At 52.0% G+C, this 101,106-nt stretch carries 102 protein-coding genes and 1 tRNA gene (1 of these 103 running past the window's edge); 48 read left to right on the forward strand and 55 right to left on the reverse strand.

The window, feature by feature from the left end:
• From ahpF to Q8W32_RS07515, 4 genes are all read right to left on the reverse strand, one after another.
• Positions 1 to 185: the 5' end (the start) of an alkyl hydroperoxide reductase subunit F gene (gene ahpF / locus Q8W32_RS07500; RefSeq protein ID WP_305414377.1), read on the reverse strand. It extends 1,378 nt beyond the left edge of the window; 185 of the gene's 1,563 nt are visible here — the first part of the coding sequence; it begins with the start codon at positions 183 to 185; its stop codon lies beyond the left edge, outside the window.
• Between the two features lie 376 nt (positions 186 to 561).
• Entirely contained in the window at positions 562 to 1,119 is a 558-nt protein-coding gene (gene ahpC, locus Q8W32_RS07505) for an alkyl hydroperoxide reductase subunit C (RefSeq protein WP_305414378.1), read from the reverse strand.
• 266 nt (positions 1,120 to 1,385) lie between these two features.
• A complete protein-coding gene (gene stpA, locus Q8W32_RS07510) occupies positions 1,386 to 2,645 on the reverse strand; it encodes a glucosylglycerol 3-phosphatase (protein WP_305414379.1) in 1,260 nt (419 codons plus the stop codon).
• Positions 2,646 to 2,737: 92 nt separating this feature from the next.
• A complete protein-coding gene (locus Q8W32_RS07515; protein WP_305414380.1) occupies positions 2,738 to 3,850 on the reverse strand; it encodes a mechanosensitive ion channel family protein in 1,113 nt (370 codons plus the stop codon).
• A gap of 341 nt (positions 3,851 to 4,191) precedes the next feature.
• Between Q8W32_RS07515 and Q8W32_RS07520 the strand changes: the two genes are divergently transcribed.
• Both Q8W32_RS07520 and Q8W32_RS07525 read left to right on the forward strand, forming a co-directional pair.
• On the forward strand, positions 4,192 to 5,007 hold the full coding sequence (locus Q8W32_RS07520) for a hypothetical protein (protein WP_305414381.1): 816 nt from the start codon (positions 4,192 to 4,194) through the stop codon (positions 5,005 to 5,007).
• Positions 5,008 to 5,717: 710 nt separating this feature from the next.
• The gene (locus tag Q8W32_RS07525; protein WP_305414382.1) at positions 5,718 to 6,371 is read left to right on the forward strand and encodes a hypothetical protein; all 654 of its coding nucleotides are present in this window, start codon (positions 5,718 to 5,720) and stop codon (positions 6,369 to 6,371) included.
• 129 nt (positions 6,372 to 6,500) lie between these two features.
• Here Q8W32_RS07525 and Q8W32_RS07530 read toward each other — a convergent pair whose 3' ends face one another.
• The 7 genes from Q8W32_RS07530 to hslV form a co-directional block, all read right to left on the reverse strand.
• Positions 6,501 to 7,028: a hypothetical protein gene (locus Q8W32_RS07530; protein WP_305414383.1), complete on the reverse strand. Its 528-nt coding sequence runs from the start codon at positions 7,026 to 7,028 to the stop codon at positions 6,501 to 6,503.
• A gap of 21 nt (positions 7,029 to 7,049) precedes the next feature.
• Positions 7,050 to 8,081 carry a hypothetical protein gene (locus tag Q8W32_RS07535; RefSeq protein WP_305414384.1) on the reverse strand — a complete coding sequence of 344 codons (1,032 nt, stop codon included), beginning with the start codon at positions 8,079 to 8,081 and terminating at the stop codon, positions 7,050 to 7,052.
• Positions 8,082 to 8,613: 532 nt separating this feature from the next.
• On the reverse strand, positions 8,614 to 9,351 hold the full coding sequence (gene rlmB, locus Q8W32_RS07540) for a 23S rRNA (guanosine(2251)-2'-O)-methyltransferase RlmB (protein WP_303432768.1): 738 nt from the start codon (positions 9,349 to 9,351) through the stop codon (positions 8,614 to 8,616).
• A 62-nt stretch (positions 9,352 to 9,413) separates the two neighbouring features.
• Positions 9,414 to 12,098: a ribonuclease R gene (gene rnr / locus Q8W32_RS07545; RefSeq protein ID WP_303432766.1), complete on the reverse strand. Its 2,685-nt coding sequence runs from the start codon at positions 12,096 to 12,098 to the stop codon at positions 9,414 to 9,416.
• Between the two features lie 122 nt (positions 12,099 to 12,220).
• Complete coding sequence (locus Q8W32_RS07550; RefSeq protein ID WP_303432764.1) at positions 12,221 to 12,592, reverse strand: DUF971 domain-containing protein; 372 nt, start codon at positions 12,590 to 12,592, stop codon at positions 12,221 to 12,223.
• 225 nt (positions 12,593 to 12,817) lie between these two features.
• On the reverse strand, positions 12,818 to 14,164 hold the full coding sequence (gene hslU / locus Q8W32_RS07555; RefSeq protein ID WP_303432763.1) for an ATP-dependent protease ATPase subunit HslU: 1,347 nt from the start codon (positions 14,162 to 14,164) through the stop codon (positions 12,818 to 12,820).
• Positions 14,161 to 14,697 (reverse strand): ATP-dependent protease subunit HslV, encoded by a 537-nt coding sequence (gene hslV, locus Q8W32_RS07560; protein ID WP_305414385.1) that lies wholly within the window; start codon positions 14,695 to 14,697, stop codon positions 14,161 to 14,163. Before hslV ends, hslU begins: the two co-directional genes overlap by 4 nt.
• Positions 14,698 to 14,907: 210 nt before the next feature.
• On the opposite strand from hslV, the gene Q8W32_RS07565 reads away from it, so the two are divergent.
• The 5 genes from Q8W32_RS07565 to pgi all read left to right on the forward strand — a co-directional run bounded on the left by Q8W32_RS07565 (position 14,908) and on the right by pgi (position 20,475).
• Positions 14,908 to 15,393 (forward strand): peptidylprolyl isomerase, encoded by a 486-nt coding sequence (locus Q8W32_RS07565; RefSeq protein ID WP_305414386.1) that lies wholly within the window; start codon positions 14,908 to 14,910, stop codon positions 15,391 to 15,393.
• Positions 15,394 to 15,555: 162 nt separating this feature from the next.
• Positions 15,556 to 16,131, forward strand: a complete 576-nt coding sequence (locus tag Q8W32_RS07570; protein ID WP_305414387.1) for an LPP20 family lipoprotein — start codon at positions 15,556 to 15,558, stop codon at positions 16,129 to 16,131.
• A 101-nt stretch (positions 16,132 to 16,232) separates the two neighbouring features.
• A complete protein-coding gene (locus Q8W32_RS07575; RefSeq protein ID WP_303432757.1) occupies positions 16,233 to 17,729 on the forward strand; it encodes a hypothetical protein in 1,497 nt (498 codons plus the stop codon).
• A 302-nt stretch (positions 17,730 to 18,031) separates the two neighbouring features.
• On the forward strand, positions 18,032 to 18,688 hold the full coding sequence (locus tag Q8W32_RS07580; protein ID WP_303432756.1) for a bifunctional 4-hydroxy-2-oxoglutarate aldolase/2-dehydro-3-deoxy-phosphogluconate aldolase: 657 nt from the start codon (positions 18,032 to 18,034) through the stop codon (positions 18,686 to 18,688).
• 128 nt (positions 18,689 to 18,816) lie between these two features.
• On the forward strand, positions 18,817 to 20,475 hold the full coding sequence (pgi, locus tag Q8W32_RS07585) for a glucose-6-phosphate isomerase (RefSeq protein WP_303432755.1): 1,659 nt from the start codon (positions 18,817 to 18,819) through the stop codon (positions 20,473 to 20,475).
• Between the two features lie 44 nt (positions 20,476 to 20,519).
• Here the strand turns inward: pgi and mutM are convergent, their stop codons facing one another.
• The 4 genes from mutM to radC form a co-directional block, all read right to left on the reverse strand.
• Complete coding sequence (gene mutM / locus Q8W32_RS07590) at positions 20,520 to 21,344, reverse strand: bifunctional DNA-formamidopyrimidine glycosylase/DNA-(apurinic or apyrimidinic site) lyase (protein WP_303432754.1); 825 nt, start codon at positions 21,342 to 21,344, stop codon at positions 20,520 to 20,522.
• A 221-nt stretch (positions 21,345 to 21,565) separates the two neighbouring features.
• A complete protein-coding gene (gene rpmG, locus Q8W32_RS07595; RefSeq protein ID WP_036533854.1) occupies positions 21,566 to 21,724 on the reverse strand; it encodes a 50S ribosomal protein L33 in 159 nt (52 codons plus the stop codon).
• A gap of 11 nt (positions 21,725 to 21,735) precedes the next feature.
• Entirely contained in the window at positions 21,736 to 21,972 is a 237-nt protein-coding gene (gene rpmB / locus Q8W32_RS07600) for a 50S ribosomal protein L28 (RefSeq protein WP_303432752.1), read from the reverse strand.
• 228 nt (positions 21,973 to 22,200) lie between these two features.
• Positions 22,201 to 22,875: a DNA repair protein RadC gene (radC, locus tag Q8W32_RS07605; protein ID WP_303432751.1), complete on the reverse strand. Its 675-nt coding sequence runs from the start codon at positions 22,873 to 22,875 to the stop codon at positions 22,201 to 22,203.
• Between the two features lie 168 nt (positions 22,876 to 23,043).
• Between radC and coaBC the strand changes: the two genes are divergently transcribed.
• From coaBC to slmA, 4 genes are all read left to right on the forward strand, one after another.
• On the forward strand, positions 23,044 to 24,252 hold the full coding sequence (coaBC, locus tag Q8W32_RS07610) for a bifunctional phosphopantothenoylcysteine decarboxylase/phosphopantothenate--cysteine ligase CoaBC (protein ID WP_305414390.1): 1,209 nt from the start codon (positions 23,044 to 23,046) through the stop codon (positions 24,250 to 24,252).
• A 43-nt stretch (positions 24,253 to 24,295) separates the two neighbouring features.
• Positions 24,296 to 24,754, forward strand: coding sequence for a dUTP diphosphatase (gene dut / locus Q8W32_RS07615; protein WP_305414391.1), 459 nt, complete (start codon positions 24,296 to 24,298; stop codon positions 24,752 to 24,754).
• A 124-nt stretch (positions 24,755 to 24,878) separates the two neighbouring features.
• Complete coding sequence (argB, locus tag Q8W32_RS07620; RefSeq protein WP_303432749.1) at positions 24,879 to 25,781, forward strand: acetylglutamate kinase; 903 nt, start codon at positions 24,879 to 24,881, stop codon at positions 25,779 to 25,781.
• A gap of 11 nt (positions 25,782 to 25,792) precedes the next feature.
• Complete coding sequence (slmA, locus tag Q8W32_RS07625) at positions 25,793 to 26,407, forward strand: nucleoid occlusion factor SlmA (protein ID WP_303432748.1); 615 nt, start codon at positions 25,793 to 25,795, stop codon at positions 26,405 to 26,407.
• A gap of 70 nt (positions 26,408 to 26,477) precedes the next feature.
• Here the strand turns inward: slmA and Q8W32_RS07630 are convergent, their stop codons facing one another.
• Together Q8W32_RS07630 and pyrE are read right to left on the reverse strand one after the other, a co-directional pair.
• Positions 26,478 to 27,194 carry a hypothetical protein gene (locus tag Q8W32_RS07630; RefSeq protein ID WP_303432747.1) on the reverse strand — a complete coding sequence of 239 codons (717 nt, stop codon included), beginning with the start codon at positions 27,192 to 27,194 and terminating at the stop codon, positions 26,478 to 26,480.
• Positions 27,194 to 27,841: an orotate phosphoribosyltransferase gene (pyrE, locus tag Q8W32_RS07635; RefSeq protein ID WP_303432746.1), complete on the reverse strand. Its 648-nt coding sequence runs from the start codon at positions 27,839 to 27,841 to the stop codon at positions 27,194 to 27,196. Before pyrE ends, Q8W32_RS07630 begins: the two co-directional genes overlap by 1 nt.
• Positions 27,842 to 28,076: 235 nt before the next feature.
• Between pyrE and Q8W32_RS07640 the strand changes: the two genes are divergently transcribed.
• The gene (locus tag Q8W32_RS07640) at positions 28,077 to 28,850 is read left to right on the forward strand and encodes an exodeoxyribonuclease III (RefSeq protein ID WP_303432745.1); all 774 of its coding nucleotides are present in this window, start codon (positions 28,077 to 28,079) and stop codon (positions 28,848 to 28,850) included.
• Between the two features lie 138 nt (positions 28,851 to 28,988).
• Here Q8W32_RS07640 and rph read toward each other — a convergent pair whose 3' ends face one another.
• Positions 28,989 to 29,705: a ribonuclease PH gene (rph, locus tag Q8W32_RS07645; protein ID WP_303432744.1), complete on the reverse strand. Its 717-nt coding sequence runs from the start codon at positions 29,703 to 29,705 to the stop codon at positions 28,989 to 28,991.
• A 111-nt stretch (positions 29,706 to 29,816) separates the two neighbouring features.
• On the opposite strand from rph, the gene Q8W32_RS07650 reads away from it, so the two are divergent.
• Positions 29,817 to 30,692: a YicC/YloC family endoribonuclease gene (locus tag Q8W32_RS07650; protein ID WP_305414392.1), complete on the forward strand. Its 876-nt coding sequence runs from the start codon at positions 29,817 to 29,819 to the stop codon at positions 30,690 to 30,692.
• 140 nt (positions 30,693 to 30,832) lie between these two features.
• On the opposite strand, the gene Q8W32_RS07655 is transcribed toward Q8W32_RS07650, so the two are convergent.
• The 9 genes from Q8W32_RS07655 to Q8W32_RS07690 form a co-directional block, all read right to left on the reverse strand.
• Positions 30,833 to 31,396: an AAA family ATPase gene (locus Q8W32_RS07655; protein WP_305414393.1), complete on the reverse strand. Its 564-nt coding sequence runs from the start codon at positions 31,394 to 31,396 to the stop codon at positions 30,833 to 30,835.
• Positions 31,397 to 31,415: 19 nt separating this feature from the next.
• Positions 31,416 to 32,669, reverse strand: coding sequence for a radical SAM protein (locus Q8W32_RS07660; RefSeq protein WP_305414394.1), 1,254 nt, complete (start codon positions 32,667 to 32,669; stop codon positions 31,416 to 31,418).
• An 8-nt stretch (positions 32,670 to 32,677) separates the two neighbouring features.
• Positions 32,678 to 33,037: a hypothetical protein gene (locus tag Q8W32_RS07665; RefSeq protein WP_305414395.1), complete on the reverse strand. Its 360-nt coding sequence runs from the start codon at positions 33,035 to 33,037 to the stop codon at positions 32,678 to 32,680.
• Between the two features lie 76 nt (positions 33,038 to 33,113).
• Positions 33,114 to 33,761 (reverse strand): hypothetical protein, encoded by a 648-nt coding sequence (locus tag Q8W32_RS07670; protein ID WP_305414396.1) that lies wholly within the window; start codon positions 33,759 to 33,761, stop codon positions 33,114 to 33,116.
• Between the two features lie 17 nt (positions 33,762 to 33,778).
• A complete protein-coding gene (locus Q8W32_RS07675) occupies positions 33,779 to 34,177 on the reverse strand; it encodes a hypothetical protein (RefSeq protein ID WP_305414397.1) in 399 nt (132 codons plus the stop codon).
• Between the two features lie 18 nt (positions 34,178 to 34,195).
• Positions 34,196 to 34,795, reverse strand: a complete 600-nt coding sequence (locus Q8W32_RS07680) for a hypothetical protein (protein ID WP_305414398.1) — start codon at positions 34,793 to 34,795, stop codon at positions 34,196 to 34,198.
• Between the two features lie 45 nt (positions 34,796 to 34,840).
• A complete protein-coding gene (locus Q8W32_RS07685; RefSeq protein WP_305414399.1) occupies positions 34,841 to 35,581 on the reverse strand; it encodes a DUF4145 domain-containing protein in 741 nt (246 codons plus the stop codon).
• Positions 35,582 to 35,605: 24 nt separating this feature from the next.
• The gene (locus Q8W32_RS16595; protein ID WP_370693302.1) at positions 35,606 to 35,695 is read right to left on the reverse strand and encodes a helix-turn-helix domain-containing protein; all 90 of its coding nucleotides are present in this window, start codon (positions 35,693 to 35,695) and stop codon (positions 35,606 to 35,608) included.
• On the reverse strand, positions 35,673 to 35,849 hold the full coding sequence (locus Q8W32_RS07690; protein WP_305414400.1) for a hypothetical protein: 177 nt from the start codon (positions 35,847 to 35,849) through the stop codon (positions 35,673 to 35,675). Before Q8W32_RS07690 ends, Q8W32_RS16595 begins: the two co-directional genes overlap by 23 nt.
• 266 nt (positions 35,850 to 36,115) lie before the next feature.
• On the opposite strand from Q8W32_RS07690, the gene Q8W32_RS07695 reads away from it, so the two are divergent.
• A complete protein-coding gene (locus Q8W32_RS07695) occupies positions 36,116 to 36,763 on the forward strand; it encodes an MBL fold metallo-hydrolase (protein ID WP_370693303.1) in 648 nt (215 codons plus the stop codon).
• Between the two features lie 148 nt (positions 36,764 to 36,911).
• Here the strand turns inward: Q8W32_RS07695 and Q8W32_RS07700 are convergent, their stop codons facing one another.
• Entirely contained in the window at positions 36,912 to 37,745 is an 834-nt protein-coding gene (locus tag Q8W32_RS07700; protein WP_370693304.1) for a helix-turn-helix domain-containing protein, read from the reverse strand.
• A gap of 252 nt (positions 37,746 to 37,997) precedes the next feature.
• Between Q8W32_RS07700 and Q8W32_RS07705 the strand changes: the two genes are divergently transcribed.
• From Q8W32_RS07705 to Q8W32_RS07720, 4 genes are all read left to right on the forward strand, one after another.
• Complete coding sequence (locus Q8W32_RS07705; protein WP_305414402.1) at positions 37,998 to 39,137, forward strand: tyramine oxidase subunit B; 1,140 nt, start codon at positions 37,998 to 38,000, stop codon at positions 39,135 to 39,137.
• A 71-nt stretch (positions 39,138 to 39,208) separates the two neighbouring features.
• On the forward strand, positions 39,209 to 39,628 hold the full coding sequence (locus Q8W32_RS07710) for a Rid family hydrolase (RefSeq protein WP_303433853.1): 420 nt from the start codon (positions 39,209 to 39,211) through the stop codon (positions 39,626 to 39,628).
• 47 nt (positions 39,629 to 39,675) lie between these two features.
• The gene (locus tag Q8W32_RS07715) at positions 39,676 to 40,968 is read left to right on the forward strand and encodes an FAD-binding oxidoreductase (protein WP_305414403.1); all 1,293 of its coding nucleotides are present in this window, start codon (positions 39,676 to 39,678) and stop codon (positions 40,966 to 40,968) included.
• 38 nt (positions 40,969 to 41,006) lie between these two features.
• Positions 41,007 to 42,404 carry an APC family permease gene (locus tag Q8W32_RS07720; protein ID WP_305414404.1) on the forward strand — a complete coding sequence of 466 codons (1,398 nt, stop codon included), beginning with the start codon at positions 41,007 to 41,009 and terminating at the stop codon, positions 42,402 to 42,404.
• A gap of 241 nt (positions 42,405 to 42,645) precedes the next feature.
• Here Q8W32_RS07720 and rpmE read toward each other — a convergent pair whose 3' ends face one another.
• A complete protein-coding gene (gene rpmE / locus Q8W32_RS07725) occupies positions 42,646 to 42,858 on the reverse strand; it encodes a 50S ribosomal protein L31 (protein ID WP_303433859.1) in 213 nt (70 codons plus the stop codon).
• A gap of 188 nt (positions 42,859 to 43,046) precedes the next feature.
• Between rpmE and Q8W32_RS07730 the strand changes: the two genes are divergently transcribed.
• Both Q8W32_RS07730 and Q8W32_RS07735 read left to right on the forward strand, forming a co-directional pair.
• Entirely contained in the window at positions 43,047 to 45,266 is a 2,220-nt protein-coding gene (locus tag Q8W32_RS07730) for a primosomal protein N' (RefSeq protein WP_305414407.1), read from the forward strand.
• A gap of 102 nt (positions 45,267 to 45,368) precedes the next feature.
• Entirely contained in the window at positions 45,369 to 45,839 is a 471-nt protein-coding gene (locus Q8W32_RS07735; protein ID WP_305414408.1) for a phosphatidylglycerophosphatase A, read from the forward strand.
• Between the two features lie 22 nt (positions 45,840 to 45,861).
• Here the strand turns inward: Q8W32_RS07735 and Q8W32_RS07740 are convergent, their stop codons facing one another.
• On the reverse strand, positions 45,862 to 46,539 hold the full coding sequence (locus tag Q8W32_RS07740; protein ID WP_305414409.1) for a zinc metallopeptidase: 678 nt from the start codon (positions 46,537 to 46,539) through the stop codon (positions 45,862 to 45,864).
• Positions 46,540 to 46,771: 232 nt separating this feature from the next.
• Between Q8W32_RS07740 and ribA the strand changes: the two genes are divergently transcribed.
• Positions 46,772 to 47,404 (forward strand): GTP cyclohydrolase II, encoded by a 633-nt coding sequence (ribA, locus tag Q8W32_RS07745; protein ID WP_305414410.1) that lies wholly within the window; start codon positions 46,772 to 46,774, stop codon positions 47,402 to 47,404.
• A gap of 138 nt (positions 47,405 to 47,542) precedes the next feature.
• On the opposite strand, the gene dxs is transcribed toward ribA, so the two are convergent.
• The 3 genes from dxs to Q8W32_RS07760 all read right to left on the reverse strand — a co-directional run bounded on the left by dxs (position 47,543) and on the right by Q8W32_RS07760 (position 50,750).
• Positions 47,543 to 49,423, reverse strand: coding sequence for a 1-deoxy-D-xylulose-5-phosphate synthase (gene dxs, locus Q8W32_RS07750; RefSeq protein ID WP_305414411.1), 1,881 nt, complete (start codon positions 49,421 to 49,423; stop codon positions 47,543 to 47,545).
• A gap of 188 nt (positions 49,424 to 49,611) precedes the next feature.
• Positions 49,612 to 50,511 (reverse strand): (2E,6E)-farnesyl diphosphate synthase, encoded by a 900-nt coding sequence (gene ispA, locus Q8W32_RS07755; RefSeq protein WP_303433872.1) that lies wholly within the window; start codon positions 50,509 to 50,511, stop codon positions 49,612 to 49,614.
• Positions 50,508 to 50,750 carry an exodeoxyribonuclease VII small subunit gene (locus Q8W32_RS07760; protein ID WP_303433873.1) on the reverse strand — a complete coding sequence of 81 codons (243 nt, stop codon included), beginning with the start codon at positions 50,748 to 50,750 and terminating at the stop codon, positions 50,508 to 50,510. Before Q8W32_RS07760 ends, ispA begins: the two co-directional genes overlap by 4 nt.
• A gap of 244 nt (positions 50,751 to 50,994) precedes the next feature.
• Between Q8W32_RS07760 and Q8W32_RS07765 the strand changes: the two genes are divergently transcribed.
• Positions 50,995 to 51,720: a 16S rRNA (uracil(1498)-N(3))-methyltransferase gene (locus tag Q8W32_RS07765; protein WP_305414413.1), complete on the forward strand. Its 726-nt coding sequence runs from the start codon at positions 50,995 to 50,997 to the stop codon at positions 51,718 to 51,720.
• A gap of 88 nt (positions 51,721 to 51,808) precedes the next feature.
• Here Q8W32_RS07765 and Q8W32_RS07770 read toward each other — a convergent pair whose 3' ends face one another.
• Both Q8W32_RS07770 and Q8W32_RS07775 read right to left on the reverse strand, forming a co-directional pair.
• Positions 51,809 to 52,480, reverse strand: coding sequence for a hypothetical protein (locus Q8W32_RS07770; RefSeq protein ID WP_305414415.1), 672 nt, complete (start codon positions 52,478 to 52,480; stop codon positions 51,809 to 51,811).
• Positions 52,481 to 52,537: 57 nt separating this feature from the next.
• Positions 52,538 to 53,809: an O-acetylhomoserine aminocarboxypropyltransferase/cysteine synthase family protein gene (locus tag Q8W32_RS07775; protein WP_305414416.1), complete on the reverse strand. Its 1,272-nt coding sequence runs from the start codon at positions 53,807 to 53,809 to the stop codon at positions 52,538 to 52,540.
• 176 nt (positions 53,810 to 53,985) lie between these two features.
• Here Q8W32_RS07775 and radA point away from each other — a divergent pair, with 176 nt between their 5' ends.
• Positions 53,986 to 55,356 (forward strand): DNA repair protein RadA, encoded by a 1,371-nt coding sequence (gene radA, locus Q8W32_RS07780; protein WP_303433880.1) that lies wholly within the window; start codon positions 53,986 to 53,988, stop codon positions 55,354 to 55,356.
• Positions 55,357 to 55,474: 118 nt separating this feature from the next.
• On the opposite strand, the gene hemE is transcribed toward radA, so the two are convergent.
• The 12 genes from hemE to Q8W32_RS07840 all read right to left on the reverse strand — a co-directional run bounded on the left by hemE (position 55,475) and on the right by Q8W32_RS07840 (position 73,659).
• Positions 55,475 to 56,539, reverse strand: a complete 1,065-nt coding sequence (hemE, locus tag Q8W32_RS07785; protein WP_303433882.1) for a uroporphyrinogen decarboxylase — start codon at positions 56,537 to 56,539, stop codon at positions 55,475 to 55,477.
• A 79-nt stretch (positions 56,540 to 56,618) separates the two neighbouring features.
• Positions 56,619 to 59,330 carry a hypothetical protein gene (locus Q8W32_RS07790; RefSeq protein ID WP_305414419.1) on the reverse strand — a complete coding sequence of 904 codons (2,712 nt, stop codon included), beginning with the start codon at positions 59,328 to 59,330 and terminating at the stop codon, positions 56,619 to 56,621.
• A gap of 140 nt (positions 59,331 to 59,470) precedes the next feature.
• A complete protein-coding gene (locus Q8W32_RS07795) occupies positions 59,471 to 60,889 on the reverse strand; it encodes an FAD-dependent oxidoreductase (RefSeq protein ID WP_303433886.1) in 1,419 nt (472 codons plus the stop codon).
• A gap of 52 nt (positions 60,890 to 60,941) precedes the next feature.
• Positions 60,942 to 65,390 carry a glutamate synthase large subunit gene (gene gltB / locus Q8W32_RS07800; protein ID WP_303433888.1) on the reverse strand — a complete coding sequence of 1,483 codons (4,449 nt, stop codon included), beginning with the start codon at positions 65,388 to 65,390 and terminating at the stop codon, positions 60,942 to 60,944.
• A gap of 181 nt (positions 65,391 to 65,571) precedes the next feature.
• A complete protein-coding gene (locus Q8W32_RS07805) occupies positions 65,572 to 67,095 on the reverse strand; it encodes an SPOR domain-containing protein (protein ID WP_305414421.1) in 1,524 nt (507 codons plus the stop codon).
• A 20-nt stretch (positions 67,096 to 67,115) separates the two neighbouring features.
• Positions 67,116 to 68,201, reverse strand: a complete 1,086-nt coding sequence (gene aroB, locus Q8W32_RS07810) for a 3-dehydroquinate synthase (RefSeq protein WP_303433892.1) — start codon at positions 68,199 to 68,201, stop codon at positions 67,116 to 67,118.
• A complete protein-coding gene (gene aroK, locus Q8W32_RS07815; protein WP_303433894.1) occupies positions 68,198 to 68,719 on the reverse strand; it encodes a shikimate kinase AroK in 522 nt (173 codons plus the stop codon). The genes aroB and aroK overlap by 4 nt, the downstream gene beginning before the upstream one ends.
• 3 nt (positions 68,720 to 68,722) lie before the next feature.
• Positions 68,723 to 70,825: a type IV pilus secretin PilQ family protein gene (gene pilQ, locus Q8W32_RS07820; protein ID WP_305414424.1), complete on the reverse strand. Its 2,103-nt coding sequence runs from the start codon at positions 70,823 to 70,825 to the stop codon at positions 68,723 to 68,725.
• Between the two features lies 1 nt (position 70,826).
• Positions 70,827 to 71,375, reverse strand: a complete 549-nt coding sequence (locus tag Q8W32_RS07825) for a pilus assembly protein PilP (protein WP_303433898.1) — start codon at positions 71,373 to 71,375, stop codon at positions 70,827 to 70,829.
• Positions 71,368 to 72,000, reverse strand: coding sequence for a type 4a pilus biogenesis protein PilO (locus Q8W32_RS07830; RefSeq protein WP_305414427.1), 633 nt, complete (start codon positions 71,998 to 72,000; stop codon positions 71,368 to 71,370). The genes Q8W32_RS07825 and Q8W32_RS07830 overlap by 8 nt, the downstream gene beginning before the upstream one ends.
• Before the next feature lies 1 nt (position 72,001).
• Positions 72,002 to 72,553: a PilN domain-containing protein gene (locus Q8W32_RS07835; RefSeq protein ID WP_303433902.1), complete on the reverse strand. Its 552-nt coding sequence runs from the start codon at positions 72,551 to 72,553 to the stop codon at positions 72,002 to 72,004.
• Positions 72,553 to 73,659, reverse strand: a complete 1,107-nt coding sequence (locus Q8W32_RS07840; RefSeq protein ID WP_368501389.1) for a pilus assembly protein PilM — start codon at positions 73,657 to 73,659, stop codon at positions 72,553 to 72,555. Before Q8W32_RS07840 ends, Q8W32_RS07835 begins: the two co-directional genes overlap by 1 nt.
• A 280-nt stretch (positions 73,660 to 73,939) precedes the next feature.
• On the opposite strand from Q8W32_RS07840, the gene Q8W32_RS07845 reads away from it, so the two are divergent.
• Positions 73,940 to 76,300 (forward strand): penicillin-binding protein 1A, encoded by a 2,361-nt coding sequence (locus Q8W32_RS07845; RefSeq protein WP_305414430.1) that lies wholly within the window; start codon positions 73,940 to 73,942, stop codon positions 76,298 to 76,300.
• Positions 76,301 to 76,379: 79 nt separating this feature from the next.
• Here Q8W32_RS07845 and Q8W32_RS07850 read toward each other — a convergent pair whose 3' ends face one another.
• Positions 76,380 to 77,786 (reverse strand): FAD-binding oxidoreductase, encoded by a 1,407-nt coding sequence (locus Q8W32_RS07850; protein WP_303433906.1) that lies wholly within the window; start codon positions 77,784 to 77,786, stop codon positions 76,380 to 76,382.
• A gap of 211 nt (positions 77,787 to 77,997) precedes the next feature.
• On the opposite strand from Q8W32_RS07850, the gene serA reads away from it, so the two are divergent.
• Entirely contained in the window at positions 77,998 to 79,227 is a 1,230-nt protein-coding gene (serA, locus tag Q8W32_RS07855; RefSeq protein WP_303433908.1) for a phosphoglycerate dehydrogenase, read from the forward strand.
• A gap of 138 nt (positions 79,228 to 79,365) precedes the next feature.
• On the opposite strand, the gene Q8W32_RS07860 is transcribed toward serA, so the two are convergent.
• The 5 genes from Q8W32_RS07860 to hisB form a co-directional block, all read right to left on the reverse strand.
• Positions 79,366 to 81,609, reverse strand: a complete 2,244-nt coding sequence (locus Q8W32_RS07860; RefSeq protein WP_305414432.1) for a TonB-dependent siderophore receptor — start codon at positions 81,607 to 81,609, stop codon at positions 79,366 to 79,368.
• A 93-nt stretch (positions 81,610 to 81,702) separates the two neighbouring features.
• Positions 81,703 to 82,470, reverse strand: a complete 768-nt coding sequence (hisF, locus tag Q8W32_RS07865) for an imidazole glycerol phosphate synthase subunit HisF (protein WP_303433912.1) — start codon at positions 82,468 to 82,470, stop codon at positions 81,703 to 81,705.
• Between the two features lie 35 nt (positions 82,471 to 82,505).
• Positions 82,506 to 83,255, reverse strand: coding sequence for a 1-(5-phosphoribosyl)-5-[(5-phosphoribosylamino)methylideneamino]imidazole-4-carboxamide isomerase (hisA, locus tag Q8W32_RS07870; RefSeq protein ID WP_305414435.1), 750 nt, complete (start codon positions 83,253 to 83,255; stop codon positions 82,506 to 82,508).
• A 34-nt stretch (positions 83,256 to 83,289) separates the two neighbouring features.
• Complete coding sequence (gene hisH, locus Q8W32_RS07875; RefSeq protein WP_370693305.1) at positions 83,290 to 83,898, reverse strand: imidazole glycerol phosphate synthase subunit HisH; 609 nt, start codon at positions 83,896 to 83,898, stop codon at positions 83,290 to 83,292.
• A 60-nt stretch (positions 83,899 to 83,958) separates the two neighbouring features.
• Positions 83,959 to 84,549, reverse strand: a complete 591-nt coding sequence (hisB, locus tag Q8W32_RS07880) for an imidazoleglycerol-phosphate dehydratase HisB (protein WP_303433916.1) — start codon at positions 84,547 to 84,549, stop codon at positions 83,959 to 83,961.
• Positions 84,550 to 84,678: 129 nt separating this feature from the next.
• Here hisB and Q8W32_RS07885 point away from each other — a divergent pair, with 129 nt between their 5' ends.
• From Q8W32_RS07885 to Q8W32_RS07915, 7 genes are all read left to right on the forward strand, one after another.
• A complete protein-coding gene (locus tag Q8W32_RS07885) occupies positions 84,679 to 85,077 on the forward strand; it encodes an acetyl-CoA sensor PanZ family protein (protein WP_303433918.1) in 399 nt (132 codons plus the stop codon).
• Between the two features lie 176 nt (positions 85,078 to 85,253).
• Positions 85,254 to 85,895 (forward strand): phospholipid-binding protein MlaC, encoded by a 642-nt coding sequence (locus Q8W32_RS07890; RefSeq protein ID WP_303433920.1) that lies wholly within the window; start codon positions 85,254 to 85,256, stop codon positions 85,893 to 85,895.
• A 147-nt stretch (positions 85,896 to 86,042) separates the two neighbouring features.
• Positions 86,043 to 88,436: a bifunctional diguanylate cyclase/phosphodiesterase gene (locus tag Q8W32_RS07895; protein WP_305414438.1), complete on the forward strand. Its 2,394-nt coding sequence runs from the start codon at positions 86,043 to 86,045 to the stop codon at positions 88,434 to 88,436.
• A gap of 9 nt (positions 88,437 to 88,445) precedes the next feature.
• Positions 88,446 to 89,498: an A/G-specific adenine glycosylase gene (mutY, locus tag Q8W32_RS07900; protein WP_303433923.1), complete on the forward strand. Its 1,053-nt coding sequence runs from the start codon at positions 88,446 to 88,448 to the stop codon at positions 89,496 to 89,498.
• 22 nt (positions 89,499 to 89,520) lie between these two features.
• Positions 89,521 to 89,799 carry an oxidative damage protection protein gene (locus Q8W32_RS07905; RefSeq protein ID WP_303433925.1) on the forward strand — a complete coding sequence of 93 codons (279 nt, stop codon included), beginning with the start codon at positions 89,521 to 89,523 and terminating at the stop codon, positions 89,797 to 89,799.
• 104 nt (positions 89,800 to 89,903) lie between these two features.
• Positions 89,904 to 89,979, forward strand: a tRNA-Phe gene (locus tag Q8W32_RS07910).
• 253 nt (positions 89,980 to 90,232) lie between these two features.
• Positions 90,233 to 90,571: a hypothetical protein gene (locus Q8W32_RS07915; protein WP_305414439.1), complete on the forward strand. Its 339-nt coding sequence runs from the start codon at positions 90,233 to 90,235 to the stop codon at positions 90,569 to 90,571.
• Positions 90,572 to 90,786: 215 nt separating this feature from the next.
• Here Q8W32_RS07915 and Q8W32_RS07920 read toward each other — a convergent pair whose 3' ends face one another.
• On the reverse strand, positions 90,787 to 91,797 hold the full coding sequence (locus tag Q8W32_RS07920; protein ID WP_305414440.1) for a tyrosine-type recombinase/integrase: 1,011 nt from the start codon (positions 91,795 to 91,797) through the stop codon (positions 90,787 to 90,789).
• Positions 91,784 to 92,209, reverse strand: coding sequence for a helix-turn-helix transcriptional regulator (locus Q8W32_RS07925; RefSeq protein ID WP_305414441.1), 426 nt, complete (start codon positions 92,207 to 92,209; stop codon positions 91,784 to 91,786). The genes Q8W32_RS07920 and Q8W32_RS07925 overlap by 14 nt, the downstream gene beginning before the upstream one ends.
• A 152-nt stretch (positions 92,210 to 92,361) precedes the next feature.
• On the opposite strand from Q8W32_RS07925, the gene Q8W32_RS07930 reads away from it, so the two are divergent.
• The 16 genes from Q8W32_RS07930 to Q8W32_RS08005 all read left to right on the forward strand — a co-directional run bounded on the left by Q8W32_RS07930 (position 92,362) and on the right by Q8W32_RS08005 (position 100,759).
• On the forward strand, positions 92,362 to 92,592 hold the full coding sequence (locus Q8W32_RS07930; RefSeq protein WP_305414442.1) for a hypothetical protein: 231 nt from the start codon (positions 92,362 to 92,364) through the stop codon (positions 92,590 to 92,592).
• 2 nt (positions 92,593 to 92,594) lie between these two features.
• The gene (locus Q8W32_RS07935) at positions 92,595 to 92,906 is read left to right on the forward strand and encodes a hypothetical protein (RefSeq protein ID WP_305414443.1); all 312 of its coding nucleotides are present in this window, start codon (positions 92,595 to 92,597) and stop codon (positions 92,904 to 92,906) included.
• Positions 92,899 to 93,147: a hypothetical protein gene (locus Q8W32_RS07940; RefSeq protein ID WP_305414444.1), complete on the forward strand. Its 249-nt coding sequence runs from the start codon at positions 92,899 to 92,901 to the stop codon at positions 93,145 to 93,147. Before Q8W32_RS07935 ends, Q8W32_RS07940 begins: the two co-directional genes overlap by 8 nt.
• Entirely contained in the window at positions 93,144 to 94,634 is a 1,491-nt protein-coding gene (locus Q8W32_RS07945) for a hypothetical protein (RefSeq protein ID WP_305414446.1), read from the forward strand. Before Q8W32_RS07940 ends, Q8W32_RS07945 begins: the two co-directional genes overlap by 4 nt.
• Positions 94,634 to 94,846: a hypothetical protein gene (locus Q8W32_RS07950; RefSeq protein WP_305414447.1), complete on the forward strand. Its 213-nt coding sequence runs from the start codon at positions 94,634 to 94,636 to the stop codon at positions 94,844 to 94,846. Before Q8W32_RS07945 ends, Q8W32_RS07950 begins: the two co-directional genes overlap by 1 nt.
• A 252-nt stretch (positions 94,847 to 95,098) precedes the next feature.
• Entirely contained in the window at positions 95,099 to 95,533 is a 435-nt protein-coding gene (locus tag Q8W32_RS07955; protein ID WP_305414448.1) for a hypothetical protein, read from the forward strand.
• Positions 95,526 to 96,149: a type IV secretory system conjugative DNA transfer family protein gene (locus tag Q8W32_RS07960; RefSeq protein WP_305414449.1), complete on the forward strand. Its 624-nt coding sequence runs from the start codon at positions 95,526 to 95,528 to the stop codon at positions 96,147 to 96,149. Before Q8W32_RS07955 ends, Q8W32_RS07960 begins: the two co-directional genes overlap by 8 nt.
• 322 nt (positions 96,150 to 96,471) lie before the next feature.
• The gene (locus Q8W32_RS07965) at positions 96,472 to 97,266 is read left to right on the forward strand and encodes a major capsid protein P2 (RefSeq protein WP_305414450.1); all 795 of its coding nucleotides are present in this window, start codon (positions 96,472 to 96,474) and stop codon (positions 97,264 to 97,266) included.
• A 32-nt stretch (positions 97,267 to 97,298) separates the two neighbouring features.
• Positions 97,299 to 97,574 (forward strand): hypothetical protein, encoded by a 276-nt coding sequence (locus Q8W32_RS07970; RefSeq protein WP_305414451.1) that lies wholly within the window; start codon positions 97,299 to 97,301, stop codon positions 97,572 to 97,574.
• Complete coding sequence (locus tag Q8W32_RS07975; RefSeq protein ID WP_305414452.1) at positions 97,574 to 97,726, forward strand: hypothetical protein; 153 nt, start codon at positions 97,574 to 97,576, stop codon at positions 97,724 to 97,726. The genes Q8W32_RS07970 and Q8W32_RS07975 overlap by 1 nt, the downstream gene beginning before the upstream one ends.
• Positions 97,727 to 97,940: 214 nt before the next feature.
• Complete coding sequence (locus Q8W32_RS07980) at positions 97,941 to 98,426, forward strand: hypothetical protein (RefSeq protein ID WP_305414454.1); 486 nt, start codon at positions 97,941 to 97,943, stop codon at positions 98,424 to 98,426.
• Complete coding sequence (locus Q8W32_RS07985) at positions 98,419 to 98,973, forward strand: hypothetical protein (protein ID WP_305414455.1); 555 nt, start codon at positions 98,419 to 98,421, stop codon at positions 98,971 to 98,973. The genes Q8W32_RS07980 and Q8W32_RS07985 overlap by 8 nt, the downstream gene beginning before the upstream one ends.
• Positions 98,973 to 99,365 (forward strand): hypothetical protein, encoded by a 393-nt coding sequence (locus Q8W32_RS07990; protein ID WP_305414456.1) that lies wholly within the window; start codon positions 98,973 to 98,975, stop codon positions 99,363 to 99,365. Before Q8W32_RS07985 ends, Q8W32_RS07990 begins: the two co-directional genes overlap by 1 nt.
• 35 nt (positions 99,366 to 99,400) lie before the next feature.
• Entirely contained in the window at positions 99,401 to 99,946 is a 546-nt protein-coding gene (locus tag Q8W32_RS07995; RefSeq protein ID WP_305414457.1) for a hypothetical protein, read from the forward strand.
• Entirely contained in the window at positions 99,943 to 100,422 is a 480-nt protein-coding gene (locus Q8W32_RS08000) for a hypothetical protein (protein WP_305414458.1), read from the forward strand. The genes Q8W32_RS07995 and Q8W32_RS08000 overlap by 4 nt, the downstream gene beginning before the upstream one ends.
• A gap of 142 nt (positions 100,423 to 100,564) precedes the next feature.
• On the forward strand, positions 100,565 to 100,759 hold the full coding sequence (locus Q8W32_RS08005; protein WP_305414460.1) for a hypothetical protein: 195 nt from the start codon (positions 100,565 to 100,567) through the stop codon (positions 100,757 to 100,759).
• The last annotated feature ends 347 nt before the right edge of the window (positions 100,760 to 101,106 follow it).

Below are 101,106 nucleotides of genomic sequence, written 5' to 3' on the forward strand. Positions count from 1 at the left end.
CGACCACTGTCACCAGAGACGATTTTCAGGGCAACCTTGTCGGACAGGTCGGCAATATCACGACCCAAACTTTCCAGCTCGGTGGATTTGTCGTTGCCTTCTTTGGTGTAGACAGTCAGCTCAATCGGACGAACGATGTTTTGGAGATAAGCGCCCAATTGCTGTTTCATGTTTGCGTCAAGCATGATGGTTTCCTTATTTCGTTGATTTCGTTCAGGCTGCTGCAACGACGGCATGAACGCCTTTATTCAAGATACGAGACTATGATAGCCCTGCCCCCATGATTATATAAATCAATCTTTTCTAACTATTCGATAGCTTAAAGCTAAAAATAAAAACAAAAAATATCTGATTGTCATTGTGTCCCCGGACTGACAGACCTCGCTTGAGTCGTATCAATGTCCGGCCGGGTTAGTGGCTGACTGGGTTGTTTGTAGGGCTGTTACGGCTCTGGTTTTACTGTGGCTACAAACGCAAACAGCCCCGTCTAAAGACGAGGCTGTTCACAACAGTGGAGCAGCCGCGGATGCTCCCTTTTATCTTATCTGCCCAAAATTCAGATCAGATTTTGCCAACCAGATCCAGTGAAGGAGCCAGTGTGGCTTCGCCTTCTTTCCACTTGGCCGGGCAAACTTCACCTGGGTGAGCCGCGACGTATTGAGCCGCTTTGATTTTGCGCATCAGGTCGTCGGCATCACGGCCAATACCTTCAGCGGTCACTTCCATGGCTTGAATCACACCTTCTGGATCGATCAGGAAAGTGGCACGGTCTGCCAGGCCTTGACCTTCACGCAGTACACCGAAGTTGCTGGTGATAGTGGCCGTCTGGTCGCCTACCATGTAGTAGTTGATGGTGCCAATCGCATCTGAAGTGTCGTGCCATGCTTTGTGGCAGAAGTGGGTATCCGTCGAAACAGAGAACACTTCAACACCCATGGATTGCAGTTCTTCGTATTTGCTGGCCAGGTCTTCCAGTTCAGTCGGGCAAACAAAGGTGAAGTCAGCTGGGTAGAAGAAAAAGACAGCCCATTTACCCAGAACGTCGGCTTCGGTGATGTCGACGAATTCGCCTTGTTTAAAGGCAGTAGCAGAGAATGGTTTGATAGCAGTATTGATCATAGTGGTCACTCCAGTGAGTTTGAGTCAGAGAATATATCCGGGAACGAGATCTATAATGCGCCGCTCCACGCCATAGGTTAAATTAATCTTTTTAAATAGGCCTATAGCCAATAGCCATCGAACGATATCGCTATTGAGACGAGCCGAATGAAAGCCAGCAGGCAGCCGGCTGGATTAACTCGAACACAATTGTGAGTCAGGTAAAGGCAGGCCCAGACCAGACACGACCGACGCTTACGGTAATGTCTGGCCATCCGGGCAAGAAATCAATGAGTCAGATCAGCAATATGCCTGAACCAGGCCAGATATTGCGGATACCCCCCTGCACAGACAAAATTAACCTGCAGCGGATCGGCCGGATCACTCAAGCCCGCCACTGCTTGCCAGTACGACTCATGATCAGCCGGGTGCTGCTGCAGGGCGTCAACATCCACACTCGGGCGAATCACCTCACCGCCACTGCTATCGACCAGCAAGACTACGTTATCGGATTCGAACTGACGGCCGAGATCCTGCACCAGGGTCAGGAAGCCCCGGTCACTGCCACCCCGTTGCCATTCATCCCCCACCCGATGGGAGGTGATGGTGTCACCCACGCCGATAATGCGGGGCATCTGGGCCGGATCAAACGCTTCCCTGGATAAAGCCAGCAGTGCGGCATGGGAGCCTGGTGCGCTACGGGCGCTGAAATCTTCTCCCAGTGGATACACCCCGGTTTTGGCAGCGTAATACTGATTCAGTAATACCAGCACTCCGGACTCCTTTACTGCACCGGTCAGCATGAACTGGAAATCCGTGGTTCCCCAGCTGTTACCATCGGCCGGTTTAATCCGCTCTTGCCCGGTTACCGGATCGGTTCCCAGGTTTGGGGCATAGTGGATAAAGAAAGAATCACCCATGCCTTGTGCTTGCGCCTCTAGCAGCAATTTGGCCATAAAAGACTGCAAATCGTGTTGCAGCCGCGTCACGCTACTGACCGAACCGAGTACGGCACATAACAGGTTGGCATTAATCGTCGGCGAAGCGCGGTTATCCAGCACGACGGCGTCTGCCAGCAAGTGGATGTTTTCCTTGGCGAGGTTGTAGGGAGTATTGCCCAGTAAATTGATCAGAAAATAGCGGGCTTTCACTGGTATTTGCAGCAAGAAGGCCATTTCTGCCGAGCTGACACCGGGGTGAGTGACTTTGCCAAAGCGATCCTGTAACTGGACGCCACCGGCACCCAGGCCCGGCAAATACAAACCTTGCTGCTCGGCTGTTGAGTCTCCTAACGCCCGATCAACAATCGGATTGACCCCTCGTTTGCCGATGTGTTCGCCATTGGTGAGCACGTAGAAATGCCCGGCCTGTTGGCGTACAGCCTGGATATAAGCAGGATCCATCGTGCGGCTCAGCGGGTCGTTAACCAACCCCATACACACACCGTCCAGATCCTGAATGATCAGATAATCGCGTTCTGCCGCCAGGGCATCAGCGAGCGGAGAAGTATCGGTGTGCCATTGATACGAAGAAAGATCCGGGGACATACAGGCTCCATCGTTGCTGGTTTTTCAGACAACGACCATACCATTCCTGATCTGCTTTGGCTCTGCTGCGACCAGAGCCAGACCAGCCTTGATCAGACGCGGGAGGCCGCGCCGTCGTTCGCCATGGCCGCCGGCGGCATGGACTCCAGATGCAAGGTGCGTGTCGGGAAGGCACAGTCAGCTCCTTCAGCATGGATGATACGGATCATCTCCAGCATCACTGCCTGCTTGACCTTGTGGTAGGTGCTCCAGTCGGTGGTTTTGGTAAAACAGTACACAAAGAAATCCAGACTGGAGGCACCAAAACTGTTGAAGTTCACCATGATCATTTGATCGGTATCGATATCCGGATGTGCTCGTAACATGGTATCGATCTTGTACAACACATTATCCAGCAAGTGGGAGTCCTGATAACGCAAGCCGATGGTTTCATAGATACGGCGATTCAGCATCCGTGACGGGTTTTCCACCGCAATACTGGTAAATACCGAGTTAGGTACATACAAGGGGCGTTTGTCGAAGGTGCGAATACAGGTAACCCGAAAGCCGATGTGCTCCACCGTACCTTCGATATTGCGATCCGGGGAACGGATCCAGTCTCCTACTTTGAAGGGGCGATCCATATACACCACGATCGAACCAAAAAAGTTAGCCAACAAGTCCTTGGCCGCCAGGCCAACCACCAGCCCGCCGACCCCACCGAACGCCAGCAAGCCAGAAATGGTAATCCCCAGCGACTGGAATACCGGCATCATGATCAATATCGTGACGGCGACCTTGGCCAGCTTGCCGACCAACTGAATCGTGGTTGGATCGGCTCCCCGTACAATCTGCCGCTGCTCTACCTGGTTAATCAGCCGCCAGATTCCCCAGGCCACCAGGATAATCAACGACAGCTGCCGCACCACCGGCACGCTGGTCATGACATCCAGCTGAAAGTTACGGGTAGTAATATCGGCCACCCAGGTGGCGCCAATGGCAATAATGATCCAGTTCACCGGCACCGCAATGGCATTCAGCAGCACATCATCCCACTGATTATTACTATGAGCTGCCAGCCGAGCCAGACGCTTGCGCACAATACGCCAGACAAAAGCAGCCACCACCATAATCGTCAGGGCAATGGAGACATCCCAGAACCAGTCATAATTCTGGCTGACCAGGTCATGCCACCAATCTGGCAGTGTAAAAACGAAATCGGACATAAATCGATCCTTGGCAACAGCAAACGCAACGGAAGTAATAAGCACAAGATCGAGAGAGTAGGGAAAAACCATGAAAGTAACAATTCACTGGTGGAATCCATGGCAGATATTCAGTCGCAGTGATGCCGATATGGTGGCCAATACATGGCTTTATTCCGGTTTGAGCGCAGAGTCGGTGCTACTATCGCCTCAACCGAACATGAATCCGCTTGATTTATGCAACTTGTATTGAGTCTTACACAACCTTGTTCCATAAAAATACATTACCGATCAGCCATATAGCTGATACCCTCCCCGGCCTCTTGTTCCTGATCCTGTTTTCATCTCAAGGTAGTCATTTCATGAAACACCCTCTTTCCGTTGCCATTTTATTAATGGCCAGCTCCTGCTATTCCGTTGCCAGTGAAGCCGCCATGCGCAGCCAGGGCGACTGGTACGGCTATTGGGGCTGGAACAACGCCACCTACTCCGACAGCGATATCCATTTTGAGGGAGACGACTACGACTTTACCCTGCATAACGTCTCCGCCAAGGATCATCAGACCCCGTTCAGCATTGCACAGGTTTTTCACAGCTACCTGAACCCCGGCCGCTTGACGATTCCCCAATACAACTGGCGTTTCGGCTACTTTGTGCAGGATAACTGGTCAGTCTCGCTGGGCTGGGATCATATGAAGTACGTTATGGTCCAGGACCAGACCGTCACCATGACCGGAGTGAACGATCGCGACGGTTTCGAGAAAACCAACCCTGCCGCCGAAGAGGTTGTATTAAGCGGCGACTTCCTCACCTACGAACACACCGATGGCTTTAACCAGATCTCACTGGAAACCGAGGCCTATTTACCGGTATGGCAGTACGGTACGGACAAGGACATTGCCCTGTTTGCCGGTGCGGGTGCGGGCATTATGTACCCGAAAAGTAACGTCAAACTGATGAGTGGCGCGCGTAACGATGAGTGGCATATTGCCGGTTACAGCACGCTGGTGAAAATCGGCGTGGAAGCCAACGTCTGGCGAGGATTGTTTGTGCGCTTTATTGGCAAGTACGGTTACGTCAATATGACCGATGTACTGACCACTCATAGCAGCAGCGACAGGGCCCGTCAAAAAGTGTTCTACGATGAATATATTGGCGCCGTCGGGTATCGGTTCTGAGTCCTCTATTGTATGGATGATCGAGGGTGTTCGCGTTAAAGGTGTCACACAGGGCTGAGGGAAATCATAACCAGGAGAAAAAAGCGTCGTTTCCTGGTTGTCAGAGATCTGCGAATCACACAGCCTCAGCAAAGCTGAGGCTGGACTCGCAACAAATTGCTCGCCCGTGTTGGCGGCGTTCAGGCTGTAGAAAAACCTCCCGAACTATGATCTGACCGGGTTTTGAAATGCAGGAGGCGGTGATGGCTCGTTCAAACACTATGATTACAAGCAAACGTCGATGGTGGTCATTAATTATCAGGATCAGTTGCAGCCAGGTACTTTTGAGCATGCCCTGAATTATCCCTATTTTTTATAAAGAGGCTGAAAAGCTGGGTCTGTCCGCGTTTCACCAGCCTTATCTTTAAAGCCCTGTTTTGTGATACTGTCCCGCACTCAAAAACCCTGTTCTGCGAAACTGTTCCGTTCTTTATAACCTTAGAACAGGCACTGAAAGTGATATGGTATCTGGCTTTTAGACAGCTAAAGCCTGAGAGACCGGAAACACAGAATTAGCCAAGGGTTGCCGATAAAACCGGCAATTAACAATGGAAAATGAGCTAGTGGGTAAATTGATTAGAAATAAATTTTTCTACAGGCTTGTTAGGAATAGAGGGCAGCATGAAGATGCTTTTAGTCACTGAAAGGCATAGCTGTATTGTGGTTTCTTTATGAAAGGTTATGATCAAGAGAAAGTTATAAATAATTCATGTTTATTGCCAGTTGGTTCGACTTTCTTTAGATATGCTAGGTTGTATGATATAGATGAGATTGTAAAGCTGGATGAAAGTGTTTTCGATAAGCATGAAATAATTGATAGGAATAAGTTTTTCGAATGGCATAATAAAAACCCAAAAATTTTTACCTGTCTAGTTGATGATAATAAGGTTGCAGGGTACTTCTCTATATTGCCTCTAAAAAAAGAGTCATTAGATAAATTCTTAGCAGGGGAGGTTTGCGAAAAAAGTTTTACCAGCAATGATATTCTCCAATATAAGGATGCTGTTGGTCATTGTAGGGATTTTTATTTTTTCTCTATAGCTATAAATTCAAATGGCAGGAAATTATTCTTGCGGTATTTTATAAATGAAATAGCAAAAGAGTTGCAAGCTAATAATAATTCAAGAAATTTATATGTCACAGCAGCTAAAAATGAAGGAAGGGCTTTGATTGAACGGTTTAACTTTAGACTCGTTCAAAAGGGGGCGTGTCGTGCTGATGGCCATGATTTGTATGTTAAAGAAGTTGATGATTTTATTAAACGTATTAAGGCCCATAGAGGCTATATCAAATATCGACTTGATAATATAGATAAAATTTATTGATTAACCGGAAACCGATACCTGATAATAAACAACAGCTGGGCCTTTTCTATCTGGTGCGTAACAAGTGTCGGATGACGCGCTAATCGGGTTTCAGGTGTTGGCTGGTTCGGTGTCGGGCGCTTATCCAACCTACGACTGGTGCGTAACAAGCTGTTCCCAATTCAAACCGTTAGCAGCACTTGCAAACCTTGTTTCCCAAGGAACAAGAGAAGAAGTATTCAATGAGCTAATAGGATTCATCAGGAGTACACTATCTAATTCCAGCAAGTTGGCAAAAGCACTCACTGCATAGCCTCCCATAGAACCACCATAGCCAATTTTCCGTCGAAATTTCTTCAACTGCAAAGCAAAACTCTCAAGAAAATCAATAAACAAATCATTTCTGTACCAAGTAGTCTCTCCTATGCAAGAAAAAGATATTACATTTAAATTTTTCTTGCAGAGATACTCATATCCCCATGGAGAATACGAGGTTTCATGTATATTATTTGGATTAGTAACCTCTCCCGCATTCGAAAAGCTTATTACCAATGGGGCTTCAGTGTTCAAAATTGAATATTTTAAATAAACACCCCCAACAACCCCGCAACCTTTACAAGGTTTAGAACTGGAATGGTCCAATTCTAAAATATTGTCACCATATAATAATTCGAACAAAAGCAACACCCCAGAAATAACTTACTTCAATAATGACTTATAATATTCGATCTTTTCTCTTATAAACCCACCATGCGGCCTGAATCTATTGGCGATAAGCATCAAAGAATTTGCTTTCTTCAGATCAACCTTCTCCAAAAGCAAAGCCGAGTCTCGCACAATATCAATCTCTTTTTCTGTAAGATAATCTGCTTTATAGGATAAAGTTGAGATAATACCCAATATAGAATTGAATTCTTCTTCTGTGAACTTATAGTTGCTTTCATCAGGGTAGTCTTCAAAACTACCATCAAAACTTTGTTCAAGACCAAACCAATCAAATAAAGTATGATTTTTATTCTCAAAAACGGAATAGAATTCTTGTGCTTCCTTCTTTGATGGCATCACTTTACAGCTATCACGGTTAATTTTTGACCTGACTTTGTCAACGATCACGGATGGATAATCCAAATTTATGAGAAGATGTGAACACAGGCTATATAATCTACTAACCCCCTCGTTCACCCGGATGGATTCCAAAGAATAAGGGAGGTTTATTATTCTTGGAAAATCCGAACAAATATCACCATCAATCAAGTTATTTTTTTCGAACAATCGAAGTGAAACTGATTCTTTTCCAAAAATATTGCACCATATTTTTATTTTGCTTTCAAAATCCAAATATTTTTTCAAATCGTCCGTTAATTCAGGTAATGCTGAAGCAGAATGTCCGCATAAACAGCTAGACAACATAAGTTTCGGAACACTACATTTTGCGGCCTGTTGCTTAAACGATAACGCAAGTTTATCCTGGCGTCTCAAATAAACAATAATAACCACCTTATCAAAATAACATAAAATAGTTTCTTTTAATTTGGATATTTCCTCTTCATCATTCAAAAGAGAAAAATGTTCTCCAGAAATGATAACGTTATCTTGGGTCGATTTACCCAAGAAACCATCAAAATCTGAAGACACTTCATACTCCATTGACTCACTACCTTTTATCTTAATAAAAGATGATGAATTACCCAGTTTATCAAGTGACAAAAATTCCCAACCGACATCCAACAAATTTGATCTATTATTATATAGAGCTAATTGTAATGACGAAGACCCCGTCTTATGAAACCCTATATGCAAATACAATGTTCTCATATTTATTCTCAAAAAAATATCTAGTATTTATTTTATCACTAATTATTGCACCTAGGAACCCTTCAGAAAGAGTACCTCATCATGGTAAACCAAGTCTGAGTTCTCTTTCGTATTAAGATATATTTAATGACGGATTGGACAGATTTGCTCTGACGCCAGAGCTCGACAAGACCGTTTTGGTTCATGAGTGGCAATGGCCACAATCGATTGGCACTGCCTGTCGACAGCTTGCAAGAGTTTTCCTAGAGAACGTGTACCTGATTCCATGGCAAAAGAGCCATAAAAGTGCCTGTTAGCTTCAACGACGACAGATATGGACTTTGATCTTAAACGGGATGTTATGCGTCGCTACACTAGCCCAACCTACCATATGACTTTGGTCATCAGGTAGGTTGAAAAAGCCTGGGAGACTACGTTCACGCCACCAAAACAACAGGCCAACGGTTTATCACGACAGCCGCTGCCGCACCGCTTCAAACAAACAAATACCGGTCGCTACCGAGACATTTACCGAGCTGACTTCCCCCGCCATCGGGATATTGATCAAATGATCGCAGTGTTCGCGGGTCAGGCGGCGCATGCCAGCACCTTCAGCCCCCATCACCAGTGCCAGCGGACCTGTGAGGTCTTGCTGATACACCGCGGTGGTGGCTTCTCCTGCGGTACCCACCAGCCAGATACCGCGTTCTTGCAGTTCGGTCATGGTACGGGCCAGGTTGGTCACCTGTACATAAGGCACGACTTCCGCAGCACCACAGGCCACCTTGGCGACAGTGGCATTCAGCGGCGCTGATTTGTCTTTTGGGGCAATCACCAGATGCACACCGGCAGCATCGGCGGTGCGCAAGCAGGCACCCAGATTGTGCGGGTCGGTAACGCCATCCAGAATCAGGATAAAGGCCGGGCCTTCGATGCGATCGAGTACATCTGGCAGATTACGCTCGCTCACTCCCTGTAGCGGCTTGCGGAACGCAATGACACCTTGATGGTTACCATCGGCTTTCTGGTTCAACAACCCTTTGTCGGCTTCACGAATATCCAGGCCAAGTCGCTGGGCTTCGTCCAATACCTTTTGCATGCGTTGATCAACGCGGCCTTTTTGTACCCAGACTTCTGTCACCTGATCCGGGCTGCGTTGTAGCAGAGTGGTGACGGCGTGCAGGCCGTATACAGCATCAAGCTTCATTCATTTGTCTCGTTGGAGGGCCACTCGCGAGCGAATGGCAAACAGCCCTCAGTGTATGCTAGTCAGGGTTTGGTGGTACTTTTGGCCTTTGAGCCAGCTTTGGGAGCGGCCTTGGGTCCAGGAGCGGCTTTACGCTTCGGCTTTTTGGCTTTTGGTTTGGCTTTGGTAGCCGCCGCCGCAACACCACTGGCGGGTGCTTTTTTGGCGTTCAGTTTCTGGCGCTTGCTGGGCGATTTTTTGCGGCTTTTCTTTTTACCACCAGCCGCGTCTTTCTCGGCCACACTGCCCCCTTTATTGACAGCAGCGCCGGCTACCATGGCGGGAGCGGTTGCCGCCGCGGACTTGTTGGCCGCCGGTTTTTTACGGCGACGACGGCCAGAAGGCTTGAGCGTTTCATCCTTGCTGCCAGTCGTTGTTGCTCCAGAGGCGGTGCTTTTGGCCCGCCGACGAGGCAAACGTGGCGCTTCCGGCGCTGCTTGCCCGGCTTTGCCTGGCGCGGTAGCCAGATCGAAGTCGACCTTGCGTTCGTCCAGATTAACACCCGACACCTGCACCCAGAGGCTGTCTCCCAGGCGGAAGGTGCGACGAGTGCGTTCGCCAACCAGCCGGTGTTTGGTGGCATCAAACTGGTAGAAGTCATTCGCCAGCGAGGAGATATGCACCAACCCTTCGACATAGACGTTTTTCAGTTCAACAAACAAACCAAAGCCGGTCACGGCCGTGATAACGCCTTCGAACACGTCACCAACCCGATCCTGAATGTACTCACATTTAAGGAAGTCGTTCACGTCCCGAGTGGCGTCATCGGCACGACGCTCGGTCATGGAGCAGTGTTCACCCAGCTGGATGACTTGCGCCGTATCGTAGGGATAGATTTCGGCCTTGGCCAGCGGCTTGGCACCTTCGGCACGGATGACGTTACGGCATTCCTGTTCGCTGCGAATCACGCTGCGAATAGCACGATGCACCAGCAAATCCGGATAGCGACGAATCGGCGAGGTAAAGTGAGTGTAGGCCTTGTACGCCAGACCAAAGTGGCCTTCGTTTTCCGGGTGATAAACCGCCTGACTGAGCGAGCGCAGTAACACGGTCTGAATCAGATGGGAGTCCGGGCGATCCTGAATACTGCTGAGTAATTCCTGATAGTTTTTCGGGGTCGGCTTGCCTTTACCGGTATTGATTGCCAGCCCCAGCTCACCAAGAAACGAGCGCAGGTTTTCCAGCTTGTCTTCATTCGGGCCTGGATGGACGCGGTAAACACAGGGCACCTGATATTTTTCCAGGAAGCTGGCGGCGCACACGTTGGCGGCCAGCATGCACTCTTCAATCAGCATATGGGCATCGTTCCGACTGATCGGCACGATTTCCTGAATCTTGCGCTCGGCATCAAACACAATGCGGGTTTCGACCGAGTCGAAGTCCATTGCACCCCGCTCTTCACGCTTGCTGCGCAACAGCTGGAACAGGCTGTACAGATTTTCGATGTGAGGCACGACCGCCGGGTAATGATCACGCCAGATCTGGCCTTCTTCACTGCGCGGTTGCTGCAGCATCGACCAGACCTTGTTGTAGGTCAGGCGGGCATGGGAGTGAATCAGCCCTTCCATAAACTTGTAACCGGAGATGTTCCCGGCTTTGGAGATGGTCATTTCGCACACCAGCACCAAACGGTCCACTGCCGGATTCAGGGAACACAGCCCGTTGGACAGTTTTTCTGGCAGCATCGGCACCACAAACCCGGGGAAATACACCGAGTTGCCGCGGGTATGGCCTTCAATATCCAGTGCCGAACCCGGTTTGACGTAGTGGGATACGTCGGCGATGGCAACGTACAAACGCCAGCCACCGGTGTTCTTGTTACGTTCGCAGTACACCGCATCGTCGAAATCGCGGGCATCTTCACCGTCGATAGTGACAAACGGCAGGTGACGCAAATCAATCCGGTTGGCCTTGTCTTCCTCACGTACTTCGTCAGACAGCTTTTTGGCTTCGACAGTCACCGCCGCTGGCCATTCGTGGGGAATATCGTGGCTGCGAATAGCCACTTCGATTTCCATGCCCGGAGCCAGATGCTCGCCCAGCACTTCAACTACCTTGCCAACCGGCAAGCCACCCTGTTTTGGCTGGGCAACGATTTCGACCATTACAAACTGGCCGTGCTCGGCACCGTTACGTCCATCAGCAGGAATCAGCACTTCAGTGCTGACACGCTTGTTGTCAGGCTGCACCACGCCGACACCGGCCTGGTCGAAATAACGGCCGACGACGTGCTGGGTGTTACGTTCGAGTACCTGCACGATCTTGCCTTCCGGACGCCCACGGCGATCCAGGCCAAGAATCTGCACGGCGACCTTGTCACCATGAAAGACTTTGCGCATTTGCCGGTTCGACAGATAAATATCGTCGGCATCGCTACGCAAGACGAAACCAAAACCGTCCTTGTGCCCCATGACGACACCGGTCACCAGGTCGGCTTTTTCCATGGGGAAAAACTGGTTGCGCCGGTTGCTCATCAGCTGGCCGTCCCGCGACATGGCGATCAGTCGGCGGCGCAGGGCTTCAACCCGCTCGGGATCTGATTCTGTCAGCGCTTCACACACATCTTCATGAGTCATTGGACGGCCGGATTGCTCCAGCAGCGTCAACAATGCTTCCCGGCTGGGTACCGGATTGTCGTATTTCTTTGCCTCCAACGCGGCGTTGGGGTCGTGAATGGGGGAGTTTTTTGGGGTGGGAGAATCCGTCAATGTACGGCTCCTGTTTTTATGAGGGATGTGTTTGGGCGCCACAGGCGGCTGGTCGAGACCGGTTTTATGTTATTCATGCCAGACAGTATACCCAAAGGCAGCTGATGCTGCTCAATCTGCTGTCATAGTCCACGAATATTAATCAACATGGATTCCCGACCCACACCGGCAGCGGCCAATTGATCAAGGTAATCTTGCCAGAGCGTTGCCTGATTCATACACAAATGGTGCAAATAAGACCAGTCGTACAGCCCGGAATCATGACCATCGTCAAACACCAGTTTCAGGGCGTAGTTGCCAGCGGGTTCAACCCGCAGCAGGCCGACGTCTTTTTTACCCGATTGCAGCACGCCGTTGCCGGTACCGTGACCGCGCACTTCGGCTGAAGGTGATAACACCCGCAGGAATTCGAAACTGAGTTCATGGCTTTGTTCGCCGTAGCGTAATACCAGGCAACGGCTGCTTTTTTTAACGGTGATGCCATCTGGCTTCATGGGGTATCTCCCGAACTGAGGGATGGAACACGTGGCAAATGTTGCCAGATTAGCGTGTGTTGGTCGTTGCGGCTAACGGTTTGGGTTGTCGGATTACGGTAATCAGTATGGATAGTCGCCGGTCTCTCGGCGACTCGATTAAACATTCATATCCAAATACCCAACCAAATATTGAACGCGGTTGCTCTTATAGCGAGAGCAACCAGCGTCAACCAGGCCTTTGGCTCAGAGAATAAACTGGCTCAGGTCCTGGTTTCTCACCACATCGCCCAACTGGGCTTCAACATAAGCGGCGTCGATGACAACGGCGTCGCTCAGGTCGGTGGCGTCAAAGGAAACGGTTTCCAGCAGGCGCTCCATAATGGTGTGCAAACGACGAGCCCCAATGTTCTCGGTGCTTTCGTTCACCTCGTAGGCGATCTCCGCCAGGCGCTTGATGGCGTCCGGGCGGAATTCAAGCTCCACGCCTTCGGTCTGCAGCAAGGCACGGTATTGTTCCGTCAGCGAGGCGCTGGGTTCAGTCAGAATACGTTCGAAGTCGCCCGGTGTCAGCGCTTGTAATTCAACCCGGATTGGCAAACGTCCCTGTAGTTCCGGGATCAGATCTGACGGCTTGGCAACGTGGAAAGCACCGGAAGCCACAAACAGGATATGGTCAGTCTTGATCATGCCGTGTTTGGTGCTGACGGTACTGCCTTCAATCAGCGGCAACAGGTCGCGCTGTACTCCTTCACGGCTGACATCACCACCGGAACCGGATTCGCCTCGCTTGGCAACCTTGTCGATCTCGTCAATAAAGACGATGCCGTTTTGCTCTACCAGGTCGATCGCTCTGGCTTTCAAGTCTTCCATATTGAGCATTTTGGCCGCTTCTTCATCCTGAAGCTGCTTGAAAGCATCGCGGATTTTCAGCTTGCGTGTGGTTTTTTTGTCGCTCCCCATGTTGGAAAACATGTTCTGCAACTGGCTGGTCATTTCTTCCATGCCTGGCGGCGCCATAATCTCAACGCCTGCCGGTGCCTGAGCAACAGCGATATCAATTTCCTTGTCATCCAGCTGACCTTCACGCAGTTTCTTGCGGAAAATCTGACGGGTGGAGGAATCTTCGGTTTTAGGGCTGGTTGTGGTGTCCCACTCGCTTTGTGTATTGGAACGAGCCGGAGGCAGTAAAGCATCCAGAATACGTTCCTCTGCCGCTTCTTCAGCCCGGTGGCTGACTCGCACCATCTCTTGCTCGCGCAGCATTTTAATGCCGGTTTCGATCAGATCCCGAATAATGGATTCCACGTCTTTGCCGACATAACCCACTTCGGTGAATTTGGTTGCTTCGACCTTGATAAAAGGGGCGTTGGAAAGTTTGGCCAGACGTCGGGCAATTTCGGTTTTACCCACCCCGGTCGGACCAATCATCAGGATATTCTTGGGGGTCACTTCATCGCGCAATGCTTTTGGCAGCTGCATGCGACGCCAGCGGTTACGCAAGGCAATCGCGACGGATCGTTTGGCATTCTGCTGGCCAATAATATGACGGTCCAGCTCGTGAACAATTTCTCTCGGGGTCATTTCGCTCATGCGTTATCTCCGGCAGACAGGCATTCAACCGTCATATTGTTGTTGGTAAAGACACAGATCTCTCCGGCGATAGTGAGGCTTTTTTCGGCTATGTCTCGTGCCTCCAGGTCTGTGTTGTGTAACAGGGCACGAGCCGCGGCCAGGGCAAATTGACCACCAGAACCCACACCAATCAGATCTTCTTCCGGCTGCACCACGTCGCCATTACCGGTAATGATCAGGGAAGCGGTGTGATCTGCCACTGCCAGAATCGCTTCCAGCTTGCGCAGCGCACGGTCCGAGCGCCATTCTTTGGCCAGCTCGACGGCGGCACGCGTCAGCTGGCCATGATGTTGCTGCAGCTGGGCTTCAAATTTTTCAAACAGGGTAAATGCATCCGCGGTACTGCCCGCAAACCCGGCCAATACCTTATTGTTGTAGAGCCGACGGACCTTGCGTGCATTCCCTTTCATCACGGTATTACCCAGTGATACCTGGCCATCACCGGCAATCACCACCTGGTCACCACGTCGGACGGATACAATCGTTGTCATAGCGTACTTCCTGCTTACATTCGGGTCAGCGGTAAAAGATGGGGCCGTCAATCACGAAATCAAGTGTCTATGCCAAGCGGATTACATTTGCCTTACCGCACTGTTATTTCTGGTTGGACTGCCTTTACTTACCTTTGACGCTTTTTTAACAGTTGCCTGACTTTACCGACAGCCGGATACTCTACAATTGAATATACGCTGGAAAACAAGATGATTACTGCCAATACCGTTGTTGAATTGCACTACCGCATGACCGATAGCGAGAACCAACTGATTGAGTCGACTTTTGATGGCAAGCCAGTGCTGTATATGCACGGCAAAAAACAGATGCTGGGGGCATTTGAAGCGGCCCTTGATGGCCGCTCTGCAGGGGATGAATTACTGCTGACCCTGACCCCGGATCAGGCCTATGGCCAGCGCCGCGACGACGCTCAACAACGGGTGCCGGTAAAACATCTGCAAGGTGCCAAACGCTGGCGCGCCGGAATGCTTGCAGAAGTTCAGACAGAACATGGCCCGCGCAAGGTGACGGTCGTCAAAGTTGGTAAATTTATGGCCGATGTTGATACCAACCATCCGCTGGCAGGCAAGACATTGACGTTTCAGGTGTCGATCCTCAGTACCCGTGATGCCACCGCCGAAGAGCTGGCCCATGGCCACGCCCACGCCGGTGATCACTGCGGACACGGGTCCTGACAGGCGGATCTGCCGTACCAGATCAATCACATTGTCATGGTGCTGGCGTAGCATGGGACAACAGGCAAGACAGGTCATATTGACATTACAAAGCATGAACCATTCAGGGTGTTGGCTTATCTGATCAGAAAGCGACCCCATTCATATCACAAGGAGAACGTTATGGCGTTTAAACATTGGGCAATGGCGGCTGTCGCGGTTATGGCAGGCTGCTCATCCAACCAGTCGATCGAAACCCAACCGGTCAGCTGTGCTTTTGCTGATGGTTCGGGCAAGGCAGCACCGGAATGGGTTTGTGGCGCACCGATTGATGGTGTCGACCTGACTGCAGTTGGTTATGCCGACAAAACTGCCGCTGGCCCCAACTTCATGAAACAAATGGCGGCCACTGCTGCTCGTGTTGAGCTGGCTCAGACCATGCGTATCGAAGTCCAGAACATGATCAAGCAATATGCTGAGACCACGGGTACCGGAGATGGCGAAACCGTCGACAAGGTGAATTCCTCTGTCACTCGCCAGATCACCAAGGAAACCCTGGTTGGTTCCAAAATCCTGCGCCAGATGCCGACCCCAAGCGGCGGTATGGTGGTACTGGTTGGTCTGAATGCCGACACCATGGCCCAGGTAACGGAACAGGCCCTGAAAACCTCCATGGCCAATGATCAGGCGCTGTGGCAGAAATTCCAGTCCGAAAAATCCTTTGACGAACTGGCTGAAGAAATCGCCAAACTGAAATAAACCGATTGCCCAACACAGCAGCAGCCAGGTTCACCTCGCTCTGCTGTGTTGGTTCCATCCCCGACAACGGCTCAGGTAACTTAACTGAGAGGGCAAGTGCCATGAACGTCAGATTCCAGCAAGGTTTACGCGGCTTTGTTGCTGTCGTCACCTTGATGACCAGTGCCTGGTCACTGGCCGCCACCCCGACACAAACCAATGAATACCAACAGTGGTTACAGCAGACCCAGGACAATTATCAGTCCTATCTGGATAAAAATGACCGCGCTTTTCTAACCTTTCTCAACCAGCGCTGGAAAGACGTCGAGGTTGAACCGGCACAACAACGAGATCCGGAACCCAAGCCGGATACTCTGCCGGTTGCCCGCCCGGCCCCGGTCGATACACCAGAACCAGCCCGGCCCACCAGTGAACCGCTCCCGCCACCCGTCGTGGTGGCGCCATTACCCCCTTCGACACCCCGGCCCGCGGTTATCCCACCGGAATCATTGCCAGCCAATCCCAATACCGTACAACTGACGTTTTATGGACGCAGTCTCAGTGTCGAGATTCCCGATGGTTTCAAACAGACATTCAGCGGTCGACCTGATAACAAACGTATTGCCACTTACTGGCAGCAACTCGCTAGCAGTCAACATCAATCGCTTGTCGATGCGCTAACAGCCGCGGCCAGTGACTGGCAATTAAACGACTGGGCTACCGCCGTGCTGTTCAGTCAATTTGCTCACGCTCTGCATGATGACCCCAACAGTCAGGTACTGAACTGCTGGTTTTTACTGGTCAAAGCCGGTTTTGATGCCAGAGTCGCCTACGACCAGCAAATTCACCTGCTGCTACCGGCCCAGGAAAAGCTCTACGGCGTTACCTATTTTGAGCTTGACCAGCAGCGTTATTACGCCATTCAACCCGGCGAGCAACCACTGGGACTGGGGACCGTCAAAACCTATCAGGGCACTCATGAACTGGGCTCACGCCCCATCGGTTTTAGCGATCCATACCGCTTTGTACCTGGTGGCGGCGAAGAAACACGAACGCTCAGCTTTCGCTGGCAAGGCCAGACTGAATCCCTTCAGGTCAGTTACCCTGCCGACTACAGCGCTTATCTGGCCACCTACCCGCAACTGGCACTGCCAGGCTACTTTCAGGCCGGATTACCAGCCGTTACGGCCCAGCAATTACTGGATCAGTTACGGCCTCGACTGGCCCGACTGAACGACCGTCAGAGCAAAATCAACTACCTGCTACGGTTGGTGCAAACCGGTTTCCGTTATGAAACCGACGCCGAGCAGTTTCAGAGCGAGAACTACCTGTTCCCGCTGGAAACCCTGCACTACCCTTACTCCGACTGCGAAGACCGCGCTGCTCTGTTTGGCTGGCTGGCGCAACAGCTGCTGGATGCTGATGTGCTGATTGTCGAGTTACCGGGCCACGTTGCCACCGCCATTGCCATGAACGCCACCGACAGCGCCATCACCGGCAGCGGCTGGCGGTTTGAAGGCAAACGCTACCTGGTAGCCGATCCGACCTACATCAATGCCGATCTCGGCATGATGATGCCCCGTTATCAAGACCAGACACCGACGTTAAGAAAATTCTGATCCCGCTGGGCGTCAAGCGTCATTGCCTCCGAACCGGTACTCACCAAGCAAACTGGACAGTCGAGAGGAGGCAGTCGCGCAACCCGGTGAGCGAGGCAATATGATGAATTCATTGTACTGTCGGTATCAGCATTCATCCTGCTATTCCGGGAGCGTATATTGCATAAAAACAGTAATAATCACTCGAACCCCTGATAGCTGGGGTTTCCACATATGTCAGGGCGGCCAGATACCAGCACTTGTCACATCGAATCTGTATGATTGATGCAATCCTGGCTCACAGTCGCGCACAAGGAGTTGTTATGACCACAAGCAATTATCCCGCTACGTTTATCTCGCAAATTGATGATCTGGTCGCTCTGGCACCGGTGATTCCGGTTCTAAAGATTGAACACCTGGAAGATGCCGTACCCCTGGCTCAAGCACTGGTGGATGGCGGTTTGCCGGTTCTGGAAATCACTCTGCGCAGTGACGCCGCACTGGATGCCATCCGCGCCATTGCTGAACACGTTCCCGAAGCTCGGGTGGGAGCGGGTACCGTCACCAATACGGCCAATCTGCAGGCAGCCATTGACGCCGGTAGTGAATTTGTTTTTACCCCTGGCGCCACACCGGCACTGCTGGCTGGTGCGATTGCTGCCAATATTCCCATGGTACCGGGTATCCAGACGGTCTCGGAGATGATGACGGCGATGGATTTTGGCTACCGCCGCTTCAAGTTCTTTCCCGCCGCTGCCGCCGGTGGCACAGCCATTCTGAAGTCCATTGCCGGACCGTTTCCAGAAGTGCGTTTTTGCCCGACAGGAGGCATTCGTCCCGGTAATGCCAACGATTACCTGAGCCTTGGTAACGTTATGTGTGTCGGCGGTACCTGGCTGACACCGGATGAGCTGATTGCAGCCAAAGACTGGGATGCCATTCGCGAACTGGCCAGAAGCGCCAGCAACCTGCGCGGCTAAGACCCGTGCCCAACCAATACCGGTGACAGACAACAGAATGGCGACCTGTACCCTGCGTCGTTTTGTTGTCACAACGATCAATAACAATTCATTTAATCCGTTTACCGTAAGACAGACAAGGAATACCAATGTCCGCCGTTACCCAACTACCCGCCTGGCAAGCCCTCCAAAAGCGCGTCGAACCAGCACTTGAAACCCCGATCCAATCACTGTTTGATGACCCGGAACGTTTTGACAAGTACTCGCTCAAGGTCCAGAACATCTTGCTGGATATCTCCAAGAACCCCATCGACGACGAAACCTTCCAGCACCTGCTGGCATTGGCGCGTCAATGTGATCTGGAAAAATGTCGCGACGATATGTTCAACGGCGAACATATCAATGTCACCGAAGACCGGGCGGTGCTGCATACCGCCTTGCGTAATCGCGGGCACTCGCCGGTGTATGTCGATGGTGAAGATGTCATGCCTGTCATTGAGCATGAACTCAAGCGTATCCGGGTGTTTGTTAATGCCGTTCGCAAGGGCCGCTGGCGCGGCCATTCCGGCAAACGCATTACCGATGTGGTCAACATTGGTATTGGTGGTTCTGACCTTGGCCCACGCATGGTAACCCAGGCGCTCAAGCCCTATGCCGACGACCAGATCAAGATCCACTTTGTGTCCAATGTCGATGGCATGGAAATCGCCAATGTGCTGAAAGGACTCAACCCGGAGCGGGTATTGTTTGTGGTGGCGTCCAAAACCTTCACCACCGCCGAAACCATGACCAATGCCCAGACCGCCCGTAACTGGCTGATGGCATCCTCGTTTGACAGCCGTGCCGTGGCGCAGCACTTTGTTGCCGTCTCCAGCAACGCCGAAGCCGTCAAAGCCTTTGGCATCAAACTGGAAAACACCTTCCAGATGTGGGATTGGGTTGGTGGCCGCTTTTCATTATGGTCTGCCATTGGCTTGCCCATCGCCCTGTATCTCGGCTTCAGACAGTTTGAAGAATTGTTGCAGGGTGCACATGATATGGACCTGCACTTCCGCAATGAACCATTAGAGCGCAACGCCCCCATGTGGCTGGCCCTGACGGCCTTATGGAACAGCACCTTCATGGGCCGCCACAGCCAGGCGATTTTGCCGTACGACTGGCCATTGCAGAAATTCTCGGCCTACCTGCAGCAAGCGGAAATGGAAAGCAACGGCAAATCCGTAGACCGTAACGGCGATATTGTTCCTTATACCACCGGGTCAATTATTTGGGGTCAGCTCGGGATTGATGGCCAGCATGCTTTTTACCAATACCTGCACCAGGGCAGTACCGTCGTACCGGCCGATTTTATCGGTTCGATCGAAAGCAGCACTCCCGTGGAAGGCCACCATGAAAAACTGATGGCCAATTTCTTTGCCCAGACCGAAGCCCTGATGTGTGGTATCAATGCCGACGACATTCGTCGGGACCTGACCGCCAAGGGCATGTCGAGCGCCGATATCGAGCGCCTGATTCCCCATAAGATCCACCAGGGCAACCGCCCGACCAACAGCCTGCTGCTGGATCAGCTCAACCCACGCACACTGGGTGCCTTGATTGCCCTCTACGAGCACAAGATTTTTATCCTCGGCACCATCTGGGACATCTGTTCTTTTGACCAATGGGGCGTTGAGCTGGGCAAAACCCTGGCAAAAAATATCCTGCCCGAACTGCAAAGTGGCGACGTGCGTAACGACCACGATGATTCCACCCGCAACCTGATGCAGTACTTTGTCGAGCAACGCAAAAACAGCGGCAACCTTGAGTAACCTCTCCATCTAACCCACCGTCTGCTGACGGTGCACATCGCCGTCTAGCGGCGTTGACACAGCGGGCAATACACGGTTGCCCGCTGACCCTGACGAATCTCCTTCAAGGTCGTCTCACACACCCGACACGGCTTGCCACCTCGTCCATAGACCTGCAACTGCTGGGCAAAATAACCGGGATTGCCATCACTGTTGACGAAATCCCGCAGCGTTGTACCCCCCTGCTCAATGGCTTGCCCCAGCACCTGGCGAATACAGTCCAACAAGCGTTCGAACCTGGGCTTGCTGATGTTGCCTGCTGCGGTTGTTGGCCGGATACCCGCCATAAACAGGCTCTCATTGGCGTAAATATTCCCCACCCCTACCATGGTATGGTTATCCATAATAAACAGCTTGATTGCCTGCTTCTTGCCCCGGCTGCGCTGATACAGCGACGCAGCGGATAACCCCGACTCCGCCTCGGGCAATAACGGCTCTGGCCCCAGGGAAGCGATCTGGCTTAACACGGTATCAGGTGCCTGCCACAGCAATGCACCAAAGCGTCTGGGGTCGTGATAACGCAAGATCCAGCCGTTACCTAACACCCAGTCAATATGATCATGAATCCGCGGATCTTCTTCGGCCTTCACCAGTCGCAACGACCCCGACATACCCAGATGCCAGACCGCTGTCCCGGCGTCAAACTGCAACAGCAAGTACTTGCCCCGGCGACTCAAGCCCGTCACCTGCTGGCCCGTCAATGCTGATATCTCATCAGCCACCGGCCAGCGCAAGCGCGACTGGCGCACCACGACATTCTCAATGGTCTGATTGAGCAGGTAAGGGGTAATACCCCGCAAAGTGGTTTCTACTTCAGGAAGCTCTGGCATAGTGTTTTAACATAATGTTTTGACATGGTTATTGGACGGTTGTTGGGCATGATGTTCTGGCACTGCGGGCAAACAGACAGCCTGCAGAGGCCGCTCTGACAGTATCAAATATAAACCACAAACAGAGCGCACAAAGCCCTCGACAGCAAACGCCAGACATAAAAAAACCCGGATAGCCTAAGCTATAACCGGGTTTTTCAAGCCTGTACAGGAAGAATCAATTACTTGATCTTGGCTTCCTTGTACATCACATGCTTGCGAACAACGGGATCAAATTTCTTGATTTCCATTTTCTCAGGCATGGTGCGCTTGTTCTTGTCTGTAGTGTAGAAGTGACCGGTACCGGCACTGGACACCAGACGGATTTTATCGCGTGGCATAATCAGTCTCCTTAGAATTTCTCGCCGCGAGCACGCAGCTCGGCCAGCACCGGATCGATGCCTTTCTTGTCGATGATACGCATACCTTTAGTTGATACACGCAGACGAACAAAACGGCTTTCGCTTTCTACCCAAAAACGGTGATATTGCAAGTTGGGTAAAAAACGGCGCTTGGTTTTGGTATTTGAGTGGGAAACATTATTCCCGGAAACAGGACCTTTTCCTGTTACCTGACAAACCTTAGACATGGATCTAGCCCCGATTCTTAACTGTATCGATCAATCTGAATTTCGTTAGCAACCGTGGGCTTGGAGCGCTTTTACAAGCGACACCAGATAGGCCCTGGCTGAAAAGAGTTGCGCTTTATACCAAAACCACAAACACAGCGCAAGCCGAAGTTTATTTTTTGTACGGAACCTGGCGACCCGAAATCGTCGTTTTACCGCCCTGAAACACCTGCGCCTGTCGCTCTCAGGTCAGATCCAGCCTCGCTCGGCAAAGGACACTTCTTCGCCATCACCCACCACGATATGGTCCAGCACCCGGATATCCACCAGCCCCAGAGCCTGCTGCAACTTGTCGGTAATATGCCGGTCCGCCCGGCTTGGCTCCGCCACACCGGAGGGGTGATTATGAGTAAAGATCACGGCGGCAGCACCGTAGGCCAGCGCCTGCTTCACCACCTCACGCGGGTACACCGACGCACCATCAATGGTGCCCTGAAACAGCTCCTTGTACTGGATAACCCGGTTCTGGTTATCCAGAAACAGACACGCAAACACCTCATGATCGAGATCCCGGATCTGTGCTGACAAATAACGCCGGGTCAATTCCGGGCTGGTCAGGGCATCACCTTTTTGCAGCTGCTCCGCCAGATGACGGCGAGCCATTTCCAGCACGGCTTGTAACAGCGCAAACTTGGCCGACCCCAACCCCAAAGGCTGGCAAAAACGCTTTTCACTTGCCATCAAGAGCGGCCGTAAACCACCAAACTCCGCCAGCAACTCCCGCGACAAATCCACGGCACTTTTGCCTTTGACCCCGGTACGTAAAAATATCGCCAGCAACTCGGCATCCGACAGCGACGCCGCTCCCTGAGCCAACAGTTTTTCCCGTGGACGTTCCTGCTCTGGCCAATCCCTGATTGCCATTATCTGCCTCCTTGCAGTGCTGTTATGCTTCGCTCATTCAACCACCTGACGGGCACAGCATCTGTCATCGTGCCGTCACCTTCCGGGTGCCATTATGATACGAGGCTCCTTCGTTTCACCTGTGCGTTATACTGACGCCAATTTTACCCCAGTACTGACGAGCTCTCCATGCTGCAATTAGCCAACAAACGTATTTTGCTCGGTATCAGCGGCGGCATTGCTGCCTACAAATCCGCCGAACTGGTACGCACTCTGACCAAGGCCGGTGCCACTGTTCGAGTCATTATGACCGCTGGTGCGATGGAATTTATCACCCCGCTGACGCTGCAGGCCCTCTCCGGTAATCCAGTGCACCACGCCTTGCTGGATGAGACTGCCGAAGCCGGTATGGGTCACATCGAACTGGCACGCTGGGCTGATACCATCCTGATTGCACCGGCCAGTGCCGACCTGATTGCCCGCCTTGCCGCCGGTATGGGGGATGACTTGCTGACCACCGTCTGTCTGGCCAGCTCAGCACCGCTCTGCCTGGCACCGGCGATGAATCAGCAAATGTGGGCCGCCGCCACGACCAAGAACAATCTCTCGACATTGGCACGGCTGCGCGGCGATGCATTGGCTCTGTTTGGACCCGGCAGCGGAGCCCAAGCCTGTGGCGATATTGGCCTCGGCCGAATGCTCGAACCCGAAGCGATTGCCCAACAACTGGCCGACCGTTTTGTTAGTGGTACCCTGGCGGGCAAGCAGGTGGTCATCACGGCCGGGCCAACCCGCGAAGCGCTCGACCCGGTGCGTTACATCAGCAACCACAGCTCTGGTAAAATGGGTTATGCACTGGCCCAGGCGGCACTGGAAGCCGGAGCGCAAGTTACACTGATCTCCGGCCCGGTCAGCCTGCCCGTACCCGAGCGGATCACCCTGGTGCCGGTCACATCGGCCGCTGACATGCTGACGGCGTCATTAGCGACGCTGGGTCAATGTGACGTTTTTATTGCCAGCGCCGCCGTGGCCGACTACCGGCCGGCGGCGGTAGCGGAACAGAAGATCAAGAAAGCCGGTGACGAGATCCAGCTAACGCTGGTCAAGAACCCCGATATTATCGCCACCGTGGCCCATCATCCACAACGGCCGTTTAGCGTTGGTTTTGCCGCCGAAACCCACGACGTCGACAGTTACGCCCGCGACAAACTCGAGCGCAAAAATCTCGATATGATCATTGCCAACGATGTCTCGCGTCAGGATATTGGCTTCGGTGCCGAAAATAATGCTGTCACGCTGTACAGCCGCCACGGTACGACCGAATTTGACGTCATGAACAAAACCCTGCTGGCGCGGCAACTGATCGCAGCGATCGCCCAGCAACTCAAGGCGCAATAACAGCCCGCCGATGCCACTCATAAACCAACAGGAAGCCGCTACAGTGCACACCTTGCAATTCAAAATTCTCGACCCGCGCCTCGGCGATACCATTCCACTGCCAGAATACGCCACCAGCGGATCCGCAGGGCTGGACTTACGCGCCTGCATCGAAACCGACAGCCTGGTTATCGAACCCGGCCAGACCGTACTGATTCCCACCGGAATGGCGATTTATATCGATGATCCCGGTCTCGCTGCCGTGCTGCTGCCGCGCTCAGGCCTGGGCCACAAACATGGCATCGTACTGGGCAATCTGGTCGGTCTGATTGACTCCGATTACCAGGGCCCGCTCATGGTATCCTGCTGGAATCGTGGCACCGAACCGTTCACGCTGAATGTCGGCGAACGTCTGGCACAGCTGGTGCTGGTCCCCGTGGTACAAGCCCGGCTCCAGCAAGTAGAAGACTTTACGGCAACAGAACGCGGCAGCGGTGGTTTTGGCCACTCTGGCCGCCACTGAGCCATCCATAGCGAGCGCCAATCGGGTCAGGCTATACTGCCCGATTGCCAATAACCTGAACCATACTCATACTGCAGGGCCGATTGAGTGATCGGCCTTGCCCTGCACCCGATGGAGCCCCACCATGCCGCTGAACCGCGATGACGCTATCCAAACCGTCAACGTTCTGAGTCAGGCCCTGCCCTACCTGCAACGCTTTGTAGGCAAAACCATTGTCGTCAAATACGGCGGCAATGCCATGATCGACGAACATCTGAAAAACAGCTTTGCCCGCGATATGGTGATGCTGAAACTGGTTGGCATCAACCCGGTTGTGGTGCACGGCGGCGGGCCACAAATTGGCGAGTTGCTGACCAAACTCAATATCGAAAGCCACTTTGTTAACGGCATGCGCGTGACCACCAGCGAAACCATGGACGTGGTCGAAATGGTACTGGGTGGCCTGGTCAACAAAGACATCGTCAACCTGATCAACCAGAACGGTGGTGATGCCATTGGCCTGACCGGTAAGGATGGCCAGCTGCTGCACGCTCGCAAGCTGCATGTGACCCGGGCTTCTCCGGATCTGGAAAAACCGGAAATCATCGACATCGGCCACGTTGGTGAAGTCGCCAGTATCAACACCAAGGTGTTGGACATGCTCAATGACAGTGATTTTATTCCGGTTATTGCACCGATTGGTGTCGACTCAGAAGGTCGCTCCTACAACATCAACGCCGATTTGGTTGCCGGTAAGGTCGCGGAAGTACTCAAGGCCGAAAAACTGATTCTATTAACCAATATCGCCGGTTTGATGGACAAGCAGAACAATATCCTTACCGGTCTGACTACCCGGCAAGTCGACGACCTGATTGCTGACGGTACTATCTACGGTGGCATGTTACCCAAGATCCAATGTGCGCTGGATGCCGTCCATGCTGGCGTCACCAGCGCCCATATTATTGATGGACGCGTGGCACACTCGACCCTGCTGGAACTGTTCACTGATGAAGGTGTGGGCACTCTGATTACCAACCGCAAAGGCTGACAGGAGGATTCATGGCACAGGCGGAAAACAAGCTATCCCGCAAGGACCAGATACTTCAGGCTCTGGTGCATATGCTGGAAACCCAGCCTGGGGCCAGAATCACCACCGCCAATCTGGCAAAAGAGGTGGGCGTCTCAGAAGCGGCGCTGTATCGCCACTTCCCCAGCAAGGCAAAGATGTTTGAAGGGCTGATTATTTTTATAGAAGAAACAATTTTCAGCCGTATCAACCTGATCCTGCAAGACATCGACACCGCTGAAGCGCGCTGCCAGCACACCCTGATGCTGTTGCTGACATTTGCTGAACGCAACCCCGGCATGTGCCGCTTGTTGTCTGGTGATGCCCTGGCGGGAGAAACCGAGCGCCTGCGTCAGCGTATCCAGCAGTTTTTTGAACGGCTGGACACCCAGTTCCGACAAATCATCCGGGAAGCCGAATTGCGTGAAGACAAGCTGCCACAGCACACGGCCAGTGCGCTGGCCAACTTGTTGACGGCTGTGGTCGAAGGCAAGATCCGTCAGTTTGTACGGACGGAATTTGCCCTGAAACCCACCGCCTATTGGGATGAACAGTGGCCGCTGTTACAAAGCCAGTTATTGCGGGCAAAGCACATTCCGACCTACTGAATAAACGGCAACGGCATAGACGGAATAAACAGACGGAAGACTCAACAGCAGGGACGCCAAGCCAGCTGGCCTAGCGGCTGACGGGAGGAGTGGCCTTGATAAAACGATCAACCCGGTCAAAATCCACCTCGTCGTACAAAGTACCCGGCGGATAAACCTGCAGAATGCGTATGCGCTCATACTGCTCCGCATAATCCCGGGTAATACGCCCTAACTCAGCACGACGATCCCGGATATCCCGTTGGCTGTCGGCAATCACATCAGCGATCTCGTCCACTTCGTCCTGAATATCCTCAGGGACCGGATCACCCTTACTGGTAAAGCGCTCGGCCTGCTGCTGTGCCACTTGCAGCTTTTCTTCCAACGCTTGCTGGCGACGTTCCTGCAAGGTGATATAGGTCGCGACTTCTTCTGACTTGCGCAGCCTGGCCCGTTCAACATCCGATGGCTGCTCGTACAACCGCAGCAGATTGATATCCGCTTCTTTTTGCTGGGCAATTTGCTCTTGTCGTTGCAGCTCAGCCGCTTCTCTGGCGCGCCGGATAACCAGCTCTTCTTCTGTTGGTGCCGGAGCAACCACTTCCAGCACCATACCGTTACTGCCCAGCACCTCGTAGCCCTGGCCCACCAGCTCGGCCGGTATTCGGTCCCGCAGCACCGTCTGACCATCGACCTTGAAACGATACAACTTGGCGGCAACAACTTCCGATGCCAGCAAAGAACCCAATAGCGCAACCAGCAAGCGACTACGAGCAAGCCATTGTTTACCGTTCAAGTATCCCAGCATCAGCACACCCCGTATTGCGCCCGATACGCTTCGATAGCAGACGCGTGGTTTTTCAGATCATCCTGGGTCGCCACATAGTCCAGCACCTGATTCAGGGTCACGATACTGGCCACCTTGATATCGAAGTCCCGTTCTACTTCCTGGATCGCAGACAACTCACCCTGGCCTTTCTCCTGGCGATCCAGCGCAATCAGGGCCGCTGCCGCCGTTGCACCCTCAGTACCAGCGATCAGGGTCATGACTTCCCGAATAGCCGTTCCAGCAGTAATCACATCGTCGACAATGACCACACGGCCCGCCAAAGGCGCACCCACCAGATTACCGCCTTCGCCATGAGCCTTGGCTTCCTTGCGATTAAACACATAAGGCACGTCTTTCTGGTAGTCATTGGCCAGCGCCACGGTCATGGCTGCCGCCAGAGGAATACCTTTGTACGCCGGGCCAAACACCACATCGTACTGCAAACCAGCATCTTCCAGTGCGGCAGCGTAAAAACGCCCCAGGCGAGCAAGGGCCAAACCGCTGTTAAACAACCCGGCATTAAAGAAATAAGGGCTGATTCGACCCGACTTTAGCGTAAACTCACCAAACTTCAGGACACCCTGCTGAATAGCGAATTCGATAAATTCTTGTTGATAGGCTTTCATATCGCATCCTGAAAAGGGAACTAATATAAATGGAACGAATAATGCAATGGCAGGAACTGGTCGACAGTCAATAGGAAAGCAAGTGCAGGTCAGAGCGCTACCGACCTAATGCACCGCCTCACCGGACACCAGACAAGTACAACAAGTGAGACAACTCACAACCAAATATTGCCTCAGTTTACCCGCACTTAGATTGATGGGTTATGATACACGCTTCACTAGTTGGGAACCACGTATGCGAGTTATCACTTTACAGGTAGACGGGCTGCAACAGGCAGTAGATAAGGGCCTGTATGCATGGCTGAGCATGGCCGACGCCGATGTCGTCGCCATCCAGAATCTGCGCGCAAAAGAATATCAGCTTTCTGACGATGTCGTTTACCCGCGAGATTTTAACGCCTACTTTTTTGATGCAGAGGCGGATGACTATTCAGGTGTTGCCATTCTCACCAAAGAGGTTCCCAAGGCCATCATGACCGGCCTGGCGTTCCCTCAGTGCGATATGCAAGGCCGCTATATCCAGGCCGACTTCCCGCACGTCAGTGTTGGCTCCATCCTGTTTCCATCCGTTGATGTCTTTAACAACCTCGACGACAAGCTGGCCTTCCAGAAATCGTTTCTGGAGCATTTGCAAAAAAATCGCCGCAAGCGTCGCGAGTTTATTATTTGCGGCAATTTTGAAGCCGCTCATAAAACCGTCGACCTGGCCGATTGGCAATCCAACCAGAACAAGCCCGGATTCCTGCCGGAAGAACGCGCCTGGTTTGACCAGATCTTTGGCCCGGTCGGTTACGTTGACGCCTTCCGCGAAGCCAATTTTGGCGAAAACCAGTTCACCTGGTGGCCAGATGCCGAATGCGCCCGTCGCAACCAGAATGGCTGGCGCAAGGACTACCAGATTTGCAGCCCCGGTGTGCGCCAATACGTTGTCGATGCCAAAATCGAAAACAGCCTGCAATTTGGTGATCACGCCGCGGTGATGATCGAGTACGAATTCGACGACGAATAATCGCCCTGGCAGCAGCGCAACAAACGCCAGGCACCAAAAAGCCCGCGACCGTGCGCGGGCTTTTTTGTGTTTTCAGAGTCATCACCTGAATAAAACCATTCGGGCGATTTCCCCTGTGGATATACCACCCAGGCAAGATCAGCCGTTCAATGCTGCAATCTGCAGATCAGACAGCTCATTAATGCCTTTCTCTGCCAGCGCCAGCATGGCGTTCAGCTCATCACGGGTGAAGGTATTACCTTCGGCAGTTCCCTGCACTTCCACAAAGCCGCCATTCGACGTCATGATTACGTTCATGTCGGTTTCAGCAGCGGAGTCTTCCGGGTAATCCAGATCCAGCACCGGCTCTCCCTTATAAACCCCCACAGAAACCGCCGCGATCATGTGCTTCAGTGGCTCTCCCTTGAGTTTGCCCTTTTGCTTCAACCAGTTGATGGCATCCACCATGGCAACACACGCGCCGGTGATCGACGCCGTACGAGTGCCGCCGTCGGCCTGTATCACATCACAATCGATGGCGATGGTATTTTCACCCAAGGCCTTCATATCCACAGCAGCACGCAGGCTGCGGCCAATCAGGCGAGAGATTTCTACCGTACGGCCCTGCTGCTTGCCCTTGGCGGCTTCACGTATCATGCGCGAACCGGTTGAACGCGGCAGCATACCGTACTCCGCCGTCACCCACCCCTGGCCCTTGCCACGCAAAAACGGCGGCACATTGGTTTCCACACTGGCAGTACAAATCACTTTTGTATCACCGCATTCAACCAGCACAGAACCTTCCGCGTGTTTGGTGTAATGGCGAGTAATACGAACTTCGCGGAGTTGATCAGGAGCACGACCACTGGGTCTCATACAATTTCCTCTTCTGTGCTTAAAATATCTTGATGGGGCGGCATTATAACGACATGGCAGGGGTATCTGGCCACCACCGCTCTACCGGTTACTCACTTACGGAGCAATTCCATGGTTTACAGTATGACAGCCTTTGCCCGCCAACAGGCTGACACTCCCGCTGGGCAGATTGTCTGGGAAATTCGATCCGTCAACCACCGCTACCTGGAACCACAGTTACGCCTGCCCGACAACTTTCGTGAACTGGAACCAGCACTGCGTGAACGGTTAAAGAAACAGCTGGGTCGCGGCAAAGTCGAGTGCCAGCTACGACTACAACCAAATCAGCAACAAAGCGCACTGAATATTAACGAACGGCTGTTAGAAAATCTCAGCCGCACTCTCGACACCATCGCCACCAAGATCCCCGATGCCGCTCCTGCCAACCTGCTCGATATCCTGCAGTGGCCCGGCCTTATGAAGACCCCCCCGGTCGATACCCAGGCAATACAGCAGATCACCCTGCAAGCCTTTGACGACTGCCTGACCAACCTCAGCCACAGCCGCGCCCAGGAAGGCCTCAGCCTGGCATCACTGATTCAGCAGCGACTTATTGCCATGGATACACTGGTCGCGACCGTAGAAGCCCACCTGCCCGAAGCCCTCACCAGCCACCACCAACAACTGCAACAACGTCTGGCCGATATGCTGGGGGCACGCAGAGGCAGCGCCAATCCGGAACGCCTGGAGCAAGAAATGGTGATACTGGCGCAAAAGGCCGACGTTACCGAAGAACTCGACCGACTGCGCACCCACATTCAGGAAACCCAAAATATCCTGCAACGCACAGAGCCTGTTGGCCGCCGTCTTGATTTTATGATGCAAGAGCTGAATCGCGAGGCTAACACCCTGTCTTCCAAATCCCTGACCAGCACCACAACACAAGCGGCCATTGAGATGAAAGTACTGATAGAACAGATGCGCGAGCAGGTCCAGAATATTGAATAGCTTCTTGGGTAGAAAGTTACCTGTCCAAGAATGTCTAAGTCTAAAAGCCCTGTATTACCTTGTGAAGAGCATTGAAAATACAGGGCTTTTTAATTTTTTCCGTCCAAATCAGTTTGCAGATGTCCGGAATCAGTTGACCACTACATACGCAACTGATTGCATATGCAATCGCGAAGTAAGGCGACGGCCTTTTCTTCATTGGCACCGGTAAGATCCAGCGTCACATCACATTCCGCCTGTAAGCTGTTCAGCACTCCATCTCTAAATTCGGGGTTCAGGGTTTCGATATCTTCTGCCGTGGCTCCACGTTGTTGTAGTCTTTCCTGCCGCTGTTGCTCGTCAAGGGTTAACAAAATACTCAAATGGGGCCGTCGGGTCTGACATAGCACGGCGGACAGATTTAGCGTGACGTTCCGTTGATAAGCATAAGCAAGGGTCGATGCTCGGTAGCGATCCATCAGTACACTCTCCCCCTTCTCAACCAGTTGATACGCTTTTTCACCTTCCGCCTGCACGGTTGCAGCGTAGAACAAGGCCTTTGCGGTTTCACTGTTGCCTAGTCCATTAATGATCTCTGCTCTAATGGGCTGAATGTCTCTGCCGGGTGTGGTCATTAGCAGGTATCCATGCTGCTGGGCATAGCGCTGGGCTAGCGTGCTTTTACCTACACCATCAAGCCCTTCAAGTACGATAAATAATGACATTGTTGGTTTCCACTATGAGTTAAACTTCAAACTGGTTCATTACCTGTGCTAGCACCTCCATCTGAAGGTAATCGCTATAGCTAAAACTATTACTGGCGATGACATGAGGAATAGCATGATCTTCAGACTCTATCAGTCCGAATTTTTCCCGTTGTTTATCCAGTGGAGTTCCGCGCAATATCATCAAAGGCCAGGCACGTATAACGGGTACCTGCTGATTCCAGCACCAGGTTAACGACTGACGAAAGCTCGCTAGTGTTTGCTTTGGCAGACCGTAGATCAGAGATACTTCAAATGGAATATTTCGGGCTTTTAACTTCGTAATCACCTGCTCAGCCATACCCAGATTATTTGGCCGACCAATTGCGTTTCCTTCCTCTGCAATAGCTGTTTGCAGCCCAAATTCGAGCACTACATTTAGCCCTTCCAGCACATCGATAAATTCGTCTTTAATCAATTCAAAACGACATTGCAGGGTAATTTGTGCGGTTAGACCAACTTCTTTAAAAAGGGTTAGAAGGTCGACAGAACGTTTTGTATCTAGGTGAAAAATCGGATCAAGAATAGATATTCTCTCAACTCCAGTTTGCGCGAACAATCTGGCTTCTTTGCTGATACGTTCGTAATTGAGTGCCTGCTCTACCAGCTTGAAACGATCGCTGGATTCTCTGTGTTGGCAAAAAGCACAGCGGAAAGGGCAACCACGCATGGTTTCCCAACGGATGGACTTTCCAATTTCCATGACACCGCTAAGCCAGGGGGATGACAGTTGCTTCAGCTCTGTTTCTGCCTTCTGCCCAAGATCAGTTTCACCAGCAAAGTGAATGCCCAGACCTTGTAGGTTCTCCCCCCTCGCCAAAGCCACCATTGCTTGCTCACCATAGCCGCGCACAAAAATATTGGCATATGGATATAAGACTTCTAATAGTCCAACGTCAGCATAGGATATTTGTGGACCACCCAAAACAACCGGTACAGCTGTTGAGTTATGAATGACCTCTGTTAGTTGTTGAGTTACAGGCTCGTTCCAGATATAGGCACCTATACCAATCAAGCAGCTTATACCTTGTACTTCCAAGCAGTTAATGGCCGCAAGTACCATGGACTCCAGTTGTGTGTAATTAAAGTCGGTGGCATTAACGGCATCTTCGATCAGAGTATAGTGAATTCCTGCATTTTTTAATGATGCCAGTATTGAAGCGGCACCGAGATTTGAGCGTCCATCCTGAGGACGCTCCCAATCGACAGATATAAATACGATATGCTTGTTCATATGCCGCCTCAAAAACTGCCTGATTTAGTCAGATGCCATCCGTGCTGGTGTGGGCATTCATAGACATAGAGCCTCTGCCCTTTTTCGTGCCAGAGACATTCAGCACGTTTTTTTGCCCCTTCATAAGTAGCATAGAGTTGCTTGGGTTTTCCGTCGCTACTAGTGCAGTAATTGCATGTTTCGCTGGGGGTATGACGCTCCTCGGGGCAGAGATGCCAATGGGTACAACGATCGCACAGATAAGGAACCATGGCATTTTGATAGGTCTGAAGAGCATATTGTGCAGCTATCACTGCTTCTTCTTGAGTAAGATAACTGACTAATGGATTACCTGTGCGTTTGCTGAGGCATTGAGTTTGGGTGAACATGTTGAAAGCTCCGTTATGGGTTAACGAACCTATCGTTAGCTAGTGCATTGCACTAGCAATACACTGAACCAGATTTTCATAAAAAATTTTCCAAGAGTTTTGAAAACCGTTGGCGCTCCTTATTTTGCTTACGAATCAGATCGACAAATGGCTTGACCATTACCTGATTTTCAATCTTGTTGGCCAGATAGCAGGCTTTGTCTATATCTCCAGACACATACGCGGCAAGCACTGAATCCAATGGGTCCAGTACAGATGCTTGTGCAAAGAGTGCGTTAAGGAGATTGGTATGTTTCCCAAATACTATCTGAGGCAAAATTTCGAAGGGGTTGGGAAGCTTGACGGAATATAGGTCTGTTTCATTTTCGAGGCAGGCGACTAATTCCTGCGCTGCGGCTGAAGTTAGAGCAATCCCGCATACGTTGGAACGTTCCAATAGAATGCTGCGGATAGTGGTGGCGGCTTCGTTTCTGGTTTTTCTGTCTTCGAAGATTTTTTTGACGTGTTTGGGGTCATGGAATATAGAACTTAGTAACAGTGCGTTAAACAGTACGACTTCCTGACCATCGACCAAGTAGACTATCTTTCGTTGAACGCGATGCTTTTCAATAACTTTCAAAAGATGGTTGCGCCGGAATGAATTAGCCTTGTCCTTTAGGACGGTACTTTCTTCCGCCGAATCAATACCAAAAAGGTCACGAATTGTCTCTGGAATACTTTTCATTGAATGCTCCTGACCGATTACTGACAGCCACTTATCAGGATTTTTTCGATATTGAAATAACCATACATATCACTTGTATCTTCCTCCAATTGATATTGGCTGATCTTATTGGCAATGATATACCAATCGGATTCAGAGCATATTGATTCCTCACAATAACGAGAATTATTGTAACCACAAGGGACGAGCCTATTGGATGAATATTCTACAAATGCCTGAACCATACCTCGACAGTAACCAGCTAGAAGTGTATCCGATGGCGACATAATAAACTCCGAGATAAATCGTTGATCTTTCTGGTTTTCATACAGTGTTGCCAGTTGCTTGCAACCTTCGATTAAATTATCCCTATCATTACTTTCCATTGCAATAGTGATATTAGCTATCAGCAATAATGAAAATATAATTTTATTCATTTCCAAAACCTTTCCATATTAACTATTCTTCACATTCACTTCAGAATCATTTATTGAATCTTTTTCAGAATTCAAATAATTTTTATTACTGAAACCAGCGTCATACTTATTGTCAGATTCATCATGATCATTTCTTGGTATCCATTTTTGAATATTTACATTCACAAGGATACTTCTAATAAACATGGGAATTATTATAAGAGCAAGAAGCATTATACTTACAGTCGTTGTATTTAAATAGGGAGGCATAGAAGGATGACTTGAAGATTTCCAATCCAGAAGAGAATCAGATATTTCAATAAACCCTAACAAAACAACACCATAAAATGGTGTCATTCCTATCCAAACAAGATCTTCATAAAAAGACAAAAACCAATTAATCCCAAGTTTGATCCCTGACTTTATATTTTTATAAACAATCAACAAGCATAAAAAAATCAAAATCAACTCTGTTTTTGATAATTCTAATAGTGATGCCCGATTGTTAAATACGAGCGACACCGTAAGCATTACGACCACCACTGCAATTAACGCATAAGCCAACCTTCTAACTTGTTTGAAATGTAAAAAAAATATTAATAACGTAATTATAAAAATCAAAGATATTAATTTGTTCATTTTGTAAACACATCCACTTTATTCGGTTGAGAGTTGTTGTCAGGGTTATCCTATCTGTGGACAAATGGCATCGCTGATGTTCATGGCTGCTGCCTGGTTGTATTCTCCGCTGTAGAATGCTTTGAAGGCTTCGTCTAACAAGCGCTTGACTGTATCGGCGTGCAAGTCTGTGGCGATTTCACCTTCGGCCATTTCTTGATCGAGTGTGTAACCCCGGTGCGCTTCGTATTCATCTTTTTCTTTGCCAATCAGCTCATTAAGCTGCTGACTGGAGCCAAGATCGAGGTTGGCCTGTTGCAGGTCATTTTTAAGCTGGGCAATTTCATTTTGCAGCTTGTGAAGCTGTTCACTGGGGTCTGCGAGCGGAATAAAAGGGCCAGGTTTAAACCGGGTGCCCGATTTTCCAAAAGATTGATGAAACCAGATGGCCAATTTACGAGCGACAACCAAGCCACTAATGGCTTCTTTATGCTGGGTTTTGAATTGGTGCGTGGCTTTATTGCCTTCTATGCGCAGCGTATGGAAGAGCTCTCGTACGACAGGCTCTAACTTCAATTCCCGGTTTATTTTATAGAGCAGATCAGCTTGGGTCGTTTGTTCGTCGAACGGCACTCCCGCCAGTGCTGCCATGTGCTGAGCCAAGGCTTCTCCCAACTGACGCAGTTTTATCAACGTTGTGTTTGGATCGCTGGCAAAAGCGCGCTCTGCTGACAGGGCTAGCTCGACCAATAGTGCATCGTGCTCGGCGAGAAAGCCAAAGTTACTGGTGTGATCAGCCGACGTCATAAACTCAAAACTCCCTGTCTTTTCTCAGTGTGTGCTGCCAGGCACTCGCTGCAATAATTCATTCACTTGGCAATCCAATAATTCGCAAAGCTTATCGAACGCCTCTAAGTCCACCTGCGTTGATGTCTGGAATCATTGAACCAATATAACATTCAATGACTTGCTTGATCAGAAATGTGAGCTGGCCATCTTTGCCATTGATTGGCTGGCCCGATTGACGTGCCTGGCCAAAGGCTTCGATATCAATTTCAAATATGTTGTCGGCCATGATGTGTCACTGCCTGTTTTGGACAGTTGAAGAAATGACGATTCCAAATGGTTCCGAGTACCAAACAAGACATCAAACAGGGCACCAACAGGTGGTTTCTGGTTCGACATACGAGAAGACGAACAACGGCGTCGAATCAGCGTCAACGCCTTCTGCACCTACAAGCAGACGCCGACGCTGAAAAAATTCTGCTACAGTGGCTACCACGGCCGACAGCCGCATCATCATAATTTTCAGAATCACAACCAGTCAGAGAGAACACCACCATGGCCCTGATCACTGCCACCGTGCCGGTAACCGCCTTTCAGCAAAACTGCACCATTCTGATGTGTGAAGCCACGCATCAGGCGGCCATTGTTGACCCTGGTGGCGATATTGATCGTATCGTCGCCAAACTCGACGCCATGGGTGCCAAGCCGGAAAAAATCTTGCTGACGCATGCTCACCTCGATCATGTCGGTGGCACGGCCGAGCTGGCCAAGCGTTACCAGTTACCGATCGAAGGGCCGCACAAGGGGGATAATTTCTGGATTCAGGCGCTGTCGCAGCAAGCTCAGATGTTTGGTCTGCCGGATGTTGAGATGTTTACTCCAGATCGCTGGCTCAGTGACGGTGATCAGGTCACGGTTGGGGATGTCACGCTGGAGGTGATTCATACGCCGGGCCATACGCCGGGCCATGTGGTATTTGTGCAGCCAGAGCAGCAACTGGCGTTGGTCGGGGATGTGCTGTTTAACGGTTCGATTGGACGTACCGACTTTCCGCAGGGAAACCATGCCGATCTGATCCATTCTATTCGCGACAAGTTGTTCCCATTGGGGGATGAGATTGAATTTGTCCCAGGTCATGGCCCACGTTCAACCTTTGGTCATGAGCGCAAGAGCAATCCTTTTGTGGCTGACCAACGCGGGTAGCTCTGCCTCATGCGTTTATTGGGGTCAATGTGGTTATTTGAGCCAATTGCTTCATGCAGGCCAACCATTAAATCCCGTCAGGCTGGTGTATATCACTCCGTTTCAGCACAAAATTAGTGCGAAATTATGTTCAGTGAACATTGATTGCTCACACATAGCGAATCCGTTCCAGGTAAGTTTCGTGCTTCACTCGCTTCAGATAATCCAGAGGCGTGGTGTTCACCTGTTTTTTGAATTCTCTGGAAAAGTGGGATTGGTCGCTGAAACCGAGGTCGGATGCCAAGTCGGAAAAGGCTACCTGATCACTGTGATTGATGTCGTAAACCGCCGATTGGCAACGGATAATCTGGCTGAATGCCTTGGGTGACATGCCCATATCGGCCCGGAACTGCCGCTGCAGTGAGCGCGTGGTATATCCGGTCAATGCCTCCAGATCGTTGATGTGAATACTGCCATGGCTCTCGCAAATACTGCGGATCGCCTGGGTCGTCAATCGGGATGATTTCCGCATCTCCTTGCCATCACAAAAACGCCCGAAGATTTCAATTTGTTCAGCAAAACTGGCGCTGCCAACAATCGCTTCAAACACTTGATTTGACTCAGGAACCAGCTCCTGAAAAGCAAAGTGCTGCTCGATCAGCTCTTCCGCCGAGACGTTCAGAAAATCCGGCATGGTGCCGGACACAAAACGCACCCCAAAATAACGGTGATGGCTGTTCAGGTCGATGTCGATGGCCTTCATCGGCGTGCCAAAAACTTCGGCGGTGGGATGGCTGCTGTCGCAGTCAAACAGTATATCAACACAACCGTCCGGTATGGCAAACGTCGCTTCGACGGAGTCTTTGGCTTCAAAACTGTAAAAGTGAGAAATGAGCGGATTGTCAGACCCTGAAAGATAAAATCTCTCGGCCGAATTAAGCACCAACCAAGGCTGTTTGGAACGAATTCCAGCAAGACAATGAACAAGGGAAGTATGTGACATAACCTGGATTCGCTCGCTTGATATTTCGAAGATACGCAATCCATAGCAAAGCCAGTGCCAGATTTTTTGAAGTTGATATTTCTTGATTCCATGTCGCAAAAGTTCAATACGGATGATTTTTCGACGTCTAGGATCGTATTTTTCCTCAGCCCGTCTCGCTCATGAGTTTGACTCGTCATTATTGATTCTGATGAGCGTATGGCAGCTGAATAAAAGTACAGAAGTGCTCATTCCCAGATTCAAGGTGCTGTTATGTCAGAGAATACGAAAATCGATTTTATTTATCTTTCCGAGCCGGACATGATCAAAGCCGGCGTTATGGATATGGAAAAATGTGTCGACACAATGGAAAGCATGTTCACCTTGTTATATAAAGGTGATTATCGTATGGCTGGCCCGAATAGTGATTCCCACGGTGCCATGATTACCTTCCCCGAAGAATCTCCATTTCCGACAATGCCAAAACCTACTGCCGATCGTCGTCTTATGGCCATGCCGGCTTATTTGGGTGGAGAGTTCCAGACTTGCGGAGTGAAATGGTATGGCTCCAATATTGCCAACCGTGAAAAAGGCCTGCCGCGTTCAATTCTTATGTTTATTCTGAACGATATCGATACCGGTGCTCCCATGGCTTATATGTCGGCCAACCTGCTATCGGCTTATCGTACCGGTGCGGTTCCTGGTGTTGGTGCTCGCCACCTTGCCCGTAAAGATTCCAAAGTGGTGGGTTTATTGGGGCCTGGCGTTATGGGTAAAACGTCTATTGCGGCCTTTATGGCCACTTGCCCGGATATCGACACCATCAAGGTAAAAGGTCGTGGGCAAAAAAGCCTCGATAGCTTTATTGGCTGGGTTAAGGAAACCTATCCTCAAATTACTACGATTACCACTGTCGATACTCTTGAAGAGGTGGTACGTGATTCCGATATCGTAACCTATTGCAATTCTAACGAAACCGGTGATGTGTCCAGTTATCCGGAAGTCAAAAGAGAATGGGTAAAACCCGGCTGTTTCCTTTCAATGCCAGCGTATTGTCGTCTCGATGATGCGATGGAAACAAACGATGTCCGTAAAGTGCTGGATAACACCGGCTTATATCAAGCCTGGTTTGAAGAAGTGCCAAAACCGGCTCACCAGTATATTCCCATCATTGGTGCCCGTTTTATGGATATGGTCGACGAGGGCAAGTTATCGCTGGATCAGCTCGAAGACCTCGGAGCCATCACCGCCGGAGCCACTCCAGGTCGGGCGAATGATGAAGAAATTATCATTTTATCGGTTGGCGGCATGCCCGTCGAAGACGTTGCCTGGGCCACCGTGATTTATCGCACGGCAATTGAGCAAGGCATTGGCATCAAGCTGAATCTTTGGGATAGCCCTGAATTGTGCTAGCAGCATTCGGCGTCGTGACCGGCGCCGTTATTTCCTCTGCATGACTGTATTTGACACCCTGGATATTCCCAATGACACAGATTCTAAAACTGAAAACCGGCTCAAAATTCGAAGAAATCGGCAGCTATTCCCGCCTCGTTGCTGTCGATCGCTGGATTTACGTTTCCAATACTGCGGGCCGTAATCCACACACCAAAGAGATCCCAGAGGACGTGCTGGCGCAAACGCACCAGGTGTTCAGCAATATTGAAACCGCCTTGGCGGCGGCGGATTCCTGTCTCGCCGATGTGGTGTTTTCACGGGTGTTTATTCAGGACCCGGCCGATGTTCATGCGGTGATGGGATTGGTTGGCGAGAAGTTCAAAGGCATCAATCCGGCCACCACGGTGACTTGTCCACCGCTTGGTTCAACCGTCTACAAGATGGAGCTGGAAGTCACCGCCTATCGCGGCGCTTCCCAAGCCACCGTAGAAGAAATGTCCATCGCCTGATCGTTCCAGGCGATACCCGCAAACCCGTTGATGTCGGCAGCAATCTTATGACCAAAACACTGGAAACAGTACACACAACAGATCAATTACCTGACGCCACCACGGTGGTCATTATTGGTGGAGGCATCGTCGGTGTTACCGCAGCACTGACGCTGGCAGAGCGTAACATCCCCGTTGTGCTGCTGGAAAAAGGCCATATCGCGGGCGAGCAATCATCACGCAACCTGGGCTGGATACGCAAAACCAGCCGTCATGCCGCCGATGTGCCCTTGGCTCAGGCGGCCGACCGGCTGTGGGCCGGGATGCCGGAGCGTATCGGCCAGTCGGTCGGCTACCGCCAGTCCGGCATTATGTTTCTGGCCAAAAACGACGAACAGATGGCGATGCACGAAGCCTGGTCACGCTCAGTGCAAGACCTGTCTCTGGACTCTCAGCTGCTGACGCCACAAGCCATCGACCAGCATGTACCTAACGGTCAGGGTCAGTGGGTTGGCGGTATTTACACGCCATCGGACGGCCGGGCCGAACCCGCGATTGCCACCAGCGCCATTGCCAGGGCTGCCGTCGCCAAAGGGGCAACCCTGATCCAGCACTGTGCTGTACGAACATTGGTGAGGTCGGCCGGTAAAATCAGCGGTGTTGTCACCGAAAAAGGCGAAATCCGGTGTGACCAGGTGTTGTTGGCGGGCGGAGCCTGGTCACGGCGTTTTCTCGGTAATCAGGGTATTGCCCTGCCAACGCTGCCGTTGATTTGTTCCGTGTTACGTACCACACCGATGACAGGGCCAACCGATATTGCTGTGGGTGGCCCGGATTTTTCTTTCCGCAAACAGGACGGCGGCGGTTTTATTATCACCCAACGAGGCGCACTTGATGCTCCCATCACCCTCGATCATCTGCTGATTGGCTGGCGTTATCTCAGCCAGCTCCGTGCCCAGCGCAGTTTTTTGCGCACCTCGTTAGGCCGGGCTTTTCTGCAGGACCTGGCCCTGGCACGCCGCTGGGGAGCCGATCGCCCTTCTCCGCTTGAGAAAATTCGTACGCTGGATCCATCAGCCAACCCTGCCCTCAATCAAGAGGCGCTAACCAATCTTGCCGACGCCTGGCCTGTTTTCAAGCAGGCACAAATCGAAGAATCCTGGGCTGGCGTGATTGACGTAACACCCGATTCAAATCCGGTGATCGACCATGTTCATGCCATTCCTGGCCTGACGATCGCCACCGGGTTTTCTGGGCACGGATTTGGTACCGGGCCAGCAGCAGGGCAATTGGCAGCAGACCTTGTCGCCAATACTTCTCCCATTATCGACCCAGACCCTTACCGGTTTGATCGACTCTGAAATACCGATAACGGTTTTACTCACACGAGGTACAGAATATGAGCGGTACTGCACACACAGCAACGGCAAACTCGATTGATCAGGCGGGGGCTAATAAAAAGACCCATATTGGCCTGCTGACCATGATGGCAATTTGTATTGGTCTGGTGATTGTTCAAGGAGCGATGATTTCTGCCCTGCAAGGGCTCGGCATTGGCGGCCTGAGCTTTATCTTTGCCATGGTGGCGGCCTTGGTACTGGCGCAATTTAATGCCATGAGTTTTGCCGAGTTATCCTTGATGTTTCCGCAAGAAGGAACGCTGGCAACTTACACCCAAAAAGCAATTGGGCATTTTCCGGCTATTGTTTCTGTATTTGCTGGTTATGTGGTGGTTGCCGTATTGGCATTACCGGTAGAAATGTTTTTGGTGGATGCCATGCTGGGAGAATTATTACCCGGTGTATTACCAGAAAAATTAATACCCTTGCTTATTTTGCTGGTCTTCACTATTACTAACCTGATTGGTACGGATGTCTTTGCCCGGGTACAAAATGTTCTGGCATTTATTCTGGTCAGTGCATTGATCCTGACCGGCCTGGTGGCAATTACCGGTGCTTCTGAACCACACCCGGTACTGACAGGTGCCACGGTTGACTGGAGTATGGCGGGGGTTATCGATGGCAGCTTTATTGGCTTGATCGGGTTGGCATTATGGACCATGGTGGGCGTCGAATTTATTTGCCCAATGATTGGTGAGGTAAAAAATCCGAAGAAAAGTATTCCTATGGCCATGCATTTGTCATTGTTTTTTATCTTTACGATTTTTGTTGCCTTTATTTTTGGTGCCAGCCTTTATCTCGATCTGGATACTTTATTGGGTTCTCCTCTGCCATTCCTCGATTATGCCAATGCCGTATTCGGACAAAGCGGTTTGATTATTGCCACCGTCATGGCACTGGCCGCCACGTGCAGCACCATGAATACAATTCTTGCGGCTGTGCCAAGAATGCTGAAAGGTATGGCAGATGAAGGCCAGGCTTTCCCACAATTAAAAGCGCATAACCGTTTTGATGCCCCTTGGGTGGGTATTGTCATGATGGCGGGATTAACAATGATTCCTTATTTTGTCTTTGGTATCGATTCCTTGATCATGCTGATTATTGCCGCCACCACCAGCTGGTTATTGGCTTATAGCGTGGCACATATCAATGTCATCGTATTACGCAAGCGTATGCCAAACCATGAACGCCCTTATCGTACGCCGTTTTATCCACTACCTCAGATTGTGGGTATCATCGCGATGCTGTACGTTGCTCTGAATAATTCACCAGCACCGGAAATGACTCAAATGGTCTATAGCATTACGGGTGGGATTTTGCTGATTTTAAGTATTATTGCTGCCGTGTGGGTAAAATTTTATATGAAGCGTGGCTTGTTTGAGCCAGATATGAGTTAAACAATACCATTCGTCATTAACCTGTTTATCCCGATGCCGGCATGATTAACCCTGTTAATAGATGTCGGCATTATTGTTGTTACTGGCGTCGTACTCTCCTCTCTCCTCTCTCCTCTCTCCTCTCTCCAAGCCCAAGCCCAAGCCCAAGCCCAAGCCCAAGCCAGAACCCAAACCAGAACCCAGGCCAAAAAAACCCGCCGAAGCGGGTTTTGGTGTTACGGGACTTTGGCAGTAACAGGGATTACTTCTTGCCAAAACCACCGAAACGCTTGTTGAAGCGATCAATACGACCACCGGTATCCACGGTTTTCTGCTTGCCAGTATAGAAAGGGTGGCAAGCGGAGCAAACGTCCAGATACATTTCGCCAGGCTTGGCGGAACGAGTTTTAACAACATTGCCACAAGAGCAGGTAGCTGTCAGTTCAGCGTATTCAGGATGGATATCTTGTTTCATGGGAACACCTCGGGTCTTCACGCCGCCACCTTCCGACCATCGGACAGGCACCGCGCTACTGTTAAGAAAACATCAAATTCTCGCTGTCGCCATGAACCAATGACGGTGCCAAACCGTACATCAGCCCCTTGCACAGACAATAAGGACGCGCATAATACCAGAGCCTCTTTTACCAGCAAGTTCTTTTCATGCCTTTTTACGTCGTGCAGGTCGCTGTACCCGTGCCCTTGCGGCGCTGTTTCGACTATCTTCCTTCAGCCGGTGAGCCGGAAGACACCTGGAAACCCGGACAACGGGTGCGGGTTAACTTTGGCCAGCAGTTATTGACCGCCGTCGTAGTCGGTACCGCTCATACCACCGATGTGCCAACAGCCAGGCTCAAGCCCTTACTCGAACGTCTCGATGATGCTCCCTTGCTGGATGCCAGTCAGCTGGCTCTGGGGCGCTGGCTGGCGCGCTATTATCATCACAGTCTGGGGGAAGTGCTGGAACTGATGATACCGGCACTGCTGCGGCGCGGCGGCGCCCTGCAAGAGGCGCTGGAGCAAAGCTGGTCGCGATGCCCCACCGCTCATGATGAAACACCGTCTTTACGCGGCAAGCAACAGCAGGCGCTGTGGCAGCTATTCCAACAGCGGCCCGTGTGGGCCCATGCCGAGCTGACGGCCCAGGGGTTTACTCTGGCCCAGCTGCGCCGACTGGCACAACTGGGGCTGATCGAAACACAACAGCGCCTGCCCATACCCGCCACATCCTTACGTCGGCGCGACGACTTGCCTCTCAACGACGAGCAACAGCAAGCCCTGACACAACTGAACCAACCACGGCAGCAATTCCGGGCCAGCTTGCTGGAAGGCATCACCGGCTCCGGCAAGACCGAAGTGTATTTGCAACACCTCAAACAGGCACTGCAACAGGGCCGGCAGGTGCTGGTGCTGGTGCCGGAAATCGGCCTGACGCCACAAACAGTGCAGCGCTTCCGGGAGCGAGTTGATGTGCCGGTGGCATTGATACACTCAGGGTTGAATGACCGCGAACGCCTGCAAGCCTGGTGTCAGTGCCGTGACGGCAGTGCGCGTATTCTGATCGGTACGCGCTCGGCGGTCTTTACGCCGATGCCAGAGCTCGGGCTGATTATTCTCGACGAAGAGCACGACAGCTCGTTCAAGCAACAAGATGGGGTACGCTATTCCGCCCGCGATTTTGCCTTGGTGCGCGCCAAGCAGGCGAATATTCCCATTGTACTGGGATCGGCAACTCCGTCGCTGGAGTCGTTGCACAATGCCCTCAGCGGCCGCTACCAGCATCTGAAGCTGACCCAGCGAGCCGGACAGGCCAAGCCGCCGGGCATGACCTTGCACAGCATCCTCCATCAACCATTGACCTTTGGTCTGGCACAACCGGTGATTGCCAAAATGCAGCAGCATCTGGACGCTGACCGCCAGGTGCTGGTGTTTGTGAACCGCCGCGGTTACGCCCCGCTGATGGCGTGTCAGGAATGTGGTTGGCTGGCAGAATGCCCTCGCTGCGACGCCCGGCTAACACTGCATCAATCGCCAGCGCATTTGCACTGCCATCATTGTGATTTCCAGCAAGCGGTGCCCCGCTTCTGCCCCAACTGCCACAGCGACAAGATTCAGGCCCTGGGTCAGGGCACTGAACGGCTGCAAGACGAACTGTCGATGTTATTCCCCCAGGTGCCGATCACCCGCGTCGATCGCGATACCGCCCGTAACAAACACGCCTTTGATGCGTTGCTGGAGGACATTCATTCCCCCGGCAAGCGCTTATTGATCGGTACTCAAATGCTGGCCAAGGGGCATCATTTCCCGGCGGTGACCATGGTGGTGGTACTCGATGCCGATGCCGGTTTATTCAGTGCCGACTTTCGGGGTATGGAACACACGGCACAACTGATCTTGCAAGTGGCTGGCCGGGCCGGACGAGCGGAACATCCGGGCGAAGTGTGGATTCAGACCCTGTACGCCGACCATCCGCAATTAAACCTGTTGATCAACGACGGTTATCACGCACTGGCGCTGGCGCTGTTACAGGAGCGCCAGCAACGGCAGTTGCCGCCTTACAGTCATATGGCCATGTTACGGGCGGAATCGCCCCAGCGTCATCTGGCCGAGCAGCTGTTGCAGCTGGCACGACAATTCCTGCAATCGCTCTCGGCCCAGCACCGGGCGCACTCGACCAGTATTACCCCGCTGGTCCTGGTGGGGCCGTTTCCGGCCATTATGGAACGCCGCGCCGGACGTTTTCGCCAACAATTGCAGCTCCTGAGTGACGAACGCACAGGGCTGCATGCGGTACTCGATCCATTGGTGGATTTTCTCCACCAGCAAAAAGGCTTTCACCAGGTGCGCTGGCATCTGGATGTGGACCCCCAGGACACCCTCTAGCCCGGGTGAATCCAGCCAAATAACCACACGGCCAACTGGCGGTCCTGCCGTCATCTCTTTATCATCGCTGCTTTATTCTGGTCGCTGTCAACGGAGTAACCTGTGGCTCGCACGCAATTAACATCTTGGACACATTGGCTCGCGTTTGGCCTGGGTTCTGGTCTGGCCCCCAAAGCACCGGGCACCTTTGGCACCATCGCAGCGCTGCCGGTCTGGCTGCTATTGCTAGCGGACATTCCCCTGTTACCGTATCTCGGTATCCTGATCGCCGGTTTTGCCTTTGGCGTTTACCTTTGCCAGCAAACGTCGCACGACCTGGGGGTACATGATCACCCGGGTATTGTCTGGGATGAATGGATCGGCTTGTGGATTACCTATATTGCCCTGCCGTCTGGCTGGGAATGGATTCTGGCAGGGTTTGTCTTGTTCCGCTTTTTCGACATCCTCAAGCCCTGGCCGATCAAATGGCTGGATGAACAGGTCGAAGGCGGTTTTGGCATTATGATTGACGATGTACTGGCGGGTATCTTCGCTCTGGTCTGCTTGCAGCTGGCGGCCTGGGTGTTGATCTGAGGGTGCTGATCTAACACCCGCTCTAACGCCGCAAATAACGCAACCAGCGCCAAATATTCAACAGACTCATCAGGGAACCGGCAACGTACGTCAGGGCGGCGGCTCGCAAAATGGTGCGGGCATGAAGCATATCGGCGTCATCCAGATACTGGCCTTGCTGTAACAGCGGCAGGGCTTTGTTAAAACTGGCATCCAGCTCGACCGGCAAGGTTACCAGATGCACCAAGGTGTTGATGCTCATCGCCAGTACCGCAATCAACAATGTCCAGCGTGACAGTCCGGGCTGTATCGCCAGCAGCAAGGGCGACAGCAACAGTGCCACCGGTGCCAGCCGTTGCATCCAGCTCGCCAGTACTGCCAGCCCCTGACGCCAGGAGAACATCCGCTCGCCACGCTGGTGCTGCAGGGCATGGCCTACTTCATGGGCCGCCACCACTACTGCGGTGAGCGACTTGCCATCGAGCTTGTCGGCGGTCAGTCGCACGGCATGCTGTTGGGGGTCATAGTGGTCGCCTTGTTCTGTTGCTTCGACCACCACCTGTTCCAGCTCCAGCTTGTGGATCAGGTGCCGGGCCATATCTCCCCCGGTTCCGGGAAAATCGTCACGCACCGAGCTGTGACGAGTCAGCACGTGGCGTACCCATAACCCCGGCAAAACCAGTACCAGCAGCAAAATAACGACCCCGGCGATCATCAGCATCTATATATCCTGTGCAACAGTGTGTTAACCAGACGCTTTACGACGCTGGAAGAATCCCCTCGTAATGCTCTGTTTCGAGGTGATGTATGCCATTTTCGAACCTTTGCCAAGGCCAGAAGCAGCGATGTGCCATTGTGACACCAACAAGTCCCGTTTTTAAGGTCAGGGAAGTTTGGGGGATTATGGTTCGTGCTGATAGAATACGCCGCTTGTTTTATCGGAGGTGAGAGCCTTGAGTATCCAATACATTGCATCGTCCAAGCTGCCAACGCCATTTGGCGTCTTTACCATGCACGGATTTGAAGACACCGTTGCCGGCAAAGAGCATGTGGCACTGACGCTGGGGGATGTTGGCAACGGCGAGCCGGTACTCGCCCGTGCTCACTCCGAGTGCCTGACCGGTGATGCGTTATTCAGCATGCGCTGCGATTGTGGTTATCAGCTTGAAGAAGCGATGCGTTCGGTGGCAGAGGCAGGCCATGGTGTGGTGCTGTACTTGCGTCAGGAAGGCCGTGGCATTGGTCTGTTGAACAAAATCCGTGCCTATCACCTGCAAGATCAGGGCGCCGATACGGTCGAAGCCAATGAGCAGCTGGGGTTTGGTGCCGATATGCGTGACTACAGCATGTGTGAACCCATGCTGAGCCATTTGGGTATTCATGCCGTGCGCCTGATGACCAACAACCCGCGCAAGGTGAAGGCTCTGTCAGAAGCCGGTGTGAAAGTCATTGAGCGAGTGGCCATCGAAGTGGGCAGAAACCCGTACAACGATGGCTATCTCACCACCAAGGCCAGCAAGCTGGGGCATATGCTCAGCAATACCGCCGTTGCGCCGCTGACTCATCAGGATGATGAGCCGGTCTGAGGTCTTTCCGGTCTCTGTCGACTGTCCATTGTCTACTGCCTGGAGCTGACCTGGGCTGTTTTCCCAGTGGCCCATAAGCCAAACCGTCCTCCAAGGCCAGACCGGCCAGCGATTAACACTGGCCGACGGTTGGAGCGGTCAGAGCTGCGCCAGACGCTGCTGAATCCGCTCCAGCACATGGTTGCTATCAAGACCGGCATCCAGCCATTGGCGATCCGGGCTGGCATGTTCGATATAGCGATCGGGTAATCCCGTCAGTAAAACCGGTACCATCACGCCCGCAGCCGCCAGGGATTCCAGCACTGCACTGCCTGCTCCACCCGCCGTGGCGTTTTCTTCCAGCGTTACCAGCAGGTCATGAGATTCTGCCAGCGAGGCAACCAGGGCATCATCCAGTGGTTTGACAAACCGCATGTCCGCAACGGTCGCATCCAGCGCTTCCGCTATTGCCAGCGCGCTGCTTAACGGGGCACCAAAGCCCAGCAAGGCCACTCGCTGGCCGGCAGCAGCGGTCGATGAGCGCACAATCCGCCCCTTACCAAGCGGCACGACCGCCATGGTGGTCTCTGTCTCCATGCCGGGGCCGCTGCCACGAGGATAACGCACCGCTGCCGGGCCAATATGTTGATAACCGCTATACAGCATCTGGCGACATTCGTTTTCATCAGATGGTGTCATCACGACCAGATTCGGAATACAGCGCAGATAGCTGAGATCGAAGGCGCCATGGTGGGTCGGGCCGTCTTCCCCGACCAGTCCGGCGCGGTCGATGGCAAACAATACATCCAGATTTTGCAACGCCACATCGTGTATCAGCTGATCGTACGCCCGTTGCAGAAAAGTCGAATAAATGGCAACCACCGGCTTGCTGCCTTCACACGCCAGACCGGCCGCCAGCGTCACCGCATGCTGCTCAGCAATGGCAACGTCGTAATAACGATCCGGGAATTCATGTGAAAAACGAATCAGGTCAGAGCCTTCGCGCATCGCCGGAGTAATACCGACCAGCCGTGCATCAGCGGCAGCCATATCGCACAGCCATTCGCCGAAGATATTCGAGTAGGTCGGTTTTTTGACCGCAGTCGATGCCTGATGCACCGGCTTCAGGGCGTGATAACCAATCGGGTCTTGCTCCGCAGGTTCGAAACCCTTGCCCTTGCGCGTAACGATATGCAGGAAGCGCGGCCCTTTCATTTTCGCCAGGTTGGTCAGGGTCTGGACCAGCTCGCCAAGATCATGGCCATCGATCGGGCCATAGTAGTTAAAACCCAGCTCTTCAAACAGGGTGCCCGGAGCCACCATGCCTTTCATATGCTCTTCGGTACGGCGGGCAAATTCCCACGCTGACGGGATTTTCTCCAATACTTTTTTGCTGCCCGCCCGCATGGCGGAATAGGTTTTCGATGACCAGATGCGGGTGAAATACTTGTTTAATGCGCCGACGTTATTGGAAATCGACATATCGTTGTCGTTCAGAATAACCAGCATATCGGCTTTGACATGACCGGCATGGTTCAGCGCCTCAAACGCCATACCGGCGGTGATGGCTCCATCGCCGATAATGGCAACCGATTCCTGCTCCAGTCCTTGCTGGCGAAAACCCAGCGCCATGCCCAGTGCTGCACCAATGGAGGTACTGGAATGACCTACGCCAAAGGTGTCGTATACGCTCTCATTACGATGTGGAAACGCGGCCGGGCCTTCTTCACTGCGAATAAGGGGCATTGCTTCACGGCGACCGGTGAGTATTTTATGGGGGTAGGCTTGATGGCCGACATCCCACACCAGACGGTCATCCGGGGTGTTAAAGACATAGTGTAATGCAACCGTCAGCTCCACCACGCCAAGTCCGGCGGCAAAGTGCCCGCCTGACTGTCCAACACTGTAGAGCAGGTATTCTCGCAGCTGACAGCAGACCTCCTGAAGTTGCTCCGGCGCCAGCAGGCGCAAGTCGGCAGGCTGATTGATAGCATCCAGTAAAGGAGTAAGAGGACGAGAACTCGGTATTTCGGTAAACATCAGGCGTTGTGTTTCCGGTCGTTGAGCATCAGATATTGCGCAGATGCTGCTACGTAATAGCAAAAAAGGGCGACCATTCTAACGATTGCGGTGGCTATTGAGTAGGCCAATAGCCACCTTGGTCATGATTCCTTCCGGTATCTGTCCTGCCATGGCCAACCTGCGGCTGGCTCCGGGAGCAGGCCAGGTCAGTGATTACGCTCAATCACATAGTCGGCAATCTGTTGCAGCAAGCCGGTTTGGCCGCCATCTTGCTGCAATACCAGCAAGGCTGCCTGGGCTTGCTGACACAGTTCCAGCGCTTTTTGTCGAGCGGCATCCATCCCCAACAAGGCCGGATAGGTCGGTTTGTTGAGGGCAATATCGGCTCCCGCCTGCTTGCCCAGAGTCGAGGTATCCCCTTCCACATCGAGAATGTCATCCTGAACCTGGAAGGCCAGCCCGATGGCATTGGCGTAGTCAGTCAATGCCTGTTCTTGCCCGGCTGCCAGTGGCCAGCGCACCGACATGGCTCCCAGCATCACGGAGGCGCGAATCAATGCACCGGTTTTACCCCGGTGCATCTGCTCCAGCTCAACCAGAGACATGGGCTTGCCGACATGGTTGAGGTCGATGCTTTGTCCTCCAACCATACCAAACGCTCCGGCCGCTCTGGCCAGCAGTGTGGTCATCGCCAGCCGCTGCTCTGCCGACAGGCTGTCATCAGCCAGCAGGATTTCAAAGGCGCCAGTCAGCAAGGCGTCACCTGCCAGAATGGCCGAGGCTTCATCAAAGGCAATATGAGTCGTGGGCTTGCCACGCCGCAGGTCGTCATCGTCCATCGCCGGTAAATCGTCGTGGATCAGACTGTAGCTGTGCACCATTTCCAGTGCTGTCGCCGCGCTATCGGCCTGGCCTGGCTGGCCACCCAATGCTTCTGCAGCGGCATAGGCCAATAATGGCCGTAAGCGCTTGCCACCATTAAGCAAGCCGTATTGCATGGCTTCGGCCAGCCGTGAATCACAACTATCCAGCTGTATTACAGCTGCCCGCAATTGCTGTTCCAGCTGTTTTTGCACGGCGGTCAGCCGTTCTGGCAACAGGCTCATTCAAAAGCATCCCGAACCATGGGTTGTGCCAGACTCTGGCCATTCTGCTCAGTCAGCAGCGTTACTTTTTGTTCCGCCTCGGCCAGTGCCTGCTGACACGAGCGGGTCAGCCGAATCCCTTGCTCAAACGCTCCCAGAGACTGCTCCAGAGTCAGTTCACCACTTTCCATTCGCTGTACCAGAGACGTCAGCTCTGCCAGCGACTGTTCAAAATCAAATGCTTGTTGTTTATCGCTCATAACACCTACCCACGCTGTGTGCCGCCACAGTAGCGCCTGACTGCAGCTTCAACAAGTCTGACAGCCAGTTTTTGCCATAGAACAGAGATGTTTGCGCGCTGGAATACCCGGTCGGCAGTTGAGCCTCTGCGGCACGGAAGCCGGTGCAGACGCTGAATCCTAGGGAAACAAAAGCCATGGCGTGACACTGTGTCATCCCCGCTGCCGGTGCTATTATCCGCCGCGATTGCCTGTGGAGAAAACGATGTCGTCACCGAGAATTTTTACCAATCAGCCCTTGATCGTCGGGCAAACCGTTACGCTCGATGAGCAGCCCAGCCTGCACCTGTTGCGGGTGCTGCGCCTGACCGTGACGGCTCCGGTGCGGCTGTTTAATGGTGACGGCTGTGAGTATCAGGGCACCATCGCTACGGCCAATAAAAAGCAGGCGGAAATACATATTGTTACAGCCTCTGCCGCAGAGGCCACACCTCCATTACCGCTCCACCTCGGCCAGGTTATCTCCAAGGGCGACAAGATGGATTTCACCATCCAGAAAGCCACCGAGCTGGGGGTCAGCCAGATCACCCCGCTGTTCAGTGAACGCTGCGATGTACGCCTGAAAGGTGAGCGGCTCGAGAAGAAAATCGAACACTGGCAAAAGGTCGCGTTATCCGCCTGCGAACAAAGTGGTCGCAACCGTATTCCACAGGTTTTGCCGGCTCTGTCCCTGAACGACTGGTATGCCCGATGTGATGCTGAACGGCGGCTGATATTACATCCACACAACCAGCAACCGCTGCAACAAGCTCATCCGCCAGCCAGTGTTGCTTTATTGGTTGGCCCCGAAGGTGGTCTGACAGATACCGAAGTCGCCGCAGGGGCGGCTCATGGTTTTCAGGGTCTGTTGCTGGGGCCAAGGATTCTGCGTACCGAAACCGCCGCACTGGCTGCAGTCTCGGTCTTGCAATTTTTATGGGGTGACTTTTAACTACTATTAACTCGCAACGCTTGTAACGCTTGGTTTGCGCAGCAATAACCGCCGCTGCCGCCAGAGATCAGACTCAACCCATCCACAGCTACTCACGGGACGGCGTACTGACCACTCCAAGCCGGAGCGACGACCAGTCCCACCAGCTACTAAGAAAATACACGCCAATAAACAGCGTCGCCCACCACTCGATCAGACGTTTGCCATGGCTCATATCCATACCGATGGTGACACCTGCAAAAGCAATAAACTGGAACCACAGCAACGCCATCAAAACGGTTTTCAACCAGAATGATGGCACCTGCAAACCTCGCCTGCGGCCACGCCAGATCAATACATAGTTAATCGTCAGCGCCACCAGCATGCCCTGAAAAAACAGATTGGCGCCACGGACATGCACACCCCAGTGAGTTGCTGACTTCTCCGGTAATAAAACCGCAGTACCAACCAGCAGCCCCAAAGCCGCCAGCACACCAAAAAACTGCATGATGGCTAAAGTCAGTCGATGACTGTGCCCGGCCAACCAGGTGCTCATAACCTGCCACCAGATCATGAAAAAGGCGCAGGCGGTAATCATGCCGCCCCGGAAGATAAACCCGGCGTCTCCCTTCATGCCGGTATGGGTAATATCGGTACAGCCATCGAGAAACGGATTGCAAAGTTCCGCGGTGCCCTGGGCCGTTCCCACCGCATAGGTCACGGCGATGGTTCCCATCGATAACACAAAACTGGCCAGCGCAACAAACTGTCCGAACGACATTCTTTTCTCCTTCAAGCCCAGGCATTCGCCTGGGCAGGTTTTGCATGCAGTAACCGTTTAGCCTGCCGCATCCAGCGCCTGAGTGATATCAGCAATAATATCGTCGGCGTGCTCAATACCAATCGACAGACGGATCAGGTCCTTGCTGACACCCGCAGACGCCAGCTCTTCTTCATTCAGCTGCCGGTGCGTGGTCGTTGCCGGATGACAGGCCAGGCTTTTGGTATCACCAATATTGACCAGCCGCTTGATCAGCTGCAGTGCATCAATAAATTTTGTTCCGGCTTCTGCCCCGCCCTTGATACCAAAACTGAGAATCGCTGACGGCTTCCCTTGGGTCATTCTCTGAGCCACTTCGTAATAGGGGCTGCTCTCCAATCCGGCATAATTGACCCAGCTGACCTGTGGATGATTATGCAGATATTCAGCCACTTGCTGGGCGTTTTCGACATGGCGATCCATCCGCAGGGCAAGGGTTTCCAGCCCCTGCAGCAACAGGAAGGAACTCATCGGCGACAAGGCAGCACCCATATTACGCAGAGGCACCACACGGGCACGGGCAATAAAGGCAGCATCACCCATGTCCTGAGTATAAATCACACCGTGGTACGACGGGTCTGGCTCATTAAAGTGCGGGAAACGCGGGTTATCTTTCCATGAGAATTTGCCTGAATCGACAATGGCGCCGCCCAGTGTCGTTCCATGACCACCAATGTATTTGGTCAGGGAATGCACCACAATATCAGCACCGAACTCAAACGGCCGACACAGATACGGTGTCGCCACGGTATTATCAACAATCACCGGCAGTCCGTGCCTGTGCGCCATATCGGACAGTGCTTGCAGGTCTACGATATTGCCAGCCGGGTTGCCGATGGATTCGCAGAACAGTGCCTTGGTGTTGTCATCAATCAGAGCTTCCAACGCTGCTACATCGTCACCGGAAGCCATGCGCACTTCCAGACCCTGCTGCGGAAAAGTATGGGCAAACAGATTATAGGAACCGCCATAAAGCTGACTGACACTGACGATATTATCACCAGCCCGCGCCAAGGTTTGAATCGCGGCAGTAATTGCCGCCATGCCGGATGCCAGACAGAGCGCGCCGATACCGCCTTCCATCGCTGCCAGACGCTCTTCCAGAACCGCATTGGTCGGATTCATGATACGGGAATAAATATTACCCGGCTCTTTCAGATCAAACAGATCAGCACCATGCTGGGTATCGCGAAAGCTGTATGACGTGGTCTGATAAATGGGCACCGCAACCGCACGTGTCGTCGGGTCTTCACTGAACCCTGCATGAATCGCCTGTGTTTCTATTTTCATGGACGAAAAATCCTCATTGTCAGCTTTAGCGTAAAGATGTCAGTGTAACAAGATGCGGCGGCTTGCCATAGTGACCGGCCGCCCACGGTGCGCGCCCTTGCATTCACTCCGCCCCGCCGTAAACTCGCTCTATTCTTTGTTTCACTACTTTGTTTTACCGGAAACCGGACCCCGTTATGGCCAAGAAAAAAATCGCTTATGTCTGTGCCGACTGCGGTACCGATCATTCCAAATGGCAAGGTCAATGTACGGGGTGCGGCGCCTGGAACACACTGCAGGAATTTGTCGTTACAGCCGCCAAAACCCCGGCTCGAGGTGCGGGTTTGGGTGGATACGCAGGTGCCGCCGGACAAACCGGTATCCAGCGACTGGATCAGGTCAATCTCGATGAAGTCCCCAGGTTCAGTTCCGGGATGCAGGAATTTGACCGGGTACTGGGTGGTGGCCTGGTACCGGGTTCCGCCATTCTGATTGGTGGTCATCCCGGTGCTGGCAAATCCACCTTGCTGCTACAAACCATGTGTAATCTCGCCCGTCAGATGCCGGCGTTATACGTCACCGGCGAAGAAAGCCTGCAGCAGGTTGCCATGCGCGCACGCCGTCTGGGTTTGCCGATGGATCAGCTCAATATGCTCAGTGAAACCAGCGTGGAACAGTTGATCCAGACCCTGCAACAGCATCAGCCCCGAGTAGTGGTGATTGATTCGATTCAGGTGATGCATGTCGAAGGCGTGGATTCCGCCCCCGGCAGTGTCTCTCAGGTACGCGAAAGCGCTGCCATGCTGACCCGCTTTGCCAAACAAACCAACACCGTATTGTTGCTGGTCGGACACGTCACCAAGGACGGTACTCTGGCCGGGCCCAAAGTACTCGAACACATGATCGATTGTTCCATCATGCTGGAAGGCTCCAACGACAGCCGTTATCGCACCCTGCGAGGCATCAAGAATCGGTTCGGTGCGATTAACGAGCTGGGGGTGTTTGCCATGCTGGACAGTGGCCTGAAAGAAGTCAAAAACCCCAGCTCCATTTTCCTCAGTCGCAGTGACGAGCCGTCACCCGGCAGTGCCGTGATGGTCATCTGGGAAGGCACCCGGCCTTTATTGATCGAGATTCAGGCGCTGGTCGACGACAGTCATTTTGGCCAGCCCAAGCGGGTTGCTGTTGGTCTCGACCAGAACCGGTTAAACCTGCTGCTCGCGGCCATGCATCGTCATGGAGGCATTCATCTGGGGGATCAGGATGTCTATATCAATGTGGTTGGCGGTGTCCGGGTGTCGGAGACCAGTGCCGACCTGGCGCTATTGCTCGCGGCCCTGTCAAGCTTCCGCAACGTGCCATTACCACAGGATATGATTGTCTTTGGGGAAGTGGGGCTATCCGGCGAAATCCGCCCGGTACCTTCGGGGCAGGAGCGGATTCGGGAGGCGGCCAAACATGGTTTCAAGCGGGCGATTGTACCCAAAGCCAATATGCCCAAAATCATGCCGGAGGGCATGACGGTTATTGGTGTCGAGCGCTTGCAACAAGCACTGGAAAATATCTGACACAGATACAAATCACGCTCAGTCGCTTCGCCAGACAACCGGACGGCCCGCACAATCAAGGATTGGCGGGCAGCAACAGAGATAAACTCGCATCTCTATTGTCGTCATTATCGTCGGTCTAGCCGTGATACGCCGGGCTTAACTCAACCACCGCTTCAACAAAAGCCTTGGCTCGTTCAGGGTCCACAAACTGATGGATACCGTGACCCAGGTTAAAAACATGCCCGGTACCATAACCATAGCTATCGAGAATACGTTTAACTTCGGCACGAATCGTTGCAGGCGAGGCATATAACACCGATGGGTCCATATTGCCTTGCAACGCAACCTTGCTGCCAACACGCTGACGCGCCTGACCCATATCGGTTGTCCAGTCCAGCCCCAAGGCATCGGCTCCGGTGTCAGCCATCGACTCCAGCCACTGCCCTCCGCCTTTGGTAAACAGGATCACAGGAATCTGCTGGCCGTCATACACCCGCGTCAGGCCTTCTACAATTTGACGCATATAGCGCAGCGAAAATTCCTGATACGCCACATCACTCAGACTGCCGCCCCAGGTATCAAAAATCTGTACCGCCTGGGCTCCGGCCCGAATCTGGGCATTAAGATAATCAATCACCGATTTGGCAAGCACATCCAGCAGCTGATGCATGACTTCCGGCGTGTCGTACATCATCGCTTTCACATGACGGAAGTCCTTCGACGAGCCACCTTCAACCATATAGGTTGCCAATGTCCAGGGACTGCCGGAGAAACCGATCAGAGGTACACGGCCATTCAGCTCAGAGTGAATGGTCGTCACCGCTTTCAAGACGTAATTCAAGTCGGACTCGGTATTCACAACCTTCAACTGCTGAACATCCGCGGCGGTACGGATAACCTTTTTGAAACGCGGTCCTTCCCCTGTTTCAAAATACAGGCCCAGGCCCATGGCATCCGGAATGGTCAGAATATCGGAAAACAGAATAGCGGCATCGAGCGGAAAGCGCTCCAGAGGCTGAAGCGTTACCTCACAGGCCAATTCGGGATTTTTGCACAACGACATAAAGTCGCCGGCTTCTCCCCGACTGGAGCGATATTCAGGCAGGTAACGTCCGGCCTGACGCATCATCCATATGGGGGTACGATCAACTGGTTGGCGCAGCAGCGCCTTGAGAAAGCGGTCGTTTTTAACTGGGTCCATGCAAATCATCCGTCGCTGGAAGTGTACCAGCGACGGATGATAGCAGAATTCCTCAAGTCAGACTGATTTGCGATGTCGACTAATCAATGGTTACGGATTTTTCCAAATCCCCATACGTTGCTGTAACGGTAATGGATTCAGGCTCATCCTCTTCCTTGAATGACACATAATAAAGCATGCCATAACTAGGTAAGCCAGTAGTCGCTAGGTCGTTATAGGTTTCTCCATATAGAAGACCTATCGAATTACTCACCGTACCTGAAGAACCATAGATTTCATAACCATCGCCTTCAACTGACAAGGTAGTTCCATTAGCAGGAGCATTGCCATTCCAATCCTGTAGCAATACATAGAACTCACCGCCATCAACGAGTGTAATCTCACTGGCACTGGTCTCGGTGAATGAGGTGCCATCATATGTATAGAAGCGCATATTCGGCGCTTCGGCATAACTCTGAACGATCCGGATACTATCCCGTACATGCATCAAGGAGTCGCAGTGACTTTCACCTGCAGTATCAGCATTAATAGCAGAGTCTGAACAGACGAGTCCCTGAAAGACGGTTGGTGCCTCGTCGTAAGCCCCATCGGTATCAAAGTCGAAAAAAGCCTCAACTACCTGACCATCAGAATTGGTATCCAGCGCTTCATTCCAGTTATCGTCACGGAAAGCTTCCGGATAGCTAACATAAGGTTCAGCGCCGGTATCATCCAGAACATCAAAAGTACCATTACCATTGGTATCGGTATAACTGGATTCACCTACGGTGTAGGCAGTGATCGTAGTCATACCACATACAGTGCTCGCACAGTCACTATCCTCAATAAAGCCGTCATATACCCGTCCCTGAGGATCAATTTCGTTCACCCTATCCAGGCTGGCTTCATGCTTTCCTGGACGAACACCACTGCTGTACCAGGTGACAGAGCACGTACCTGTGGTGGTCACACAGTAAGATTCAATCGTGCCGCTTTCCGCAGTAAAGTTCACAACAGTGCCATCAGCAACCGGGTTCTGATACTGGTCGGCTGCGTATACAGTCACTGATACTTCAGTACCGTTTGTGGCATACGCTCCGGGGTTAAAGATATCGACGGCAATATCAAAGCTGTCCTGGTCGGCAATACCAGTCGTAATTGAAATTGCTTGAGAGGTTGTGCTGATGGATGTGCCATCGCTGGTTTCCGTCGTTGCACGAACCGATGTCACAGCGTGTGATGTCCCGGAGTTAATAATTGCAGTAACCTGACCGCTGGAGTCTGTTACGTCGGAGTCAGTTACTTCTCCGCTACCAAGTGTGATTCCCCCCGTTGTATTGGTCAATTCAAAGGAGACTTCTTGACCTTCAACAACTTCTCCCTGCTTATCCACCACAGTAAAGGTGACAGTACTCTGCTTTGGCAGTACCGCATCCCCAATATTTTTCAGTGAGATATAGGGTTCCGATACACTGGTGAATGTAATCGCTCCAACTTCTGCAGACTGGATAAAAATAATACCAGTGACTTCATCATCATTAAGCTGAGTCGCCAGCTCTCCACTTTCAACAGAGTAAAGATTGGCCGAGAAAGCGTCTTCCAGGCAGCCATTCGCAGTATAGGTAAAAGTTACCGTACCCGTCGTTGTTGTTTTTTCATCCGAATCCAGAGTAGCTGTGCCATCTTCGACACAGCTGGATTCCAGACTGACACCATAGGTTGTACCTGTAGCCAAGTTGTCATCATCATTATCATCAACAATATTAGCGGTGATCAGCATGGTGCCACCCGCAGATAACTTGAGCTCGTCACTGACGTTTTCCGAAGTTGGATCATCACCATATTCACTTTCACGAATACCATTCACCAGCAACTCGGTATAGAACTCATCATCGTCAAGCACACCTAATTTAGGTTCAACCCCTTGTTCAACAGTTACAACCGACGTCATGACAACATAACAGCTGTCGGTATCCGTAAGACTGCATTCGGTATCCGTATCACCAAACAACAGTAGCGTCAGGTTATTGTCGCCAGGACAGGTCGTATAGTCAGCATTGTAACTGGTGCTGAAAGTCCCATCAGAATTGGTTTCACGCGATACAGAAAACTCGCCATCAGCACAATCGCTATACCATTCAATGATATAACTATCGTCCGTCACCAGCGCATTGGAAGACAATGGATTAACAATATTCACAGAGAGGTCGGTACTGTCTTCGTCGGAGATTTCCAGGTCACCTTCCAGCTGCCCTTCCGTAAAGGAAATACCGCTATCGGTCCCCAGGGACGGGTAGTCCGTGCTGACAAACACCGTAGCAGTTGCCAGCTCAGTACTGGAAGATGCATCAGAATACAGCGTTGCTGTAATGGTATCACCACCACTACATCCCTTGTTGCGATAGGTAGAAGAAACAGACCCCGTACTGGTGTAGGAAGACGCAATGGAGAACAAACCCAAGGAGCAGTCAGATGTGAAAGTGTAGTAATAACTGTCGCTGGTCAGTGATGAATTACTGTCATTCTGATCAACACCATCGATGGTCAATGTAACACTGCCGCCAACAAGCACATAATCTTCCGACGAGGCGATAGCACCCTCCTCAAAATCAGCACCAGTACCATTTCCCAATGCTTCAATCACCGTCTCTTCTGTAAGATCCGAATCATCGCTATCATCTGTGTCGTCGGTATCGTCGGTGTCATCTGAACTGCTATCTCCTGCGCTAGCGTCCGCAACAGACTCTCCTCCTCCGCACGCAGACAAGGTTCCAGCAAACAAAACCAGCAACAACAAATCGCGCAATGACATAACGACAAGCTCCTTTCGGGCAGTTCCAGACGATTTCACAACAGGTCGGGAAGGATAACATTTACATACGAACAACAGCCATACACAAAAAACGCGGCTAATGCCGCGTTTTCTACGTTCTGTCACAAAAACAGAATTTATCAGACATCCAGATAGTCAAGAATACCTTCAGCAGCCTGGCGACCCTCGTATATTGCCGTGACGACCAAATCAGATCCTCGAACCATATCACCTCCGGCAAAAACCTTCGGATTGGTCGTTTGATGTTTGAATTCCTGGCCTTCTGGTGCAACAACACCATCCCAGTTGTTCACTTCAATGCCGAAGTCCTTGAACCAGGGCGCAGGGCTTGGACGAAAGCCAAAAGCAACCAGCACCGCATCCGCAGGCAGGATTTCTTCAGACCCTTCCACTACCTGAGGACGGCGACGGCCGTTTTCATCAGGCTCACCCATTTCGGTTGTCACCACCTTGACGCCTTCGACTTTATCTTCGCCGATGATAGCAACCGGTTGACGGTTGAAGAGGAATTTTACGCCTTCTTCTCGCGCATTGGTCACTTCACGTTTGGAGCCTGGCATGTTTTTCTCGTCGCGACGATAGGCACAGCTGACACGCGCAGCGCCCTGGCGGATGGAGGTGCGGTTACAGTCCATGGCTGTATCACCACCACCCAGCACAACCACCTGTTTGCCTTTCATGCTGATAAAATCAGCCGCATCTTTTTCAAAGCCCAGGTTGCGATTCACGTTGGAGATCAGGAAATCCAGCGCATCGTGCACGCCGGGCAGATCTTCACCAGGGAAACCGCCTTTCATGTAGTTGTAAGTGCCCATGCCGAGGAAGACGGCATCAAATTCGTCGATGATGCTCTGGAAGTCCACATCCTTGCCTACTTCGGTCTCCAGACGGAATTCCACGCCCATTTCCTGAAATACCTTGCGGCGGTTGGACATGACGGTTTTCTCGAGCTTGAACTCAGGAATACCGAAGGTCAGCAAGCCACCGATCTCTGGGTATTTATCGAAGACTACCGGGGTAACACCGTTGCGAACCAGTACATCAGCCGCACCCAAACCAGCAGGACCCGCACCAATAACAGCAACGCGTTTGCCCGTCGGTACGACTTTGGACATATCCGGTTTCCAGCCCATCGCAAATGCCGTATCGGTAATGTATTTCTCTACATTACCAATCGTCACTGCCCCAAACCCGTCGTTCAGAGTGCAGGAGCCTTCACACAAACGGTCTTGTGGACACACTCGGCCACATACTTCTGGCAGCGTGTTGGTCTGATGACTCAGTTCCACGGCTTCCAAGATGTTGCCTTCGCTGGCCAGTTTCAGCCAGTTGGGAATGTAGTTATGTACCGGGCATTTCCATTCACAGTATGGATTACCACACGCCAGGCAACGGTGCGCCTGATCGTTTACCTGAGCCTGTTTGAACGGCTCGTAAATCTCCACAAACTGCTTCTTGCGAGTGGAAATTGCTTTTTTCTTCGGGTCCTGGCGACCCACTTCAACAAACTGAAAATTGTTGTTCAGACGTTGTACCATCTCGAACCTCTCTATACTCGTCCTGGACTCATTCTGTTGTCGCGTCGTGAGATTACTCAGGACGAGCGCGGGTGTTTTTCAGCAGCTGTTGCAGATCAGCAGCCTTTGGTTTGACCAGCCAGAAACGACCAATAAAACCATCAAAGTCATCGAGGATTGCTTGTCCCCAGGCACTGCCTGTCTCTGCCACAAATTCACGAATAACGCTGCGTAAATGGTTACGGTGCGCTTCCGTTTCTTCATTGCTGATACGATGAATATCAACCAGCTCATGATTGTACTTGTCAACAAAGCTGTTGTTACGATCCAGCACATAAGCAAAGCCGCCGGTCATACCAGCGCCAAAGTTGTAACCGGTTTCACCCAGCACACAGACCATGCCACCGGTCATATATTCACAGCAGTGATCCCCAGTTCCTTCGACGACGGCATGAGCACCAGAGTTACGCACCGCAAAACGCTCACCGGCACGACCTGCTGCCAGCAGTTTACCGCCAGTTGCCCCATACAAGCAGGTATTACCCACAATGGAGGTATCGTTGGTTTTGAATTCGGAGCGCTTGGGCGGGAAAATAACCAGCTTGCCACCTGTCATGCCTTTACCGACATAATCGTTGGCGTCACCTTCCAATACCATTTGCAGGCCACCGGCATTCCAGACACCAAAGGACTGACCTGCCACACCTTTCAGGCTCAGACGTACTGGCTTGTCTGCCATACCCTGATTGCCGTAACGACGGGCAATTTCACCCGACAGGCGAGCACCGATCGAACGGTCACAGTTGGTAATCACAAAATCGAATTCACCACCTGTTTTGGCTTCAATCGCTGGCAGAATCTCTTCCACCATACGTTCAGCCAGTAAACCTTCGTCATACGGTGCGTTACGCTCGACCTCAACGGTATGGGGTTTATTTTCTGGAATCTGGTCATTGACCAGAATCGGCGTCAGATCGAGGTGGCGTTGCTTGCCGGTTTTACCTTCCAGCATTTCCAACAACTCCGTACGACCAATCAGCTGGTCCAGACTGCGAACCCCCAGTTGAGCCATCAAACCGCGTACTTCTTCAGCAAGGAAGTAGAAGTAGTTTTTCACCATCTCGGCGGTGCCGATATAGTGCTTCTCACGCAAGTCATCGTTCTGGGTGGCAACACCGGTCGCACAGTTGTTCAGGTGACAAATACGCAAGTATTTACAACCAACCGCGACCATGGGCAGAGTGCCAAAACCAAAGGACTCTGCACCCAGGATAGCCGCCTTGACAACGTCGAGGCCGGATTTCAAACCACCATCCGTTTGTACCCGTACCTTGCCTCGAAGGTCATTGGCACGCAGGGCCTGATGCGCTTCGGACAAACCCAGTTCCCATGGCGAACCGGCGTACTTGATCGATGTCAGCGGTGATGCCGCAGTACCACCGTCGTAACCGGAAATGGTAATCAGGTCGGCATAGGCCTTGGCGACACCGGCAGCGATGGTGCCAACACCGGGTTCAGAAACCAGCTTGACCGAAACCAGAGCCGTTGGATTTACTTGCTTCAGGTCAAAGATCAGCTGAGCCAAATCTTCGATGGAGTAAATATCGTGATGAGGCGGTGGCGAAATAAGCGTCACACCCGGTACGGAATACCGTAACGTGGCAATCAGGTCGTTGACCTTGCCACCAGGCAACTGGCCACCTTCTCCTGGCTTGGCACCCTGGGCAACCTTGATCTGCAGCACTTCGGCACTGGCCAGATAAGCGGGGGTCACCCCAAAACGTCCGGAAGCAATCTGCTTGATTTTGGAGTTCTTGCGAGTGCCATAACGAGCAGGGTCTTCACCCCCTTCACCAGAGTTGGAGCGACCGCCCAGATCATTCATGGCTTCCGCCAGCGCTTCATGAGCTTCTGGCGATAGAGCACCCAGCGACATGGCCGCAGTATCAAAACGTGTGAAGAGTTTCTCTACCGGCTCAACTTCGCTGATATCAATTGGCTGGATACCTTTACGGAATCCCAGCAAGTCGCGAATGGTCGCTACCGGGCGAGTATTCACCAGCTCGGAAAAACGATCGTAGGCTGCCTGGCTGTTTTGCTGTACGGCTGTCTGGATGTTTTTCACCACATCCGGGTTGTACGCATGATATTCGCCGCCATGGACGTATTTCAGCAAACCACCCTGGTCAATTTTCTTACGTGCTTTCCAGGCGTTTTTCGCAATCAGCTGCAAGTCTTCATCAAAGTCAGAGAAGGTTGCTCCACCAATACGGCTGGTAACGCCACAGAAGCACAAATCAACCACTTCCCGGCTCAGGCCAATCGCTTCAAACAACTGCGATCCGCGATAAGACGTGACGGTAGAAATGCCCATTTTGGACATGACTTTCATCAGGCCTTTACGAATCGCCTTGCGGTAATTCTGCTGCGATTTAAGCGGATCGCCCAGCAATTCACCCGAACGGTGCAAGTCGGTCAGAACGGTATACGCCAGCCATGGGTAAACAGCTGTCGCACCAAAACCCAGCAGCACGGCAAAATGGTGCGCATCACGGGCATCACCGGTTTCAACCACGATATTGCCGTTGGTACGCAGGCCTTTTTGCACCAGATGATGATGCACCGCGCCAGTTGCCATCACGGCAGGAATCAGTACTTGATCCCTGACCACATCGCGGTCACTCAGAATCAGGATAACGTAGCCATCCTGTATCGCTTTTTCTGCCGCCAGCGTCAGGTTCTGAACCGCTTGCTGCAAACCGATCTCCGGATCAAATGCCATCGACAGGGTGATATGCCGGAAAGCATCCGATGCACGATTGGTCAGGCCAATGAATTTTAATGGCGACAGCACAGGCGACGTCAGAATAATACGATTGGCGTGATCCGGTGTTTGTTCAAAGACATTCTTCTCTGCACCAACACAGGTTTCCAACGACATCACAATCGCTTCTCGCAACGGATCGATAGGCGGGTTGGTTACCTGGGCAAACTGCTGGCGGAAGTAATCTGCGACATGCCGAACACGCAATGACAGTACCGCCATCGGGGTGTCATCACCCATGGAGCCGGTCGCTTCCTGACCTTCTTCACCCATGGGCCGCAAGACCTGGTCACGCTCTTCGTTGGTAATCAGGTGCAGTTTTTGCTGGCAGTCCAGCTCTTCACCGGCAATGGGGTCAAAGCCCGCTTTCTGTAAATACAGTTCGCTTTCGATACGAATGGCGTTTTCACGCAGCCATTTTTTGTAAGGAAATTCGGCCTTCAGGGCGTTATCAATGTCATCGGTTTTAAGTAGTCGACCCTGTTCGGTATCGATTGCCAGGATCTGGCCAGGTCCAACCCGCCCCTTCGCCACAACATCCTGTGGCAAGTAGTCATGCACACCCACTTCAGATGCCACGGTAATAAAGTCATTTTTGGTAATGACCCAGCGCGACGGACGCAAGCCGTTACGATCCAGACCACAGACCGCGTAACGACCATCTGTAATGACCAGCCCGGCCGGGCCATCCCATGGTTCCATATGCATGGAATTGTATTCGTAGAATGCGCGCAAGTCGGCATCCATGGTTTCAACATTTTGCCATGCTGGCGGAATCATCATCCGTAACGCACGGAACAGGCTCATGCCACCCGTGGTCAACAATTCCAGCATATTGTCCATCGACGACGAATCCGAACCCGTCGTATTCACCACCGGGGACAAGTCCATCAGGTTGGGCAGCAACGGGCTGACAAACTTGCTGGAGCGAGCGTTGGCCCAATTGCGGTTACCCTGGATGGTATTGATTTCACCATTGTGCGCCAGCATGCGGAACGGCTGCGCCAACTGCCAGCGAGGCATGGTATTGGTTGAGAAACGTTGGTGGAAAACACAGATTGCGGTTTCCAGGCGCTCGTCGCCCAGGTCCAGATAAAAATTCGGCAGGTCGACCGGCATGGTCAGGCCTTTGTACGACAGCACTCGGGATGACAGGCTGGCGATATAAAAATCCGGGTACTGGGTCAGGGACTTTTCTGCGTAACGTCGGGCATAAAAAAGTTTTACGTCCAGTTCGGCATCCGTCATTTCTGTCTCACTGGAGACAAAAATTTGCTCGAAACGAGGCAAGCAGTCTACGGCCATCGGACCCAGGCAGTCATTGTTGGTTGGCACGGTACGCCAACCTAGCACTGTCAGGCCTTGGTCTTTGATTGCTTTTTCTACCGCCGCTTGTTGTTCTGCGCAAATGGCGTCATCAAGATCCACAAACAACATGCCTACTGCATATTGAGCGGGTAAGTCGATGCCCACTTCCGGAGTCACTGCACGCAGGAACGAATCCGGTTTCTGCAGCAACAGCCCACAGCCATCACCTGTTTTACCGTCAGCCGCAATACCGCCCCTGTGCGTCATGCAAGTCAGGGATTGGATAGCCGTCTTCAACAGCTCATGACTTGGCTGGCCCTTCAAGTGAGCCAACAGACCAAAGCCACAGTTGTCTTTGTAATCGCCTGGAGTATACAGACCAGTTCTCATAGAACAGCTCTCACCAAAAAAATGCTATTAAAATTATTTGCGGCTGGGAACAGCCGAGTGCTCAAAATTTGAGCAACATAGAGACAAAAGGACGCTCATTCTACACATCCAGGCGTCCTCTAACAAATATGCCCCGGCCAGCAGGCCAGTAACGATCACAAACGGCTGGCTGAAAAGCCGCTTATCGGGGCTCAACTGAAGGGGAAATCTGGCTCATTTCCCGAATCCAGGGAGAGTCTGTTTTTAAGCCAGCTGGCCGTTTTTTGACCCATGCCGCCGCATCTTCCCGAGAAGAAAATGCTCCCGCAATCACCACATACCAGGGCTGGCCATTTCTCTGGCTACGATACCAGACCAGCTTGCCATCCGCTCCGGACTGCCACTTGGTAACAAAGTCACGCGCGCCCTGTTGCTCGGAAGTCCCCAGCAGCTGAACTGCCCAGGCGTTGTCCTTGGCAAACCAGGCCGGATAGCCGGATAGCCGTGATACCGATGCTTTCTCTACCGGCGCCTGCGGCGCAGAAACTGCCGCTGCTGTGGCCGGCGTAGAGACGACCGCTGATGTGTCTGCTCGACCAGCGACTGCACTCTGACTACTGGAGTTTGTCGGATTCCTGCTGGCCTGTGAAGGCACAGGTAAATCCTCTGCAGGCATTGCTGCCAAATCAGCTTCAGGCCGGGCAATCACCGGTGGCATTGGCACCTGGAGTACCGTGGTGGCAACGGCACTGTCTTCATCTCCTCCTGACAACAATCCGATAACGATGAAGATCAACAGAATGGCAGCCATAAAGGCGAGTGCCAGCGGCGAGCGCAGCTGACTTAACAACGCATTGGTATCCAGCTGACTCAGGTTCGGCAAGCGCCAATCAAAGCGCCTGCTGCTGGACGATGATGGAGCAGAGGAGCGCGAGCTGGTTGAGCTCAAGTCGATACCATCCAGCTGCAGGTCTGCAAAATCACTCTTTGTTGTGAATCCTGGCTCTCGCTTTGTAGTCGCGACCGGCTCCACTGGACTGGATGGTTCTGTTGGCCTGGACGGTTCTGCTGGCCTGGATGGCTCTGCTCGCTTGGGCAGCGCTACTGATTCTGCTGGCTTGGGTGATTTTACGGATGATTGTTGCACCCCGGAATTTGTATCAGCAACAGCTTGCATGGCCGCTTCAGGCTCGGGCGCCCCCTCAGATGCCAACAAGGAAATACGATACATGGACGCGCTCGCAGGGCCTTCTTTCAAGCCGTCATCAAAGCCCTCACGTCCAAACAGACAAAAGGAAATAGCATGGGATGACATCAAGGCAAACTGGGACAATGCCAGCAACATCTCGGCAGGCAGTCTCTCCGCCCGGGAGACAATAACCAATAGCGGGTCGGCCGTCTCCGCACGGATACGTGCCTGCTCCAGCAACACCTCTCGCGCCACCACTTCATCAACAGGCAGCTTGGTCACCCCCAGAGCCCCTGCCAGCTGGCCAATCAGTGTCCGGGTCTTCTGCAAATCCTCGGCCACGAGGGGCAACACCAGACTGGAATCCGCATAATGCCGGGCAACAGCAGCGGCAAGCGAGTCTCCATCTGCCTCGGACTGATACCGGATCAGCATCATCAGAGGGGAATAGCAACTCAGGTGACAAATCAGCTCGAGATAACGGGCCGGTGACGCATAAATATCCTGACCCGGCGCCTGAGAAAGTGGCGATACCATATGGCCTCCGTGCGTTGGGGTTAACCGTTTAATGCGGCCATTGCCAGTGTCTGGCAAAGCTGCGTCCGGTCTATATCTGAGGTGATATAGGCTTGTCCAATTCGGCGTAACAATACCAGTCGGATACGACCATCAAGTACTTTTTTATCCAGACTCATCCGCGATAAAAAATCCTCTTCGCTCATATTTTCCGGAGGCAATACCGGAAGAGAGCTGCGGATGAGTAGTGCCTTCAGTTCAGCAACGTCTGCACTCGATATGGCTCCCATACGACACGAAAGATCCGCCGCCATCAACAACCCGGTACCCACGGCTTCGCCATGCAACCATTGGCCGTAACCCTGATGGGACTCAATCGCGTGTCCGAAGGTATGACCAAGATTCAATATGGCGCGAATGCCTCCTTCACGCTCATCCTGAGCCACGACACGGGCTTTGCAAGCGCAAGAGGTGTGAATCGCCTGTGCCAGCAAAGCTCCATCTCCAGCCATCAGTCCATCAACATGCTGCTGAATCCAGTGATAAAATTCCACGTCTTCCAACAGACCGTACTTGATCACTTCAGCCATGCCTGCCGACACTTCCCGAGATGGCAGAGTTGTCAGCGTATCGGTATCGATCAAGACTGCTTGCGGTTGATAGAAAGCACCGATCATGTTTTTACCGAGGCGGTGGTTAACGCCCGTCTTACCACCAACAGAAGAGTCTACCTGTGACAGTAACGTGGTCGGCATTTGAATAAAATCAACCCCGCGCTGATAACTGGCGGCCGCGTAACCACACATATCACCGATCACGCCACCTCCCAATGCCAGCAGGGTTGTGGTGCGGTTATGTCCTTGCTCCAGCAAGGCGTCAAAAATCAGATTCAGTGTTTCCAGGTTTTTGTACTGCTCACCATCAGGGAGAACAACACTGTCAACCTGATAGCCATCCAGCATCTGCCTGACCATATCCAGATACAGTGGCGCGACCGTAGTATTGGTAACAATCATGACCTGTTTACCACGGATATGACGAGTCAATAGTTCTGGCGTCGCGGACAGCCCTGAACCAATGTAAATTGGGTAGCTGCGCTCAGCCAGCTCTACGGTCAATGTAATCATGACAGGGCCTTAATACGTTTTTTTATTTCATTGACGACCCAGCGAGGATTACGCTGGTCGGTTTGTAATACGATGTGGGCAACTTCTCGATACAGAGGGTCACGCTTGCGGAACAACTCTCGCAGCACTTGTGCTGGATTGGCTGTTTGTAACAGAGGGCGATTTTTGTCCTTTGAGGTACGGGCTATTTGTTGCTCAACGGAAGTGCATAAATACACCACAATGCCACGTCCTCCGAGATGCTGACGATTAACAGGCCTCATAACAGCACCACCACCCGTCGCCAGAACCAAACCCTGGCGTTGCGTGAGGATATCTATTGCCTGCTCTTCGCGATCACGAAAACCCGCTTCCCCTTCCATATCAAAGATCCAGGGAATATTGGCACCACAACGCTCCTCGATAAATTTGTCAGAATCGACAAATTCAAGATGCATCTCGCTGGAAAGCAAACGGCCAATGGTGGTTTTACCCGCTCCCATTGGCCCTATTAGAAAAATCGATTGTTCGGACGGCATAGACTATCTGGCGCTGAAGGAGTCCTTCACCAGCTTCGGCGTGATGAAAACAAGTAACTCGCTCTTGTCATCCGAAACGCTAGAGTAACGGAACAGGGCTCCAATTAATGGTAAATCCCCGAAGAAAGGCGTCTTGCTGACCGACCTGACTTCTTCAGAACGGAAGATACCACCTAATACGATAGTTTCGCCATTATCTACCAGCACTTGAGTCTGTACCGCATTGGTATTAATCGTCGGACCGGCCGAAGTATCTTCCCCCACCGAGTCCTGATTAATGACCAGATCCATGATAATACGATCATCCGGCGTGATTTGAGGTGTCACTTCCAGTCGCAATACTGCCGACTTGAAGGTCACACTGGTCGCACCACTGGACGTTGACTCTTCATATGGAATCTGGGTACCGGATTCAATAAAGGCAGTTTGTCCATCGGCAGTAATCACCCGCGGCTGGGAAACAATTTCCGCCCGACCATCAGTCTCAATCGCTGACAACTCCAGATCCAGCAGATAATCGACAGTCTGATAACCAATGGCAAAGGTCGAAGCCGATGAGCTGGTTGCCCCAAAATCAACGATATTGGCTGAATCCAGATCCAATGCGCTGGCATCATCACCGGATGCCCGATCAAACAGAATCTGGTTGGTATCCTCAATGGTTTGCTGACTACCACCGGCAGTAACCCAGTTGGAGCCATTATCCTGATAGTAACCACCACCCCACGTGACACCCAGCTCTTCACCAACTGCCGTCGATGCCGCCACGATCCGGGCTTCAATCAATACCTGTCGCACCGGCACATCCAGCATTACCAGAGCTTCACGTACTTTTTCCAGATTCGAGGCGGTATCTTTCATCAGAATCGTATTGGTACGCTCATCCACAACAGCAGTACCGCGCTCAGACAATAGCCCCTGGTCAGAAGTCAGGATCGTTGCGATATCCGCCGCCTTGGCATATTTGAACTGCATGAACTCTTGCACCAGCGGAGCCAGCTCTTCCACCTGACGTACAGCTTCCAGCTCTATTTTTTCACGGGCAGCAATTTCTTCAGCCGGTGCAATCAACAGTACAGATCCCAGCTGACGTTTACCAAGCGCCTTGGTTTTCAATACCAGGTCCAACGCCTGATCCCACGGCACATTTTGCAGCCGCAAAGTAATACTCCCTTGCACCGTATCCGAGGCGACCAGATTCAGGCCGGTAAAATCTGCAATCAGCTGCAGTACCGCCCGGACTTCAATATTCTGGAAATTAAGTGACAGTTTTTCACCCGTGAACGGGAATTTTTTCTTACGCTCTTCCGCCGCCTCTTCTGGCAGATTGGTCACGTTAATCGACAATAAACGATCGGTCTGATAAGCCAGGTATTCAAAATCATCCGAGACAGGCTCAATTACAATGCGCGTGCCACCTTCATGATCCTTGGCGTCCACATACTGAACCGGAGTAGCAAAGTCAGTCACATCCAGGCGACGGCTCAGCTCATTAGGCAAACGAACCCCAGACAGGTCGGCGATAATTTTTGATCCTTCCCTGCGGATATTGGCGGCCGCCTTGGCATCATTCAACATGATCTGCACCTGACCATCGCCTTGCTCGCCACGTCGAAAATCAACATTGACCACTTTCAGCTCATTCATCCCTGCCGAAGCCGGCGCCCCGCCCAGCAAAGACGACTGACTTTCTATAGTCATTTGCCCTTCATTACTGGCTCCCACACGAATCAGCAACAGATTGCCATTGGAACTGGTTGTATAAGCAACCATACGAGACAGATTAATCACCAACCGGGAACGATCCTGGGTAGTGACCACAACCGCCGACCGGGCATTACCAGCACCGATCTGGTGGCGTTTTGTTTTCAAGGCACTGACAACACCAGGCATATCAATGGCAATACGGGCTGGCTTTTCAATGGTGTAACCACTGATTTCCGGCGGCGCACTGTCAAATGTCAGGCTGATTTCTGTTACATCACCGGGAAGTGATGAAAAAGCGATATCGTTCAGTACGGCAGCGGAAGACAGGCCGGCCTGAAGCATCAGCAAAGCTGCAACCCAGGTACGGCCCAGAGTGCGTACAGCATTTAAAAGATTCATTTCAGTTATCTCCGCCTATTCCTTCCAGAGCAATTGTTTTAGGGCGTTCTATCCAGCCGCCAAGACCATTAGGAACGATCTCGATCAGACTGAGCCTGTTTGAGGATACCGTTATTACCCGACCATGATTCTGGCCCATGTAATAGCCACGCTTTATTCGTACAACACTGCCACTACCGTCCTTGACCAGAGCCCACAAGACGCCATCGACTCCGGCCATCGTACCAACCATGGTCAACTGGCCCAGTGGGAATTGCTCAAGATGTTCTTTGGGTCGGTCAAAGTCAGGACGTACATTACTCGATGCCTGGGCAGACTGCAGTGTACTGTCAACAACAACGGGCAATTCAAAAGGGGATCGAAGCCCAGCCGCACTGTAACTGAAGTACTCGTAAGGCTTGAATACCGGAATAGGTTCTATTCGCCCCCGGGGCTTGGCCAATGCCTGACTGACAAACTGCTGCAAATCGGCAGTATTCGCAGACTGCGAACACCCCTGCAACAGCAGCATCGACACGCCCATGGCGAGCAGCCATAAATGCTTATTCATCACCACCTCCATACTGATACGTCTTGGCCAGAATGGTCATGGATAATCCGTCTTTTTTGGCAGAGCTGATTGCAAAATCATGCAGGGTTACAATCCGGGGCAAGGCAGCCACACCGGAAACAAACGCTCCCATTTCATGGTAGCCACCATCGACCTCGATACGAATCGGCAACTCGTTATAAAACTCGGTATTGACCATTTTTTGTGGTGAAATCGCGTTCAGTTTCAACCCGGCACCCAAGGCGGCAGCACTGATATCATCAATCAGGCCAGGCACTTCGGTATCCTTGGGCAACTGCTTCAGCAATGATCCAAAGCTGTCCCGCATTTCTGCCAACTGCTCCTTGTAAGCATCCAGGTTGGCAACACGGTACGCTTTTTTCTCAATATCTTTTTTTAGTTGAACTTCTTTGGACGCTTCTTGCTGCAAACGCTCGCCCGAATCCTTCACCAACAGGAAATATCCGGCAACCAATACAGCAACAAAGATCAACGAGCAGAAAACGACCTTGCCGGGTGTCGGCCAGGAGCCCATATCCTCCCAGTCAATCTCGTTCAGATCATTGACGTCCAGTTCCTGCAGCTTGCCAGCCCATGCCTTGAAATCAAATCCTTGCTTGGCCATATCAAGGCTCCTCACTGCTTTGAGGCTCTACCCGCCGGACAGATACCTCAAACACGTTACTGCCATTCGCGACGGCTTTAACTCCCAACAACGCCGGGTCTGCAAACCATTCAGATTCATCAAAGTTACGCATCAGTGCCGCCACACGGTTATTGGACTTGGCAACACCCTTGACGTTAACCCGACTTCCCTGGATGGACAGACTGGTATAATACAGATCTTCAGGGACGGAGCGCGCCAACTCGTCAAACAGCCGGACAATCACCGGGCGATTACCCTGCAAGTTTTGAATCAGTTCCATACGTTCAATCAGCTGTTCCCGTGTTGCCGTCAGCTCATTGATTTCGACAATCTTTTTATCCAGCTTGGAAATTTCCTGCGACAGGAAAGAATTACGTCCCCGCTGGTTACTGAGTTCACTGTCGTAGTAACTGCTTACCATCCAGACCAATCCTGCAGCAATCGCAGCAACCACGGCAATAATACTGATAAACTGCTGTTGCTTCTCCTTGCGGAGTTCCTGACGCCAAGGCAATAAGTTGATATTGGCCATTAATTAAAACCTCGCATCGCCAACCCGCAGGCAACCAGTAAAGAAGGCGCATCGTTACTCAGTAATTTGACATTCACCTTCGATGACACCGACATATCCCGAAAAGGGTTGGCAACCACCGTCGGCAAGCCCATATCTTCCTGAACCTTGTCGACCAGGCCAGCCAGAGTCGCGGTCCCTCCAGCCAGTACCAGGCAATCGACTTCATTAAACTGGCTGGATGAAAAGAAAAACTGCAGGGATCGGCTGATTTGCTGAACAACGGCGTTACGGAACGGCTCCAACAATTCATCTTCATAGTCGCCAGGCAAACCGTCGCCATCACGTGCTGCCGCTGCTTCCTGTTCGGACAGACTGTAACGCCGCATAATATCGTCAATCAACTGACGGCCACCGAAGAGCTGCTCACGAGTATAAATGGACACACCATTATGCAGGACACTGAGCGTTGTCATGGTGGCGCCGATATCAATAATGGCAACGGCTTCATTGGCATCCCCATCCAGGTGATCCCGAATCAGCTCGAATGCCCGTTCGGTACAGTAAGCTTCAATATCGACCACAACAGCTTCCAGACCGGAGTACTCAACAGCATCCTTACGCCGCTCAACGGTATCAGAGCGACAGGCCGCCAGTAGCACCTGAGCCACGGCTTCAGTCTCATCCACACCTGTATTCTGTACTTCCCAATCCAGCGAGACCTCTTCCAAAGGATAGGGAATATATTGATCAGCCTCGGCACGGATCTGCAAATCCATTTCCGATTCGGACAGATTGGCATTCATCTGGATGGTTTTGGTAATGACAGCAGAACCAGCAACGGCAAGAGCAGCCCGCTTTGCCCCGGAACGGGATTTGATCAAAGCCCGTTTGACCGCTTCGCCCACTTCTTCATCATTATGGATATTCTGTTCCATAATGGCATTGTTAGGCAGCGCCTCTGAGGCATAGGCTTCTACCCGATATCCTGCATCGCTGCGACTCAACTCAAGGACCTTTACCGACGTGGAGCTGATGTCCACGCCAAGAAGAGCCTTGCCCTTCTTGCCAAACAGATTCGCCAGCACAACAAAATCCCCTTGAAAATCGAGAACTTGCGATAACAAGTTCAGATTAATTCTATATTTGGGCGGCTATTATAGGCACAATCCTATAAAAAGGACAAAAAAGCCTTATAATGCCGCAACCGCCGATAACCGACCATACGAAGGAATTTTCAATACCTTTATGATCACGCTCAAATCGATTTTTAAATTCGTTATCTGGTTATTCGTTTGCGCCGTTTCTGGCACTGGTTTAACTTGTCTTGCCATATACCTTTATCTAACTCCTACTCTTCCTGACCCTCGTCAACTCCGCGACATTGACTTACAAACACCGTTAAGGGTGTACACCGCCGACGACCAGCTGATCAGTGAATTCGGAGAGAAACGCCGGACTCCCCTTACATTCGAGCAAATTCCCAATCAATTCGTCAATGCTCTGCTCGCCTCGGAAGACGATGGTTTTTACGAGCATTACGGCATTGATGTTAAAGGACTTTTACGAGCAACGCTGGAACTAATTCGCACTGGCAGAAAGAAATCGGGCGGTAGCACCATTACCATGCAAGTTGCCAAGAATTACTATTTATCCAGCGAGAAATCCTTCACTCGTAAATTCACTGAAATACTATTGGCGATAAAAATAGAGAAGACGCTCACAAAACAGGAAATTCTTGAACTTTATGTCAATAAAATATACCTCGGCAAACGAGCCTATGGTATTGAGGCTGCAGCCCAGGTTTATTATGGCAAAGCAATAAACGAATTAACCCTGGCCCAAACAGCCATGATTGCCGGACTACCCCAGGCCCCTTCCGCCGCCAACCCCATCAACAACCCGGATAGAGCGGTCAATCGACGCAACTACGTCCTGTCACGCATGGCCAGTCTCAACATGATCAGCCAGGCAGACTTTGAAACCGCAGCCGCTGAGCCAATCACCGCCCGCTATCACGGTGCAACCAGTGCCATTACCGCCCCTTATATCGCAGAAATGGTGCGCCAGTTTATGGTTGAACACTATGGCGACAATGCCTACACCGATGGTTATATTGTTCACACGACCGTTGATGCTCGCCGTCAGGAAGCAGCCACACGGGCATTGCAACGTGGATTATTAAACTACGACCGGGCACACGGCTACCGTCAGAAAGAGAGCTTTGCCGACACCATTGCTGTCAGCCCAAACCAGACAACAACCAACAACCTTCCAGACTGGTTTGATAGCACTACCGCCGACCCGGCCACCAACTGGCCAGAAACCCTGGCCGACTGGCAACAGCAGCTCCGCAGCCAGAAATCACAAAGCCGGTTGATTCCCGCCATTGTCGCGGACGTCAAGGACGATGGCGCCTGGATGGTAACGGCCAATGGTTTCCGCTTTTTACCTCTTGAGGGTATCAAGTGGGCAGCCCCCTATGTCAGCGTCAACGTAGTTGGCAAAAAGCCAGCCACTGCTTCCCAGCGTCTGAGCCGACGGCAGAAAATCTGGTTTGAAGACCGCGATGGCGAATTGCTGCTGGCACAACCTCCTGAAGTCGAAGGCGCACTGGTATCCATCAATCCAAACACCGGTGCCATCCAGGCCTTGGTCGGAGGATTTTCCCAGGATGGCAACCAGTTCAATCGCGTCCTGCAAGCCGATCGCCAACCAGGCTCATCATTCAAGCCTTTTATTTATAGCGCGGCTTTGGAAAATGGCTTCACCCCTGCCAGCATCATCAATGATGCCCCGGTTGTCTTTAACGACTCAGGGCTGGAAAACACCTGGCGACCAGAAAATTACAGCGGCAAGTTTTACGGCCCGACCCGCTTGCGCCAAGCCCTGTACAAATCCCAGAACCTGGTATCCATCCGTATCCTCAAACAGATCGGTCCTGCCAATGCCGTCGATTACATTACCCGCTTCGGTTTTCCAAAAGCCAAACTTGGCGCCGACCTGTCTCTGGCGCTGGGTTCCTCAGCGATATCACCCATAGAGTTGGCCACAGGTTATTCCGTGCTGGCAAATGGCGGTTTTGCGGTGAAGCCTTATTTTATCCAACGCATCACCACAACCGACGGTGATGAGCTGTTTGCTGCCACTCCGGAAATCGCTTGCCGCCAGTGCGACAACTCATCAGCCAATGCTCCAGCAGCTACGATTAACGACCAGGCATCCACTACCTCAGCGCCAGAAACAGCCACTGAACCAACCCTGGCTCCACGGGTGATGGACAAACGCACCAACTTCCTGATGGTGAACATGCTCAAGGATGTTATCCAGCGCGGTACCGGTCGCCGGGCCAGAGCACTTAATCGTCATGACCTGGCTGGCAAAACAGGCACCACCAACGATCAAGTGGATGCCTGGTTCTCTGGCTTTAATCCGAACCTGGTAACAACAGTATGGGTTGGCTTCGATCAGCCCAGAAGCATGGGTAAATGGGCTCTGGGCGGCTCAACGGCATTACCTATCTGGATTGACTACATGGCTACCGCCCTCGAAACCGAACCACAGGTATCCATGGAACAGCCTGACGGTATTGTCTCGACCCGTATCGATCCTCAATCCGGACTGCTGGCAGCACCAGGACAAGAAGATGCGATTTTCGAATATTTCCGCACCGAAAATGTCCCCACCGAAATGGTGATGCCGACATACTCAGATTCAGGCAATGGCGACAACGGTGGCCTGCATGCCACACCAGAGCTGCTGTTCTGACCTTTAACTGAATGCCTGATACAACAATGCCGATCCATATTCATGAGATCGGCATTGTTGTATCAGCAGAGCTGACCAATCAATTCATATCAATCACTTTGCCGGGATTCATCACGTTGTTAGGGTCAAAAGCAGCCTTCATCGCCTGCATATACCCGATCTCAGCGGCAGAGCGGGAATAGTGCAAGTACGGTTTTTTGGTCATGCCAACGCCATGCTCGGCTGATACAGAACCATCGTACTGTTCGGTAATTTCAAAAACTCGTTTTGATACTCGTGCGCAACGTTCGAAAAATTGCTCTTTCGGCAAGTCATCCGGCTTCAAAATATTCAGATGCAGATTGCCATCACCGATATGCCCGAACCAGATGATCTCGAAGTCGGGATACTCTTCCACAACCACGGCCTCTACTTCCTGCAGAAAATCAGGCACTCGGGAAACAACCACCGACAGGTCGTTTTTATACGGAGTCCAGTGTGAAATGGTTTCGGAAATATCTTCACGCAAGCGCCACAAATTGGCGGCCTGGGTTTCGTTCTGGCTGATCACACCGTCATAGACCCAGCCTGCTTCCATACAGTCCTCAAACAACTGCATGGCCAAATTCATCTTGTCGTCGGTCTCGGCTTCAAATTCCAGCAAGGCATAGAATTCCGTCTCCGTCTCAAACGGCGCTTGAACATCACCGCGAGCCAGCACTTTTTTCAACGCTTTATCCGAGAAAAACTCGAAAGCCGTCAGGTCGATGCCCGACTGGAACTTGTGCAACACACTCATGATGGCCGACATTTCCGGCACACCCAGCACCAGCACGGTCAAATTCTGTGGCGGACGCGTCAGGCGCATGGTCGCTTCAGTGATAAAGCCCAAAGTCCCTTCACCCCCAATAAACAGGTGGCGCATATCGTAACCGGTATTGTTTTTCAGCAGATCCTTGTTCAAACGAACAATGTCACCTTTACCCGTCACCACGGTCAGACCCGCAACCCAGTCGCGGGTCATACCGTAGCGAATCACCTTGATACCACCAGCATTGGTGCTGATATTGCCGCCAAGCTGGCTAGAGCCTGCCGAAGCAAAGTCGACGGGGTAAAACAATCCCTGCTCTTCCGCAAAGGTTTGCAGTTGCTCGGTAATCACCCCGGGGCCACATCGGACCGTGCGATCAATTGCGTTAAAATCAGTCAGATGATTCATGTAGTCAAACGACACAACCACCTCGCCATTTGATGCCATGGCACCAGCACTCAGACCGGTTCGACCACCGGACGGCACCAGAGCCAAGCCGACGTCATTGGCCAACAGTACAATCTGCTGTACCTGCTCAGTGGTTTTGGGGAAAACAATCGCGCAGGGGCAAGGCTCGTAAATTCGAGTCCAGTCTTTGCCGAAATTATCCAGCGAATCAGCATCAGTGCGGACCTTGTCAGCACCAACAATGGCAGCCAGGCGTTCAACAAGGACATCTTGGGTAAGTTGTGTCATGAGCAGTCCAGGAATATGAAGAGTCGTCACACCATCCTGAAGAATCATCGATTTGAAGGTGCGGACGGAGGATCACATTGAAAGCCGCGTATGCTATCATATGCGCCCTGTTTTTCGGAGAGCTTTCGCCCCCGGACAGCACGACCGCATATAATCAGCATGGACTCAGGCCCTCCCAGACCTGACCGTCACCTCTTGAGAAGGTACCCCAATGGCCCAGACTTCCCTCGACAAAAGCAAGATCAAATTCCTCTTGTTGGAAGGCGTGCATCAATCGGCACTCGACACCCTTCATGCCGCTGGCTACACCAACATCGACTATCTGAAGACATCGCTGCCTGAAGACGAATTGAAAGAGCGCATCAAGGATGCACACTTTATCGGCATTCGTTCACGCACCCAGCTGACCGAAGACATCTTTGCCGCCGCAGAAAAACTGATCGCCGTTGGCTGCTTTTGTATTGGCACCAACCAGGTTGATCTGAAAGCCGCCACCAAACGCGGCGTTGCCGTATTTAACGCGCCTTATTCCAACACTCGCTCCGTCGCTGAGCTGTCGTTGGCTGAGATCATCATGCTGATGCGCGGCATTCCAGAGAAAAGCACCCAGTGCCACCGCGGCGGTTGGAGCAAGTCAGCTACCAACTCATATGAAATCAGAGGGAAAAAACTGGGGATTGTTGGCTACGGAAGCATTGGTACCCAGCTGTCGGTCATGGCTGAAAGCATGGGCATGAAGGTATATTTTTACGACATCATCACCAAACTGCCCATCGGTAACGCCACTCAGGTCGGCTCACTCGATGAGCTGCTGTCAATGTCGGATGTCATTTCCCTGCACGTGCCAGAAACTGCCTCCACCAAATGGATGATGGGCCCGGAACAATTTGCCCAAATGAAGCAAGGTTCCATCCTGCTGAATGCCTCTCGCGGTACTGTCGTCGATATCGACGCGCTCGCGGATGCCGTCCGCAGCAAAAAATTACTGGGAGCCGCCATCGACGTATTCCCGACAGAACCTCGCTCCAACAAGGAAGAGTTTGTCAGCCCGTTGCGTGAATTCGACAACGTTATCCTGACGCCACACGTCGGTGGTTCGACCATGGAAGCGCAGGAAAACATCGGCAAAGAAGTGGGCGAAAAACTGGCAACCTACAGTGACCGGGGTACCACCACAGCCTCCGTCAACTTCCCGGAAGTCGCCTTGCCATCCAACCAGAATGTTCACCGGATCTTGCACATCCACCAGAACGTTCCTGGCGTGATGAATGCGATCAACAGTATTTTTGCTGAAAATCACATCAATATCGCCGGTCAATACCTGCAAACGGCTGAAGACATCGGTTACGTTGTAATTGATGTGGCAACATCGGCCAGTGAACTGGCGCTGGAGAAAATCAAGGAAGTTGAAGGTACCATTCGTGCCCGCGTATTGTACTGATCCTGCTGGATAGCGGCTGGTGACAGCCGCATACCACGCCGATACAAAAACGGCCTGCCACCAAAGTGACAGGCCGTTTTTCATGCAATCGTCATTACGCGATACCGTTGCCAGCCAGTCGACAGCCAACACCTGAAGCTAAAGCCGGAAACGCACATTCACCCACGTCAACCAACGGGGCGTACGCTCAAAGTACAACTGGCCGCCATCCGCATCATACTGAACCGATAACGCCACCCCGGCATGACCAAAGTCATGGCCAAAGCGACTTTGCACTTTACGCTGCCGATAAAATTGCTGGCCCGCAAAGCCTGATCCGACGCTGCCATTTCCTTCATCCAGAATCAGCCCCAGCATCCACTCCGAATTCCCAGGAGTGTAGGTCCATGCGGCACGCAAGCTGCGCTCAGCCCCCAATACACCTTCATTACTGCCAGATAATTCCCGATGCTGCAGCAAGCCCACCAGCCACAAACGCTGCAGTCGAGCCAGACGCCAGTCGAGCTGCCACTCCATCCCCATCAGCGTCATGCTGTTGTTATCATCCAGCGATCCATCCAGCAAATTCACCTGCCCTTCAATCAATTGGAACATCCACTCATGGAAGAACTTGATATCCACCGAGAGTCGAGGGTCAAGGAACGCGCCGTAATAACCCACTTCCCAGGCATGGATGCTTTCACCTTCCAGATTACTGTTCCAGTCATCGGCATTCACGGTCAGGAACAACGAACCACTATCCAGCCCAAGGTAGTTATCCGTTAATTGTGTCACGTCTGCATTGGCATTCAGGTATTGCTCGGCCAGGTCGGGGGAACGATGGGTCTGGGAATACTGGAACCGCAGGCTTTGATCCGGGGTCAGCAGATGAGTCACCGCAAACCGGGGGGAATAATTCACCGAACTGTCAGTCTGGTGCTCTGCCGTCAACGAGAAAAACATCAGCCAATCGGGTCTCAAGCGGTACTCAACACTCGAGAAAGCCATCAGACTGTTGCGGGTAAGAGCACGGCCAAAATAAGCCTGGGAGTTCACTTCATCGCGACGATACACCAGGCCTTGAACGGAACGCAGTCGCCGATTCCACCAGATGGTGTTTTCCACCTCCATTTCCCAGCGCTGCTCATAAAGGTCATAATCGCCCTGGCCACACGTGGTTTCATCCAGCCCATCGGCTCCGACAGCCGTTGCTGCAATTTGCTGGGCCAGCGCAAGCTCTTCTTCCGACACCTCTGTATCAACACCCGCACTGGCAAGATAGGCCTGCAACGTTGACGCATCCATCAAGCCATAGGCCAAGGCACTATAATACTGCTCGATTGCCGTTCGTTCAGAGGACGTTGTATCACTATTCAATAACGGTAACACACCATAACCAAGGGCCGTGGCCAGCTCAGAATCCAGATTAAACAGTGTCCGAAGATTGGGATCGTAGGCAATGGTTGCCGTACACGCCCGATAGGATTTTTCCTGGTTTTCCGCTTGCCAGTAAGCTTTTACTTTCCATTCATGGCGACTGTTTTCCAGACCATGAAACGCGATGGAAACAAAATCAGTTGTGGCATCCATCTCTGGCGATGCTTCATGAAAGTTTTCATCCACGAGAATATTACGCTGCAGATTCTGTCGCCCGGCTTGCCAGAAAACCTCAAGATCGTCGGAGATATCACTGGCACCGCTCCAGTTAAGACCCACCATCCGGTTGTAATCCGGCAGATCCCCGGACTCATAGTCATAATCGCCAGCGGTGCCCTCCTGGCTGCCAAAAGCACTCAATCGCTGACGGGAGCCATTCAGATCAAACGCCGTGGACAAATAACCTCGACGGCGGGAGTCGGAACCAAGCGATGCAGACACATCAAGCGAGCGGCTGTCGCCCGGATGACGGGTGACGATATTGATCACCCCCTGAAACGCATTCATGCCGTACGAAGAAGCACTGGAGCCACGGGTAATTTCGATCCGCTCAATATCTTCCAGCGCGATATTCAGCTGATCCCAGTCAACACTGGCAAAAATGGCACCATAGACAGAGCGCCCATCCACCAGCACTTCCAGGCGGCGGGACAAAGAGAGGTCGCCGGAGTGGTACACCACACCCGACTGGTTGGAATCCAACTCCTGTGCCACAAACATTCCGGGCACATACTGAAAGACATCCACCAGTCGCTGAATACCCCACAGACGGATTTGCTCGGCGGTAATCAGCGTTGCACTGGCAGGCACTTCTGGCATCGGCTGCTGCAGCCGGATTGGACTTAATACAACGGGCAGGTCGGGTTCAAAGTCGTCCAGAGCCTCGGCCTGACAAACATTTGATCCGCCTGCCAAGCATCCCAAGACACTGGCAACCAGACCAATATATCGTCCAATACGAGGCATAAAACAATCCATCGGCACAGTTGCGCTAGTTCACAGAGACATTGTGGATTATGCCCATATCAGCATCAAAAAACGACTGGATTCGACCAGTGGTCAATCCACCAGACGCATTTCAATCCCGGCAGCGGCCATATGCTGCTTGGCCTGCTGCACGGTGTACTCCCCAAAGTGGAAAATACTGGCGGCCAATACCGCGTCCGCTCGCCCTTGTGTTACGCCTTCAACCAAGTGATCGAGGTTACCGACACCGCCGGAGGCAATGACCGGAATGTTCACCGCGTCTGATATTGCCCGCGTTACACCAAGGTCAAAACCTGATTTCACACCATCACGATCCATACTGGTCAGCAATATCTCACCCGCGCCGTAGTCGGCCATTTTCACCGCCCACTCGACCGCATTGATACCGGTTGGCTTGCGGCCGCCATGGGTAAAAATTTCCCAATGGTTATCACCCACCTGCTTGGCATCAATCGCAACCACGATGCACTGCGCGCCAAATTTCTGTGAAGCTTCACGCACAAATTCCGGGTTATATACTGCGGCGGAATTGATCGATACCTTGTCGGCACCGGCATTCAGCATCCGGCGAATATCGTCCAGTTCCCGAATACCGCCCCCGACAGTGAGCGGAATAAACACCTGTTCGGCAATGGCTTCCACCATATGAACCGTGGTTTCACGCCCTTCATGGCTGGCGGTAATATCCAGAAAGGTGATTTCATCCGCACCCTGATCGTTATAACGCTTGGCAATCTCTACCGGATCGCCCGCATCCCGGATACCGACAAAGTTCACGCCTTTGACAACCCGGCCCTTGTCCACATCCAGACAAGGAATAATACGTTTGGCCAAAGCCATAGGAACTCTCCTGCACTACCTGTATTAGGCCTGAATCAGGCGATTGGCTTCGCCACCAGCGTATCCGCCAGAGTCTGGGCTTCGGCAACATCCAGGCTGCCTTCATAAATGGCCCGACCGGTAATCGCGCCAAGAATCCCCTGGCTGGCAACCATCGCCAACTGGCGAATATCGTCGATATTGGTCACACCACCGGATGCAATCACCGGAATGCCTCCTTCGACGGCCAACTCAAGCGTTGCAGCCACATTCACCCCTTGCATCATGCCATCCCGGGCAATATCGGTGTAAACAATGGCTGATACGCCGTCGTGCTTGAACTGCCGGGCCAGATCCACCGCCTTGACCTCAGAAACCTCAGCCCAGCCGTCGGTGGCAACAAAGCCATCCTGGGCATCCAGCCCCACAATAACCTTGCCTGGAAACGCGGCACAGGCTTCTTTGACAAACGCCGGTTCTTTCACCGCCTTGGTACCGATAATGACGTAACTGACACCGGCTTTAACGTAGGCTTCGATGGTTTCCAGAGAACGGATGCCACCACCAATCTGGATCGGCAAGCCCGGAAATTCCTTGGCAATGGCCGTCACCGCGCCACCGTTGACGGGTACACCAGCAAAGGCACCATTCAGATCCACCAAATGCAACCGCCGACAACCGGCGTCTACCCAGCGACGGGCCATTTCTACGGGGTTATCACCAAACACGGTAGAGTCTTCCATACGACCCTGGCGCAGACGAACGCATTCGCCATCTTTCAAATCAATTGCAGGTATAACGAGCATGAGAAAACCTTAATATCAGAGTGACAGCCGACCCTCAGGCCTGGCCATCCCATTCGAGAAAATTCTTTAACAACGCCAGACCGGCGTTATGGCTTTTTTCCGGGTGAAATTGCACCGCAAATACATTGTCTTCCCCCATCGCGGCAGCAAACTCAACACCATAATGGCCGCGACCTTTAATCTGTTGCGGCCGCTCCGCGTGGACATAATAGGAGTGCACAAAATAAAAGCGGCTGTGGTTATCAATGCCATGCCAGAGCGGATGATCCACTTGCGAGACCTGGTTCCAGCCCATATGCGGTACTTTCAGTTTTTCACCATTTTCGACCAGATCGTGACCAAAAAACCGTACCTGCCCAGGAAACAACCCCAAACAATCAACACCGTTGTTTTCTTCCGAACGATCCATCATGGCCTGCAAGCCCACGCAAATCCCGAGCAATGGCTTGGTCTGGCGTGCTTCTTCCACCACCTGATCGATACCCTGACGGCGAATTTCAGCCATACAGTCCCGAATCGCACCCACGCCGGGCAACACCACATGGTCAGCAGCACGAATGACTTCCGGGTCACTGGTCACCAGCACCCTGGTATCCTGGGCGACGGCCTGCAACGCACCATGGGCGGAATGCAGGTTACCCATGCCATAGTCGATCACTGCACACACTTTACTTGTCACGAAACCACTTCCTTCCAAAAAATCTTACAAAGTGCCCTTGGTGGAAGGCATGACACCCGCCATTCGAGGGTCCATCTCAACCGCCATCCGCAGTGCCCGGCCAAACGCCTTGAAAATGGTCTCAGCCTGATGGTGTGCGTTAAACCCTTTGAGGTTATCGATATGCAAACTGACCTTGGCGTGATTCACAAAACCCTGGAAAAACTCCCAGAACAACTGGGTATCGAGCTTGCCAATCGCAGCGCGGGTAAAATCACAATTGAAGCACAGGCCAGGACGACCGGAAAAATCAATCACCACCCGCGACAAGGCTTCATCCAGCGGTACATAACTGTGGCCATAACGAACGATGCCTTTTTTGTCGCCAATCGCTTCCGCAAAGGCTTGCCCCAGGGTAATGCCAATGTCTTCCACCGTGTGGTGATCATCAATATGCAGGTCACCCTCGCAGAAAATATCCAGATCGATCAGGCCATGGCGAGCAATCTGATCCATCATATGCTCCAGAAACGGCACACCGGTATCAAACTGGCTTTTGCCAGTACCGTCGAGATTGATGGAGACCCGAATCCGGGTCTCCAGGGTATTACGTTCGACCGTTGCCGTACGGGCCATGGAATGCTCCAACTATCGCCAAAGAAAAAGGAAACCATTATAAAGGGCGCAGTGAAAAACCTCCATGAAACCTCAACAAGCATCTGAAGACCAAACGCTTGCCCTTCAAACCATAATCAGGAGTCCCAAGTGCCCGTTCTACTCGAACACATCAAACAGCCTACTGCTGCCGACTGGGCTGATATCGCCAAGATTCAGGCCGATACCGCTGACGAACAACTGCAAGCTCCCATGCTGCAACAACGGCTCGCCAACCAAGGCTGGATTATTGCCGCACGGTTTAACGACCGCATCGTCGGTGTCATACTCTGTACCCAGAACCAACAGACAATAACCCTGTCGAACGCAGCCGTGAGAACAATTACGCAGCGCCGGGGCGTCATACATCAGACAATACACCTGCTACAACACTGGGCCAGGGATCAGGCCATGACCCTTCGTATCGAAACAGCACCCGATACACTGGCACCGGCCTTGGAAAAACGCGGATTTGAGTTCACCGAATCCGCCTGGGTATGGCAGCCGTAACCTGTTCATACCAATGTACCCGTTGCGATCATGGATACATTTTCAAGCGTTACAGGCAACAATCTTTTCACCACCCGGGTGCTACACAAGCAATGCGCGGCACGACATACTGCACAGATATCAGAACCTGATCTGTGCCTGTAGCCACCTCTAACATAACAATGGACGCCTCACTCATGTTTCGATTCTTGATTCTTATTTCAGCGTTGCTTTGCAACCTTACGGCCTGGGCCGCGCAAACGCCCTCGGAAGTAGTAGCCAAGGCAACCAGCCAACTGACCGAACGTCTGAATCAGACGCCGGTAGAGCAACGTACCGAAAACCTGGTACGCGAACTTGTAATGTCGTTCATTGTGCCTGCCATCGATCAGGAAAAAATCGCCAAAGGGGCGTTGGGCAAATACTGGCGGCTGGCCAGCTCGACGCAACAACAGGAATTCATCGATCGTTTTCGGGAATTACAGATCCGCACCTACAGCGGTGCCTTCAAGGCATTCAGTGGTGAAAAGCTGGAGTTTGAAGAAGCCCGTATCAACCCCGAAGGCGACAAAGCCTTTGTTCAGGGCTTTCTGACCCAGTCCAATGGCAACACTGTCCCAATTGATTTCAAACTTTACCGCAAAGATACGGAAGACCAATGGCGTGTATACGACGCAGTCGTCTCGGGTCTGAGTATGGTCAAAACCTACCGGGACCAAATGGCTGAACGCCTGCAAGGAACCCACCCAGGCAACGCAAAAACCCGCATGGACGACCTGTTGCAGCAACTTCAGCAAGAAGCGGATCGGGCAGCACAAGCCAACCTGGCCGCTGAATAAGAAAACGCGCCATTATTCAGTGCGTATGGTGGTCGGAACCCCATACGCACTCCGGGTCTCTCTAGGCAAATACCTGATTTATGGTACATGCTATGGTTTATTACAAGCGGACCACATCACGTAACCGCCCCAAACGAGCCGAGAGACATGCATCTACAGGTACAACGCCTGAAGCACAAGCTGGTTATCGTCACGTTATTGACGACCACCCTGACTCTGATATTTTCAAGCATCGCCTTTACCTGGCTGGAATACTATCTGACCCGCCAGGACAACGAACGCCAACTGAACACCATTGGCACCATGATCGCTCGCCACAGCGCACACGAACTCCTGGCAGGACACACCAGCGAACTGAAAGAAAGCATCCGCTCCCTCAGTGACAACAGCGATATTCTGAGCGGCTGCATCTACGACGCCAACAACCTGCTGGTCATCACTTACCTGCGCGATAACCAGCCATCCTTGGCTCCCTGCCCACCACAACGGGACATGAGCCATGACAACCACAAGCAACAGATATTCCCGATCCAGTATCAACACAAAACCGTCGGCACCCTGACCCTGCACACCACCCAGGAATCCAGAAACAAACGACTGCAGCAGTTTGGCCTCTTTTCAATCCTGATTGCCATACTGGCTCTATTACTCGGGTTTGTTGCTTCATCGCACCTGAAAGAACTGGTCTTGCGTCCGTTACACGAGCTTTACGCCACGCTCAAGCGCATTGCGCAAGACCAGGACTACTCCATCCGTGCCACCCGTAAAACCGACGATGAACTGGGCGCTCTGGTCGACCTGTTTAACTCTCTGCTGCAAACCATTGAAACCGAACACGCCTCACTCAAGGAAAACGAAGCCCGCTTCCGCAAACTGGCAGCCTTTTCTCCCGTTGGCATCTTTCAGGTAGACACCCAGCAAACCCTGCAATACGTCAATCAGCGCTGGCGGGAAATCCACCAGTTGTACGACGAATTACCGCAACTGGAACGCTGGTTTGACAGCATTGCCCCCGCCGACCTCGTCAGCCTGCGCGACGCCTGGCAGCAATTAATCACCACACAAGAAGGCATTGCCATGGACCTGCGCCTGCTGAATCGCGACAGCAGCCAGACCTGGATTCACCTGATGGCCAGCCCAATGAACAGCTCAGACGGAGAAGTCGTGGGCTATCTCGGAGCCATCTCTGATATTTCCGAACTGAAATACGCCCAGCTACAAATGGAGAACCTGGCTTTCTACGACTCGCTCACCGGCCTCGCCAACCGACGACTGTTCAAGAACCGGCTCACCAAATCCATCAAATCCGCTCAGCGTACCCAATCCACCCTGGCGCTCGTTTATCTCGACATGGACCAGTTCAAACGCATCAACGACTCCATGGGCCATGATGCCGGCGACCAGCTTCTGCAAGAAGCCGCCAAACGACTGAGCAACTGCGTTCGTGATCGAGACACAGTATCCCGTATCGGTGGCGACGAATTCACCATCCTGCTAACCGATATCAAACAGACCTCCGACGTCCTCGCCGTGGCCGAAAAATTACTCTCCACTCTCAACCGCCCGGTCAGAATCAAAGGACAGGACATCACCACCTCCGTCAGCATCGGCATCACCCTGACACCGCAAGACTCCAGCGACCCCAACACCCTGATGAAAAATGCCGACCTGGCCATGTATCGCGCCAAAGAACTGGGCCGTAACAACATCCAGTTCTTCTCCGAAGACATGAACCGCTCAATCCTCGAACACCTGGACTGGGAACAAAAAATCAACACCGCCCTGGCAGAAGACCAGTTTAACCTCGTTTACCAGCCCAAAATCAGCTTGCAGGGTTATCACACCACAGGCCTGGAAGCCCTGGTTCGTTGGCATCACCCGAAGAACGGCCTGATACCCCCAAGCCAATTTATCCCGGTCGCGGAAGAAAACGGTCAAATGCTCGCCATTGGCCGCTGGATTCTGGAACGCAGCTGCACCGATATGCAATCGCTCCTGCAGACCAGAGCACTACCCGCCGACGCTCGCCTGTCCGTTAACCTGTCGGCCAGTCAGTTTGCCGCCCCCGACCTGCAGCAAAACGTTCAGCAAGCACTGCAACTATCCGGTCTGGCGGCCGCCAACCTGGAGCTGGAAATCACCGAAAGCACCCTGATGCGCGATGTCGAAAGTTCCATTGCCATCATCAACAACCTGCAAGCGCTTGGTATCCGCTTTGCTATCGATGACTTTGGCACCGGCTACTCATCACTCTCCCATCTCAAACGCCTGCCAATCACCGTACTCAAGATCGACCCGTCATTTGTCGCCGACATCACCACCGACGTCAATAACATGGCCATCACTGCCGCCATCATTGCCATGGCCCACAAACTCGGCCTGTCCGTCGTGGCCGAAGGTGTTGAATCCGACGATCAGGTAAACTTCCTCCGCAACAGCCTTTGCGATGAAGGCCAGGGCTATCTGTTCAGCCGACCACTGACACTGCCGCAACTGCAGCTGTTTCTGCACAAAGCACCAATCGCCCCACTCAACCAATGACTCAGCCTGATGACCTCTACCCAGACCGATACCGCATTCTCTGACACCCTGCTCCACTGGTATGACCACCACGGGCGCAAACACCTCCCCTGGCAACAAGACATCACACCCTATCGAGTGTGGGTCTCAGAAATAATGTTGCAACAAACCCAGGTCGCCACCGTCATTCCCTACTACCAACGCTTTATGGAACGCTTTCCCACCGTACAAGCGCTCGCCGCCGCCGAACAGGATGACGTACTCCACCTCTGGACCGGCCTCGGCTACTACGCCCGAGGCCGCAACCTGCATGCCTGCGCCAAACAAATCGTCGAACGTTACCAGGGTGAATTTCCCCCATCGGTAACACAACTGACAGAGCTGCCGGGCATCGGCCGCTCCACCGCCGGAGCCATCGTCTCCATCAGTATGGGCATCCGCGCCGCCATCCTCGATGGCAACGTCAAACGAGTCCTTACCCGCTTTTACGCCATCGAAGGCTGGCCCGGCACCACGGCCGTACAAAACCGGCTCTGGGACATTGCCGAACGGCTGACCCCCAATCACCGCCCCCGCGAATACACTCAGGTCATGATGGATATGGGTGCCACCCTCTGCACCCGCAGCAAACCCGATTGCAGCATCTGCCCGCTCCAGCCCGACTGCCTCGGCTACGCCAGCGGCAACCCGACCCAATACCCCAACAGCAAACCCAAAAAAGACAAGCCGGAAAAACACACCTGGATGCTGATGCTACGCAACCCGCACGGTGAATACCTGCTGCAGCCACGCCCACAAACCGGCATTTGGGGTGGCTTGTGGAGTTTTCCGGAAGCCACCTCCCTGGCACAAGCTGAACAGTGGCTAAGCACTCACTACGGCGACAGCACCGACATTCAGGAACTCAGCAGCTTCCGTCATACCTTCAGCCACTACCACCTGCACATACACCCGGTCGAAGTGCACTTGCCCCGCGCCCCGACATACATAGGCGAAGCACAACAGCATTGGTACAATCCACACAACCCGAGCGAACTGGGCCTGGCCGCACCGGTCAAAAAACTACTGCACGCCAGCCTATGACTCACCACACCAGGAACGCCACATGAGCCGCACAGTCTTCTGCCGCAAATACCAGCAAACACTGCCAGCACTGGCCACCGCCCCACTCCCAGGCCCAGCCGGAGAACACATCCTCCAACACATCTCCGCCCAGGCCTGGGAAGAATGGACCGCCCATCAAACCCGGCTAATCAACGAAAAACACCTCAACATGATGGACAAGGAAGCACGTAAATACCTGACCGAACAACGCGAAAAATTCTTCTCCGGCACCGACTTCGACAAAGCTGATGGCTATGTCCCTGAAAATTCTGAAAAATAATCACCCAAATACTGTTGACAGAAAATCAACAGAGCGGTTTAATACGCGCCACTTAACGAACAGCACGCCACGCTCAGCGTAGCAGCAAAGTTTTCGTTAACGTTGCCCGGATAGCTCAGTCGGTAGAGCAGGGGATTGAAAATCCCCGTGTCGGTGGTTCGATTCCGCCTCCGGGCACCACAAAACACCATAAAAAACAGCCAGTTGCGAAAGTAACTGGCTGTTTTTTTATGCCTGCAATTCAGGACAGGGCCACTTTAGGGCCACATAGAAAAAATCCCACATTCACCGCTCGTCAAAATGTCATATCAAATAGTTGGTTCACTCCTAGTAATAGGCACGAACACGCACTACTATGAACTAACAGAAACGCTTGACTCCGAATTAGCCATATTTATAATTTGGCCCCTTTTATTCGGACAGGAGTCATGCGGTGCCAAGTTCACAAGACCCGAGAAATGAAGTAGTTGAGATACACTTTCAAGTAATTCGGGTGGCAAATCACTTTGTAAAGCAGGCCGCTCGCTTCTCTATCGAGGAGCTTAAGGAGCATGACGATCCTACTTATGAAGAGATTGCAACAAATGTAAAGCTTATTGCGGGCATCTTGAAAGACGTCGCATCTATGGGTGTGTATGGTGAAGAGCGATTGGCTCACAATGCCCTGCAAGCCGCAAATTTGATGGAAAGAATGGCTACTGCCATAGAGAAAAAAGACGAAAAGGCGCTGAAGGATGCCGCTACAGAGCTAGGCAAGATGTGCCCAATCTAAAGTAGTGTACTTTTACCCAACGTAAAAGAGTGCCAATTAGACTAATAGAGGAACTATCCGATGAAAAAACTTACTACTCACGAAGAAGCCAGACTGAGAAAGCTCATCCGAGAAGGAAAGGCCGCTCTTGATCGTATTGAGGTACTTCTGACGAGAGTTGATCAACGTCTAGACGCTAAACGCGCGGCCTAATACTATGTTTTAGAAAAGCCCCCTTACTGGGGGCTTTTTTGTGCCTGCTGTTTGAGCGGATTGAACTGAATCGCCTGTTCCAACGCCTCCGGGGCCAAGTGGGCATACCTTAGGGTCATGGTCATGGTGCTATGGCCTAAAATCTCTTTCAGCTGAAGCAAGTCCCCGCCGTTCATCACAAAATGGCTTGCAAACGTGTGTCTTAGTACGTGTGTAAGCTGTCCCCGTGGTAATTCAATCTCTGCCCTTTCCACTGCCCGCCTGAAAGCGCCTGTGCAGTCCCCGAAAAAATAAACCCCATTGCTTGCCTGTTGCTGCAGTTGTTTAGCAAGGTCAATGCTTATGGGTACCCGGCGAACCTTGCCAGACTTTGTGCCTTCATAAATCACCCGGGCGCGGTCGTCGATAATTTGCAAATTGCTTCGGTGCAGTTGGGCGGCTTCGTTCCAGCGTGCACCGGTTGCCAGGCATAGCCTGACAACGTACTGAAGATGTCCGCTTTTGCTGGCTTCACATTCGCGTAACAGGTCGGATATTTCGTCCTGGGTCAGGAAATACATTTCCTTTTCGTCAAACTTCAGCGGGCGAAGTTTGGCAAGCGGGTTATCACCTCTCCATTGTTCAACTCTGGCAAGTTCATTGAACATGGCTTTTAGGTATGTCAGTTCGCGGTTGCAGTTGTTGGCAGTAATTCCGGCTTCAAGTCGTGCAGATCGGTAGGCAGTAAAGGTCAAAGCATTGAATCGGTGGGCCGGTGGGTTGCCCATCAAGTTGATGATGTGGATTAACTTGGAGTGTCGGCGCTTGCCGTCCTTCAGGCTGTAACCGTGAATTTGTAACCAGAGGTCAGCCAGCGTAGAAAGCGGCCTGATGTCTTTCTGGAATGTCAGCGATTTACCGGCGGCTAACTGTTGCAGGGTCTGGGCTTCCCATGCCCTAGCCTCTTTGGCGGTGCTAAAGTTCTTTTTGTATCGCTTCCCTTCGTACTGAAAGCGGGCCTGATACTTCCCTGTATCGAGCTTATTTACTGTCATTCCCTAACCCTGCTTGCAGTATTTCGACCATCATTTTTTGAAAGGCTGCTTTCATTTCTGGGTCAGTTGTCATGGCCTTCATGAGTTCGGCCGGGTCCATGCTGGCGGGTGCCGCGTGGCTGGTGCCGGCCAGGTTGCTAACAGCCTTGCCAACGTTTGCCGCTGGTGCGCCAACACCTTCAGGAATGATCAGGTCACCACCACTTGCAATGTAGCCCAAAGCCCAGGGCCAGCGCTCAGAGATCACTTTGAAATGATCTTCATTTAATCGTCCGTTCAGGTTTTCGAGGTTGCTTAATTGGTTGGCGCTGATCCCCAAAAGTGGCGCGAATTCTGGGCGTTTGCTGTAACCAAGCGCAATCCGTAGGTTTTTAAGGCGGCTTCCTGCCCTTTCCGAAACAGTTTGTTCCATAAATATCACCATTCGTATTACAACAAGTTATTGTTAAAAAAGCATTCCATGCGTATAAAGTCGTAATTACTCGAAATACAGCAATTAAATCGACATATGCTGCTTGTATTTCAATAAATAACAGATAACCAGCACAAACCAAAGGAACGGACATGGAACAAGCAATCACAGTAAATCTGACAGTTCAGCGGCCTTACATGACCTTTGACGAATACGGCAAGGCGTTGGGTGTTTCCGCCGATACCGTGCGCGGCTGGGCACAAAACAATTACATTCACGTAAAGAAAATCGGCAAGCGTGTGTTTGTTAACAACATGGCGGAAAGCATTGAAGCCGCTGCGGCAGCTCAAGCGGCCCGTGTGTTTGCCGGGGGTGCAGAATGATCATGCACAGCAAGAGCGTCAGCGTGGTGCTGAGTTATCAGATGTGCCAGACCATGATTATTGCGTTTCAGTATGCGATTGATATGCAAGGCACGGACGAGGTTTTGTCTGGTATGCGTCAGACTGTGCTTGATGAAATTGGGGCCTGTAGCGGTGGTTTCCTCGATTGCGTCATAAGTGTTGACCAGAAATGGATTGATGATGCTGTGATTGTTTTGGGCATGATGAGTGCCTATTACGAAAAAATGCCACCGTTGACGCTTCAGAACTTTTCAGCGGTACGGCAACGGTTGCAAGGGGCTATGTATGACTGAGATACAGAGCCTGACAACTGAGCAGATCGAACTGGTTGAAACCCTGATTTATCGCCAGTTTGAACGCGAATGTATTGAAGGAAAGATGTTGGCCAAAGAGCTGGGGCAACAGTCTGCGGCGTACCGGCGAACAGAAAAGAAAGCGGGCAAAACGCTGGAGGTTCTTGGAGTTTTTCAACGGGCGTTGTCTGCTGCCCGGCAACTTGATCAAGTGCGGGCGCTGTCGGGGGTTGCGGTGTGACAGATAGCCACCTGTATTCCTGTTTACTTTCTAACCGTCCAAGTGGCGGTTTTTTTGCGTCCCATGATGCTGATGGGTTGCGGGTTGGCTCGGTGTCGAATGACAGCAAGGCGGCGGAGCGAAGCGACAGAGCCTATAGGCTAGTCAAGGCGGCCAAAAGTCCGACAGGACTTTCACGGCCGTCTGCTTGGGCGGTGTCGATGCCTGTACAAGCGCCAGAATCGGAAGATGACCCAAGCGTTTATTTTCCTGATGGTCGGATTGATCTGGATACCGGGGAAGTCATTCGGTATCGAGCCAAAGACCACAACACGAAGGTTATTTTTGAACGCAAGACATGGGCCGATGAATACCGGGTTAGAACTCGCTGCGATACCGCCACAGGTAAACCACCAGAACAAGCCGGAAAGCGGATAAGCCAGATGCTAACGCTAGCCGGGGCCTCAAAGCTGGCAGAGTCCTGCCGCTACGTTCACAAGAAAAGCGGCGGATATACCACCTTTTTGACTCTGACACTGGACGAAGAAGCGCGGGAGCGTGTGGCCAACGGCGCGACCATTCAAAGTCAGGTGTCCAGATTCTGGGACGCGGTCACCAAAGCCTATAAGCGCGGCTGGACTGAAACCCTTGAAGGCAAAGAGCACAAGGGTCAGCCCCATGGTGACGATGATCTTGATTATTGCTGGGTGATCGAAAACCCCAAGAACGAAGATGGCGAAGATAATCCGCACGTTCACATCATGATGCGCTGGCGTGTGCCCTATCGAGACTTTCAAGCCTGGGCCAGGCGGTTAGAGCGGCTATGGGGTCAAGGATTCGCTCATTTGGAAAAGATCAAAGAGCCGGAAAAAGCCGGTGCCTACATGGCCAAGGCGGCCGGGTACATGACCAAGGGCAGTAAGGAAGACCAAGGCGAAGTTAAGGGGAACCGATACGGAATAAGTCGCGGTGCCCGCGCTCCGGGTTGGGAGGTGGTCGGAACCTATGCGGCCGGGCTGATGGGTTCATTGATTACGGAAGTTCATGATTTCTTTCTGTTTGAGTACGGGCCAAAACTGCGCAAGCGTGAGCGGCTGAAGGAATTACTCGAAGAGACGCCCGTGATCGATAAAAAGCGGCGACAGAAAATCGGCAAGGCGCTGGAAAAGGTTCGGGCTGAACTGAACGACGAAAAGAGATTGCCAGTAAGACCAAGCAAGCACCAGTTGGTGATGTGTGGTGTTAATTCGTTTCGGGCCTTTATGAACTGGGCAAAAGACAAAGCCAGCAACAGCCGGTTTGCTCATTGGTTGCCGGTTAAAGAGCGCGGCGTTTACTGGGAAGAAAACCAAGAGTCAGCCGGGGCCTATGCGCGGGAATACCGGCGGCGGGTGTGGCTGGGGCGAATGAACAGAGCCAAGGGGTGCTGTGATGAATACTGGCAGGCAATTCAGCGCGGTGGTGTACCTGAATGGGTTAATGACGAAAATATTGAATGGTGTATGTGATGAATGAAGATTTGAAGTTTGAGATTGAAAGCCTTGTTGAAGAAGCGCGGGATGGCGTGCAGCGGCTGCGCGATTTACAAAGCGAAGTGGCCAGGGCCAGCCTGATAAAAAAAGCGGGTTTAGCAGAACAGGCGGCGTCTGAATCGTTGACGGTTCTGGATTCGTTGGTTGAGGCGGTGGGAACCATGTTGGGAGGTCTGGCAAGTGAATGACAAGCACATCAAATGCCCATTTTGTGAAGGGGTTGCAAACGTCAAGTTGAATGCACGGCTTGACCCGTTTATCTCATGCCCTCGATGTGGGCCGATTAATGCCCGTGGGGCCAAATATCGGGCCTATATTGAGCGGAACCAGTACGAACGAGAGGCACTGAAAGCCCCTGCCATTGTTGAACCTGAGGCAGAAAGGCTGTATATCCATACAGCAGAAAGCGAAGGAATGAATAATAAGGGGGATTGGTTGAAATGGTAGCGGTTGAATATTGGAGTATTGGCGACACGGCAGAGTTGGACAGGATAGAGTCAGAATTAGGGGCAACGTCTGAAGCAGTTGCGGCCACGGCTTCAGCCGTGGCCGAACTGGAAGCAAACGGCGGCATAGTCTTCCCCTATGATCCAGTGATTGCAGAGAATATAAAAGTATTCTCAGACATAGGATTTAAGGCGGCAGCGCGGCGCCATGGCGACCATTGGGTATTGCCACCTGAAGATAACGAACGGCTGTCTGTCGCAATGGCACAGGTGGTTCACCACTACATGCCAGACTTTGATCAGCTTGGGCCTGTGGGCAATCTGGGGATGATTGCGGTAAGTATTCTGGGGCCGCGAATGGTGCTGACAAAAATGCAGAACATGAACAGCCAGGTAGCAGCAAATGATGAAGGGGTGAAGGGTGAGTAATCCGCGCATAAACGAAAGTGCAGAAAAGGACATTAGGGCCTATTTCGGCAGCTCTGGCAGTGGCAAGACTCACAACATCAAGCAAGATACGGCAAAGTATGACCGGGTACTTGCTTTTGATCCTGAAGGCGCTTTCAGTGAAGGGGAAGGCTTTCGATGTACAACGGATAGGCGGGAGTTTTACCAATTGGCGCGGGAGTCCGGCGCAGCAAGGCTGACATACCAGGGCAATGGCGCGGCTGATTTTGATTGGTGGTGCCGGTTAGTGTTCGCGTTGGCAGATTGTCGAAGACCTTGCGCCATCATTGTTGATGAGCTGGCAGGGGTAACAACGGTTTCAAAGGCTCCGCCAGGGTGGCACCAGATATTGACCCGTGTTCGTAAGTATGAGGGCCGGGTGTTTGCCGGTGCACAGTCACCGACAGAAATTGACAAGACGCTGATGCGCCAAAAAAACCGTATGTTTATTGGGTATCTTGAACGTCCGGCTGATCATGATTACATGGCCAAAGAGACTGGAATTGATGCCGCTAAAATAGCGGGCCTGCGTCCTAACCCTCATTTTGACCACATCAAGTATATGGGACGTGATCAATACCAGGTCGTACAGAAATGATGCCAACCTGTACGGAAATTAAAGCGCCATGAGGCGCTTTTTTTGTGCCTGTTAATGCTGATTGATGCTTTTGCCGTACATACGTACAAACGGCGTTTTTGTAGCGCTGGGGGCTGTCTGTGCGGTTTATTTGCGGCTCCTTTGGTGGGTGATGCGGTGAAACCATACGGAAGTAGCCGATTTTTTTAATTGATGGGGTATGTATGAACAAGACAACAATGCGTGTTGTGGTTATCTCCGGCGCTGTGGCGTTGGCGGCAATCTGGGCGGCAAATAATATTGACGCGGTGAGCGGTATTACTGAAAAGAAAGGTATTTTTTAATGCAGCGCTATATTGAGCTGGACTCGTTTACGGCGGTTGGTGCTGGCGAAGTGGCCAACCTTGTATTGGCAAACGGCGTCCGTTATGACGAAATTTACCTTGAAACAAGCGTGCCCAATAAAGTCGAGTATGTGCGCCTGACTTTGAATGCAATCGAGCTTTTCCGATTGTCCAAGGCTGAATTGGACATGCTGGATGCACATGATGCGGTAGCCAGTGAAACCGGTTTTATTTCCATTCCGTTGGCCATGGTGCAGGCCAATATGCTGGATTCTCAGTTAATGACGGGATTGGTTACCGGTTCGGGTGATAACGTCGTTCTTGAAGTCAAATTGGCCAGTGATGCAACAAGCCCAACGTTGAAAGCGTTCGCCAATGTGGCCGCACATAATGGCGTCCGAAGCCTTGTCCGTCGCTTCGTCAAATACACGATTCCAGTGGCGGCGGCTGGTGAAGTTGACTTTACCAGCCTGGTTAAAGGGCCTCGTATCATGCGGATGTTCTTTAAATCCTCATACGTGGACAAGCTGGAAATTATTCAGGACATGCGCTCGGTGTTTAAGCTGACAAAGGCGCGTAATGACATGCTTTTGAAGCGTGCCGGTAAAGGCGATTTGTCCGGTTATTTTGTGCTGAATGCTGTGAAGCGTGACTTTCCGGTTGTTGATGCCATGGCCACCAGTTTTCAAAATCTCAATTTTCGTTTAACCGTCGGTGATGGCGGCGCTCAAAACATTGAGGTTCTGGTAGAGCAGCTGGAACAAATTCAACCGCGTGATTGGCGAAACGAGTAACAACAAAGGGCGCTACGCCCTTTGGGGGGTTTATGGATTGGTTCGACTCGATTGGAGCACAAGCAGAAAATGCGTGGGCAGAAGTGAAGGATACCGGGTCTGATTACGTGTCCGGTCAGTGGGAGGACATGAAAGAAACTTGGCTGACTACTGAAGAAACAACCGCGCAAACAGTCGCGGCTGTTCCGCGTGCTCAAAGTACAGAACAGCAAGGCCAGGGCACAGCAACAACGGGCAGCGGGTTCAATTGGCAAGCAGCCGGGGTGCTGGTTGGCGTGGCCGGAATTCTGATGAAGGTTATGAAGTAATGCCGTTGGTGATCGGAGTGTTAGCGCTTGGACTCGGCGTAAAGTTAGCCGGTAATGGTGTGGATCAGGCCGGTAATGGTGGCCTGAAAATAGCGGGCGCGGCGGTGCTGGCTGGTGCTGGTGTATATCTGCTAAAGCGGGGAATTAAATGAGTATAGGAATGGCGGGTGCGTTCAGCGGTGATGGTTCCGGTTATGACCTATCCAGTTCAAGCGCAGCCGGGGGCAATGACTCGTTCGGATCGTCGGGGCCTTCCTTCGGAAATACAACAGTAAATACAGGTGCAGGCGGTTCCGGTATTTCAGCGCCTGTTGTGGTTGTGGGGCTGGCTGTTGGTGTTTGGTTATTGCTGCGGGGGCGTAAGTAATGGGACTGTTTGGCGGCGGTAATTCATCAAAAAGCACATCAAACGCATATGACAACCGGGCGCAAAATGCGGCCGGTAATATGGGTCAGGCGGTGATGGGCGAAGGCAATACCGTAACTGTACTGGATGGCGGGGCTATCTCAGATGCGTTTGATTTTGGGGCACAGTCGTTAGAGATGGCTGGTGAAGCGTCAAGCATGGCATTTGATTATGGGCACGGGGTTACAGATCAAGCGTTTGCAGCTGTTGATTCCGCGACAAAGGACGCCTTCGGTTTTACAGCCGGGGCATTTGATGCAGCGCTGAGCGAATCAGCAGCGGCGCGGGCTGAGTCATTCGCGGCGATATCAGAAAACAACAACCGGGTAGATGAGATTTACAAATCAGCAGGAAAAGAGACGGCGGCGGACGCTATGACGGCGGTTAAATGGGTGGCCGGTGTCGCGGTTTTGGGCCTGTTGGTTATGGGGGTGCGTCGTGCTTAACAGAACGGTAAAACTTTCCGCTAATGGGTCGATCCAGGTGCGCGGTGATATTAAGCGCGTCATTGTTCGGCGTTCAACGTCCGGCTTTTTGATGGAAACGGATAAAAACGAACGAGTTGAAGCCGCACAAGGTGATAACTTTCTGTTTGAGAAAGTGTCCGGCGTGCTAACTCTGACCGACTTGTCAGGCTCTGAAAACCATATTGAACTGATTTTGGTGGCGTCCAATGAAGGCGACGTTTCAAGCGCGGCAAGCGCTGTCGATGTTGCCAACGTGGCAGAGATGGCGAAAGGATTAGCAGCGGCGGCGGGCAGTTGTGAGATAAACACCTATGCCGCCTCGGCAGAGGGAGTAATGATTCTGTCGGGGCTTGTGGAAAATCGGCGAACGGCAATCGTTTCAACGTCTGGGGCTATCCAAGTAGCTACCAGTCAGGGGGGTAATCGTTTTACCGTTGATGGTGTATTAGATCACCCGGCCAGCGGTGAGCTGTGGGCGTTTGGGGATTCCGAGATATTGATTGAAGTTATGGAGTATCTGAACTGATGTATATTCAGAGAATTACTGCGGAAGATATATATAATCAATTGCCGGATGATATTAAAGACGCGCCTGCGGCGGCAGAAGAAGCAAAGATTAAAGCTAATGGCGCTATGCAGCCAGGTAATAATCTTAATGACCTTGAAAGCCCTGCTATAGCAGCATCTGCTATTGGGCTTAGATTTGGAAATGAAGTTTCCACCATGGATGGAGCGGAAGTTTTTGTGTTTGAAGAACCATATTTGACAACATGTAAATCTGTACAAATTCAGAGAGTAAATGGAGGATCAGGGTATGCTCTGAGTGTGGCCAGCTTCGACAAAAATGGATTTACAATTGATCGAGAAAATGGGATCGATGGGAACACAGAATTTAGTTATTTGGCGCTGGGGGAATAGACATTGAAACCTAATAAAATAGAGTTGAATTTCTAATGGCCTTTTATTATCCAAAAATTGGTGCTGCAACTGCTGAACAGTTTTTTTATGCGTATCCGTATAAGATGAATTTAATTAACCCCGGTGCTGAGCTTGGAACAATTGAGGGGTGGACGGTATACGATGGTGATTACAAAGTAGATGACACATGGGAGTTAAGGGAAGGAAGTAATTTTTATTTTTACGCGGGAACCACGGGATATTCAAGACTTGGTCAGGATATAAAAACAAATACGTATCATAACTTATGCATTGATAGTGAATTAGTAGAAGTCGAAATATCTTATTGGTGTAATTGCTCGGGGCCAACTGTTGACGGAGCAAGAGCCTCTGTTGATTTTCTTAATGAAGGAATGGAAGTTATTGGTCAGGGCGTAGGAGAAATACAGTATATAAGACTGTATGAAAGCCAAGTAAAGGAGCGTTTTAGGGTGCCTTCACAAACCAGAACAATAAGAGTTTATATAGAATCAATAAGGCGGTTTGGTACGTCAAATGATGGTTATATAGATGATGTTGAAGTTTGGCTTTTAAAGGAATGAAAAAAGCGCTTTACCTATCCGCTATTATTTTTGGTATTTATATGCTTAAAAGATCATCAAAACCAAATTTGAATTATTTTAATGAGTCAGAATTTTATGGTTTTTATCCTTTATTGAGTAACGACTTATTATTTAAACTTGATGAGTTCCGGAACCGTTGGGGGGCACCGGTTCGGGTGTCACCAGCAACCGGGGCAATTGTTCGGTTTAATGGAACTGGTGACGAATCACAGCACAACGTTGACATGTGGGGAGAAAGTCGAGCAATTGACGTTTTCCCGGAAGGCATGGAAGCGGCAGAGGATCGGGCACGGGCGTATCAGATCGCCAAGGACGTGGGCTTTACTGGCATTGGTATTTATACAGATACAAAGCCAGGAAACATGATTCACGTAGATGTACGAAAAGGAACGCATGTGGCTACGTGGTCGCGGGTGGGTTATCAGTATTTGGGAATTGATGAGGTTTTAGCCTAATGTGGGATCGAGTAAAGAAAATCGGGCGTAAGCCTCTGATAGCTGGGGTTGTGACTCTCGGGCTTGCGGTGGTCGGTGTAAATCTCCCACCTGAAGCAGTAGCGGCAATTATTACGGCGGCAGATTTGGTAATTGAGGCGGTATGATGAACGAACAGCTTTATCAAGTGCTGGCCGCTGGGGGTGATCTGGGGGTATGGGCGTTGGTCGTGGTGCTGTGGCGATTTGATCGGCGTTTGGCCGCGCTGGAAGCTTGGGTGCACTGGGTTCAAAACGGGGCCACTTCAGGGCCACTTTTTCCAAATACTATTGGCAGTAACAAGCCACAAGGCCAGTAAAAATGCGGTATGTGCAGGAACAAGACGGTATTTTAAGGCTTGAAAATCCCCGTGTCGGTGGTTCGATTCCGCCTCCGGGCACCACATATTATTCCAAGGGCTGCTAGAGAAATCTAGCAGCCCTTGTGCTTTCTAGCCTCCCAGCTTATTTTCATTCCAGTACGTTCTGTAGTGGTAACTAATCCCGGACAGTATTTTAAAGTTTTCCTCAGCAGCAACGGGCGAAATGCCGTCGTTAGACCATTTCAACAGACATTCGCTCACTCAACGGGTCTATCAGCGCGTACGATTCATCTCGTCCGACATCAAGAGAGCGGTAGCCTTTTTTAGTATGTCTTTTTCCTGTT

Source organism: Oceanobacter sp. 3_MG-2023 (assembly GCF_030688925.1).
In the GTDB taxonomy this organism is placed as follows: domain Bacteria; phylum Pseudomonadota; class Gammaproteobacteria; order Pseudomonadales; family Oceanobacteraceae; genus Oceanobacter.

Bases quoted from the DNA above. Each gene is read 5' to 3' on its own strand.
- ahpC (WP_305414378.1), bottom strand. From the start codon at position 1,119: ATGATCAATACTGCTATCAAACCATTCTCTGCTACTGCCTTTAAACAA.
- stpA (WP_305414379.1), bottom strand. From the start codon at position 2,645: ATGTCCCCGGATCTTTCTTCGTATCAATGGCACACCGATACTTCTCCG.
- Q8W32_RS07515 (WP_305414380.1), bottom strand. From the start codon at position 3,850: ATGTCCGATTTCGTTTTTACACTGCCAGATTGGTGGCATGACCTGGTC.
- Q8W32_RS07520 (WP_305414381.1), top strand. From the start codon at position 4,192: ATGAAACACCCTCTTTCCGTTGCCATTTTATTAATGGCCAGCTCCTGC.
- Q8W32_RS07525 (WP_305414382.1), top strand. From the start codon at position 5,718: ATGAAAGGTTATGATCAAGAGAAAGTTATAAATAATTCATGTTTATTG.
- rlmB (WP_303432768.1), bottom strand. From the start codon at position 9,351: ATGAAGCTTGATGCTGTATACGGCCTGCACGCCGTCACCACTCTGCTA.
- Q8W32_RS07550 (WP_303432764.1), bottom strand. From the start codon at position 12,592: ATGAAGCCAGATGGCATCACCGTTAAAAAAAGCAGCCGTTGCCTGGTA.
- hslU (WP_303432763.1), bottom strand. From the start codon at position 14,164: ATGAGCGAAATGACCCCGAGAGAAATTGTTCACGAGCTGGACCGTCAT.
- hslV (WP_305414385.1), bottom strand. From the start codon at position 14,697: ATGACAACGATTGTATCCGTCCGACGTGGTGACCAGGTGGTGATTGCC.
- Q8W32_RS07565 (WP_305414386.1), top strand. From the start codon at position 14,908: ATGATTACTGCCAATACCGTTGTTGAATTGCACTACCGCATGACCGAT.
- Q8W32_RS07570 (WP_305414387.1), top strand. From the start codon at position 15,556: ATGGCGTTTAAACATTGGGCAATGGCGGCTGTCGCGGTTATGGCAGGC.
- Q8W32_RS07575 (WP_303432757.1), top strand. From the start codon at position 16,233: ATGAACGTCAGATTCCAGCAAGGTTTACGCGGCTTTGTTGCTGTCGTC.
- Q8W32_RS07580 (WP_303432756.1), top strand. From the start codon at position 18,032: ATGACCACAAGCAATTATCCCGCTACGTTTATCTCGCAAATTGATGAT.
- pgi (WP_303432755.1), top strand. From the start codon at position 18,817: ATGTCCGCCGTTACCCAACTACCCGCCTGGCAAGCCCTCCAAAAGCGC.
- mutM (WP_303432754.1), bottom strand. From the start codon at position 21,344: ATGCCAGAGCTTCCTGAAGTAGAAACCACTTTGCGGGGTATTACCCCT.
- rpmG (WP_036533854.1), bottom strand. From the start codon at position 21,724: ATGCCACGCGATAAAATCCGTCTGGTGTCCAGTGCCGGTACCGGTCAC.
- rpmB (WP_303432752.1), bottom strand. From the start codon at position 21,972: ATGTCTAAGGTTTGTCAGGTAACAGGAAAAGGTCCTGTTTCCGGGAAT.
- radC (WP_303432751.1), bottom strand. From the start codon at position 22,875: ATGGCAATCAGGGATTGGCCAGAGCAGGAACGTCCACGGGAAAAACTG.
- coaBC (WP_305414390.1), top strand. From the start codon at position 23,044: ATGCTGCAATTAGCCAACAAACGTATTTTGCTCGGTATCAGCGGCGGC.
- argB (WP_303432749.1), top strand. From the start codon at position 24,879: ATGCCGCTGAACCGCGATGACGCTATCCAAACCGTCAACGTTCTGAGT.
- slmA (WP_303432748.1), top strand. From the start codon at position 25,793: ATGGCACAGGCGGAAAACAAGCTATCCCGCAAGGACCAGATACTTCAG.
- Q8W32_RS07630 (WP_303432747.1), bottom strand. From the start codon at position 27,194: ATGCTGGGATACTTGAACGGTAAACAATGGCTTGCTCGTAGTCGCTTG.
- pyrE (WP_303432746.1), bottom strand. From the start codon at position 27,841: ATGAAAGCCTATCAACAAGAATTTATCGAATTCGCTATTCAGCAGGGT.
- Q8W32_RS07640 (WP_303432745.1), top strand. From the start codon at position 28,077: ATGCGAGTTATCACTTTACAGGTAGACGGGCTGCAACAGGCAGTAGAT.
- rph (WP_303432744.1), bottom strand. From the start codon at position 29,705: ATGAGACCCAGTGGTCGTGCTCCTGATCAACTCCGCGAAGTTCGTATT.
- Q8W32_RS07650 (WP_305414392.1), top strand. From the start codon at position 29,817: ATGGTTTACAGTATGACAGCCTTTGCCCGCCAACAGGCTGACACTCCC.
- Q8W32_RS07655 (WP_305414393.1), bottom strand. From the start codon at position 31,396: ATGTCATTATTTATCGTACTTGAAGGGCTTGATGGTGTAGGTAAAAGC.
- Q8W32_RS07660 (WP_305414394.1), bottom strand. From the start codon at position 32,669: ATGAACAAGCATATCGTATTTATATCTGTCGATTGGGAGCGTCCTCAG.
- Q8W32_RS07665 (WP_305414395.1), bottom strand. From the start codon at position 33,037: ATGTTCACCCAAACTCAATGCCTCAGCAAACGCACAGGTAATCCATTA.
- Q8W32_RS07670 (WP_305414396.1), bottom strand. From the start codon at position 33,761: ATGAAAAGTATTCCAGAGACAATTCGTGACCTTTTTGGTATTGATTCG.
- Q8W32_RS07675 (WP_305414397.1), bottom strand. From the start codon at position 34,177: ATGAATAAAATTATATTTTCATTATTGCTGATAGCTAATATCACTATT.
- Q8W32_RS07680 (WP_305414398.1), bottom strand. From the start codon at position 34,795: ATGAACAAATTAATATCTTTGATTTTTATAATTACGTTATTAATATTT.
- Q8W32_RS07685 (WP_305414399.1), bottom strand. From the start codon at position 35,581: ATGACGTCGGCTGATCACACCAGTAACTTTGGCTTTCTCGCCGAGCAC.
- Q8W32_RS07690 (WP_305414400.1), bottom strand. From the start codon at position 35,849: ATGGCCGACAACATATTTGAAATTGATATCGAAGCCTTTGGCCAGGCA.
- Q8W32_RS07695 (WP_370693303.1), top strand. From the start codon at position 36,116: ATGGCCCTGATCACTGCCACCGTGCCGGTAACCGCCTTTCAGCAAAAC.
- Q8W32_RS07700 (WP_370693304.1), bottom strand. From the start codon at position 37,745: ATGTCACATACTTCCCTTGTTCATTGTCTTGCTGGAATTCGTTCCAAA.
- Q8W32_RS07705 (WP_305414402.1), top strand. From the start codon at position 37,998: ATGTCAGAGAATACGAAAATCGATTTTATTTATCTTTCCGAGCCGGAC.
- Q8W32_RS07710 (WP_303433853.1), top strand. From the start codon at position 39,209: ATGACACAGATTCTAAAACTGAAAACCGGCTCAAAATTCGAAGAAATC.
- Q8W32_RS07715 (WP_305414403.1), top strand. From the start codon at position 39,676: ATGACCAAAACACTGGAAACAGTACACACAACAGATCAATTACCTGAC.
- Q8W32_RS07720 (WP_305414404.1), top strand. From the start codon at position 41,007: ATGAGCGGTACTGCACACACAGCAACGGCAAACTCGATTGATCAGGCG.
- rpmE (WP_303433859.1), bottom strand. From the start codon at position 42,858: ATGAAACAAGATATCCATCCTGAATACGCTGAACTGACAGCTACCTGC.
- Q8W32_RS07730 (WP_305414407.1), top strand. From the start codon at position 43,047: ATGCCTTTTTACGTCGTGCAGGTCGCTGTACCCGTGCCCTTGCGGCGC.
- Q8W32_RS07740 (WP_305414409.1), bottom strand. From the start codon at position 46,539: ATGCTGATGATCGCCGGGGTCGTTATTTTGCTGCTGGTACTGGTTTTG.
- dxs (WP_305414411.1), bottom strand. From the start codon at position 49,423: ATGTTTACCGAAATACCGAGTTCTCGTCCTCTTACTCCTTTACTGGAT.
- ispA (WP_303433872.1), bottom strand. From the start codon at position 50,511: ATGAGCCTGTTGCCAGAACGGCTGACCGCCGTGCAAAAACAGCTGGAA.
- Q8W32_RS07760 (WP_303433873.1), bottom strand. From the start codon at position 50,750: ATGAGCGATAAACAACAAGCATTTGATTTTGAACAGTCGCTGGCAGAG.
- Q8W32_RS07765 (WP_305414413.1), top strand. From the start codon at position 50,995: ATGTCGTCACCGAGAATTTTTACCAATCAGCCCTTGATCGTCGGGCAA.
- Q8W32_RS07770 (WP_305414415.1), bottom strand. From the start codon at position 52,480: ATGTCGTTCGGACAGTTTGTTGCGCTGGCCAGTTTTGTGTTATCGATG.
- Q8W32_RS07775 (WP_305414416.1), bottom strand. From the start codon at position 53,809: ATGAAAATAGAAACACAGGCGATTCATGCAGGGTTCAGTGAAGACCCG.
- radA (WP_303433880.1), top strand. From the start codon at position 53,986: ATGGCCAAGAAAAAAATCGCTTATGTCTGTGCCGACTGCGGTACCGAT.
- hemE (WP_303433882.1), bottom strand. From the start codon at position 56,539: ATGGACCCAGTTAAAAACGACCGCTTTCTCAAGGCGCTGCTGCGCCAA.
- Q8W32_RS07790 (WP_305414419.1), bottom strand. From the start codon at position 59,330: ATGTCATTGCGCGATTTGTTGTTGCTGGTTTTGTTTGCTGGAACCTTG.
- Q8W32_RS07795 (WP_303433886.1), bottom strand. From the start codon at position 60,889: ATGGTACAACGTCTGAACAACAATTTTCAGTTTGTTGAAGTGGGTCGC.
- gltB (WP_303433888.1), bottom strand. From the start codon at position 65,390: ATGAGAACTGGTCTGTATACTCCAGGCGATTACAAAGACAACTGTGGC.
- Q8W32_RS07805 (WP_305414421.1), bottom strand. From the start codon at position 67,095: ATGGTATCGCCACTTTCTCAGGCGCCGGGTCAGGATATTTATGCGTCA.
- aroB (WP_303433892.1), bottom strand. From the start codon at position 68,201: ATGATTACATTGACCGTAGAGCTGGCTGAGCGCAGCTACCCAATTTAC.
- aroK (WP_303433894.1), bottom strand. From the start codon at position 68,719: ATGCCGTCCGAACAATCGATTTTTCTAATAGGGCCAATGGGAGCGGGT.
- pilQ (WP_305414424.1), bottom strand. From the start codon at position 70,825: ATGAATCTTTTAAATGCTGTACGCACTCTGGGCCGTACCTGGGTTGCA.
- Q8W32_RS07825 (WP_303433898.1), bottom strand. From the start codon at position 71,375: ATGAATAAGCATTTATGGCTGCTCGCCATGGGCGTGTCGATGCTGCTG.
- Q8W32_RS07830 (WP_305414427.1), bottom strand. From the start codon at position 72,000: ATGGCCAAGCAAGGATTTGATTTCAAGGCATGGGCTGGCAAGCTGCAG.
- Q8W32_RS07835 (WP_303433902.1), bottom strand. From the start codon at position 72,553: ATGGCCAATATCAACTTATTGCCTTGGCGTCAGGAACTCCGCAAGGAG.
- Q8W32_RS07850 (WP_303433906.1), bottom strand. From the start codon at position 77,786: ATGACACAACTTACCCAAGATGTCCTTGTTGAACGCCTGGCTGCCATT.
- serA (WP_303433908.1), top strand. From the start codon at position 77,998: ATGGCCCAGACTTCCCTCGACAAAAGCAAGATCAAATTCCTCTTGTTG.
- Q8W32_RS07860 (WP_305414432.1), bottom strand. From the start codon at position 81,609: ATGCCTCGTATTGGACGATATATTGGTCTGGTTGCCAGTGTCTTGGGA.
- hisF (WP_303433912.1), bottom strand. From the start codon at position 82,470: ATGGCTTTGGCCAAACGTATTATTCCTTGTCTGGATGTGGACAAGGGC.
- hisA (WP_305414435.1), bottom strand. From the start codon at position 83,255: ATGCTCGTTATACCTGCAATTGATTTGAAAGATGGCGAATGCGTTCGT.
- hisH (WP_370693305.1), bottom strand. From the start codon at position 83,898: ATGGGTAACCTGCATTCCGCCCATGGTGCGTTGCAGGCCGTCGCCCAG.
- hisB (WP_303433916.1), bottom strand. From the start codon at position 84,549: ATGGCCCGTACGGCAACGGTCGAACGTAATACCCTGGAGACCCGGATT.
- Q8W32_RS07890 (WP_303433920.1), top strand. From the start codon at position 85,254: ATGTTTCGATTCTTGATTCTTATTTCAGCGTTGCTTTGCAACCTTACG.
- Q8W32_RS07895 (WP_305414438.1), top strand. From the start codon at position 86,043: ATGCATCTACAGGTACAACGCCTGAAGCACAAGCTGGTTATCGTCACG.
- mutY (WP_303433923.1), top strand. From the start codon at position 88,446: ATGACCTCTACCCAGACCGATACCGCATTCTCTGACACCCTGCTCCAC.
- Q8W32_RS07905 (WP_303433925.1), top strand. From the start codon at position 89,521: ATGAGCCGCACAGTCTTCTGCCGCAAATACCAGCAAACACTGCCAGCA.
- Q8W32_RS07920 (WP_305414440.1), bottom strand. From the start codon at position 91,797: ATGACAGTAAATAAGCTCGATACAGGGAAGTATCAGGCCCGCTTTCAG.
- Q8W32_RS07925 (WP_305414441.1), bottom strand. From the start codon at position 92,209: ATGGAACAAACTGTTTCGGAAAGGGCAGGAAGCCGCCTTAAAAACCTA.
- Q8W32_RS07930 (WP_305414442.1), top strand. From the start codon at position 92,362: ATGGAACAAGCAATCACAGTAAATCTGACAGTTCAGCGGCCTTACATG.
- Q8W32_RS07935 (WP_305414443.1), top strand. From the start codon at position 92,595: ATGCACAGCAAGAGCGTCAGCGTGGTGCTGAGTTATCAGATGTGCCAG.
- Q8W32_RS07940 (WP_305414444.1), top strand. From the start codon at position 92,899: ATGACTGAGATACAGAGCCTGACAACTGAGCAGATCGAACTGGTTGAA.
- Q8W32_RS07950 (WP_305414447.1), top strand. From the start codon at position 94,634: ATGAATGAAGATTTGAAGTTTGAGATTGAAAGCCTTGTTGAAGAAGCG.
- Q8W32_RS07955 (WP_305414448.1), top strand. From the start codon at position 95,099: ATGGTAGCGGTTGAATATTGGAGTATTGGCGACACGGCAGAGTTGGAC.
- Q8W32_RS07965 (WP_305414450.1), top strand. From the start codon at position 96,472: ATGCAGCGCTATATTGAGCTGGACTCGTTTACGGCGGTTGGTGCTGGC.
- Q8W32_RS07970 (WP_305414451.1), top strand. From the start codon at position 97,299: ATGGATTGGTTCGACTCGATTGGAGCACAAGCAGAAAATGCGTGGGCA.
- Q8W32_RS07975 (WP_305414452.1), top strand. From the start codon at position 97,574: ATGCCGTTGGTGATCGGAGTGTTAGCGCTTGGACTCGGCGTAAAGTTA.
- Q8W32_RS07980 (WP_305414454.1), top strand. From the start codon at position 97,941: ATGGGACTGTTTGGCGGCGGTAATTCATCAAAAAGCACATCAAACGCA.
- Q8W32_RS07990 (WP_305414456.1), top strand. From the start codon at position 98,973: ATGTATATTCAGAGAATTACTGCGGAAGATATATATAATCAATTGCCG.
- Q8W32_RS07995 (WP_305414457.1), top strand. From the start codon at position 99,401: ATGGCCTTTTATTATCCAAAAATTGGTGCTGCAACTGCTGAACAGTTT.
- Q8W32_RS08000 (WP_305414458.1), top strand. From the start codon at position 99,943: ATGAAAAAAGCGCTTTACCTATCCGCTATTATTTTTGGTATTTATATG.
- Q8W32_RS08005 (WP_305414460.1), top strand. From the start codon at position 100,565: ATGATGAACGAACAGCTTTATCAAGTGCTGGCCGCTGGGGGTGATCTG.